A 115,343-nucleotide genomic window follows, 5' to 3' on the forward strand; every position below is an offset into this window, starting at 1 on the left:
TGAAACCGATGATGTAGACAGGGTGAAAAGAAAGCTCGATTCCATTGGTAATGATAACGAAAAGATTTCCTATCTGAGAGCGAAAGTGATTAATGCCTTGATCAATAAATCCATTGACTTATACAAGCAGAATTTCACCACCATTCTTGAAGGAAATTTAGATAAAGCACTTCTGGATATTTACAAATCCGAAAACAAAACATTACAGGATATTGAAAGCTTTTCAATAGAGAAGATTTATAACCATAAAGCCGTTGTCGAGATTGAAAATGCCGGATATAATGTAATGTATGAATTATTGGATCATTTTATCCCGCCCATATTAAAACCTAAAGAAGAGAGGAAATCTTACGATAAAATGGCTTTAAAGCTTCTTCCTAAACAATTTATATATGAAGAAGGTTCAGATTACCAGAAAGTCCTTGGAGTGATTGATTTTGTATCGGGGATGACGGATAACTACGCTACCGATCTTTACAGGAAAATTAAAGGAATAGATATAGGCATGACAGTCTAAATATTTGAAAATAAAGTGGTATATTTATAACAAAACATACATTATTACTACTTATTCAAAAAATATTAAACTATGAATGCTTCTTTTTTATTAGCACCCCTTATTTTTTTCGGGCTTATTATCCTGTTCGCTTCATTCTTTGTTGTTAAGCAGGAAACAGCTGCAATTATTGAACGCTTTGGGAAATTCCAGTCGGTAAGACATTCCGGGCTTCATCTTAAAATTCCGATCATCGATCAGATTGCTAAAAGACTGAATTTGAGAATCCAGCAATTGGATGTCATGATTGATACTAAAACGTTGGATAATGTTTTCATTAAAATGAAAATTTCCGTTCAATATCAGGTGATCAGAACGCAGGTGGGTGATGCTTATTACCGTTTGGAAAATCCTGAAAACCAGATTACGTCTTATGTTTTCGATGTGGTGAGAGCGGAAGTCCCTAAATTGAAACTGGATGATGTTTTTGTGAAGAAAGACGATATTGCAATTGCAGTAAAAGGGGAATTACAGGAAGCGATGCAAAGCTATGGATACGACATCATTAAAGCATTGGTAACAGATATTGATCCCGACGAACAGGTGAAGCACGCCATGAACAGGATCAACGCTGCAGAAAGAGAAAAAACTGCCGCAGAATACGAGTCTGAAGCACAAAGAATCAGAATTGTTGCCGTGGCTAAAGCTGAAGCAGAATCCAAAAAGCTGCAGGGACAAGGAATTGCAGATCAGAGAAGAGAAATTGCAAAAGGTCTTGAAGAATCTGTTAGAATGCTGAATAATGTTGACATTAATTCTCATGAAGCTTCTGCCTTAATCGTTGTTACCCAGCATTATGATACGCTACATTCCGTAGGAGCGAGTAACAGGAGCAACCTTGTTTTGTTGCCGAATTCTCCCACTGCGGCAAGCAATATGCTGAATGATCTGGTTGTAGCCATGACAACAGCAAATACGGTAGGAGAAGTTACTAAAGGTAATTATCCGCCACCTGCAAAAGAGCATGGACATTAAAATAAAAAACTCCCGGATTTCGGGAGTTTTTTATTTATTTCTTGGTTTTGGAAACCTGTCTGATTAAAGTGTACTTAATGGAAGAAGCATCTGCAGGAGGATTGGCAATTTTTTCGGTTTTTACCTTTAAAACATATTCATATCCGGGTTCATAAGTGAAACCTTCAATGTTGCTGTAAAAATTCGTCCAGCTTTCTTCTTGCTTCTCTTTTACCTGAAGGCATTTCATAGGAGCAACGCCTGTACAGTCTGCTGTTTCAGGTCCCACAATAAAAGTTTTCTCATTTTCATTGGCTGCATTGGCAGAAGCGGTGCACTGTGTAATCGCAAATAACATGAAGGCTGGAATAATGCCTTTTAGGGAGGTACGGATACTTCTCATAATTCTGATTTTTATCTCTCAGGCGACAATTACCATGCCGAAATGTATTGATAAAAAGACAACACTGTCGTTAATCTACTCTTGTTTTTTAGTTTTTAATTAATTAATTTGAACCCCTAACTTTTCACCAAACCACAAAGTAAAATAATATGGAGAACCCGATGCCAATCGAGAATTACAGGATCCATCAGCCGGAAGCATGGGCGGGAAGCATGGATGATCAACAGCTGATAAGAAGAATAAAAGAATCTGATTTTTCAGAAAGTCAGATCAATGAAGGAAGGGATTATTGTTATTTTCTTGATAAAAAGTATTGTACAAGCAATACGGAAAATAAAGAGTATGTATGCATGGCATATACCCTTAATGAACCTTCTAATCTGGAAAGAGCATCCGTAACGGATATTGTTGTTGAAGAAAATGAAATATACAATATACACCGGATAAGTGTTCTGAGGGACGGAGTTTTAATAGATAAGATCCCGGATACCAAAATTAAAGTTTTGGATAATGAAAATCAAAGCAGCGGAGGGATTTTAAGCAGTAATAAAAAAATAAATATTACCATAAAAGATCTGAGGCTTTATGATGTCCTGATTCTGGAAGATACCCGTGTAAAGGGCTTTACGGACCGTGACTTTTTGAGAAAAGAATTTTCAAAATACGTTTGGGTAAGTCCGGATAATTACTGGGCATACGGAAACTTCAGATTCACATTTATCAACGAGCGCAATGAAACGATTGCTTACAAAAAAACATTCTTCAGAGATGAGCAGGGAAATGTTCTGGACCCTGAGGTTAATTATTTGAAGAAGGGAGAGCAATTTATTATTGATGAGGAAAACTATATCAATCCGGTAGATGCTAATCGTGAAATTTTCCCTTTCATAGATTTCGCTACTGAAAGCACCTGGAAAGACCTGTCCAATTATATTGCTCCGATTTACGAAGAAATTTTCAGTAAGGCTTCTTTGCAGGAGTTTGCTCCGAATCTGGTTGAAAAACTGGATGCTATAGCTGATCAGGATGAAAAGCTCCAGTTTGCTGTTGAATATGTTCAGAATCATATTTATTATATTTTCAATGCGGATGAAATGAATGGACATAAACCACAGGATCCATCCGTTACCTATCAGAATAAGCAAGGGGATTGCAAGGCCAAATCAGTTTTATTAAAAGTGATTCTGGATTATATAGGTATTGATTCTTCTATTGTCTTAGTGAATTTTCACACCGATTTTTATATTAAATACTACCTTCCATCTTTACTAAGCTTCAATCATGTGATTGTTAAAATCAATTATAAAGGTGAAACGTATTTTATAGATGCAACGATCCGTGATGAATTCGGTTTGATCGAAAACAGAGGCTTCATCTACTTTATGCATTATCTTGAAGTGAAGCGAGATCAGGAACTACAGGAACGGAAAGCTTATAAATTCCCATATTATTGTATTGATGAAAAAGTGGAATTTCACGCCCAGGATACGAAAGGAACCCTGAAACTCACAACAACCTATAAAGGCAATCGGGCTAATGCGATGAGAAGGTATTTTAAAAATACCAATAAAAGGGAAGTAGTCGACAGCTGGAATAATTTCCTGTTTTATAGTCTGAATTATTCCAATGACAGAAATGGAACGGATGTAAGAAACATCTTTAAAGATGCCATCATTGATATTGTAAGTGATGATAAAAAGCTGAACGAATTTAAAATTCAGTATCAGGCAACGGTTGAAAATCCCTATTATGTGGATGCCAAAAACAATCGATTCCTGATGTATTTTGACCGTAATGTAGTAAAGGCAAGCGCAAGAGATTTCATGCATAAGGATTTGCCTTTCTGGCATAATTTCGACAGTGAGAGATATGAGATCCATCTTTATACCGATCAGAAAATAGATACGGACGAAAAGTATACTGCTCAGGAAAGTACGATCAATAATCCGTATTTTGAATATACAAGCCGAAAGAAAATCACTAAAAACGGTGCAGCGGTATTTATAGATTACAAGCCTTTAGTAAACCTGGAAATTCCGCCCTCTGAATTTGAAGATTTCAGAACGGCACATCATACGGTGGCCGATAGTAATTTCGGGTTGGGGATTGATATCATTGAACCGGGACTGATGAACCGGCTTAAATTTAGTTTTAAAAAACGTTTTAATAATTAAGACAAATAATTTCGGGCGGGGTGCAAAGCACCCTGCCCGAAACTTATAATGCAATTTACAGCCTGAAACCTTTGATCCTCCCACAGGGTTTTATGCTTGATTTCCGTTAAATTTTTGTTTTCCGGTTATCAACTCAAAAAAGAGCCTGAAATCGGAAATCAAGGACCATAAAGGGTATTTGAATGTTGCCGGCTTATTTTTTTCAATCACGGCGTGGCTGAACCAGGCAAAGCCGTATCCAACGATAGGGATATACCATAAAAACCTTTCTTTTCCTGAGCTGATGACATAGCCGATGACTACAAAAACCAATAAGGTTCCAATAAAATGAAAAATCCTTGTACCCAATTTGCGGTGTTCGGTAAGATAGAATTGATAGAATTCGCTGTATGTTTTTATTCTTTCAGACATGGCATGATTAGTTTAAAGTTTCTGAAAGATTGAAAGCAATAACTTCGCCAATTTTGATACAAAACAAAAATCGCAAGGAGCTGAAATGAAGTTCTATCTGCATTTTAGCTCCTTGCGATTTAGATAAAGATTAATTTATTTTTCGAATCAGCTTTTCCTTAACTTACTGTTTCGGTACCCGTAGCAGAAATAGATTACCAAACCTATGGCGAACCAGAGTCCAAACCAGAACCAGTTGTCGTGGCTCATTCCTGTAAGTAGGTATAAACAAGAGCTTAAACCGATTAAGGGAATCAGGGAAAGGTTTTTCACAAAAGTCACTATACACAATATTAAATTGATCAGAATAAAAAAGAAAATAGAGGCTCTGAATTCACCCGCTTTAGGATCATTCCAATTCATTAAGGTATCGAAAAATTCAGGTTGCCAGAAATAAAATCCTATTAGCCCGCCAATGAAAATAACAGGAAAAATGATCTTTCCGTTAATATAGGGAAGATGGAATCTTCCTTTTAGCTTTTCTTTAACCGGAAGAACCAAAACACCGGCACAAACCAGCACGAAGGCAAAGATGGTTCCTATACTTGTAAAATCCAGAATGAACGTCTTATCTGTAAACAGGATGGGGATTCCAACCACAATCCCGGTAATAATAGTTGCAAATGAAGGTGTTTTGTATTTAGGATGTACTTCCTGAAATTTCTGGGGCATTAACCCATCACGGCTCATAGCATACCAGATTCTTGGCTGTCCCATCTGGAAAACCAATAATACAGTAGTAATTGCAACAATGGCCACAAAGGAAACAATGAGCTCCATCCATGCAACATTGGCATTACCTTTTTCAAATATGAATGAAAGGGGATCTCCTACACCATCAAACTTCCTGTAATCCACCATGCCCGTAAGAACCAATGTAAGAGCTATGTATATAACTGTACAAAGGACAAGGGAAAGGATCATTCCTTTAGGTAAGGTTTTCTGGGGATCTTTAGTTTCTTCGGAAAGAACACTTAAAGCATCAAAGCCAATATAAGCGAAGAAAACCCCTGAAACGGCACTCATTACACCGGCAAAACCATTTGGCATAAAGGTGGAAACTCCGGTTTCGGGATTAGTCGGGGTCCAGTTATCTGTATTGATGTATGCAAAACCTACCAATATTACAAAAACAATGACGGCTAATTTTAAAATGACCAGTGCATTATTAAAGTTTTTACTCTCTTTAACACCGATATAACAAAGCCATGTAATTAATCCGTTGATCACCAAGGCAGGAACATCCACAATAAATTTTAAGCTTCCAAGCAATGGGGCGGTATTCCAGGCGTTCAGTAATTCTTTGTTTTCAGAGCCGCTCATGAAAGCTTTTTTAGCTTCCGTATAGCTGCAGGTAAGATAATCCGGAATATGCATGCCCAAGCGCTCCAGAAAGCTGGTGAAATAATCCGACCATGAGAATGCAACATAGATATTTCCAAAGGAATATTCCATAATGAGGGCCCAGCCGATGATCCACGCAATCAGTTCGCCGAAACTGGCATATGCATAGGTATAAGCAGAGCCTGCTGCAGGAATCCTGCTGGCAAATTCAGCATAGCATAAAGCCGTGAAACCACAGGCAAAACCACAAATCAAATAAAGTAAAATAACTCCGGGGCCACCTCTGAAAACAGCTTCTCCCAAACTGCTGAAACTTCCTGCTCCTATAATTGCTGCGATACCAAAAAAAACGATGTCCCAAACACCTAAAACCCTTAAAAGATGAGTTGATGTATCCGTGTCTGAGTAGATTTTCCTCCTGAATAGTTGATTCATTCAATGCTATATTTGAGTTGTAAAAAAACAAATGTAATGATAATTATAAAAGTATGTTAAAAAATAGCTAAATTTTCTATATTTTTCCTTAAACTCCCTTTCTAAGCTTGCTTAAACAATAAGTTTTCAATACTTTCGTTGATATAATAGACTTAATTTTTTTATTCAAAAGAATGAAATCAAAAAAAATACTTTTGGCTGCTGCTGTTTTTTATTACGGAATTTCCGAGGCTCAGCAGTCCCAATACTTCGCCCAGAAGGAAAAATACAGATTCAGTTTAGCCGAAAATCTTTATCAGACCAAAATATACAATGCTTCCCAATATGAATATGCAAGGCAGTATTTCTACAATCAGCACTTGTCACATTCTAAAAAAGAAGCGGCGCAGTTTTTTGATAATGTAATTGGAGTGATTCTTCAGAAAAATCATGCTGAGGAAGGCTTGGCTGCCTTTATGAAGGAATATCCCAATTCTGCTTATTTTGCTCAGGCGAACATGCCTCTGGCAGATTATTACCTGGCTAAAAAAGATTTTGAAAAAGCATTGGAAACTTTGAAGAAAGTGAACCAATATCAACTCTCCAAAGAAGAGAATACCCAATACATCCTGAAATTAGGTTATGCTAAATTCATGATGGGAGATTCTAAAGGTGCTACAGATGCGCTTGAGGAAGCTTATAAAACAGCTGATGAGACTCAGAAAGGGGATATCGCCTATATGTTGGGACATCTGTACTACACGAACAGACAAAATGATAAGGCCTTTCAGTATTTTGATTCGATTAAAGATCAGGAGAAATATTCAAAGCTGGTTCGCCCGTATTATGTTCAGATGTATTATAATGATAAGGATTATGATAAGGCTATTTCTGAAGGAAATGCTTTACTGAATGAAGATATTTCCGATTCCTATAAAGCAGAAGTTCATAAGATCATTGGAGAAAGCTACTTCATGAAGAAGGATTATGCCTCAGCTTATCCTCATTTAAAGGATTATTTAAGTGTCCAGCAAAACCCTTCTGAAAATGATCTTTATGAAATGGGATTTGTGGCTGCACAGCTCAAAAAATATGATGAAGCCGTTTCTTATTATAATCAATTGATCAACAGTAATTCCGCATTAGCACAAAATGCTTATTATCAGTTAGGAAACGCCTATCTGGCTGTTGATAAAAAACAGGAGGCACTTTCAGCCTTCCGTTCTTCTTATCAGATGGATTATGATGCTAAAGTGAAAAAATTAGCCCACGAACAATATGCGAAGCTGAGCTATGACATTGGAAACCCGTTTGAAAGTGCTTCAACGGTACTTCAGAATTACATCAATGAAAACCAGAATGATGCGAATACACCTGAAATGAGATCACTTTTGGTGAAATCATATTTGTATTCCGGAAACTATAAGGAAACGTTGAATGCGATCGACAAGCTGCAGAATTCTTCTCCGGATATTGATAAGGTAGATCAGGAAGTATCTTATTTATTGGGAACGGAAGAGTTCAACAAAGGGAATTATGATGAAGCGGAAAAGTACTTTTTAAGAAGTTTAGAATTTGACATCAATAAGGAGTTTAACAACAGGGCCTTATATTGGTTAGGCCAGGTATATTATCAGAAAGGGAATTATCCTTCTGCTATTGTACGTTATGAAAAGCTTTTAAATGAAAACTTCCCGGAAAAACAACAATTGCCCTATGATTTGGGATATGCTTACTTCAAATCGAAGAAATTTGATCAGGCTGAAAAGTATTTCAAGCAATATTTGACCAATCCTAAAACGGAATTTAAAAATGATGCGGAACTTCGTTTGGCAGATATTCATTACGCCAATAACGACCTGAATGAAGCGATCGCCATCTATGATAAGAACGAAGACGCAACGGATTATACTTTATACCAAAAAGCGATGGCTTTAGGTTTTAAAGGTGATACGCAAGCAAAGATCAATAACTTAAAGAATTTATTATCCAAGTATCCGGATTCCGAATATTATGATGATGCTCAATACGAGATGGGAACGGCTTATGCTGCGCAGGATGATTTTGCCAATTCCAACGATTCTTTTGCCAAGGTTATGAAGTCATCATCAGACAAAGATCTGATCGCTAATGCTTCTATCTACAGAGCACAGAATTATATTGATATGAACCAAAGCGATAAGGCTCTTTCAGAGCTTACATCTTTAGGGCAACAATATAAAAATACACCATACGCAGAAAAAATTGTGCAGGCTGCCAAACCGATTTTTACGAAAAACGGAGATGTTGCGGGATATGAGAGCTTTGCCAGAAATATAGGAGTAAATGTAGATGCCGCTGAAATTGATGAGATCAACCTTTCTACCGGAAAACAATATTTCGCAAAGAAAGATTATAAAAATGCTATTTCTTATTACGAAAAGTATTTAACGCAAAATCCGACAGGAGAAGGGCTTTATCAGGCTAAATATGAGTTAGGGGAAAGCTACTATCAAACCAATAATACTACGAAAGCATTATTGGTGTTGCAGGAAATTGCCAATGTTCAGAACGATTATCAGGATGATGCACAAACCCGTATCGCCCAGATTTATGTGACTCAAGGGAACAGTGCGGAAGCTAAAAAATACCTGGAAAATCTTAGAAACTCTTCTAATGTGAGCATCAGAAATTATGCAAATGTAGAGCTGATGAAGATGTATGCGGAAGAAAAGAATTTTTCCGAGGCTGAAAAACTGGCTGATGCAGTGATTGCTAACAATAAAAACTCAGCGGCTGTTATTGAAACAGCAAAAGTGATCAAAGCAAGAAGCCTGATGAACTCCGGGAAGGATAAAGATGCACAAACAGCTTATACTTCGCTGGAAAAATCTTCCAATACAGAAGTAGCGGCAGAAGCGTTGTATGCAAAAGCTTATTATCAGAATAAAGGAAAAGCCTTCAAATCCTCTAATGAAACCATCTTTAAGTTGGCTAATAATTATGCTTCGGAAGAATATTGGGGTGCAAAAGCATTGGTTTTGATGGCCAAAAACTATATCGGATTGAAAGATAATTATCAGGCAAGTTATACTTGTGACCAGATTATCAACAATTACCAGGATTTCCCTGAGATTGTGGCAGAGGCCAAAGAAGTGAAGAAACAAATTAAAAAGTAAAAAGTAGTAAAAGGTAGCAGGGTTTAGGACTTAGGAATTAGGATTGCTACATTGATAAATTGTTACATTAATAATTATGATGAAATACATTTTTCCAATCATATTTTTAGGGGCTTCGTCATTTGCGTTTTCCCAAATCAAGGAAGAAAAACTGATTCTTAATAAAAAAAGAGAACCGGAGGTTAAAAAGATCGAAAAGAAAAAAACTTCTGTAGAGACCATTAAGAATTATCCGCCGGAAGAAAAATCTCAGAATCCAGTAAAGTATACCATTACGGATGTGCCTGCTGTTTCGGATTTCAAAACCTCTACCATTCAAGGCGAGGATGTAACTCCGAAATTCGATGCAACAGCTCAGAATAATTATTTCCAGTTCGGAATGGGGAATTACGGGAAAATCCTTGCGGATGCTAATATTTCCACGACCTTGGAAAATAAGATAGAGGTAGGAGCAGATGTACATGTTCTTTCCACACAAGGATTGAAAAAGGATTATGCCTGGGATTCCAAACAAAATTCCGCAACATTGGGCGCTTTTTTAAATGCTTATGGAGAAAAGGGAAAGTTCAACGCCAATGCAGAATATGGATTGAATAATTATAATTATTATGGGATTTATGCACTAGAACCAGCTGCTGATGTCGACCTGAAGCAAAAAGTGAATCAGTTTAAGGTTAACGGATATTATGATTTTTATTCCAATGAAATTTTGAATGATGTAAGGGTGAAATCTTCATTCCTGAAAGACCATTTTGAGGCCCAGGAGAATCAGGCTTCCATTTTAGCTAATTTCTCAAAGCATGCTGTTGAAATAGGGAAGTCGGATGTGGTTTTAAATGCAGATTTAGGAGTTGGTTTAGAGACTGTGAAAACAGATTTTGCCATCAGAGACAGAAATTCATCTAATTTTTTCAATACAAGCTTATCGCCGAAAGTTACTTTTGCTAAAGGAGAAACTTATTTAATGCTAGGTTCGTCATTTGCGTTTTTAAATGCTAAAAATTCTAATGATACAATGGAAGAACAGATGAAAAATAATAAGACCTACTGGTTCCCACAGGCGGAATTCCAGCTGGCAGCTTCCAAAGAATTTAAATTTTACGGTGGAGTAGATGGTGGCCTGAAATTGAATACCTATGGGGATTTATTACAGGAAAATCCATTTATTCTTTCGGATCAGATGTTAAGACCTACAGAAACTAAATATCATTTTTATGTTGGTTTAAGAGGAGATTTCGACGAAATGATTAAATATGATTTCTCTGCAGGTTTCGGAAAAATGAGAGATATCATGTTCTTCAAGGCCAATGATTTATTCAGCTATGATGCTCAAGAACGTTCTGCGTATAATTTTGCCAATACATTCTCTGCAATCTACGATGATGGGAATGTGAGCGATATTAAAGGAAGCATTCAATATTTTCCTTTGGCGAACCTGATTTTAGACGGGGAAGTCCTGTTCAGAAAGTACGATCTGAAAAATTATGAAGATATTTATAACGTTCCTTTATTGAGTGCAAGTATCGGAGCTAAATATACGATGCTGGATAAAAAGCTATTGCTAGGATTCAAAGGAATCTTCGCAAGTGACAGAACAACAAACTCTTACACCTTGGAAGCTATTCAAACTACTCCGAATATTATTTACAAGTCTACGGAAGATACCAATGATAAAGTAGGAGGGTATGCAGACTTAAATCTTTCCGCAGAGTATAAAGTTCACAAAAATTTCAGTATTTTCGCGCTCGGAAATAATCTTCTTAGCTCCAAATACCAGACGTACAAAGGCTATAAAGTTCTGGGGGCACAGATTCTGGGCGGGGTGAAGATTACATTCTAAAATATAAGTAATGAGGAATAGGTAATGAGCAATGCAAAAATTACTGATGAATTATTCATTACTCATGAATCGGGCTGCATAGTTTAATGGATAGAACTTCGGATTTCGGCTCCGACAGTGAGGGTTCGAATCCTTCTGCGGTCACATGACCGACTTTAGAAATTTCTAAAATTTCTGGTCGGTCTTTTTTATTCCATAACTTACTGTTAACAATAGTATATAATCTATAATAGAGTTAAGTTTTGGTGTTCGATCCTTAGTTCCATCGAATTGCAGTTTTTCAGGATAAATCGAACACATAATCGCTCTTTTAGTCTCTCAATCCCCTTGTTTAAAGGCTGGAGATATTTGAAATAGCATATAACGCGACAAGAATGAATATTGAAGCGGCTGAAATGGAAGAGGTGATCGAAGTGAAGAAACAAAACTTCTTTGATTCCTCAAAAGATCTGTTTCCGCTACTGATCGTCTTTATCCGCCTTATGATGAGAGGATTTCTATGAATGACGATGATTTTTACAAATAAATAGGGGATACTTTTAAAACGGGTTATCCTAATACTTTAGCATGGTTGATTTCTTCTGATCTTGAAGCGGTGAAGAAAGTTGGATTACGCCCATCAAGAAAGGTAAAGCTTTTCAATGGAAAGCTGGAAACCCGATTTTCACAGTATGAGATGTATGAGGGGACGAAGAAGATGCATAAAATTGAGAATAATTGATGGCAGGGAACATTTTCGATTTTTTAGATATTATTTTTAATGGACTGAATGTATTGGATAGCTTTTCATCGAATAAAATTGATACGATTCAGACTAAAAAAATAAGAAATAAAATCCAAACCTAACTTTTTAACTTACACACTTCGTGGGTGAGTGTCCTTACCAAACAAGGCTCAAAGTCATACTGTTTTTTAAAAGCATAGGAAAAATGGATAAGTCTTCAAAACCCACTTCCATATAAACATCCGTCGGTTTTTTATTCCTTTCCGTCAAGTGATAATAAGCCAGCTCAGGGCGTTTCTGAATAAGCCATAGTTGTGATGTAACCTTGAACGCTTTTCTGAAATCTCTGTTGAAAGTAGAAGGCTTCTTCCTGTTAAATATCTAAATCTTTCCAATGGCATATTAAACATATAGTTTTTCTCCATGAAGTTAATAAGATCGATTTTACCAGGCTATTCAAAATTAGCGAGTAAGGATCAATATTTTGATCAAATTCCCGTAAAATACTTATTGGAAATTCAACGTAAAATGTATTGGATTAACTTAGTCTATTATTTAATACTTCCTGTGATAATTTCTTCTACGTTCCAAGAATTCGGGGTATATTCACTTTTGAAAGGATAGAAACAAAAAGCCATAATTATATCCTTATACCAATAGACTATAAGGCTAAATTTTCATTTATTATGATTTTTTTTACAAAAAAGCAGGCTAATTTCTTTAATATTTCTCTTCACCTTCGAGAATTGAAAGCTTGGATCAGTCGCACTACTAACAGTATAAAATATTCTTTGCTGTCAAAGATAATCACAAGCTAAAATGGTATAAAATCTAATTCATTATTAATTAAAAAAAAACACGTCAAGTTCTGACGCAATATCATATTACTTTTGTTTTAAAGATAACAGGTGATTTCTTGCAAGAATGATTAACCATTAACCCTTAAAACAAAAAATTATGATTTACACAGAAGACTTCTTCGCACCGGGAAGCACGTATCCCAGTGATAATGTAGTAGAATTAATTGATAGCTATACCAGTGAACATGTAGTCTATAAAAAAACTACTGTTGGAATTCCGACAACCGGAGACGGCGATGGTGCCATTTACAGAAAAAAAGAGACAGACTTTTATAAAAGAGAATGGACCGGATATGTTAATATATTATGGTGGGGAATTGGCAACACCCTATCAGATTATACCGAAACAACGACAAGAATACAAAAAGCTTTGGCACTTGGATATGATACTTTTTTTGATGAAATTTCGATCATCATTAATGATTCTCTGCCAGTTCAAAACAACCAGAAACTGCTTTCCAAAGGCTGTAGTATTAAGCAGTCAGGATTTGTAAAAGAAATTTTTAATTGTGAGAATAAAAGTAATATCTCTATAACAGGATTTAATCTGGAAGGACTGGGAACAGATTATCAAGGAAGCCCAAGCTCAAAGGCAGTGGGCGTTTTATGTACTGGAGCTAAAAATCTTGCCATTGCAGATAATACATTCAAAGATTTTAGTTATTCTGCCGTTTCGGGATTAAACGGGATTGATCATTTAACATTTAAATTTAACAAAGTCGAAAATTCATTTGATACGGAATGGGCAAAAGTTACACCTCAGGATCCGTTTGGAAGAAAAGACAATACAGGAATTACAGTTGGAGGGAAAAATATTTCTATTCTTAAAAACAGTTTCAAAAACTCATCTCAAGGCATTATTATCGCTGAAAATTCGGAGTTTATATCCATTTCAGATAACGATATTGAAAATACCATTTTGGAGCATGGAATGTATCTGGATGCAGGACTCTCCAATATCTCTGTAATCGGGAACCGTATTAAAAACACTCAAAAGGTAGGTGTTAAGCTGCAAAATTTTGATAAACATCCGGATACTCTTGGTTATGTTTGCCATAATGTTGTGGTCTCAAACAATATTGTAGATAATACGGGATCAGGAGGCGACGGTATTCTGATCAATAATACCGCAAATACTCCCTTGACTTTGGCAAAAAATGTTATTGTATCCGGAAATGTGATAAGAAAGGCGGGTCAACATGGGATTAATGTGAGGTATATAGATGGTGGAGTCGTTGCTAATAATATGGTGAATGACATTATGCATTCAGGAATTTATATTGCCTTCACCAAAGGGCTAGATGTTTGTCATAATAATATCCGTACTACACAGGAAAGTGGAATAATGATTGAATCAAAGAATGATTTTTTAAATGTAAATTCTAATACCATTGATAATCCGGGAGCTAAAAATGTAGGCGGAGAAGATTTATTAACAGGAATAAGTATAAGATATACTAATAACTCTGAGATTGCTGTAAAACATAATAAAATTAGAGGTAATTCTGATCAGGCAATGAGATGGGGAATTTTTGTTGAAGGAATTGAGGAGCCATTACCTAACCTTGAACAAGGAACATTCGAGATTGAAAATAACGTGATTTTAAAAGCCAGATATGTTGATATGAGATTCCTCAATGGACTCATAGCATTAAGACGTTTGCGAGATAATTATACAACAATCCAAAATTCCCCTGGTGAACAACCTTAATCAATAAAAAGCCTCATTATGAAATTTTTCAAAATTTTCTTTCCCGATTAGGCTGGAATGCCCATAAAACCTATATTTGCAGCCTAAATTTTAAATCAATGAAAGAACTAATCGAAAAAATCAACGCAGAATTTGAAGCTTTCACTACTGAAGCAAACCAACAAGCAGAAAAAGGAAACAAGGCAGCTGGAACAAGAGCTCGTAAATCAGCTTTAGAACTAAGCAAGTTGTTTAAGGATTTCAGAAAAGTTTCTGTTGAAGAATCTAAAAAATAATAAATGATCCCTGTCGAAAGACAGGGATTGTTTTTTATAGGGGATCTTTTTTGAGCAGTTTTTTTATTTCGGGGATCTTTTTATCTTTTACAATGTATGTTTTACAGATCTTGTTATTCAAATGCATACTAAAGTTCATCTGGGTGCCTTCTACTCCCACGACACTATTAGGAGGAGGGGTATAATCTGTAAAGATTGGGCAAAAATTGGCAAGGCATAGAAGATTTCTTATCAACGATTTGAAAACCCCGGGATAATGGCCATAATCATCCAGAACTTTAATTTTAAAAAACCTTTTTCCCAAAGTAGTCCCCCAATAAGATTCCGTGATTGTACCTATGAGGATTACAGACGGAATGGAAAGCAATATACTAATGAATACCATCTGATGAAATCCAAAATAAAAAAGCAGTATGAACGGTAACATATCAATGATTTTAGCAAAAAGCCTTTCCGTTTCATTGTTTTTATGTCCGGGATTATAAGGGAATTCATATTCGAATTCATTATAAATCCTGTTTCCCAGCCTGTCAAAATTACGGGTGGGTCTATGAATAATTCGCTTTTCTTTAATTTCCGATATTTTCACTTTTGGCTATATAATCATACTCAACTGAACTCTTTTTCTCACTTCATCGACTTCCGTTACTTTTACCTGAACATGCTGATGAAGTTTTACCACTTCATTCACATCAGAAACAAAACCGTCTTTTAACTGGGAAATATGAACCAACCCACTTTCTTTAATTCCTACATCTACAAAACACCCGAAGGCCGTAATATTATTGACAATTCCCGGTAAGATCATTCCACTTCTCAAATCTTTAATAGATTTTACATTGGGATCAAATTCAAATATTTTAGCTGCTTTCCTTGGGTCTAATCCCGGTTTTTCAAGCTCTTTCAGAATGTCTTTTATGCCTAAAATACCGATGTCTTCCGTAATATATTTTTCCGGTTGTATCAACGAAATTTTCTCTTTATTGGCGATAAGATCATGGGTTTTAATCCCTAGATCTTTGGCCATCTTTTCAACAATTCCATAAGCTTCAGGATGAACAGCAGAGTTGTCAAGAGGATTTTTAGCATTAATGATTCTTACAAATGCTGCCGCCTGTTGGAAGGCTTTTTCGCCTAATCTCGGAACTTTCTTTAATTGTTTCCTGTCTTCAAACGGACCATTCTCTGTACGGAAATTCACAATGTTCTCTGCCATTTTCTCTCCAATTCCGGAAACATAGCTTAATAAGGATTTACTGGCAGTATTGAGGTTAACTCCCACTGAGTTTACACATTTCATTACAGTGGAATCTAATTCATTCTTCAGTTGGGTCTGATCCACATCATGCTGATACTGACCTACACCAATGGATTTCGGATCTATTTTTACGAGTTCCGCTAACGGGTCGGCAAGTCTTCGTCCAATCGAAACAGATCCTCGTACTGTAACATCGTAACTTGGAAACTCTTCTCTTGCAATTTTACTTGCGGAATAGACCGATGCACCCGCTTCTGAAACCACAAAAACCTGAAGTGGCTTATCAAAAGCAATTTTCTTAATGAAAAACTCAGTTTCCCGACTTGCCGTACCATTTCCAATGGAAATCGCTTCAATATGATAAGCATTTACCATGGAGCGGATTTTTTTCATGGCCATCCCTGATTCGTTTTGAGGAGCATGAGGATAGATGGTTTCATTGTGTAGTAAGTCTCCTTTTTCATCCAGGCAAACCACTTTACAACCGCTTCTGTAACCCGGATCAATTGCCAGTATCCTTTTTTCTCCCAATGGAGGGGCTAATAACAATTGGCTTAGATTTTCAGAGAAGATTTCGATCGCTTTTTTATCAGCTTTTTCTTTGGCTTCCTGTAATACTTCGTTAGAGATAGCGGGTTCCAGTAATCTTTTGTAGCTGTCTTTTATGGCTATTGAAATTTGTTCTGCACTTTCATGATTAGATTTGATAATAGCGTTTTCTATCAATTCAATGGCTTCTTCCTTATCAATTCCTACATCCGTTTTCACAAAACCCTCGGTTTCTGCTCTCAACATGGCAAGAAGCCTGTGAGATGGAGTTCTGCTCAGGTTTTCTTCCCATTCAAAATATTGAGAGAATTTCTGGGCACCTTCTTCGTCTTTTTTAGCTTTTACTACCTTAGAAGAAATAACTGCTTTGCGTTGAAACAGGCGGCGGAGATTCTTACGGACGTACATGTTTTCATTAATCCATTCCGCCATAATATCCCTTGCTCCCTGAAGGGCTTCTTCTTCGGAGGAAACTTCATTATTCAAGTATTTTGAAGCCAAAAACATCAGGTCATTATTTCTCTGGCTCATGATGATTTTCGCCAATAGTTCAAGTCCTTTTTCTTTGGCGGAATCAGCTTTGGTCTTCTTACGTTTTTTGAAAGGCAGGTACAAGTCTTCAAGCTCCTGGATTTCAAAGCTTTCTTCTATTTTTTGTCTGAATTCGGGAGTTAATGCATTTTGTTCCTCTATAGATTTTAAAATGCTTTCTTTTCTTTTTATAATCTCCTCAAACTGTTTATGCAGTTTAGAGATCTGTTCTATCTGGGTTTCATCCAGGTTTCCGGTTTTGTCTTTTCTATAACGGGCTATAAAAGGAACGGTACAGTCTTCGGCTAATAGCTGAAGAGTATTGGTAATGCTTCTTTCGGAAATGTTCAGACTTTTCTGGATGAATTGAATAATGTTCATTTGATAAATTTGAGAGGGCTAAAATAGGGATTTTTAATCTCGATGTAAATAGTCGGATTGTTTTTCATTTCTTGATATATGATAAGGTGAGAAGATAATTGATTTTTATATTTTTGATTTTCAAATTTTAAATAATCTTTTTAATAAAATAATATGAAAAAACTTAGTGTTATTGCATTAGTTGCTGTAGGATTGTTGGCAGCATCATGTAACAAAGAAAAAGCGGCAGAAACTGCTGCTACAACTACTGAACAGAAAGTTGCAGAGGGTACGGGTGAAGTGTTGGCTGTAGATGCAGCGACTTCAGTGGTAAACTGGAAAGCATTCCACAAAGGAGGTTTTGCACCGCGTTGGGGAACTATTAGTGTAAAATCCGGTGAGTTAAACGTTGAAGGAGGACAGCTTACTGCAGGTAATTTCATTATTGATATGAATTCTATTAAAGTAGATCCGGCTTCAGTAACGGAAAAAGATAAAAAACCGGCAGATCTTGAAGCGCACTTGAAAAACCCTGATTTCTTTGATGTAGCGAAAAACCCTACTTCAGATTTCAAAATTACAAGCGTTACAGATTTAAAAGAAGCACCTAAAGATGCTGTTGCGGGTGCGAATAAAACAGTAAGCGGAAATCTTACGTTATCCGGAAAAACAGTTAATGTAACTTTCCCTGCAAAAGTGGATGTTGTAGAAAATTCTGCGTCTATTCAGGCTAAATTTACAGTGAACAGAGCAGATTGGGGGATTAAATTTGGTACTGATGAAGCAGATCCTGCAGAATGGATGATCAGCAAAGACATCGAAATTGCTGTAGATGTTAAAGCAAAAAAATAATTGCTAAAATATACAAGTATAGCCGCCTTTTCATGAGGCGGCTTTTTTATTTTTAACAGGTTTGAAAAATTCTAAGGGAAAAGGTAAAATTTTAAGGTTTTGTTTCGTAATAATATAAAGGAGTATCGTTTTCATCAAAACCTATGATGAGAATTTTATATCCTTTTGCATCATCATTATTGTAAAACCTAACTGTGGTAGGAGTATCAGATTTCACTTCAAGATACGGGTTCCAGTACAAGTTAGTTCTTGTATCTTTGCCAGTATCTTTTAAGCTGGCATTATCATAAACTGCATTATTGAAAACCGCTTCTTTACTGTAACCGTTTAATGTAATGCTTTTCAAACCGGGAAGCTGCTTTAATTCCTCATCGGATAATTTAGCCTCTCCTCCTTGATGTGTATATATCGCAATAGCTTGTCTGCCGCCTCCGGGACCTGCACCTATGAAATGATCTTTGATAACTTTTATCATGGCAACATCTGCTACGGAAATATTGGTTATCTGGCTGGGATCAATTTTCATTTCATTAAGAAATACAGGAACAGGTGCTTCTCTTAAAAAGGGAGTGAGGGAACCATTACTCATCCGCATCTGGAAGTTGGCTACTCTTCCTTCCAGGAACTGCAATATATTACTCCCGGCAACTAATGTATTCTTATCATTGACGAAATCAAAAATATCTTCAGAAATGCTTTTGAACAGGGAGCTGCTTAGTTGTTGGTTCAACTTTCTTTTATCATCTTTTTTCTGCCCGGTCAGCCTGATTTCTTCAATAGTATTTATCTTTTCGCTTATTGATTTTTCAAAAGCTTTAGATTTTACTGCTTTGGCCACTTCTACCGGGAGAGGTTCATTAGGCGTACGCGCTGCCAGCTTGAAATTAGTGGCTGGAAGATTGCTTTTGTAAGGAATGAAAGTATAAGAAGGCTGTACGTATACATTAGTGGCATTAGATGTTTTCTGTTTACCGCTCAATTGGTAAAAGAACTTCATAGTACCTTCGAAAATCAGGTTGTTAAAGGTGAAAATTCCTGAATCATCCGTAGGGATCTGGTATAGTTTAGTTCCGTTTTCCTGATCGGTTTTAGAGATTAAGTTCAGGGCGGAACTTCCGGCAGATGGCCCGGAAACTTTTCCTTTATAAGACAGATAAGATTCCGGAGTATATCTAATTGCCGGAAAGCTTCCTGAAATAAGTGTATTCCAATCAAAACGCTTCCACTTTTCGGAAATAAGTAAAGCGTCCAGAGCTTCTGTATTATGATTTTTACCAAAATATTGGGCAGGAGAATATATTTTGGAAGTAATATCCCCTGTGAGCCACAACGTGCTTAAAAGACTTTTTTCTGTTTCTGTACTTTGAGATTCTTCGTCAAGAACAACTACAGAATAATTGGAATAATTTGGATCTTTTGCAATAGTAAAAGTGTTTGTTTCGTGAGGAATATCACTTAAAGATACGTTTTGAATGGAGGGCTGTTTTATATTGAGTAATTGAGGTTGAACAAAACAAAGCCTTGTTGCAATTACCTGTTCTTTATCATCGAAGACCGTTAGTTGCAAAATTCCATTCACGAGTTTATCAGTAGGAATGGTATAAGTTTTTTCATTGGATAAATTACTTATTCGTGCCTTATAAACAAGTTGATTATTAATTGTTCCTAATACCTTGTAAGAAGAATGTGGGGTGTTTTTTGATTGTATAGAATAGGTAATGGCATTTGTTTTACTTTTCACCTGTAAATTGAGGCCGGAAGCAGAAACAAAAGGTAAGTCAATATTTTGTTTTATTCCTTTATTATCCTGAACAATAAGCTGATATTTCTTTCCGCTTTCCGGAGTGAGGTTGAATGAACCTACATTTTGATCGAACCCTTTAAAGCTTACTATTTTTATATCCGGATTTGCAGAATCTATAACATAACCGCTCCAATCGGAAGGAGTAATCCCATTAGATTGCAGACGGACTGCGAATTGAGTATTGATCCCATGTACAAAGGTTCCGCTTTCAGGGAAGACAGTAACGGACCATGGAGAAGTAGTGTCGGAAATCAGTTTCTCAGGTGAAGCCGGATTGTATACTTCAATGGGCTGAATCCATTGAAAGTCTTCACTGAAATTGGCCATCCATGTTGTATAAGCTCTGATATAATATACATCTTCTTTTAAAGTTTCGGGAAGGCTAAGGCTTCCATTGCCTTCTCCATTATACAGAGGAAATATTGCTTTGCTTATTTGTGTTTTATTACGGTCATATAATTCTACAAATAAATTGGTTGAAACGGAAGATCGGTTATATCCCTCAAATACAAACGATTTGAACCAGATATTTTCTCCTGCTATATAATTGCTTTTATTAAGAAGCAAATGTATTTTTTCCTGTGGATATTTTTGTTCAAAGTTTTGAAGGGCTTGTTCGGCTTTATCCTGAGCATTGGCATAGTTCATAAATGCCAGTACACTCAACAGTATTAGTTTTTGTAACATGAATGTTTTTTTTAAATTGTGTTTTGATTGAAAGCTAAAAATACAGTTTTTTATTTAAGTCACTGCTCATTGAGGATTTTTTTATGATAAGAATTAAGAATATAGATCTTATGACAAAGCCTTACCAATCCGGTAAGGCTTTATCTTGATTTTCAGGGAAGAAACTTCTTAATTGGTAATAACTCCAAAAGGCTTCCATGTGTTTGTCCCGTCGGTTACATTTACCCAACCGATAGGCCCGTTTACAGAAGGTCCTACATTCAGGATAATATCTCCACGTTTCCACTTTGGATCTGAAGTAGAAGGGTAGGTATCAGCATATGTTATTTTTACTTTTCCTAAGTGGAGGAAATCGTTTAAATTTTGATAATAAACGGTTCCTAAATTATCATTTGTAATAAAATTACCGATGATATTAAATTCAATATCCGATAAACATTTATTGTTACTGATGGTGGTTTTTAGATCTTCATTGGCTTTAATATCACAGACTTTGAAATTTTTCACGGAATTTCCCCTTACATCATCATAAAGAGAGCCCGCTCCAACAATATTGATTCCGATGGAAATTTGATTATCAACAACGGTGTTATAGGATAAAATGTCATTATCTATTATTTTGTTACCGCGTACCATTAAAGGATTTTCTACATTGTTCGCTAAATACAGTCCATAACCGGGTTTGCCAAGGGCAATATAGTTGCTGTTAATATTCCAGTTATAACATTCATCTGAGATTACAATACCTATGTGCTGGCAAAAATCAATCATACTGTTCATAACGTTTACATGAGATGTTTTTTCAGCATAGATGCCGTCATATGCACCATAAATTAAAGTGTCAATAATTCTCCAGCCCTCCTTTGTTGTATCATCATAGAACCATATTCCTTTGCTATCAGGCGTATTAAATTCAAATGAAAGAGATGTATTATTAGAGATTTCATTATTAACTGATTCTCCTTTTACTAGAATTCCTACCTGGCAATAATTTGTTTTTAAAGTTTGGATCTGGGAAGACCAAAGATAATTCACTTCTAACGCAGTTTTATATCCATTGATTAAAAGATCTCTTAAAATAATGTCATAAGCATGATTTGTAGAAGTTCCATTTACTTTAATGCCGGTAAAACTGTTAGGAGTTGTAGTAAAATAAGTAGCATTATAAATTCCGAAACCCTCCAGGACTACCCCGGAAACATTAACAATAATGCCGTCGTTATTGTTCGTAATAATAAAAGGAGGATATGTAGTACTACTTCTGGTAGAAGAACCTGTAATCTTAATGGCTTTGTTAATTTGTAATGGACTTAAAATCATATATCTTTTATTCTCAAGATTTAAAACCTGTCCGGCTTCCATTTCATTAATAAGTGTTTGGATTTTAGGAGCATCATCTGTATTTCCATCACCAGTTGCACCACATATTCTCACTGAAATATCACCCGTGATCATTCTCTTATACGAAATACCATTAGCTTTTACACGATAAATGCATCCATCGCTAACAGTTCCTGTTAATTTTTGGTAATTAACAATATCTCCAGTATAATGGTCAATTAATGTAACCATATCTTTGTCTAAATTTGGATCAGACGATAAAAAGAATTCCTCTGTTGTTAATAAATTCAAATTGTTTGTCATTTTTTCTTTTTAAAAGGTTAATAATTAGTGATATACATTCTTGCAAGAAATCTATAAAACAAAGATAGTAGGGAGAAACGCCAGAACTTGACGTGTTTTATTTTCTGAAAATATTTACTGTATTTTTATTAATTTCCTCATTATGAATTTGTTAATTAATTCATAATCATATAAATTAATTCATTAAAAATCACTACTTTTGCACCCGTAAAAATCTTATATGCAAAACATTAGAAATATTGCGATTATCGCACACGTTGACCATGGAAAGACTACTTTGGTTGACAAGATCATTCACGCTACCAACATTTTCAGAGAAAATCAGGAAAGTGGGGAATTAATTATGGATAACAATGATCTTGAAAGAGAAAGAGGGATTACGATCTTATCCAAAAATATTTCTGTTACCTATAAAGACACAAAAATTAACGTAATTGATACTCCCGGTCACGCCGACTTTGGAGGGGAAGTAGAGAGAGTATTGAAGATGGCAGACGGAGTTTTATTGTTGGTGGATGCTTTCGAAGGTCCGATGCCACAAACCCGTTTTGTTTTGCATAAAGCTCTTCAGTTAGGATTAAAGCCTATCGTGGTAATTAATAAAGTAGATAAAGAAAACTGTCGTCCGGATGAAGTTCACGATAAAGTTTTTGATCTTTTCTTTGCATTGGATGCTACGGAGGAACAATTGGATTTCCCTACTTATTACGGTTCTTCAAAACAAGGATGGTTCAACATTTCCTTAGAGCCTACAGACAATATTCTTCCTATTCTTGATGGGGTGTTGGAACATGTTCCGGCTCCAAAAATAGAAGAAGGAAACCTTCAGATGCAGGTGACTTCACTGGATTATTCTTCATTCTTAGGAAGAATCGCAATCGGAAAAGTGATCAGAGGTTCTTTGAAAGAAGGACAATGGATCGGTCTTGCTCAGGAAGGAGATAAAATCGTAAAAGGAAAAGTAAAAGAATTATACATCTTTGAAGGATTAGGTAAGAAAAAAGTAACCGAGGTTCAGGCAGGGGATATTTGTGCTGTTGTTGGATTCGATGCTTTCCAGATCGGGGATACATTTGTTGACCTTGAAAATCCGGAACCCATGGAAAGATTGGCAATTGATGAGCCTACGTTGAACATGACGTTCTCTATCAACAACTCTCCATTCTTCGGAAAAGATGGTAAATATGTTACTTCTAATCACCTTAAAGAAAGATTAGAAAAAGAATTAGAGAAAAACCTTGCATTAAGAGTTCAGCAGACAGATGATGCCAACACATTCTTAGTATTCGGTAGAGGTATTCTTCACTTATCGGTTTTGATTGAAACCATGAGAAGAGAAGGATATGAAATGACGATTGGTCAGCCGCAGGTAATCTTAAAAGATATTGATGGTGAGAAATGTGAGCCTTATGAAACAATGGTAGTAGACGTTCCTGAAGAATATTCATCAAGAGTAATCGACTTGGCCACTCAAAGAAAAGGAGACCTTTTGATCATGGAAACCAAAGGGGAAATGCAGCATATGGAATTCGATATTCCTTCAAGAGGTTTGATCGGACTACGTTCTCAAATGTTGACGGCTACTGCAGGAGAAGCGATCATGGCACACAGATTCTCAGAATATAAGCCTTTCAAAGGAGCTATTCCGGGAAGAAATAACGGTGTATTAGTTAGCAAAACTCAAGGTCCGGCTACAGAATATTCTATTGCTAAATTACAGGATAGAGGTAAGTTCTTCGTTGATCCGGGTGAGGAAATCTATGCAGGTATGATTATCGGTGAGCAAAACAAACCGGGAGATTTGGTTGTAAATATCGTAGAAGCAAAACAGCTGAACAACATGAGAGCTTCCGGAAAAGATAAAGATACAGGTGTTGCTCCGAAAATCCTATTCTCTCTGGAAGAATGTATGGAATATATCCAACAGGACGAATGTATCGAGGTAACTCCGAACTTCATCAGAATGCGTAAAAAACTTCTTTCCGAAGAAGATAGAAAACGTGCTGAAAGAACGGCAAAAGCAGAATAAGTTCTGTATCATATACAATTAAAAGCCTCGATTTTCGGGGCTTTTTTTATTCAAATAAGAAGTAAAATGCTTATTTTACGCCTTTAAAAATCCAAAATAATTTAATGTAGTTTTGTAGCCTATGAGAATGAATCCATTAAAGCTGATATTTTTGTTTGGGGTATTTGTATCATGCAGCAGCTCCCGCTCTGTATCGAATACAGTAAAACTTCCGCCAAAACCACCCGTTAGCATCCCTAAAAATACGCCGAAACCTAAAGATTCTGTTGTCAGCAATACAGGAACTCCGGTAGAAGAAATTATTAAAGTTGATCTACCGCCTATACAACGGGAATTCCGCGGAGCATGGGTTGCAAGTGTTGCCAATATCAACTGGCCGTCCAGAAATAACCTGTCTGTTGAGCAGCAAAAAGCGGAAGCAATCAGTATGTTGGATATGCTGAAGGATAATAATTTCAATGCGGTCATCTTCCAGGTTCGTCCTTCGGCGGATGCTTTATATACAAGTACGTTGGAACCATGGTCATATTTCCTGACAGGGGAAACGGGAAATCCACCGTATCCTAATTATGACCCTTTGCAATTCTGGATTGATGAATCTCACAAAAGAGGGCTGGAGCTCCATGTATGGCTGAATCCTTACAGGGCGCATCACGCTAATGGAGGACCGGTAAATAACCTGTCTATGGTTAAAAAGCTTCCGGATATGATCGTAAGGCTGAAGAATGGAATGTATTGGTTTGACCCGGCAGATCCAAGAACACAGGGGCATGTCTCCAACGTGGTAAAAGATATTGTGAAAAGATATGACATCGATGCTGTACATTTTGATGATTATTTCTATCCTTATGCCACCTATAACAAAGGTGCTGATTTTCCGGACAGCAAAACGTGGAATGAATATCTGAGAAACGGCGGAACATTATCCAGAGCAGACTGGAGAAGAGATAATGTGAATAAATTTGTTGAACGTATCTATAAAGAAATCCATGCTGAAAAAAGCTATGTACGATTCGGAATCAGCCCATTCGGAATATGGAAGCCTGGTTATCCGGCAGGAATTACAGGCTCTTCCCAATACGACGAATTGTATGCGGATGCCAAATTATGGCTGAACAACGGTTGGGTAGATTATTTTTCTCCGCAATTATATTGGCCTGTCAATGCAAGAGAACAAGGCTTTGAACCTTTACTGAACTGGTGGAAATCAGAAAATACCCAGAACCGGCACTTATGGCCGGGACTCAACACTGTTGAAATAAAAGTTTCCGACCGTCCGACTGAAATTAAAAACCAGATTGAAATTTCCCGACAGATCCTAAAAAACAATGCCGGAGAAATTCACTGGAGTATCGCCGGATTAACGAAAAATCCCGGTATGCTTCCCACCTTAAAGAACGGCCCTTATAAAGAAAAAGCATTAGTCCCTAAAACGTCATGGATAAAGACTGTACCTTTAGCAATACCCACTTTGTTTATTGCAGATAACGGAAGCTTTGCACAGGCAAGCTGGAGCTCTAAAAATATAGGGGAAGTTTTTCAATGGGTGCTTTTCACCCAGTATAACGGAGTCTGGGAAACTGAAATCTTAACACGGGATAGCCTTTCAAGAGACATTCCGAAATATAAGGATGGCAAAAAGCTAAATGCAGTAGCGGTTAAAGCCATAGACAGGTTAGGCAATGAAAGTGATTATTTGGCTAAAAAGATAAAATAACCATACCACTACAGCGGTATTATGACACTTTTATTTTGGAATAAAATATAACTTATTGATTTTTATATATTTAAAAACACTGCATAGAATACCGTAGAAATGGAATCTAAACAAATAAAAAAGAGAGTAAAAGCTTACTCTCTTTTTTATTATAGGTTATTTTAATTTAATTTCCTAAATAAAAAGCTATACTTTCATATACATAGCCATTAGTTCCAGGTCCCATTTCGTAAATATTATTGGTGAAAAAGTGTCTTTTCTTACTTGCATTGTAGTATCTGTAAATGGCGGTAGAAGTTCCTAATGAACTTGAACTACCTGATGACCATGATTGTCCCATTTCACCTTCCTGAATCCATGCTCCATTAGTATTCATAGTATGATACAGAATACTACCACTTGCATTACTGGTGGCATAAATATCGCCATTTAGTTCTTCAGGAGTAATTGTTAATAGCCTGTCTCCATTTTTTCTATTGTACCATCTGGTTATAACTCTTTCTCCTCCTGATGCACCCAACCAATTATAACCCAAAATACCTTCTGGAGTATATCCTGCATTTATTCCATCATTATAATAGTATGTATAATAATGGCCAACGCCACCGCCATAAAACCTGTAAATAGGTGTACCCATAACTTCGGATTGTTCAGATGTGGTTTTATTTAGTTTTTTTTCAGACGATTGTAAGCTTGAAATATCCATATCATTCTCCTGATTTGAGCAGCCAGCTAATGTAATGCCAATTAGGCTAAGTAAAATAAATTGTCTCATGTAATATATTTAATTGTAATGTGCAAATATAATATTTATTCACCAATGTATGATATATTTTTAATTAGATTAATGAACCTTAATATAATGTGGAAGTTAATTATAGAGTTTTTTTCTAGAAATAAGAGATGCAGTATATGGAATTCGATATTCCTTCAAGATCAAAAGATATGACATCGATACTGTACATTTTGATGATTATTTCTATCCTTATGCCACCTATAACAAAGGTGCTGATTTTCCGGACAGCAAAACGTGGCAAAAAGCTAAATACAGTAGCGGTTAAAGCCATAGATAGATTAGGTAATGAAAGTGATTATTTGGCTAAAAAAAGTAAAATAATTGAGCTTTTAACTTCTATGAAATTATCTAATAAAAGGCTTCCTGAGTAAAGCATAAACTAAAGCATATTTTATAAATGTTTTCTCATTCAGGCTCAAATTATTAAAGCGTAACTTTGGTAAAAGATTTAGTCTTTAATTGTTTATTTTGCTTTAATACCATGAAATTATATATAAAATATATGGTAAGCCTTCGATGTAAGATGCTTGTCCATGAAGAACTCAATGCCCTTGATATAAAACACTCTGTCATTGATCTTGGTGTGGTAGAACTATTGGATAATATTACCAAACAGCAATGGGAAACATTAAAAAAGAATTTACTGAAATCCGGTCTTGAATTACTGGACGATAAGAAAAGTATCCTCATTGAAAAAATAAAGAATGTAGTTATCGAAATGATTCATTATGCTGAAGAATTACCTAAAATAAATTTTTCAGAGTATATAAGCGAAAAGCTTGGATATGATTATACCTATTTAGCGAATACGTTTTCTGAAGTCAAAGGAATTACCATACAGCAATTTATAATTATAAATAAAATTGAAAAAGTAAAAGAGCTGCTTTTATACGATGAACTTAATCTTACAGAAATAGCTTACAAACTTAATTATAGCAGTGTAGCCCATCTATCCAGCCAGTTTAAGAAAATCACAGGACTTTCCCCCTCTTTTTATAAACAGCTGAAACAAAAACGGACGAATAATCTGGAAGATTTTTGATACGTGTGATTTATATAACCTTTTTAAAATCATTTACAACCCGTTGTGTTTTAAACTGTCCATCTTTGTATTGTAATAATTCTATTGCATCAAATACTCCCATTATGGAAACAAATCACAACAAAGGTAATAAGACCTTTAAAATTACAGGAAACTGGGAATTACAATCAAAGCAGTTAAAAGAAAAATTTTCGCAATTAACAGATTTTGACCTAAAATTTAACGAAGGTAAAGAAACTGAACTACTTGATAAGATGGGAAACAGATTAAGAAAAAACCGTGAAGAAGTCATGGAAATCATAAAAGAAATTAATCTGTCATAGTCTTTTTTCAAATACTGTCTAATAGCTCCCAAGAATTGCCCTTATATTTTAAAGAGTTATTAAGCAAGAAGGACAGAAACTCTTAAGTATCTGTCCTTCTTTCAATAAGCCATGTAAATAATCCCGTAATGAAACATAACGAAATTGAGAAATCAAAAGTATACATTATAGCTGAAATAATTGACTATCTCTCTAATTCTGTTGTAAGCAAAACGATCTTAAAAAAAACAACATGCAGTATTAACGCGATGTCTTTTGATGTAGGGAAAACATGGATGGAAAAGATTTCACCTTTTGATGCATTTGTGCAGATTATTGAAGGGAGAGCAGAAATAGTTATTGATGATGCCTCTTTTTTCTTAGAAAAAGGGGAGACAATCATAATTCCGGCACATAAGCCTAACCTATTAAGAGCCAATGAACGCTTTAAAATGATATTAACAGTAATCAAAAGCGGTTATGAATAAAAATGATAACATCCAATGGTTAACAAAAAAGATCCTGAAAATAACAGTTGAAATCCAAAAAAAATTTCCGGAACTGTATGATCTTTTAAATGAAACCCCGTTGTTTCTTTCTGATCGAAAAAGGAAAATCACAATTGAAGACTTCAGGCAATACCTCCTTTCCATTAGAATGCAGCAAAAGACTTTTGAAAAAAATAGTAGAATTAATATATGATACAGGCCTGATTTATAAGCAGGCATATAGACATATCATTTCAATTTGTCACACGATTCTTTAAAGTAAATTCTAAATTTTGATAAAATTATAAGTTATGAAAACAATACATCTTTTTCAATTTAAAAATTCCATTACCCATAAAATTCCGTTTTTTAGTGAAGAATCTAAAATTAACACTTTGAATGATTTAATGGGATCTGATTTAATAAATACAGAAAAAGTCACCGAATTTATAATTGACATTCCGGATGATTTTATTTTTGAAGATACCGGAAAAGATGATTTACTACGACTGTGTGAAAAAGCCAAAGAAACGATTGATCATTACTTTACAACCAGTTTGAATGATTATGATGTTCTTTAAAAGTTAAGTAATGAATTGATCCGCTTTATAATCCAGATAGTTTATTCTATTGTGTTTTTTAGAGTTGCCCTACATCTATCTGCTATGAATCAAAAACTATATCTTTTATTATGGACAATTGTGGTACCTGTTTTAGCATGGGTCGCCTATTTCTGTATTCCTTTAATGTTGGGAGGGGTATGGTATTCGTTATTTCTCACAATCTTATTAATCGGTTCAGTTCTTGCCGCAGTGCATCATGCTGAAGTAATCGCGTATAAAACCGGGGAACCTTTCGGTACATTTCTTCTTGCCCTGGCTATTACAATTATAGAAGTTGCTTTAATTGCCTCATTAATGATAATGGCCAACAACAAGCTTGATACAATTTCACTTGCGCGGGATACCGTACTGGCGGCAGTAATGATAATTCTGACGGGAATTATAGGTGTATGCATATTAGTAGGTGCCGCCCGTTACAAGGAACAGGTATTCAGCCTTCAGAGTGTGAGTGCATCATTGGTAACTCTTACTGCCATATTGGTATTTGTACTTATTTTACCCAATTATACCATAAGTATTGATAAATCTGAATACAGCCCGGTACAGTTGATATTCATAGCTTCCGTATGTCTGGTGTTATATATTAGTTTTATTATGATTCAGACGGTGAGACACAGAGAATATTTTTCATCACCTTATGCAAAGGAAGATGAAGAATTGCTCCCGGAAAAGCCCACTCTGAAAGTTACGCTCATCAGTATAATATTTCTGATATTATGTCTTGCCATTGTTGTTTTACTTGCCAAATCACTAGCCCCCGATATAGAAATGATGGTATTGAAGGCCGGCGCTCCCAAATCTTTAGTAGGAGTTATAATTGCAGCAGTAGTATTGCTTCCTGAGGGAATTGCTGCCTTTCAGGCTGCCTGGAAAAACCGCATACAAACCAGTCTTAATCTCGCTTTGGGGTCAGCTCTCGCCAGTATCGGGCTTACGATTCCGGCAGTTGCAGTGGTTTCTGTAGTAACAGGAATGAGAATAACGCTCGGGATTGATATGAAAGCTATGATACTGCTTGTTTTAGCACAGTTTACTATTATTCTTGCCCTGGCCACAGGACGAACCAATATACTGCAGGGTATTGTACTTTTAATGGTATTTATAGTCTATCTTTTTATGATTATTTTTCCCTGATCATGCTAACCTGAAAATTGAATGAAGGTTAGTCTGGCTGATCAAATACAAGACTTTTTACTGCGCCGGTTTTTATTTTAGAATAACTATAAATTATTGGTTCAATTTTATGTAAATCAATAAATTATGAAATAATCTGATTCATTTTATATAAGATAAAAGTGTTATCGGAATTATTTTTGCATCATTAACCTCATAACCACACTAAAATATGAATTATGAATACGAACAGACTTTCCGAAATAATGGAAAAAGCACTGAGTGACCAAATGAATAAAGAAATTCATGCATCACACGTTTTTTTATCGTATGGAATCTGGGCCGATGACAAAGGGTATCAGGGAATTGCCAATTTCCTTTACAGGCACGCACAGGAAGAAAGAAATCATTCCATCAAATTCATGGAGTATATCCTGAACAGAGGTGGTAAACCTAAAGTGGAGGCCATTCCGGCCCCTCCGGCAGATCCGGATTCTTTAACGGCATGTTTTGATGGTGTTTTCAAACATGAGGTGGACAATACAACATCCATTTACAGGTTGGTGGATCTTGCCATGGAAGAAAAAGACTGGGCGACCTGGAACTTTATGCAGTGGTTCGTACAAGAGCAGATTGAAGAAGAAACCTTAGCTCAGAACCTGATCGATAAATTGAAAATTGCAGGGGGCGACAGAGCGACAGACGAATCTTTATTTACATTAGATAAAACATTACAGGAAACACCGAATGAGGTCCCGTTGGCCCAGGAGGCTACAGGGAATAACCCATAAGATATACCATACAACGTAAAAATTATTTTCAAAATCTGCCCGAAATATGGGTGGATTTTTTTATTATGAAACTCACCTTAAATTCACTATCTTTGCCCGCTGAAAGTCCAATGGTCGATAACCTCCCTGAAACTTTCAAAATTGAACATTAAACTCTGAACATACATTATGAAATGTGGAATCGTAGGCTTACCGAATGTAGGTAAATCAACCCTTTTTAACTGTTTAAGCAATGCAAAAGCTCAATCAGCAAATTATCCTTTCTGTACTATTGAGCCTAACTTAGGAACAGTTTCCGTTCCGGATCACAGATTGTTCGAACTGGAAAAACTGGTAAAACCGGAAAGAGTTTTACCGGCAGTTGTGGAAATCGTTGATATTGCAGGTTTGGTAAAAGGAGCGAGCAAAGGAGAAGGATTAGGAAACCAGTTTTTGGCGAACATCAGAGAATGTGAAGCTATCATCCATGTATTGAGATGTTTTGATAACGGAAATATTGTTCACGTGGAAGGGTCGGTAGATCCGCTGAGAGATAAAGAAATTATCGATATTGAGCTTCAGCTGAAAGATCTTGAAACCGTAGGTAAAGCAGTTGAAAAAGCTAAAAAATTCATTAAGTCGGGGAAGAAAGAAGATGTTTTAACGTATGAAACACTTCAAAATCTTCAACAGTTCATCGAAGATGGTAAAAATGCGAGAGAGTTCCCTGTAAATGACCTGACAAAACCTATTATTGATGAGGTTCAGCTGTTAACTAAAAAACCCGTGCTTTATGTTTGTAACGTGGATGAAAACTCCATTAAAAACGGAAATGAATGGATTGGTAAGATTGAGGAAATGGCTAAGAATGAAGGAGCGGAAGTAGTAGTTTTAGCAGCTCAGATCGAAGCGGATATCAACGAGCTTGAAACATTTGAAGAAAGACAGATTTTCCTTGAAGAATTGGGCCTTGAAGAACCGGGAGTCAACCGTCTGATCAGAAAAGCATATGACCTGTTGAAACTTCAGACGTATTTTACGGCAGGAGTGAAAGAGGTGAGAGCATGGACTATCGGAAAAGGGTGGACAGCCCCTCAGGCAGCCGGGGTAATCCATACGGATTTTGAAAAAGGATTCATCCGTGCGGAAGTCATTAAGTATAATGATTACATCAACTTCGGTTCTGAAGTGAAAGTGAAAGAAGCAGGAAAGCTATCTGTAGAAGGAAAAGAATACATTGTTCAGGATGGTGATATCATGCACTTCAGATTTAACGTATAAGAAAAGTATTAAAGTTAGTTATAGTAATTAAAAAACGCTTCCATCATTTTTTGGAAGCGTTTTTGTTGGTAAGTACAGAATATTTATTGACTCCATAATTGAGTATTGATGTTGAAAAATAAACCGTTGTTTTCCAGCTCAAACTGCTCCGGTTTTTGATTCCTGGAATTGTTGATCGCAATGAATCTGATCACGCCATTTTTCTGCTGTCTGAAAATATCGATGACATTGTAATCTTTATAGTTATATTGATACAGGAGGCCGTTTCCTACAATATAGCAATTATTGTTCTTTTTTTAACCGTAAGAGTGCTGTTGAATATTCATAGAACTGCGTATATTTGAATTTTACAAATCCTGATCGTATGGAAAGAATAGCTCACACTTCTCTGGAAGATTTCTATAAGGAAATGACGGCCAAATTAGGCAAAGACCTCGAAAGCATTTTTCCGAAAGGGCTTCATAAAGATATTGGACACTTCAATATATTTGATATTGCTCCTACGATTGAAAGAATAAAAGCAACTTCCGAAATGCCTTACAACAGGAGGAAATATTATAAAATAAGCCTGATCAGAGGGAAAAACAGGGCAGAATATGCAGATAAAATAATTTCCATAAAGAAAAACGCTTTATTGTTTGCAACACCTAAGGTACCTTATCACTGGGTTCCGGAGGATCCGGACCAATCCGGAAGCTTTTGTGTATTTACAGAAGATTTTTTTATGAAAAACAGCTTCCTGAAATCTCTTGAAGATCTGCCTTTATTTCAGCCGGGTGGTATTCCTGTTTTTGAAATTGATGATGAACAGGCAGAAGAAATAGAGATCCTGTTTTCTAAAATGAAAAAAGAGATTGCCTCTGATTACCTATTTAAATATGACCTGATCAGAAATTATGTCCTGGAGCTGGTTCATTATGGTCAGAAACTACAACCGGCTGCTAAATTATCGACCTCTAATGATGCTTCTCTCAGAGTGGTCTCATTATTCATTGAATTGCTTGAAAGACAATTTCCTATTGAGTCTTCCGAGCAGAGGCTACAGCTGAGAACAGCAAAGGATTATGCAGAAAGATTAGCAGTACATGTTAATTATCTTAATAAAAAATTGAAAGAAAGTACGGGTAAGACCACGACCGAATTTATTGCTGACCGCCTGATTCAGGAAGCCAAAATACTATTGAGGCAAACTCAGTGGAATATTTCGGAAATATCTTATGCGCTGGGGTTTGAAGAATTGGCCCATTTTTCTAATTTCTTTAAACGCAAAACATCTTTTGCCCCTCTGGAATTCCGTTCCTGATTTGAATTTTGCAAATTTCAGTTTGATTGGAGCAAATCAACCTGTTGTGGAAATCCTCAATTTTGTATCATTAAATATTAAATCATGGAAAAAATGAACACAAAAACAAAAATTGCGTTAATAACCGGCGGAAGTCGCGGACTAGGAAAAAATTCAGCATTAAAAATTGCAGAAAAAGGCCTGGATGTAATTCTTACCTATAAAAGCAATAAAGAAGAGGCTGATAAAGTAGTAAGAGAAATTCAGGCTTTGGGAAGAAAGGCTATTGCTTATCAATTGGATACAAAAGATACTAAAAGCTTTGATGCTTTTGTAAAAAATGTAGGCGATCATTTGGAAGAAAACACGGGAAGCAGAAATATTGATTACCTTATAAATAATGCAGGAACATCTTTACACGCACCCATTACTGAGGTTACGGAAGAGCAGTTGGATGATGTGGTGGATATTCATTTTAAAGGAGTATTTTTCTTAACCCAGAAATTATTGCCCATAATCAATGAAGGTGGCGGAATTATCAATATTTCATCCGGACTGGCAAGATTTGCAACACCGGGATATTCAGTGTATGGCGGTATCAAAGCTGGAATTGAAATGCTGACGAAATATATGGCGAAAGAATTAGGCCCAAGAAAAATCAAAGCTAATGTTGTTGCTCCGGGAGCCATTGAAACAGATTTCGGAGGTGGAATGGTAAGAGACATCAAAGAAGTGAATGACACTATTGCGGGTGTAACTGCTTTGGGAAGAGTGGGGCTTCCGGATGATATAGGCGGGGTGGTCGCTTTTCTGTGTATGGAAGATGCGGGATGGATTAATGGTCAGCGGATTGAAGTTTCCGGCGGAATGTTCTTATAAAAATAAAAAACAGTAGATATTCTACTGTTTTTTTTATCTTTAATACATGATACTGATGAATATTTTCCAGTCTCATTCCAATATATGATTAAAGAATTTTTGAGTCAGTATCCTTACATCTTAATTGGGGCAGAAGTGCTGTATTGTATCAGTATTGTTTTGTTGGCTGCAAAAATTATCATGGATACTAAAGCAACAAGCAAGACACTTGCTTACCTGCTTCTTATCATCTTCCTGCCTGTTGTTGGAATCATAATTTATTTCGTTTTTGGAGTTAATTACAGGAAAAACAAGTTCTATACGTTCAGTGTAGCAAGAAATGAGCGGATTTATAATTTGGCACAGAAATATATTCAGGAAACACATTCTAAAACCTTGCAGGACAGGAGAGAAGAGGTGAAGGATTTCATCAATACGATTAATTTTCTGTATAATGCCACCTATTCTCCCTTATCCCAGGAAAACCATGTTGAAGTATTATTGAACGGGGAAGAAAAGTTCCCCAGAGTTTTTGAAGCCATAAAAAAGGCAAAGTATCATATCCATCTTGAATATTATATTTATGAAAACGATGATATAGGAAACAAGCTTGCCGATCTGCTTATAGAAAAAGCCGGTGAAGGGGTCATGGTAAGATTTCTTTACGATGATTTCGGGAGCGGGAAGATTGGTAAAAAACTTCTTTCAAGATTGAGGGCATCCGGCATTGAGGTATTTCCGGTCAATAAAATCAAGTTCAGGATTCTGGCGAACAGAGTCAATTACAGAGATCACAGGAAAATTATTATTATAGACGCAGTTGAAGTTTTTACTGGGGGGATTAATGTTTCGGACAAATACATTAACTGTGAAAATCAGTTGTATTGGAGAGATGTTCATTTATATATTAAAGGGCATGGAGCTTTTTATTTCCAGTTTTTATTTTGGAGCAACTGGGTTTTTGCCGTAAAGAACATCCCTGAAATATCCGGTGAATATTTCAGATACGACAGCAGCCATACAGGGAAAACCATTGTTCAGGTAGCGGCAAGCGGACCCAATACGAAACCGTCTATTATGCTGAGTACAAATTCTGCCATCCTTTCTGCAAAGGAGAAGGTATATATAACCACTCCTTATTTTATTCCTGTGGAAACAGTCTTAAATGCCATCAAACAGGCGGCACTTGCGGGGCTTGATGTGAGGCTGATGGTCCCTAAAACCGGGGATTCTGTAGTGGTGAATGCCGCTGCCTATTCTTACTATGAGGAACTATTGCAAAATAATGTACGTTTGTTTTTTTATGAAAAAGGGTTTATCCATTCCAAAACAATGATCATAGATGATCATTTTTCATGTGTAGGAACTGCCAATATGGATGCAAGAAGTCAGGAGCTGAACTTTGAAGTCAATACTTTCATTTTTGACAAAGCCATTAATCTCAGACTCAAAGAAGTCTTTCTTGAGGATATGAGATATTGCGAGGAAATAACGCTTGAGAAATGGCAAAAAAGACCAAAAGGGAAAGTGTTCTTCGAACATCTGGCCAGATTGCTTTCCCCATTGATATAGTTAGACTTTTGCAAGATATTCCAATGCCTGTTCCAGTGTTTCCTGTTTTTTGGCAAAGCATAGACGGATCACATGCTCACTCAGCTTATTTTTATAGAAGGAAGAGAACGGAACACTTGCCACCTTGTGGTTAATAGTAAGTTCCTGTGCAAAATCAAAATCATTTTTATCGGAAATCTTATCATATTTTACCCCCTGAAAATAAGTTCCTTCACAATCCAGTAATTCAAACGAGGTATTAGCAAGGCCTTTACGGAGAAAATCTCTTTTTTCCTGAAAGAAAATATTGAGCTGATTGTAGTGTTCATCTTCTTTCATGTATTCTGCCAAAGCTAGCTGAATAGGAGTATTCACACAGAACACATTGAACTGGTGTACTTTTCTGAATTCATCGGTTAAGTTCTTGGGAGCTGCACAATAGCCGATTTTCCAGCCGGTCACATGAAACAGCTTGCCGAAGGAGGCAATCAGAAAGCTTCTTTCTCTTAATTCAGGGTATTGGCATACGCTTATATGCCGTTTTCCGTCGAACACGATATTTTCATATACCTCGTCACTTAAAATCAAAATGGAAGTATCTTTTACAATACCGATAAGCTCCTGGATGTCTTTTTCTTTTAAAATCTTTCCGGAAGGATTGTTGGGATTATTGAGAATGATCATTTTTGTTTTTTCACTCACTAATCCTTTTACGGCATTCCAGTCAATTTCATAATCCGGTGCCCTCATTTCAAAACGCCTGACGATGCCACCGAAAAGCTCTACCGTAGGCTCATAGCAATCATAGGCGGGTTCAAAAATAATAACTTCATCATCTTTTTTTATCAATGCGGCAATAGCTGTAAAAATTGCCTGCGTACCTCCGGCGGTGATGGTGATCTCAGAATCCGGATGATAGGCAGCCTGATGGCTATTTTCAATTTTTCTGGCGATTTCTTCCTTCAAACTGATCATCCCGCCCAAAGGAGCATATTGATTAAAGCCTTTTTTAATAAAGTGGTCCACATAATCCAGCAATTTGGAATCAGGCATGAAATCCGGAAACCCTTGTGATAAATTAATGGCCTTGTTGTCATTGGCCAACTGAGTCATCTGACTGAAAATAGTAGTTCCTACATTGGAAAGTTTGGAAAAAGGAAGCTGTATCATACTGCTGAATTTTTACTGACACCGAATTTAATTCATTTTTTACAATCAATGCAGAAATACAATAAAAAAGACTGTCTTTTTGGAGACAGCCTTTTCATCTTTTGCCGGTTTTTTTATGTTCAAGTTTTAACCGAGTTCATGGTTTGCTTATAGTAATGAAGACAAGAATAGGCAGATTTATTGTCCGGATGTAATGGAAATTCATAAGTGTAGCCCTTTTTCTAGTAAGTGTAGAAAAATTACGGTTAAGTGTGTGGAAATGAAATCTAATGAAAGTTGGGGATTGTTTCTTTAATCTGATAGTGATCAATAGCTTTTTGTTTCAAAGGATTTGTGCTCCATTCTTCCCATTCACAGGCGTAAGGATCGTAACCACATTTAAGAGGGGCAGAATAAAGATTATCGGGTTCATCTAAATAAGCACGGCAATCTGTACACACATAACGGAATTCACAATCTTTGCATTTGACAAGTGTAATGACCCGGTAAATAAGTGAAGGAAATAATATGTTAAGTGTAAATTAACTCATTATATCAGGAAATAACCGATTATTTATTCAATAAAATCTATTCTGGAAAGGAAATCATTTTTCTTACGGACGGAAACATCCAGAACAGAATCGTCTGTCATAATCACCTGACCGCCTTTCCCTTTGATGTATTCCTTTAAATGAGATAAGTTGATAAGGTGTTTATGATGAATTCTGAAAAAATGATGTTCGAAAAGAAGTTCCTCAAATTCATGCATGGTTTTGGAAACAACAATTTTACTTTTGTCTGTCAGGTAAAAAGTAGTGTAGCTTGAATCTGCTTCGCAACGGATAATATCAGCAATACTGATCATTTTGAATCCCTGTAAAGAGGGGAGGCTTATTTTATTATTCTGGGGAGAATTGGAAGGGGAGATTTTATTTTTTCTGATATTTTCCAACGCCTTGTTTACTGCGATAATGAAATCAATTTTTTTAATAGGTTTCAGCAAATAATCTGTAGCGCCATTCTTAATAGCCTGAATGGCAAAATTTTCAAAAGCCGTAATGAAAATGATCTGTGATGAAATGTCCTTTATTTTTGACAACAGATCAAAAGCAGTCCCATCGCTCAGCTGAATATCTAAAAACAGGATATCCGGGGAGTTTTTAATAAGATAAACATAGGCTTCTTCAATGCTTGCAGCCTGAAATACTGTTTGCACATCCGGAAATTCATTTTCTAACAGGAGGGAAATGTAATCTCTTCCGTCTTGTTCATCATCAATGATGCAGGCTTGTATTTTGGTTTTCATAGGGAGTGATATATAGTTTAATTTGAGTACCTTGTTTTTCGGAAAGGCTGTTTATTTTTAAAATAATATTAGTGTCAAAGAGCTGCTTAAATGTTTCAATCCTTTTTTGGGACAGCCTGACGCCAAAGGAGTTGCTTTTGTCGGAAGATTTATACTTATTGTCAATTCCCACCCCGTTATCTTCAATGGTGATGCAGAGTGAAGCATCGGTATGATCGAATGAAACCTCGATATGGCCTTTTCTATCCTTTAAACCGGAGACACCATGTTTTATCGCGTTTTCGACAAAGGGCTGAATCAGCAATGAAGGAATAACCCAACTGTCATCTACCTTTTCCGAAACCGATATGGTATAATCAAACTGATCTTTTAACCGGAGTTTTTCCATGTCGAGATACAGGGAAAGATATTCTATTTCATCTTTTACAGGCATAAACGTTTTTTCTGAATAATGAAGAGTCTTCCTGATCATCTGAGAGAAAATTTCTAAATAATTCTCTGTTTCTGTATAATCTTTTTTATAAAGTAAGAACTGGATGGAATTCAGGCAGTTATAAATAAAATGCGGATTGATCTGAGCTTTAATAGCCTGAAGTTCAAGTTCTGCTATTTTTTTCTCATAATACAGTGCATCCAGTTTTTCATTACGCCTTTTTTGAGAATACAGGATAATAAGAAGAGAAAGAATACCAATCGCAGATAGCATCATCAATACCGTAAACCACCATGTTTGCCAGAAATGTGGCTTGATTTCAAAAGACAGGTCAGAAGAAACATACGATTGCTTCCCGTTATACCCTAATCCGAAAACTTTGAATGTGTATTTCCCCGGTGGTATAGCATTCAATATGATCTTTGAAGAATTGCTGGTTTGCCAGTGGTCATTAAGACCTTCTATTTTATACCTGTAGCTTATTTTTTCCTGTGAAGTATAATCCGGGAAGCTTAAATTCAGAATCACATCATTACCCGGACTTTTACCGGCTAATTCGCGATTGAAGTCAAAATATTCTTTTCCGCCAATAACAACAGAGTTAATGACCACCTTTTTATTAATGAATTTCTGCTGAGTAAGCAATTTTTTAATGGAAAAGGCACCAAGTCCTTTTGAGGTGCCGATGTAAATACTGTCTTTCCTAATTACACAGCCGGCAATGACATTGGACGGAAGCCCGTCTGTCTGGGTAAAAGTATTGATCCTGATGTTGTTTCCTTTCCGCTCGATCCGGTGTAATCCGGAGTTAGTACTGGCCCAGAAAATATTTTCATTTTCAACATCCACTCTTTTGATCTTATCGGTCATTAAACCGTCTTTTTCCGTAATTTCTTTGATAATGCCATTGTGATTGAAAAGAATCAATCCTTTGAGATTGGTTGCACCCACATACAGATCGGATTTTAATTTTTTAAGATCCGTAAAATAGTACCCTTCTAAAAATAAAGTTTTCCTTTTTGTACGAAGACTGAACTTATATAAGTTTTTAAAACTCCCGATGAACAAACTGTCTTTTGTATAAGGCAAAGCCGAATATACTCTTTCATCAACGGAGATATCGAGGCTGCTTTTTTTGACGAAATCATAAATAGTTAAGCCCGCCGGTGTACATAGTAAAACAGAAGTGTCTGTATATGGGACTATATTTTTCAGCAAATAATTTTTTAATAAATGCTTTTCACGGGTATGAATATCATATAAAAATACTTTTCTGCTGAGTCCGAAAATGGCAATATTATCATTGGCATATACACCTCTGTGTTCCGTTTTTCCGTTTTTCTCAAAAACTATATCATCAATACGGTCAGCATGAAAAATTCCGCCATAAGATTCATTGTATCCTAAGAAAATATACTCTGAGTTTCCTGCTATGGCTGTGATATGTGAAGAATTGTTTTGGATAGGTAAGCTGATGTAATTTCTGAAAAACTTCTCTGCTATGAAGAAAACACCATTTTTTGCCGAAGTAAACCAGACATTATTATCGCTATCCACCAGAATATCATTGATCACATATTGGTCCATCAGTTTAACGGGTGGGGGAAGCTTTTCGGTTATAGGATGGTCAAAGAATAATACCCCGCCATTTTCCAGGGCCAGCCAAAGCTTATTGTTTTTATCCACTATTATATTATGGATAACTTCTTTGGATTCGTAGGAATTGATTTTTTTAAAAGAATGATTTTCAAGTTTAAAAATGCTTACTTTCTTATCTTCCATGGAAAAAAATAAACCTTTATGTTCAAAAAGGCTGATGCTGCTACCCGATTCAATAGGGCAAATTGTTTCTTTTTTAGTGATTGTATGATAGATGATAATTTCTCCCTTTTTGCTGAGTAAATAAGTGAGATGATGATCAAAATCAAAACCTATAATAGGCATAGGTGATTTTTTTTGATAGTTCGGAACTAAAGGAGCCTCTCTGATTTTTCCGTTTTTGTATACAAAAATAGTTTTTGGGGTAAAGCTATTATATAGATATATTTCATCTTTATTTCGTGCAATACCCGGGGTATTGGTGAATTGAATTTTTTTAAGCTCTTTATTGATCTCTGAATTGATGATCTTATTGTTTTTTATATAAGCGAAATCATCCAGAAAAGGGATGATGAAAATTTCCCCGTTTGATAAAGGCATGCAGGATAAGATTTCAATATTTCGCAAGCCTTCTTTTTTGCCATACTGCTTGAATTCTTTTCCATCAAATCTGTATAGCCCGTTATCACTTCCAATCCAGATAAATCCTTTATGATCTTGCCGGATCTGATAGGTATAAGAATTGTTGAGCCCGTCTTCATCATTATAATTGACCAATCCCGGAATTTGTGCAAAATATAATGATGAAAAAAGAATAATAAATACAGTGGTAAACAGATATTGTATTTTTCTCACATTCTATTGAATAATGCTATAAATATAATGGTTATAAATAAAAATAAGTATATAATTAATACTATTTGGTTAAAAATGACATTTAAATATTTGAAATCCGGCAAAAACATTTAATGGAAACTGTATTTACGGGAAATGTTTATAGTAAAATATAAAATTGGTAATATTGTAACCGATAACCTTTAAGTACAAAAAATGATTAATCATGAAATAGACTACAAAATTTTTGGTGAGGAAATGCAATGTGTGGAAATAGAACTTGACCCGAAAGAAAGTGTCATCGCCGAACCCGGAAGCTTTATGATGATGACCGAAGGAATCCAGATGGAGACCATGTTCGGAGACGGAACAGAAAAAGGAATAATGGGCAAATTATTCTCCGCAGGAAAGAGAATGCTTACAGGAGAAAATCTTTTTATGACGGTTTTCACAAATACCTCACCACAAAGAAAACAGGTGAGTTTTGCAGCCCCATATGCCGGAAAAATCATTCCGTTAGATCTGAGTAAACTGGGCGGGAAAGTCATCTGCCAGAAAGACAGCTTTCTGTGTGCTGCAAAAGGAGTGAATATAGGAATTGAGTTTCAGAGAAAACTGGGAACCGGCTTATTTGGAGGTGAAGGCTTTATCATGCAAAAGCTGGAAGGCGACGGAATGACATTTGTACACAGTGGAGGTCATGTTATAGAGAAAGAACTTCAACCCGGAGAAATATTGAAAATTGATACCGGATGTATCGTTGGATTTACTCACACCGTTGATTATGATATCCAGTTTGTGGGAGGAATTAAAAACACGATCTTCGGCGGGGAAGGATTATTTTTTGCTCAGCTTCGGGGACCTGGAAAAGTATGGATTCAGACGTTGCCGATTTCCCGTCTGGCAAGCAGGATTCTTCAATATGGCACAACCAAAAAAGGGGAGCAAGGGGGTATTCTTGGAGGGTTAGGAAACCTGCTGGATGGTGACGGATTTTAATCCCTTTCAAAATAAAAAACAAAGACTGTCCGAAGACAGTCTTTGTTTTTTAACTCTATTTGAGATCTATTTGGAAATCAGTAATTTTTGTGAATTTGTTTTGCCTCCCGACTGGATTTCTACAATATAAGTTCCCTGAACTAATTTCTCGGTATCCAGTTTCATACTTTGTTTTCCGCTTTCTATGGTTCCGGATTTTTCTATCACTACTTTTCCGGAAATATCAAGAATTCTTACAGACACCATTCCTCTTTTGGAAAGATTGGTTTGTACATCCACATAATTCTTAGCCGGATTAGGAACAAGCAGATATTCTTTTGAATGAGCAACTTCTGATTCTGCCCTTGCTATCGCTGAATTTTCTTTGAGTGGCGAAGTGAGATTGCTTATGCTTTTACCTGCTTCAACAGGTTTTGGAATACAGATGACAATACAGGTTGTGCATTTCGGCTTGTCATTTTCGTATTGAGTAACGCAGACTTTATAAGATCCGGAATTCAGATACGTATGAGAAGTTAAAACGTCTGTTACCGTGCCATCTCCCCAGTCTACTTTATATAAGCTTGGTGAATTGGTACTTTCCAGGAATACCTGTGCGGTAGTATAATTACCGGAAGTACTTGTTGTGGTCTGAAGCTTGAAGTTAGAATTACATTCACTGCAATCACTGCAAGGCTTCACGCAAATATTGTCGAAATAAACGACTTCCTGCTGAGTGGAGGTAATATCCGGTGAAATTCCGACGCTTACGGTATTCATGATGATATTATCAAATACAGCAGGAGTAGGTCCGGTCCATGCACCATCGGAATTGCTTGGTAGAGGGCCCCCATTGGCTAAAGCGATAGGTGCTTTAATGCGTACCCATCCGCTTCCCGGAGTTACAGTTACATTCGCAACAAATGTAGCACCATTGGTTCCATCAGAAATTGTGATGTATGGATGATAAGGCATCCCGTAGCCGCTGTCATTTTCAAGGTAAAAATCGAAATACAGGCAGTATCCGAGATATTTATCTCCCAGTTTTTGAAAATCGGTAGTGTTTTGGTACCATGATCCTCCCGATTGATCTTTTAAAATCAGATACTGTGATCCGTCCAGTGGGTTTGCCGTACCGAATCCCGCACTTACATTGCCGTTAGGCGGAGGGGCAGGAGCCCAGTTTCCGGCAGGATTAGTGGGATCGTTAAAATCGCTGCATGGAGCCTGTGCCTGAAGCATGAAATATCCTAAAAGGAAATACACTGCAAAAAAATACATTCTTACCATAATGCATGTTGGTTTTATAGATCAAAAGCCAACAAAAACTTTAGGATTAATACTCATGAATTGGATGAAATCTCATCATTACTATAGTTTTATATCTTCTCAGGTTTATTTGATCAGATACTATAAAAGTATTATGATATTCAGCATCACGGTAATGTGAATTAGTAAATGTGAAAGATAGCAATGTAAGTGTGGTAATATATCTCTTAATCGTGATTATTCAATACTTTCCACTCTGTATAGAAAATCGGTTTTCTTACGAACGGCAACATCCAGGACAGAATTATCGGCCATAATTACCTGTCCGCCTCTCCCTTTAATATATTCTTTTAAGTGATCCAGATTGATGAGGTGCTTGTGGTGGATCCTGAAAAAATTAAACTCCGAGAGATACAGTTCGAAGTCATGTAAAGTTTTGGATACAATTACTTTAGTTTTATCAAGCAGATAAATGAATGTGTAATTGGAGTCTGCTTCACACCGGATGATCTCATCTATACTGATCCGTCTGAAGCCTTGTAAGGTCGGAATATTAATCTTATTGTGAAAGCTGCTGTTATAGACAAGAACTTTTTGTTTATGTATTGATTCCAAAGCTTTGTTTACGGCGAGTACAAAATCCAATTTTTTCAAAGGTTTCAAAAGATAATCTGTTATCCCTCTTTTAATCGCCTGAATGGCATGCGCTTCAGAATCTGTTATGAAAATGATCTGCGACAGATTTTTTCTGAACTTTGAAAATAGTTGAACAGCCTTTTCATCTATCAACCTGATATTTAAAAACAAAATATCGGGAGTATTCCGGGCAAGATAAAAAGAAACATCTTCTATATTGCTGATGTGTAATAAAAATATAAACTCAGGGAATTCACTTTTTAATAAATCGGAGATAAATGCTCCATCATCCTGTTCATCAATAATGCAGATTTTTAAATAGGTTTTCATGGTAATATGGAATTGGTTTTAATTTTTTATTGTCAGGTGATTTTCATTGATTTTGTTTTTTACTGCTAAATATGCAAAAAGTAATTGTCACTTATTGTTGAATAATGTAAATATAAAGATTCATTAATAACAATACAATAGATACGGATACGGCCAAAATCGGATATTGGAGGTTGACTTTTTTACTGTTTCAGGATGAAAAAAATATAAAGTAAAAATAATATTATAAAGAAAAATTAATTAATTTGTATATGTTTTTTAATTATTGTTTTATATTATATTTGTATAATTAATTTATGATATTTATTTTATAATACTTATTGTTTATAATTAAAAAAATATAAGGAAAATCATGGTTTTCTAGTTTTTTTCAATTTTGTATTTTTGTATGTTTGCGTAATAATATATGTCACAAGAAATACACCCTATCTATTCCGAAGATAATATCAGAACCCTCGATTGGCAGGAGCATATCCGCTTGCGCCCCGGTATGTATATCGGGAAGCTGGGAGATGGTTCGTCTGCGGATGATGGTATTTATATCCTGCTAAAAGAAATTCTGGACAACTCTATTGATGAGTTCAGAATGAAATCGGGAAAGAGAATTGAAATAAAACTGGACGATGGAAAAGTTACCGTCCGTGACTTTGGTCGTGGAATTCCTTTAGGAAAAGTGGTGGATGCCGTTTCCAAAATGAATACAGGAGGAAAGTATGACAGCAAAGCTTTCAAAAAATCTGTCGGTCTGAACGGGGTAGGTACCAAAGCGGTGAACGCCTTATCCGATTATTTCAGAGTAAGATCCGTTCGTGACGGAAAAATGAAGACTGCTGAATTCTCCAGAGGAATGCTCACTGAGGACTATTCTGAAACAGATACATCCGATAGGAACGGTACTGAAATCTCTTTTATTCCGGATGCGGAAATTTTCCTGCATTTCAAATACAGGAAAGAGTATATAGAAAGGATGTTGCGCAATTATGCCTACCTGAATCCGGGACTAAAGATCCTTTTCAACGGAGAAACCTATTATTCGGAAAATGGACTTAAGGATTTACTGGAAGAAGAAATGGAAAGCGAAACGCTGTATCCGATCGTTCACCTGAAAGGCGATGATATTGAAGTAGCCATAACCCATTCCGACAAATCGCAGACAGAAACCTATTTTTCCTTCGTCAATGGCCAGAATACCACACAGGGAGGAACCCATTTGAATGCCTTTCGTGAAGCCTATGTAAAAACCGTAAGAGAATTCTTCAATAAGAATTTTGACGCTTCGGATATCAGGAAATCGATTATTGCCGCCATCTCTATTAATGTGGAAGAACCGGTTTTCGAATCCCAGACCAAAACAAAATTAGGTTCCAATGATATGGGACCACAGGGGCCTACGGTGAGAACTTTTATCATTGATTTCTTAAAAAGTAAACTGGATAATTTCCTGCATAAGAATCCTGAAATTGCAGAAGCGATCCAAAGGAAGATTTTAATTTCAGAAAGAGAAAGAAAAGAGCTCTCAGGGATTCAGAAATTAGCAAGAGAAAGAGCGAAAAAAGTTTCTCTTCACAATAAAAAACTTCGTGACTGCAGACAGCATTATAACGACCAGAAAGCAGAAAGAAAAGCGGAAACGCAGATCTTTATCACCGAGGGAGATTCTGCATCGGGATCTATTACAAAATCCAGGGATGTGGAAACCCAGGCGGTATTTTCTTTGAAGGGAAAGCCACTGAACTGTTATGGACTTACCAAGAAGGTGGTTTATGAAAATGAAGAATTCAACCTGTTGCAGGCAGCTTTAAATATTGAAGAAAGCCTTGAAGATCTAAGATACAACCAGGTGATCATTGCAACCGATGCGGATGTGGACGGAATGCATATCCGTTTGCTGATGATTACGTTTTTTCTTCAGTTCTTTCCAGATCTGATTAAAAATGGACATTTGTATATTCTTCAGACTCCTTTGTTCAGAGTAAGAAACAAAAAAGAAACAAGATACTGCTATAGTGAGGCAGAAAGAATAAAAGCATTGAATGAACTCGGAAAAAACCCGGAAATCACCCGGTTTAAAGGACTTGGGGAGATTTCACCGGATGAGTTCAAACACTTCATCGGAGCCGATATACGTCTGGAACCGGTAGTTATTGGAAAAGATCAGACCATTGATCAGATTCTTGAATTTTATATGGGTAAAAATACACCGGACAGACAGGTATTTATCCTGGATAACCTGGTTGTGGAAGATCCTGATATTAACAAAAAAGAAATTTTAACAGATGCTGAATAATTAAAAATAAAAAAAAACAAACCAAAAAACACAAATCAAAAATTTATTAATATTATATGAGATTAAGTAACCGAAGCAAAGTTCCGGTTTATAACTTCGTTAATACATTGTTGTTAATGATTTTACTGGGAGGTATTGTAGCATTCTTTTTAGAAGAATACAGATTTGATGTTTTAGAAGAAGAGAGTTATTTATTGGTAATTGTGCCCATTCTCTTGGTAGTAGTGTATTATCTGAGCGGAAGGCAGATTTTTGAATATGACAGTGACGGCGAAGCACTGAATTTCAAAAATAGTAATGCCATACCTTTTCTGGATAAAGCTTTAAGTGATGAGTTTCCTAAATATAAACTCATGAAATATGAAGTCGTTGACTTGTATTTTGTTAAAAGGTTGTATATTACTATTTCAAGTAAAAATAATGGGTCAACCGTTTTAAAATACGAAATTTCTTATTTGACAAAAAAGGAAATAAGTGATTTGAAAGTGTCTCTGAATAAAGTTATAAAAACTAATAAAGAGAATAAAGTAAGTGAAAACATAAATGATAACAGAAGAATATTCGCATGAAGGAGAGAGCCTGAAAAAAGTTTCCGGTCTGTATAAAGACTGGTTTCTTGATTATGCCTCTTATGTAATTTTAGATAGAGCCATACCATCTGTATATGATGGTTTCAAGCCCGTTCAGCGAAGGATCATGCACTCCATGCGGGAGCTGGAAGACGGACGATACAACAAAGTAGCCAATATCGTCGGGAATACCATGAAATACCATCCTCATGGTGATGCTTCCATTACCGATGCCATGGTACAGATCGGGCAGAAGGAGCTGTTGATAGATACTCAGGGGAACTGGGGAAATATTTATACCGGAGATTCTGCTGCTGCGGCAAGATATATTGAAGCCCGTCTAACGCCTTTCGCTTTGGAAGTGGTCTTCAATCCCAAAACTACAGAATGGGCAAAATCCTATGACGGAAGAAACAATGAACCCATAGATTTACCCGTAAAGTTTCCTTTGTTATTGGCGCAGGGAGTTGAAGGAATCGGAGTGGGTCTTTCCACAAAGATTCTTCCCCACAATTTTAATGAATTAATCAATGCGTCCGTAGCGTACTTAAAAGGTAAAAAATTCGAATTATATCCTGATTTTTTAACGGCCGGTTACCTGGACGTTACCGAATATAATGATGGACATAGAGGAGGTAAAGTAAGAGCGAGAGCCAGAATCTCGCAATTGGACAAGCATACATTAGTCATTACCGAGCTTCCTTTTTCCAGGACAACAAGCGATTTGATTGATTCTATTCTGAAAGCTAACGAAAAAGGCAAGATTAAAATCAAAAAAATTGAGGACAATACTTCGGATACCGTAGAAATCCTTATCCATCTTCATAATGATGTCTCCCCGGACAAAACAATAGATGCACTGTATGCCTTTACAGACTGTCAGGTAACCATCTCACCGAATGCTTGTGTCATTGTAGGGGATAAGCCGATGTTCCTGAACGTTTCCGAGATTTTAAGAATGAATACCGATCACACTGTTTCATTACTTAAAAAAGAGCTGGAGATTGAGCTTCATGAATTACAGGAAAACTGGCATTTTTCTTCATTGGAAAGGATCTTTATTGAAAACAGGATCTATCACGATATCGAAGAAGTTAAAACCTGGGAAGATGTTCTGAAAACCATTGATGAGGGACTGAAACCCCATACCGGACATCTTTTAAGAGCTGTGACGGAAGAAGACATTCTTAAACTAACCGAAATCAGAATCAAGAGAATTTCAAGATTCGATTTAGATAAATTCAAAGAAAATATTGCCTCCCTAGAAGGCAAAATTGAACAGGTTAAACATCATTTAAACAACCTCATTACGTATGCCATTGACTATTTTTTAAATATTCAGAAAAAGTACGGAAAAGGAAAAGAAAGAAAAACGGAGTTAAGAATTTTTGATACTATTGATGCTACTAAAGTAGCGGTAGCCAATGAAAAATTCTATGCCAATTTTGAAGAAGGTTTCATCGGAACCTCTTTGAAAAAAGATCAGTACCTGTTTGACTGCTCGGATATTGACGATATCATTACTTTTAGAAAAGACGGAAGTATGAAAGTCGTGAAAGTGGAGCCTAAAACGTTTATCGGGAAAGATATCCTGCATGTGGCCGTTTGGAAGAAAAATGACAAAAGAACGGTGTACAACATGATCTATCGCGAAGGAAAAGAAGGTCCATATTATATGAAGCGCTTTTCTGTAACCGGCGTTACGAGAAATACGGATTATCCTCTGGCTTCCGATAAGAAAGGTTCGGAGATGTTGTACTTCTCAGCCAATCCGAACGGAGAAGCAGAAACGGTTACCGTACTTTTAAAACCAAACCCGAGAATCAGGAAAAATAAAATGGAGATAGATTTCTCCGAGCTGGCTATTAAAGGAAGAGATTCCAAGGGGAATCTGGTCACTAAGTATGCCGTGAAAAAAGTAGACCTGAAAGAAGAAGGAGTTTCCACTTTAGCCCCAAGAAAAATATGGTTTGATGATACCGTGAGAAGGCTGAATGCAGATGCGAGAGGAACTTTATTAGGAAACTTCAAGGGAGATGATAAAATACTTACCATCAACTCCAACGGAGAAGCCAGACTGGTGAGTTTTGATCTCGGAAACCGTTTTGATGACGAATATCTGGTCCTTGAAAAATGGAGACCGGAACAGCCGGTGACCTGTATTTATTACGATGGTGAGAAGGAAATCTATTTCATCAAGAGATTCCTGCTGGAAAACACAACGAATGTGCAGACTTTCATGCCTTCGGAACATCCGAAATCATTTATTGAAAATATCATTGTCGCTAACGATTCCACGGCAGAGATCATCTTTACTAAAGATAAAGGGAAAGAACGCGAACCGGAAACAATCAATATCGATGAGTTTATCGCTGTAAAAGGAATCAAGGCCATTGGAAACCAGTTTACGAAATTTAAAGTAAAAGCGATCAATATTACCATTCCGGAACCGGAAGAACACGAAGGTTTTGATGAAGTGGAACAAACCGAAGGACACATCAGCTTTATTGATCATGATGCGGATGAAGGTGTAATCGGAGATCTGTTTGATGATAACGGAGACGGTAACGAAAATTAAAAGTTATGAATATATTAATACTCATTATCATAGCGACCTCAATTATCAGCTTTATCGCTTTTAATAATATAGGTGTTTTTGAAAAATATAAATTCAGTGTTGGAGCAATCCAGCAAAGGAAAGAATATATAAGATTACTTTCTGCCGGTTTTTTACATGCAGATATTATGCATCTGGTGTTCAATATGCTGACTCTGTATTTCTTCGGACCTATTGTAATCGAAGGATTTGGAAATATAGGGTTTTTACTTATTTATTTTGGGTCTATTTTACTGGGAAATATATTTTCATTATTCATCTATCAAAAACAACCGTGGTATTCTGCGATAGGAGCCAGTGGGGGAGTTTCAGGAATTTTATTTGCAGCCATTGCCATGATCCCGAAACTTGGGATTTATCTTTTCTTTATTCCGATCCCTATTCCAGGCTATGTTTTTGGACTCGTTTACTTCGGATATTCTGTTTATATGATGTTGAATCCGAGGGAACATGATAATATCGGACATGCTGCACACCTCGGAGGAGCATTTTTTGGATTGGTGTATGCCGTAATCATTCAGCCGGACAGAGCAATGGAAAATGCCCTGTACCTAGGGATCATGGCCGTGCCGTTATTATATTTGAGTTATGAAATTTTTATAAGGAAAAGAATAGGATAATAGTTACCTTTACTAAAATACCAAAACCAATGAACACAATAGAATTAAACCGCTTCGTCGTTGTAATGATCTATGGTTCATTGGTTTTGCTTTCTTTTTTAAAACTGACCAATCCTCTTAAAGTAAACAAAAAAGCCAATTTCTGGTTTGGAATGTTTTTGTTCCTGTGGTCAACTTTCTGGTTAGATGAAGTATTATCACTGGTTACAATATCTTCAATTACTATTCATTCCATCTTTTTGATCCAGCTGATCCAGTTTTTAACACCGGTTATATTTTATTTTAGTGTATTGTTCTATACCAATCCCGCTTTTAAGTTTAAGTATTCGGATGTAAAATATATAGCGCTTCCCTTCGTTTTTTTTGTTAATCTTTTGCTGCTTCGGTCAGGAATTTCCGGATATAAACAGGTTGGTGAAGTTGTATTTATTGCTTTGATCCTCTTTCAGGCAGTATTTTATACAGGGCTTTCTTATGTAACAATCAGGAAGCATCAAAAAAGAATCCAGCAGTTTTCCGCCAATACGGAAGGAATCAATCTGAACTGGCTTGAATACATTATTCTGGTGCTTTTCATTGTCAGCATTATCTATGTGATTTATAATGTATCTTACGATGCATCGGCATTAAATATCTTCATCAATTGTACGTTTTTGCTGGTGATTTATTTCGTAGGCTATTATTCATTAAAGCAAAAAGAGATCTATCCTTTAGAAGAAAAACAGCGTGAAGAGCTTATTTCAATTGATCAGGACACAGAAGAAACCAAGAGAAAACTGATTTCTGATGAGGAATTATACAGAATAAAAGCAGAGCTTGAAGAATTAATGAATAATCAAAAGCCGTATCTCGACAGCGAGCTTAATTTGATTAAGCTTGCGGAATTGCTTTCTGTTTCTACTCATCACCTGTCTTATGTCATCAATACAGGATTTCAAAAGAACTTCTTCCAGTACGTTAATGAATACAGGATAGAATATGCCAAAAAGCTGTTGAAAGATAACGGTCGTAATAAGCTGTCTATTTTAGGAATTGCCTACGAGTCCGGGTTCAATTCCAAAACATCTTTCAATACAACCTTTAAAAAACTGACCGATCAGACCCCTTCTGAATTTAAAAGCAGTTCAGGTTTATAAACTTTTACCTTTTTATCATTTAAGTTATTGATTTTTAATGTTTTGTAAAATTCGCTTTACTGGACCTATAAGGGGTTCACTCAGATAACTCTGAACATTCCTGATCACTTTTGAAGATACTTTTGTATCATAAAATTTAAACTTATGAATACCGGAGAATCATTCGCAGTCGTTACGGGAGCCAGCCAGGGTTTGGGAAAAGCATTTGCCGAATATCTGGCTAAAAAGAAAATCAATGTTATCCTGATTAGCCTTCCCGGCCAGAATTTGAAGCAGCTTAGTGAAGAAATAGCTGAAATCTATCACGTAAAAACACATTATTATGAAGTAGACCTTTCTGTCAATGAAAATGTCCTGAAGCTTACCGAATGGCTGAACAATTCCTTCCATATTCATATTTTGATTAATAATGCAGGTTTGGGAGGAACCAAGAAATTTATGGAAGCATCTCCCCAGTATATCAATACCATTTTACAGGTGAATGTGGCGGCAACATCATTAATGACTCATCAGCTTCTTCCTAACCTTCTAAAGCAGCCTCAGTCTTACATTCTGAATGTTTCCAGTATGGCGGCTTTTTCTCCTATAGGCTATAAAACGGTGTATCCGGCTTCAAAAACTTTCATCCATTCATTTTCAAGAGGCTTGCATGAAGAATTAAAAAACACCAATGTATTCGTAAGTGTGGTGAACCCGGGAGCGATGAAAACCAATCAGGATGTTTGTGACCGAATTGAAAAACAGGGCTTTTTAGGCAAACTGACATTATTAGACCCGGATAGGGTAGCAGGTTACTGTATCGATCAGCTTTTCAAAAAAGATTCCGTGATCATGGTAAACCCTGTGAGCTGGCTGGTCATGAAAATCCTTCCGATCTGGATTAAGCTGCCTTTGATGACCAATGCCATTAAAAAGGAAATAGAAGCATGAAAAAAATATTTGTCACCGGGACTACGGGGCTTTTGGGAACGAATGTATTAATTAAATTACTGAACGATGGTTATTGTGTTATTGCTCTGGTGCGCAAGAAAAGCGGCGATATGGGCACGGAAAATAAAAACCTGATTTGGGTTGAAGGCGATCTTTTTACAGATATTTCAGGATATTTAAAAGATGTGGATTGCCTGATTCATATAGCTGCTGAAACAAGGCAAAATCTGCTTTCTTATAATGACTATAGGTACATAAACCATGATGCTGTGGTGCATTTGTTTTCGCAGGCGGTAACAGCGAAAATTAAACGGTTTATATTTGTGAGCTCAGCCAATACTTTAGGGTATGGAAGTTTTGAAAACCCGGGAGATGAAAAATCATATCAGAAATACCCGTTTACTCATTCATTATATGCTAAAAGTAAGCTGGAAGCAGAAAATTATCTTTTGCAGAATAATAAGACCACAGAAGTGGTTATTGTAAATCCTTCCTTCATGATCGGAGCCTATGATAATAAACCCAGTTCCGGGAAAATTATTTATTGGGCTTGGAAAAAGAAAGTGATTTTCTATCCGAAAGGCGGAAAGAACTTCGTTCATGCTGAAGATGCCGCTAATGGAATTATCAATGCCATAGAAAAAGGAAAAAACGGTGAGAAATATCTTTTAGCCGGTGAAAACCTTAAATATAAAGACTTTTTCAGCAAGGTGAATCAAATGACCACTCAAAATCCCATGTTGATCCCCATTCCGGATATGGGGTTGCTTATTTTAGGCAAAATAGGAGATGTTTTAAGGGCTTTGAACATTAAAACAGGATTGAGTTCTGAAAATATGAAAGCGTTAAGAATTAATAACTTTTATTCCAACCGGAAATCTGTGCAGGAACTGGGTGTTGAATATCAATCTATAGATAAAGCTATTGAAGATGCTGTAGAATATTTTAAAAAGAAAAAACATATTAGTTAAATGATCAATAAACTATTCCGACAGTCTTTCAAGAGCTTCAGATAAACTTTCTGCGAAGTTGATATGCTGTGTCTTATTACTTTCCAGGATAAAATCCCGGATACTTTTGCTTTTATACTTACTGAAATCACCTACAATAGCCAATGGAATACGGTAATTTGAGAATTTCTGCAAAATTTCCCCTGCGATTGTAGTTTTAAGGTCAAAAAAATCGGGAATAATATCCTTTTCATAAATAATCACTTTATCAAATCCCTGGTAATATACATCTCCAAGCAAATCCAATCCATCCTGTGCGGATTGGATAATGAGCCGGTCAGAAATAAGTTCGGCAATTTTGACAGTATTGATAACGTGTTCTTTAATTTCCATGGTCCTATTATTTCCTTCCAAAGATAAATCGGTCATTCTCCGATAAATCCTTGATCAATTCTACATCAGAAAATAAATGAGTATAAAGATCCAACGTTTCAGGACCGAGCTTTTGATTGATTTCTAAAAATAGCAGCCCGTTTTCATTCAAGTATTTTCCAGTATCCTGAGCAATTTTCCTGTAAAAAATAAGAGCATCGGAAGTCGGAGAGAAGAGTGCCATTTTGGGTTCAAATTCTTTGACGGAATCAGCGATTTCATACTCCTCTTCAATTCCTATATAAGGTGGATTGGAGATCATAATATCGTAATGATCGGCCAGATCAAAATTCAGATAATCACCATGAATAAAATTGATTTCAAGCCCATGAAAAGCAGCATTTTTTCTGGCTGTCTGCAGTGCTTTTTCTGAAAAATCGATAGAAGAAACTTCAGCTTCCGGAAAATGGTTTTTCAGGACAAGCGGAATGATACCGCTACCCGTACCAATATCTAAAATCTTCAATTTTCCGGTGTCAAAATGATTTTTGATTTTGTCCACCGCCATTTCTAAGAGCTCTTCCGTTTCCGGACGCGGAATGAGGACATTTTCATCTACCAGAAAAGTCATTCCGAAAAATTCCGTTTCTCCTAAAATATGCTGGTAAGGCTTACCGGTTTTGAGCTCAGAAATGATTTCCCGGAGCTGTTTCTCATCTTCCGATAGCAATTCCTGATGAGAAAATCTTCTTTGATACAACGAATCAAATCCTATAATTTTCTGGAGAAAAACAGAATATAAAAAAGAGCTCTCCGAATCTGCATACAGATTGGAAAGTTCTAGTGTAAAATGTTTTTTAAACTCGGAGATCGTCATTATCTTGTGAAAACCAGTTTGGAATCAGTTGATTTTTCTTCATCAATCCTATACCCTTCATAGTTGAATGCCTTTACATCATTCAGCGTTTTGGCATTGGTTTCAGCACAGTATCTTACAACAAGCCCTCTTGCATGTTTGGTATATACGACAACGGTTTTTGGCTTTCCGTCTTTTAACTCATAGAAATCAAAGTCAATAACCTTATGATTCAGTTTTTTTCTGTTGATCACCTTTCCATATTCCGTACTCGCCAGATTCAAAAGGATCTCATTCTTTTTCATTTCGGAATTGAGTTGGTCCGTTATTTTTTCGGTCCAGAACTCGTAAAGGTTTTTATATTGATCAAATTCGAAATTCCTTCCCATCTCCAATCGGTAAAGCATCACTTTATCAGAAGGCTTTAATAAACCGTATAAGCCGGAAAGCATTCTGTAATTTTTCTGCAGGTAATCTACTGCATTTTTATCCAGTGTTTTCGCATCCAAACCTCGATACACCTCTCCGGTAAAGGCAAACATCGCAGGAGCAGATTCTTTTGGCTTTGGATTGGATTTCCATTTCTGATTTCTTTCCCAGTTTTCATCTGCTAATTTGGGAGAAATCTCCATCAATTCGGAAAGATATTTCGGGGATTTATGTTTTAAATAAGATTGTATAAAGGCTGCCTCATCAATGAATTTAGGAGTTGTAGATCTCAACAGGCCCGTTGAGTTCTCTACATTCATCAATTTTGCAGGTGATGTTACTATTTTCATAATGTTAAAAAAGCAGATAGATGTTTAAAATTTACAAAATTCAGGATCATTAAGTATATAATCAATCATAAAATGACAGATGGTCAGGATAGCGTTATACGAGCAAGAAGCACAGAACCCCTAAAGAGTATTTTCCGTTCAGGCCTGTCACTAAATTTGACCTTTCCCCTGTCTGATAATTTCCGGTTCCCCTGAAGTCAGGTCTACGATCGTAGATGCCATATTATCTCCATATCCCGAATCAATAACAATATCTACCAGATGATCATATTTCTCAGCAATTAATTCAGGATCTGTAGAATATTCAATAATCTCATCGTCATCTTTAATGGAAGTAGAGGCAATAGGATGTCCCAGTTTTTCTACAATAAGTTGCGGGATCGGATGATCCGGGACACGGATACCAATGGTTTTATGCCCTTTATATGCCAAAGGTAAACTCTTATTGGCATCAAGGATAAATGTGAACGGTCCAGGAAGATGACTTTTTAAAAATCTGAATACAGAAGTTTCAATAGGTCTCGTAAAGTCGGAAAGATGGCTTAAGTCATTACAGATAATTGAGAATTGAGCCTTTTCAAGCTTGATTTTTTTGAGCTGAGCCAGTTTCTCCATTGCCTTAATATCAAAAATATTGCAACCTAAAGCATAGACTGTATCGGAGGGATAAATAATTAATCCGCCATTATGTAAAGTCTTAATTACCTCATTGATAAGATTTTCCTGAGGATTGTCGGGGTAAATTCTTAGTATTTTTGCCATAAAACAAAGATACGAATATTTGAATAGTTTTTATAAAACTGCTTTATTTACGGGAAAAAATTGCAGTTGTGAAAAATTATCGTATATTTGCAGTCCAATATCGCGGGATGGAGCAGTAGGTAGCTCGTCGGGCTCATAACCCGAAGGTCATCGGTTCGAGTCCGGTTCCCGCTACTAAGTAAACGCAGCGGCGTTTTAAAAATACACCGCGGGGTAGAGCAGTAGGTAGCTCGTCGGGCTCATAACCCGGAGGTCGCACGTTCGAGTCGTGTCCCCGCTACTAAAAATCGGTGCAACATATGTTGTACCGATTTTTTTTCATTATCAATGTAAAGTTTTTAACTCCTAAAATGGTTTATAAATTGCTGTAATAACTATAAAACAATAGTTATGGCACGGGTAAACTTTACAAAAGAAGAATTTGTTGGGAATAGCGACAGATACAAGATAGAATTCAAGAAAGCTGAAATCGGGGAAGGAGTTGATCTAATTGTGGAAAGAATAAATGCTAATGGAGAATATGAATTGATACAGCCTGAAATAAGCCGGACGAATGACAACATTTTTATTTTCTGGAGTGAACCCTTTGACGGGCGGATAGTTTCTGATGAATATAAGTTGCTATGAAATATAACGAAGCAGTAAAGCATAAGAAAGAATCGCTTGCAAAAGCTCACGATTCGGTAGTAAGCAATTATCATATCATTATTGTTCCGGCTGACACGGATGAAAGTGCAAAATATATTGAGGATTTCCTGAAATCTCCCGATACATTCAAAGATGAAAGCTGTAAAAAGTATTGTTCAAATGATGAATATGAAGTGGTAAGTTTTAAAAAAGAGGATGAATAGGGAAATTTTTGTGAATTATTTTTCACGGTTAGAAAAAATATACTATATTTGCACCTGTAAAATCGCGGGATGGAGCAGTAGGTAGCTCGTCGGGCTCATAACCCGAAGGTCATCGGTTCGAGTCCGGTTCCCGCTACTAAGAAAAAAGAGAATCACATTGTGATTCTCTTTTTGTTTTTATATATTTATTATTTTATCTCGGTTGATAAAAAAATCCCGCTTCAAGCGGGATTCTGTTATTGTTGAGCCATTTCAGCGTAAGGTCGAAGTTTGTAGTCTTCAGCAAGAGTCTGGCTTAAAAATTCTGTCTTCTGAGTTCCTTTCATTCTCCCTGCAGCATCATTAGCGTTGAAATACGATTCACTAAGTTTTGTCGTAAGTTCGGAAGGGGTAAAATCGAATTTTGTATCTCCTTCTACTCCTAAATATCCGTTCTTTCTTGTTAAGTTCGTAATATAATTGTTGTAGTTAATTAAAGTGTTTCTCAAATATTGAGTATGGTATTGCATACATTTTTTAGCTTTCTTAGAAGAGTTATTCAGAATGCAGTTGTTCATATTCATTCTGTATAGACGCCATTCAGATTCTAAGATTCCGTATTCTTTTCCCAAAGCCACTTTTCCGTTCGCCAGGATATTGTTGTCTCCTTCTTTTGTACTGATGTCCTGCAAATGCTTAAGAACCAGAGGAACCGTATTTTCAATCTTGGTTTTGGTCTCCTTTACAGCGCTGAAATCTGCTGCAGGAGAACCCTTCTTTTGCGCAGTTGCTACATTAAAAACAAGTAGTAATAGTACAATCAATAAATTATATCTTTTCATGAGAAATTTTTAAAGCACTAAAATAAATATATTTTTTTCATTAATAAAATTCATTGTCATATTTTCTCAATATTTTTTAACATTCTTTTTTTATTTCTAAATATTTACCTTCAAATTTTGACTTAATTTCATTTATCGGTGAGATATGAATATTGTGAATTAACTAATTTTTTAGGGTGTGCTCATGTTGGGGAATGGCTGTTTTATAATATTTGCTGAAAAAGTCATATTAAATATTGTTAATTGGTGATATAAATATTATTTTTGGGGAATTTAATAAATGTAATAATGAAAACACAAATAGTTATTGCGGCCGCAATGCTTTTACTGAGTGCTGAAGGATATGCGCAGCAAAAACAAAACTTTCAAAAAGAAACAAAGCAATTACAAAAATTATATGCAGCTTACGACAGCAATATAAAAAAATCACATAAACTGCAGAAAAAGGCAGGTATTCCACCTAATGAGTTCAATGAACAGGATTATAAAAACACGATGGATCCTGTTACAGGGCTTGTGAATTTTGAAAATGTCGTTAAACTTAGAGGGGAATTGAAAGCAGGAAAATATGCTCCACAGAAGGAATTGTCATTTATCTCAAGCGGTTCGGGGACTTCTAAATTTAACCAGCCCTGGATTGAGAGAGGCCCTTACAGTGTGGGGGGAAGGACGAGGGCCATTATGTATGATCCCAATGACCCGGCCGGAAAAAGAGTTTTTGCGGGTGGAGTTTCCGGAGGATTATGGGTAAACCAGGAACCGTCTGTTTCAACCAATCAGTGGACTCCCATTAATGATTTCTGGGCCAACACTTCGATTTCCTGTATCACTTATGATCCGAATAACCCCCAAATATTCTATGTAGGGACAGGAGAATGTGAAACTTCTGACGCTGTTGGGTCCGGTATCTGGAAAACAACGGATGGGGGAGCAACATGGACACAGATTTTTACCATTCCTGCCAGTTATACCGGAACTATAAAAAATGGTAATTTTTATATCAACAGTATTAAAGTCAGAAATAATAATGGTGTTTCGGAAATATATGCAGGTGTAAGTGGTGGTTCCGTGGGAATTACCTTTAGCAGTGGTTCTCTGGGATCTTACCAGGCAGGATTATATAAATCTACCGATGGAGGAGCAACCTTTGTAAGAAATAATAATTTACTGGCTTTGAATACTACCACGGGAAATCCCAGTACAGTAGGGTATGCCATCCAGCAAATAGAAATTGGAGCGGATAATTCTATCTGGTTAACCACCAGAAGCTCACGCTTTTCAGATGTTGATTCCGGAGGGAGAATTTTTAAATCTACGAATGGAAATGATTTTACAGAAATATATAATGTAGGAAGGCCAGGAAGTAGAGTAAATATTGGTTTGTCTAAGACAAATCCTAATAAAGCTTATGCTTTAATGCAGGGATATGATGATCCCTCTACTGCCAATGTAGAAGAACCGGTGCGTATTGCTAAAACGACTGATGGAGGGACAACTTGGGTTTCAACAAATGATTTTTCACCGGTGATTACCCTGCCCAATGATGCGGACAACGGAATTCCGGACAATGATTTTACAAGAGGGCAATCTTTCTATGACCTGGTAATTATTCCTGATCCTCTGAATGATAATATAGTATACACCGGAGGTATTGATTTGTTTAAATCTACTGATGGTGCAGCTACATGGACTCAGATCTCCAAATGGTCGAATAATAATAACCTTGCCGCTCTTCAGGTTCCAACGGTACATGCAGATCAGCATACAATTATTTTCAATCCGTTTAATAATTATGCTACCAACCAAATGTTGTTTGGAAACGATGGTGGAATCTATTTTGCACCCAATAAAAATAGTTTAGCTTCTACATCAAGCATAGCTGCCAGAAATACAAGATATAATGTTACCCAATTTTATGGAGCGGTTCTTAACCCGACTAAAACGCCTGCAGATGAAGAGTTTTTGGCCGGAGCACAGGACAACGGAACCCAAATATTAGCAGGAGCTCCTTTAGCTAATAATTTTTATACTTCCCAATCGTATGCAGGAGGAGACGGTATGTACCCTGAATATGACGACTTAGAAAACTATCAGATCGATAGCTATGTATATAATAATCACAAAATATATTCAATTGTTAATAATACTTATGTGCCCCTGATTACCACTGCTGCTAATAGAAACTTAGGGCATTTTGTGAATGAAATTGCATTAGACAGAAATAAGGATGTTTTCTATTCTTATCGTTCGGGAATGACACTTTTCAGAACAACTGGAATTAATACAACTCCTCTTTCACTTGTGAATACCTCAGTTACTGTTGCAACAGCTCAGACTGGAGAGCAGATATCAAACTTAAAAGTATCTCCTTATACAACTGCATCTACAACATTATTTGTAGGAACGAATCTGGGCAGAATATTCAAAATGACAGATGCAAATACTGCTTCTTTTGTTTCTACCCAGTTGACGACTCCTGTAGCAGGAACCATTTCCGATATTGAATTCGGAAGTACAGAGAACGATATTATGGTTACGGTGGCTAATTATAACAGGACGAGCATTTTCTATTCCACGGATGGAGGCGCTTCCTGGCAAAATAAGGAAGGAAATCTTCCCGATATGCCTGTAAGGACTATTCTTATGAACCCTGACGATAGCAATGAAGTAATTATTGGTACGGAAGCTGGACTTTGGGCAACCTCTAATTTCCTGTCTTCTTCGCCTACATGGGCTCAATATTCTACAGGTATAGGAAATGTAAGGGTTACAAGTTTGGATTACAGACCTGCTACCAGAACAGTGTTGGTTTCTACGTATGGAAGAGGAGCATGGACCTCACAAAATTCACTGATTGCATTGGGTACATCCGAAACCAAGCATAAAAAATTGATGCAGGTATATCCAAATCCGTCACGCGGGAATGCACATCTGAGATTTGATGAGTCTAAATATAAGAGTGTAGATATTACAATCTTTGATGCTTCAGGAAGAATCGTTTATAGTAAACAAAACCTGAAATCCGACGAAGAATTTGCAACCAACCTTCAGAATGGAAACTATATTCTTAAAGCAGAAAATAATAAGCAGGTAATTTTCACTTCCATCTTTATGGTAGGTAAAAAACAGAAAGCGGAAGAAGACTAGGATGAATGTTCAAACAATTATATTAACTGCTGTATTGTTGGTGTATTCCTGTAATGCACCAACAAAAGCGGTTATTGATCAAAATATGGCTCTTCAGAAACAGGATTTTTCTATTATTTCAGCGACACAAACCCAATGGTCCGGAGGAAGAGAAGGCGTTAAAGGATCGCATTACAAGATTAGGCTGAAAAATGAACAAGGAAATTCCTTCCTGTTCAAAAGCCTGGTGATCAATACTGTAAGAACAGCTGTTGTTACAAAGACGGAAGGTAAATTTGTTGAGCTTACTGCTTCTGTTACAGATCCGCGCAATGAGCCTCTGTTTGATGTTTCTACGGGTCAGGAAGTTCCGGCAAAAACTTCATCTGTAAAAGCCTCAAAATATTGGTTGGAATATACTATCGGTGGCTCCAAAATAATTAAAAAGTTAATCATTCCAAAATTTACTGTTTCAGAAAACCAGGAATTTTATCCATAAACCTATTCAACATCTTTGAAACACAGGATATTCTATATTTTTCTGATCTTTATAACGGCAGGGTTCTTTTGCTCTACTAATTTTCTTAAAGAATTAAGGGAAGAAGTACAGCGTGAAATGAGAATGCATATTTTCTTAAAAAAAATCAAGGATAAAGATCTTATATTATTTACTTCAAAGCAGCTTGAAGGTGCAAGATGGCTTTCAAAAAAAGAATTTAAGCTTAATGGAGAACTGTATGATATTGTAAAAATTGTTGATCAAAAACTTTATTGTATTAAAGATCATAAGGAAACAAAAATCCGTGAGTTTGAAGAAAAATCCTTACCATTGTTTGGTTTTACTTTTAAAAGTCAAAAATGCTTTTCTTCGAAAGCCAAACCGGTAAAAAATCAGAAACAAGTGTTTTATCTGAAAATCCTCCAAGATGTCAGCCTATTCGGTTATAACTCATTGATGAAAAAATATACCTATATCCTAAAGGGCTGTATCTTTACTCATTCAAAAATATTTCCGCCACCTAAATTTTATACTGTCATATAGGGTATTATTAAGTACCAAAATACAAATATAGAAAAGTATAAAATTTATGAAGAAGTATATATTAATTATGGGTGCTTTAGCGGCATCCCAGGCTTTCAATGCACAGATAAAAGAGTCAGATATAGATCCTATCAATATTTCCGGAAGAAATAAAGTAAAAAAAGAAAGAGCGGAGTTTCAAAGACATGCGCAAAGTACAGAAACTTTAAGTGAATATGAGCTTAACCGCAATAATTCCAGCTTCATTGAACAGACTTTGGGAACATTGGCAGGAATTCAGGTGGATAAAAGAACACAATTGGGTGGACAGAGGATTGTGGTCAGAGGATATGGAAACGACCAGAAGTTTAATAACTGGGGTATTAAAAGCTATCTTAATTCAGTTCCCCTTACTAATGCAGATGGGGTTACCATTCTGGAAGATATAGATTTCTCCCTGATCAATCAGGTGGAAGTGATCAAAGGACCTGCGGCTACTTTATATGGAGGTGGGGTAGGTGGTGTCGTTCGCTTCTATATGAGGCCTTCCAAAGAAGAAGGAGTTACTCTTTCACAGAAGCTTATTGCCGGATCATTCAATCTTTTACAGACTGCTACCAGAGTAGATGCGGTAACCGATAATGCCTCAATGATGTTTAATTATGGACATATCCAAAGTGACGGGTATAGGCCGAGAGGAAGCAGCCTGAAAAACACCTATTCGTTTTTAGGGACCTTCAAAATCAATCCTGATCAGGAACTGACGGTATATGCGAATCATACCAATTCCGATGAAGGCGTTACGGGACAAATTTCCTATGCAGACTATTATGCAGGGAATGATCCCGGAAACCAGGCGTATGCCAATAAAAATGCGGCCAATAATTTCGATGTTAGCAGGGCTACGGTAAGCCACAGATGGAATATTACTCCTCATGTTACCAACTTCACCTCTATTTTTTACTCTCACCTTGATGCCAAAAGAATAGCGGCCGGTGCAGCAGAAAACAGCCAGAATCCCAATTACGGTTTCAGAAGTACATTTATCGTTAAAAATCAATTAGCAGAAGACTTCAGTAATAGCATTGAGACAGGAGCAGAATACTCGTTTTCACGGTCTCTGCTTTCCAATTACAGATTTACAGGCAACGGACTTGAAACCCAACCTATAGGAAAAGGCACTTATTTTAAATATAAAAACGACCAGCTTTCGTTCTTCTTAGTAGATAGATTGACCTATAAACCTTGGGACCTAAGTCTTATCGCCGGATTCAGCGGAAATAGAATCGAATATAATAGAGAAGACCTGTTAGCTTATCCGGGGTTGGTTCCCGGGTATGATAAGAATCTTTCTTTTAATAAAGCATTTTCAACGGTTTACAAACCCCATTTTGCTGTGCAAAAAATATTCGGGAAACAGATTGTAAATGTAAGCTATAGCGAAGGGTATAATGCGCCAACAGCCGCAACAGCATTTATTAGCGGAATTAATAAAACCAATGATGATCTAAAGCCTGAAAATGCCAAAATGCTTGATTTTTCGGTTCAGGGGTTATTGTCGAATACAAAATTCGACTATCAGATCTCTGTTTTTGATATCAGAATTAAGGATAAACTGACACAATTATCAGGAAAAGATCCTGTAACGGGAGCAGCCTACACTTATTGGGGCAATACCGGAAACCAGAAAAATAAAGGTATTGAGGCAAGCTTAGGATACAAATATGACAACGAAGAGGGGTTCGTCAGTAGAATAGAACCTTTCTTTAATGTTTCATACTATGATTTCAGGTACCAGGATTTTATAACGAGGTTAAACAACGAAGAAAAAAATTATATCCATAATCAGGTAGTGGGTGTCCCGAGAACAAAATTGTCTCTGGGGCTGGATTTTGATACAAAGATCGGAATCTATTTTCTTAATACTTTCAATTATCTTGGAGATGTGTATACCGATTTTGGCAATACGAATAAAGTGAAAGGATTCCACCAATACAACGCCAAATTAGGATATAAGCACAGCTTTGGTAAATGGGATGTAGATGGTTATATCGCCGGGAATAACCTTACAAGCCAGATCAATTACACTTTCCTGTTTTTAGGAAACAGCATCAACGACAGTGATACAAATTCCAATTATCCGGCTGGAGTGGCAACAGATGTTAATCCTGGACCTGGTAAAGCTTACTTCTTTGGAGGGGTAAATCTCGCTTATCATTTCTAAATATAAAATAAAATAGCTTAACAGGAAACCACTTCAACTGAAGTGGTTTTTTCTATGCTTTAAACTTTAACAAAATTTTAATACATTTTATTTAATTGATTATCAATAATTTATATTATTTCACGTCTTATCACTAGAAAAATAGTTGTTTGAATGAGATTAATTTCTACATTTGTATAACTAATTTATTAGTGATATAGAATGGCAGCTCAATTTTATATCAGATAATGATAAAATGAAAAGGATATGAAAATTCAAACTTTAACAAAAGCAGAAGAACAGGTAATGCAGTATTTATGGAAAGTAGAAAAAGGATTTCTGAAAGATCTCCTCGATCTGTTTCCGGAGCCGAAACCGCATACCAATACAGTCTCTACTATATTAAAAGTATTGAAAGATAAAGAATTCGTAGACTATAATGTCTACGGAAGACAGCATGAGTACTTCCCACTGATCTCAAAAGAGCAGTATTCGGGGAAAACGATGAAAAGCCTTGTGAAAAATTATTTTAAAGGTTCTTACAAAAGTGCGGTTTCATTCCTGGTGGAAAAAAATGAAATGACCGTTGAGGATCTTGAAATGTTATTAGACGAACTCAAAAAGAAAAACTAGCCATGGAAGCCGTACTTCTATATTTCGGAAAAGTAATTATATGTTCTGGTGTAATGTTTTTGTATTACCAGTTGTCTTTAAAAGACAAGACGTTTCATCATTATAACAGATTTTATTTGTTGTGTGCCATGTTGATATCACTATTGCTGCCACTCATCAAAGTGGATGACTTTACGATAGAAGTGAATAATGATGTATATAAGCTGATTGATACATTACAAAATTTTAATACAACCAAAAACTTAAACAATGACCACATTTATCTTAGAATTATTTTTTCAGCTTTGGGATTGGTTTCTTTCTATTTTTTAGGAAAGCTTGTCTACGGAATATTAAAAATCCGACAGCTCAAAGACCAATTTCAAAAGGAAAGCTTTGATGGTATCAATTTTTACCAGACAAACCTTACTGATGCTCCTTTTTCATACTTTAGAAACCTGTTCTGGAAAGACACCATTATGCTGAATTCAGACATCGGGAAACAGATTTTAAAGCATGAGATGGTACATATTGAACAGAAACACTCATTCGATAAGGTCTTTATAGAGATTATTACTTCCGTTTTCTGGTTCAATCCGTTCTTTCATATCATTAAAAAAGAACTCAATTTAATTCATGAATACCTGGCTGATAAAAAAGCCGTAAAACAATCGGACACCAAAGCATTTGCGCAGATGCTTTTAGCAAGCCACTTTTCCGGAACACAGTTGCCTGCAACCAGTCCGTTTCTAAGTTCAAACCTTAAAAAAAGACTCAAAATGTTACAAAAACCTAAAACCAAGTTCGGATATGCGCGAAGAATTTTTGCGTTGCCGGTTTTATTCTCCGTAGCGTTTGCTTATATGGTAAATGCAAAAAACAAAGAAATTAAAGAAACCAATATAGCGATTCAGGAAGCTGTTGCTCAGATTAAAAAAGATACTATTACACCTCAAAAATTAAAAATGAAAGTTCCCGGTGAACCCAAACTTTTAAGAAAATCAGACAGCCAGCAAAAAATAGCCGACCTGGGTAAAAAAATTGAAGAAAAAAGCAAAGCCCTGAAAAATCTAAAGCCCGAAAGTGAAGAATTCAGAAAAAACATTGATGAAATAAGTTCGCTTTCAGAAGAAATAGGAAAAATCACCAATTCTAGTGACTTTAAAAAATCTGTTCACGGATTTGTAGTTCCTTTCGACGGAGAAACAATGACTTTTAACTTTGAAGGAACAGATATGAATATGAAAAAGATGGAAGAGCTTTTCAATTCCGATGAATGGAAAAAGAACATGAAAGAGCTTAAAAATCTAAAAGTGGAAATCCCTGAAATGGAATTTGATTTTCCTGAGGTTCCGGGTGCCCCGGCTGCTCCCAATGCTCCGGGAACTCCAAAAGTAAGAGTCTATAAATTCCCAAAAGTAAAAGCCTATAAATTCAAAGATTTAAAAGATATGAAATGGAGTCCTGAAGCTGATATGGCATTCAGATCTGCTGAAGGGGCTAAAGAATCTGCAAGTACAGCCAAAAAAAGAGCTGAACTGGATAGAAAAAGGGCTAAGCTTAATGAAAAAAGAGCCAAACTGGAAGGAGAGAGAGCCAAGCTGGAAGCGGAAAGAAGAGTTTTGGAAGGAAACAGAAGAACATTCTATTTTAATAATGACTTTAGCCATACTATTCCTTCTGATAAAGTAATAAGAATCAATTCCGATTATATCAGAACTGGAGACAAAAAGAATAATATCGTCATTTCCGGATTAAAGAATGCTTCCGGTACAGGGGATATGAAGTTTTACGTTGATGGCAAAGAAGTTACCAAAGAAGAAATGGAAGCTCTAAAACCGGCTGATATTAAAAGTATGAGCGTGAATAAAAACAACAACAACGGTAAAGCTTCCGGAGAAATAAGAATCGAAACCAAAAAATAAAGTTCCATCAGCTTTGTCAATACAGCATTGGGTGGATTGACAAAGCTTTTTACAGGAATACAAATGATGAAATGTAAATTAATTGATACACTATGAAAAAAAATATTTTCTTTTTCCTGCTTTTAAGTGTCTTTGCCAACGCGCAGATCAACAGATTTTTCTATGAATACAAATACATCCCGGATTCTAATGAGAAAGCTGATGTAAAAAAAGATATGATGCTCCTGGATATTGATAAGAACGGCTCTACCTATTACAGCCATGAAAAGTTTATTGCCGATTCAACATCCAAAGCAGACATTGAAAAACAATTGAAAGGTGGCTTTGGCGGAAACATAAGCATCAACAGAAGAGAAGGGCCGGGAGCGGTTTCATTTAAGGTCACGAAACAATATCCGGATTTTAAAACCTATCTGTTCAGAAGTATTTCTACAGATCAGTATAAGATTGCAGAAGATAAAAAGCCGGAATGGAAAATCCTTCCGGATAAACAGAAAATTGGAGAATACAATACACAGAAAGCAACTACAAGCTTCGGCGGAAGAGATTGGACGGCATGGTTCTCTACAGATATCCCTTTCCAGGACGGACCGTATAAATTTTACGGATTACCGGGGCTGATCGTTAAAATTGAAGACAATACAGGGTCACATATCATGACGCTTGTAGGAAATAAAAAAATGGCTGCGGCTGCTTCATCAACAGAAGCTCAGCTTCCTGAGAATTTGAGAATAATAGGAATAGGTGGAAAAGAACTTGAAGTAACGGAAGATCAGTTCAAAAAAGCCTGGAAGGCATACGTAAATGATCCGTCTAAGAATATGAGAGAAATGATGATGAGAAACAGCGGGGATCCTAACAGACAGATGGTTTTCAAAATGAAAACACAAGATGGTAAAGAAATATCAGATCCCAACCAGGTTTTCAGGGAAATGGAAAAAAGAACCAAAGAAGCATTGAAAAAGAACAACAATCCGATAGAGCCGGATTTAGTTAACTAGTAGATATTTTTCTAATCAAAAATGGGGCGAACGAATAATCGATCGTCCCGTTTTTATTTACTCACTCTGCTACAATAAACAAAAAATCCCGGAACTTGTTCCGGGATTTTTTGTTTTATAATTAGATTAAGCTAATTTCTTAGAATCTGCAATAAACTGAGCCAAACCATTATCTGTTAACGGGTGTTTCAATAAGCTCAAGATGGGAGGAAGTGGAGAAGTAATAACATCTGCACCAATTTTAGCACAGTCGATAATGTGCATAGAATGACGGATAGAAGCTGCCAAAATCTCAGTTTCGTACATATAGTTATCAAAAATCAAACGGATTTCCTGGATCAGGTTTAAACCGTCCGTAGAAATATCATCCAATCTTCCAAGGAAAGGAGAAACATAGGTTGCTCCTGCTTTTGCGGCCAAAAGAGCCTGTCCTGCAGAGAAAATCAATGTACAGTTCGTTTTGATTCCTTTATCTGAAAAATATTTTAACGCTTTGATACCGTCTTTGATCATTGGAATTTTCACTACAATATTCGGGTGGATTGCTGCAAGCTCTTCTCCTTCTTTAATCATTTCTTCATAGGTAGTAGATAATACTTCAGCAGAAATATCACCGTCTACGATCTCGCAGATGGCTTTATAATGGTTTCTGATCGCTTCAGCACCCTGAATTCCTTCTTTGGCCATTAAGGACGGGTTGGTCGTTACACCATCCAGGATTCCAAGATCTTTAGCTTCTTTAATTTGCTCTAGGTTAGCTGTGTCAATAAAAAATTTCATTTCGTTTAGTAGATTTATTTTTTTGCAAAGATAACGAATACTTTGTGAGTGGAAAATTTTTAATTTTGGATAGAAGTCAGAAGTTAAAACAAAAGTACTTTACCACTATTTACATATGAAAGTTAAAAACACCTTCACTGCAAAACTGGAAATCATAGGAATCAATCCCTTTGTTTTTATTCCTGAAGACATTTTGAATACAATTTTCGAAACTTCAGGGAGAAACAAAAGCCCCATTCCGGTGAAAGGATCTGTAAACGGCAAGGAATTCAAACAAAACCTGATGAAATATCTGGGAGAATGGAGACTCTATATCAACTTAACCATGTTACCGAATTCTCCAAAACGAATCGGGGAAACAATTGATGTATCTGTTGAATATGATGATTCAGACAGAAGCATTCCCATTCATCCGGACCTGGATCGTGCCATTAAAGAAGATCCCCTTGTATTAAAAAACTTCGAAGCGTTGATTCCTTCAAGGAGACTTGAGCTGATTCGCTATATCCATCATCTTAAAACCGAAGAATCTATCAGGAGAAATATTGATAAAATTATCCGGCACTTAAAAGGGGAAACAGATTTCTTTGGTAAAAAGATGAATTAAAATCCCTTTCAGATCAAGGCCTGGCAAAAAAAATCCGGAACTTTGTTCCGGATTTTTTTATTTATGAGTTTAAAGCTTTGCTCAATTTTATAGCATCCTGATTGGTGGGATCGTACTGTAGTGATTTAGCAATATGCTCCTTTGCTTTGGAAGGATCAGTTTTCTGCTCTGCAAAGGCAATATAGAAATAAGCATAGGCCAGATTTTTCTTATTTTGCTCTACCTCTTCAGGCTTTACGGCAGCAATATATTTTTCATAGGCTATTTTTGCATTGGCATCATCTTTAGCAGATTGATATGCGTATGCCTGGCTGTAATAAGATGGAGCCCAATCGGGTAATAATACAGATATTTTTTTCCAGGTTTCAACTGCATTAGTCCAATCTGAAGCTTCCTGATAGGCCGTAGCCAGCTTTGCTAATGATTCTGTATCCTTTGGATTAGCCTCAATTTGCTTTTTAAGGCCATCAATCGCAGGGTTACTTGCTGTTTGGCTTGAAGCAGGTGCATTATTTGTATTTGTTTGAGTCGTTTGAGCATTCATAAAACTTACACCTCCTACCAGCATCAAACCTAAAAAAAGATTTTTAACGTTCATTTTAGCCATTTTCATATTCTTATATTTTAAAGTTGTTATTTCTGAAATTCAATAATAATTCCATAAAACCTTAAATTTTAGAACCGTTAAGTTTTTTTAGAAAAGATTAACGGTTAACTATTTTTATCTTAATTTTTGATTCATGGCCGTTTAAGTTATCTTTGTGATTCAACTAATTTTTAATCAATATAATTTTATATGAATATCATATTAGCTTCAACTTCCACACTTTTCGGAGGTGAATATCTGGAATACCTGAAAGAAGAATTGACCCGATTATATGAAGGAATTGATGAAATAATTTTTGTTCCCTTTGCAAGGCCGGGCGGGATTTCTCATGATGAATATACCGCAAAAGCACAGTCTTTCTTTAAAACGATTAACATTAAAGTAAGAGGATTGCATGAGTTTGAAGATCAAATTTCAGCACTGAACAATGCAAAAGGATACTTTACCGGAGGCGGAAATACTTTTTTATTGGTGAAAACATTACATGAAGAAGGCGTAATGACCGTCCTGAAAGAAAATGTTGAAAGAGGAAAACCTTATTTGGGATGCAGTGCCGGAAGTAATATCGGCGGACAAAATATGAAAACTACGAATGACATGCCGATCGTTTATCCGCCAAGCTTTGACTGTATGGGATTAGTTCCTTTTAATCTCAATCCGCATTATTTAGACCCTAATCCGGATCTTAAGCATAATGGGGAAACCAGGGAAACAAGAATCAAGGAATTTTTAACCCAGAACGATCTTAAAGTAGTTGGTTTGCGTGAAGGAAACTGGATCAGAAGAATCGGAGATAAAATTACCGTAGAAGGAAGTGAACTGACCAGGATTTTTGAAAAAGGAATAGAACCTTATGAGATAGAGCCGGGAAGTGAATTATAAGTTAATTTAATTATATTTGATAGAGAAATAAAGGAGGCTTCGATTCCGCTCAACATGACAGGTAAACAAGGTAGCTAATATTAGCGATGTTATGCAGAGCGGAATCAAAGCATCCGGGAATAATGAAATTACAAAGTAATGAGAAAGACGTTTGCCATCCTTACATTGTCAACACAACTAATCTTTGCCCAGAATATTGCCCAGAAACTGGATGAAGCCACCAAAGACCTGATGAATTCCTCAGGAGCGATTGCTTCAGGATTGTCGTTTTACGTTTCAGATGAAGGTGGTAATTTCATTTATGAATATCAGGGGAACAAAGGGCTCTCGACCGCTTCTACCCAGAAAATATTTACGGCAGGTGCCGCATTGGAGGTTTTAGGAAAAAATTATACCTATACTACCACTTCAAGTTACTCAGGAAATGTATCAAATGGTATTTTGAACGGGAATCTCTTCATAAGCTCCAATGGTGACCCTACTTTGGGTAGCTGGAGATATGAAGCCTATAAACCGGAAAGTTTCAAGCAGAAGCTCATGGGTGCGGTTAAGAAACTGGGCATTACCAAAATTTCCGGAGACCTGGTCATTGATGATTCGTATTTCGATCATCAGACGATTCCGGGAGGCTGGCCGTGGGATGATCTCGGAAACTATTACGGAGCCGGAGTATGGGGAGTGAACTGGAGAGAAAACCAGTTTGATATCAATATTAACGGTACCGATTTCAGGAGCTTTTCTTATCCTTTGGAAGGAGTAAAATGGCTCAACGATCTGAAGGCAGGAGGAAGTTCGGACCAAAGCCTGATCTTTACGGCTCCTCATTCGGATATTGCTTTAATCAATGGAACTTTACCTTCCGGTAAGACAGTTACCGTTTCCGGTTCCGTACCAAACCCGCCGTTACAATTAGGGGTGGAGGTAAGACAATGGTTAAAAGAGTCCGGAATAGAGCTTTCGGGGAAAGTGGTCACTAACTCTCAACTCGAAATTGGAGGCAAACAACCTTTGACCGCTCCGAAGGCGAATATTATTTTGACTTACCAGTCACCGACATTAGATAAAATTATTTTCTGGTTTTTGAGAAAAAGCGTTAACCTTTACGGTGAAACATTGATCAAAACGTTAGGAAAAGAAAAAAAAGGAAATCCGAGTTTCAAAAGTGGAGTAGCGTATCTTAAAGAATTCTGGAAATCAAAAGGAATCAATGCCCATATGATCAATTTTGCTGATGGAAGCGGACTTTCCCCACAAAATTACGCTTCGGCAAAAGCGGAAGTTCAGGCTTTGCTATATGCTAAAAAGCAAGCATGGTTTGAATCCTATTATGACGGGTTTCCAATCCAGGATAACGGAATGAAAATGAAAAGCGGGACAATGAGGGATACCAAATCATATGCAGGTTACCATACTTCTAAAGACGGTAAAAAATATGTATTTTCCATTATCATTAATAATTATCAGGGAAGCGGAAGTACAGAGTTGCAGAAAATTCTGAATGTTTTAAAATAAATAGTTTTGAGAAAATCCATACTTGCAAGGTTTAATAACTGGTTTATTTTCACATTGATGACTTTGGTTATCATTACCATTGTGGTTACTTCCATGATCCTCATTAATTTTTTACGTAAGGAAGAAGTGAAAAGGGTGGATATTCTGGTCAGTGCTTTGAAATTTCAGCAGGAAGCAACTACACCAAGCCTTGAGGTACAGGAGCTGATATTACAAATCTATAGCTCTAATACCACCATTCCGGTTATTGTTTTAGATAAGGATGGCAGGCCGCTTGAACACAAGAACATTCCGCAGGAAATAGAAAACAATGCTAAAGAAATTACAGCTTTAGCCAAAAAGATGTCCAAAAATTATCCTCCGATTGAATTGAAATTTCCTAATGGAAATAATCAGTTTGTATATTATGACAATTCCAGATTACTGAATAATCTTAGGTATTCACCATTCTTGTTAGGTTTTTTCATCTTATGTTACTTCTTATTTTCATTCTGGTTTTTAAGAACCATTAAAAAAACGGATGAAGGTTATCTTTGGGCCGGCTTGGCAAAAGAAACCGCACACCAAATCGGAACACCTTTATCCTCTATGATCGGATGGATGGAAATTATGAAACTTGAAAGTCCAGATTCTGAGGGAATTCATGAAATAGAAAAAGATATTGAAAGACTAAGGACCATTTCTGAAAGATTCTCTAAAATAGGATCTGTCCCGGAGCTTAATGACATCAATTTTAATGAGACGATCAAAGAAAATTACGATTATTTGAAATCAAGGATATCAAGAAAGATCAATTTTACTTTGCATCTTCCAACGTATGATATTTTAGTTCCCCACAACAGGATTCTGATGAGCTGGGTAATAGAGAACCTGGTTAAAAATGCCGTAGATGCCATGAAAGGAGAAGGTTCTATTCTTATTGCCGTGTTTGAAAGAAACAAGAATATTCTGGTTGAAGTAAAAGATACCGGAAGCGGAATGACCAAACAACAGGCAGGAAATGCCTTTAAGCCAGGCTATTCCACTAAAAAACGAGGTTGGGGTTTAGGATTGTCTTTAGCTAAAAGAGTCATTCAGGAATATCATAATGGGGATATTAAAATTGCACAGACGGAAGTAGGAAAGGGAACGACCTTCAGAATCATGATTAAAAAAGTATAGATGATATTTGACTGAATAAAAACAAAAAGCGGAGAAATTTCTCCGCTTTCTTATTTATTTTTTACCCGTTAACCATTGGTTTTGCAGCTTCTGTTCTGCCGGACCAGGATTTGCCTTATATTGAAGTGTTTCCACTGTCATCTTATCTAAAATAGCTTTTCCTTTCAGGTCTATTTTATCCATTTTGTCACCGTTTTTTCTGAGAATAGTAACGGTAACATTTTGCCCTTCTTTAATTGTCTTGGTATAACCTATAAACTCCTGTACCTTCTGAATATCAATTGTTTTTCCATCCAGAGCAACAATTTCGTCAGTGATCTTAAATCCTATACTCTTTGCAAAAGGAGATAGTGCAGAACTTTCATCAAATACAAAAGTATTATTTTTATCATTATATCCAGTCTGGTTCGGATCTTTAATGAACCAGAAAATAGGAGGGGTTTCCTGTTTCTTTGCTTCCACGCCTACCATATTCAGGTATTCTGCGTAAGGAGTCGGCTGGTTTCCTGCGATATATTTATTGTAGAAATCCTTTACCTGCGGATAACCGGTTACTGTTACCAGTTCATCGATCAGCTTGTCATCTTTGAAAGGTTTATTCTCTCCGAATCTTTGGGACAGCTTTCTGATCATATCACGATAGCCCATTTCTCCGTTAGACAGTTTTCTCAGCTCAATATCCAGACACATAGTAAGCAACGCCCCTTTTTCATAAACGTTTCTGTACTGATCTTTATATTCATCTTTCAGAACATTTTTACTCATGACTGTAAACGGCATGGTATCATCATAGTTCTTTGAATTGGTGATCTTTTCATTGATTCTATGAAGAAATTCGTCCTTACTGATCAGGCCTTCCTGAATTTGGAAAAGATTGGCAAAATATTCTGTTCCGCCTTCATACATCCATAAGTGCTGAGACATTTTGGGATCTGCATAATCAAAATAATGGATCTCTTCAGAATGTGTTTTCAAAGGATTTACGGTATGGAAAAACTCGTGGGAAACGACATCGGTAATCGTTTTATCGATTGCTTCTTTAGGCATCATTTCAGGGAGTACAACACTGGTTGATTCATGATGTTCCAATGCCCCGAAACCTTTAATCTGCGGCCCCTCGCCCCCCGAAAGATAAAGCATGATCGCATATTTCTTGTTGGTGTTCATATCTCCCAGGAACTTTTTCTGAGCCACAACCATTTTTTCAAGATTTTCTTTGAAATCAGCAGCTTTATACTTTCCTGAAGGGGAATATACTCCCAATACAAGATCCATTCCTCCCGCATTGAAGGTGATATAATCGGGCTTCGTATACATCAATGGGGAATCTGTTACCTTAGCATAATTAGCCAGTGTATACGTATCAGTAGCATCCGATTTATCCTGATCCACCAATGCAGTTGTTCCGTAGAAATTAGCAGGCTTTTGAATAACCAGTTGATAAGGCACATCCTGCATATTGTCGATATATCCGACAAAACCATGGGTATTGATCAGGTAGATTTTGCCTTCCTCAATATCAGTTCCGGAAGGAGAAAATACAGCCTTATGTTTGGAAGTATCCATTTCATCGTCAAAGCTGTCATTCACCAGATAAGTGATTTTATTTAAATTCTGGGCATTTTTAAGTGAATAGGTGTTGTCATTAACCTTAGTATACGTTAATTCCTTGCCTTTATTATCCAAAAATTTGATTCCCTCGATAAATCTTCCATAATCATCTACGGAATAAGTTCCGGGAACCGTTTTAGGAAAATGAAACTTTACGTCTCCGGATTTCATTTTCGGGAATTCCATGGTTACTGCCACTTTATCGTCTTTTACGTTCACAAGATCGATGGTGGTTTTAATAGACTGTGCATTCACCAAAACGGCAGCCAGGACTCCTAAAGTAAGTGCTATTTTTTTCATTGAGTTTAGTTTATAGATAAATAGTTGTCATAAAAACCATTTTGTTACGCGGGAAGTATTAAACTTTTCATAAAATTGAGATCCGACAAAATTGTTATAAAGCAAAAAAGGCAAAAAAGCATCTCTGCCCTTTTACCTTTTCGTCTTATTATTGTACTTCTTTATAGTCGATATAATAGTTCTTGTTAAACTCTACCGGCGTATTCTTTTTTAGCTTTACCGTTTGCCATGATTCTGTAGGACTGATCGTTTGAGTACCATTAATAATAATAGGTAGTTTCAGGTTTTTAACCACATCGGTATACCTGAATCTAAGCTCATTTCCCTTTTGAGAATACTCAAGAGTAGGAATCATTACTGTTCTCAAATACTGATCAAATACACTCGAAAAATCAATTCCTGATTGGGAGGAAATATAGTTTTCAATCTGTTCTGTAGTCACAGTTTGATGGTAGAAATCTTTATTTAATCCTCTTAATATCTGTTTAAACTTATCATCATTGTTGATGACTTGCCGGATGGTGTGGATCATGCTGGCTCCTTTCGGATACATGTCTCCGCTTCCTTCGTTTCTCACTCCGTATTTACCAATAATAGGCTTGTCATTGTCAATATTTCCACGGATTCCCTGTGCATACATGTCCGCTGATTTTTTATCCATATAGTTTTCGGTGAACAGCACTTCGGAATACATGGTAAAGCTCTCATGAATCCACATATCCGCCTGATCTTTGGCTGTAATGTTATTGGCAAACCATTCATGGCCGCTTTCATGGATGATGATGTAGTCCCAGTTCAACCCGACACCGGTTCCTGAAAGGTCATTTCCAAGATATCCATTCATATATTGATTTCCATAGGCAACATTACTCTGATGTTCCATTCCTAAATATGGAGTATCGACCAATTTATAGGAATCCTCATAAAAAGGATATGGTCCGAACCAATATTCGAATGCAGAAAGCATTGGCTTTACCTGCTGGAATTGTTTTTTTGCCTTATCTAAATTATAATCCAGCACCCAATAGTCTAGATCCAGTGTTCCTTTTTCCCCTTTATAAGTATCTTTAAAGTTGACGTATTTTCCGATATTCGGAATGATAGAATAGGCATTGATCGGGTTTTTAACTTCCCAGGTGTAAGTTGTTTTATTGTTGGCCGTTTTTTTATCAATCAGTCTTCCGTTTCCAACCCCTACAAGATCTTTCGGAGTGGTGATTTTCATGATAATTCCATTCTCCGGTTCATCGCTCCATATATCTTTGGTTGGAAGCCATATCGAAGCTCCGATTCCTTCATCGGCAACACTCATCCAGGGATTTCCGTTTTCATCTTTTGCGAAAACCCATCCTCCGTCCCAGGGAGCTCTTTTAGCAATCGTAGGTTTTCCGGAGTAGATCACATCAACAGTGAACTTTTCTCCTTTTTTAAAACTTTTCTGAGTGTTAATAAAAATAAAATCACCGTCCTGTTTATAGTTAGCTATTGGGAAATTGGTTATTACTTTATCCGCTTTCATCGGTTGCTGCAAATCGATTTGAAAAACCGGATTGGTTACATCCTTTATAATCTCAAAACTGATTTTGTTATTCCCTTTGATGCTCTTTTGTTTAAAATCAGGCTCTACGGAAAGCTCATATTTTTTTACATCCCAAAAATCCCTGAATTTTGTGTTGGAACCTTTTAAGGAATCTTGCTTACTGAACTTTTCAGTATTCTCAAAGAATTGCCCGAAAACAAGGCCTGAAGCAAACAAAAGGGTGTAGGTCAGCTTTTTCATAATATCAAATTATTAATCTACCAAAAATAGAAAAATTAGCATCACAATCTTATTTTACTTGCAAATAATTTGATTGTTAGCTGAAATAAATGAACCAAAAGATTATACTTGTATATAGCCAGAATAGAGAAAAAACCAGATGGATGAGAGTTTCGAAAATTTTCCCCTTCCATAATTCTGAGGAGTAGCCGAAAAACTGAATAACCAATCTCGTCGTCCAGAAAACACCCAATCCGAGTATTATTTTTTTTCCAAGTGCGGTTTCTATTAATTCTTGAGAAGATGTTATACAAAGTAACCCCATAAGAAATACGACCAAAGCAATAAAAATGGTATGGATAACCATCATTTGCCGGTTCATCAGGCTCAGCGAGCGAAGTTCAGCTTTCCAATTAAAATATTTTGGAAAAATAATATGTATGAGGGCCAGAACAATGAAGAATGACCCGATTATTTTTAAATGAAGATCCATAAGATAATATTTAAGGAGTACAGATGAAAATGGACATAAAAGGGGTGAACTTTACTTCTTGAAAGCTTGTAAAACCTGCACTTTTAAAAGCATTTCTCCACACAGATTTAGAAAAGAAATGAGTAAATCCTACTGAGAACGCTAAGAAATTTGGGAAATCTCTCAAATGTTCTACCATAATTACTTTTCCATTGGTTTTGCAAACCCTGTGACATTCTTTCAAAAACAAAATTTTTTCCTCATGTGATCTTATTTCATGCACTGCAGAAAGCAGGAAAATAATATCAGCAGATTGATCGGCCACAGGTATAGAATTCGATATGATCTGTTGGGTGTCAGGATATACCAGGCTTACTTTTCTGGCTCTTATGATAGCTGGTTCTGTATGCCTTTTGGCATCATAAAAATCGAATACCTTTAAATCAGCCTGTGGGAAATTGTCTTTAATGATATAACTTGTTTCATCAAAACCGGCATTAATATTCAGGATTTGCGTTGCATTAGATTGATCGGCAGAGCAATCTTTTAGCCACTGGAAGTTATAATATCCTGAAAAATCATAGACATAAGCAGATACTAATAAAGGCATTAACAAGCCATAAAGAAATGCCAATATAACAAGCCGGTATAGAAGATCGGGCCATTCAAAGATTTGATGACTGACAATAATTAAGGCTAAAATCCCGATTCCAATGATATAAAAATGACGGTTAAAGCTTAAAATATTTAAAACGCCCTGAAATTGTCTTCTTTTTGTTTCCATGGTTCAATTTTTCCTTTCTTCCAGTAATATGGAATATTTTTAATGATGAATGCATTCGCTAAAACAGGATTCTCTAGCCTCAGGTTATCTAAAAAATCAAAATGATAATCAAGGACCTGTACCGGTTCGGGAGTCCAGTTTTGCCTTACCCCTTCAATGATAAGAACTTCTCTGGTTTTAACATTATAGGTAAATGTAAAAGGTAATGGACCGGCAAACCTTCTTGCTTCTTTCCAGTCTGCAAATGGTGAGTTTTCGGGAAGAGAAACAAGCTCTTCTTTTTTACTGAGGATCACTTTAAATTTTGATTTCACCGATTGTATCTCTTTGATGTTTTCCCCTTCAGTCTGCATGATATCAGTGGTTGTATAATTATAATGGGTGAAAAGATTACCCCTGAATTCCATCTTCTTTTTATCTGTTTCAGACTTTAAAATATATAAACCGCGTAATCTTTTCCCGGCATTATTGGTATATCGTACAAAGATGCGGTAGCCGATCAGGAAAAAATCGTTTCCCATCCATTGGGGAAACCCTTTTGGGCGTAAGTCTTTTGTCTGAACCATGGCTACTGCTATGAAAGCCCAATGATCTTTGAAAGTATCGAGTTCCAGGCATTCAGGAATAAGATCCTGTAGCTGCTCTTTAGGAACGGCAAATGTCAGAACAATTGAGCTTTCAAAAAAAGCTTCAACGGCAAACGGATGATTTTTTAAAAAGTCAAGCATAACGATTTGTGTTTTTTAAGCTGAACCGGAATTCATTAAAATAAATTAAAAGAATAAATAGAAAAGCAAATAGTGAATTGAATTTACCCCATAATAATAAATCGGGAACCAAAACAAATTCAAGAACATTCATGGCAGCAATGATAATGATTTGCATGATTGCATTAACCTTTGTCTGAATTCCCAGGATTATCCATATGGCCATAACCACTTCAGAAAGTCCAATGAAAAGAGTAAACGCTCTGGAATAATCATTGCCTAAAATCCTTGCTACAATCTGTTCGTGACGGGGAACCAGGTTTAGCACTTTGCAGAACAATCCGTTGATAAGCCAAACCAAAGCAATGAAATAAGTGAATAAGAGGTGAATATTTTTCATAATGAGAAGATAAATTCCATACAAATATAAAAATAATTACTGAACTTTCAATAATTATTGAAAATAAAATACAAAATAATTGTATTATGCACTCAACGTGTTGTTGTATCAGTTGATCACAAGTTTTGCGGAATTGTAGTGGTTCCCTTTCTTTGGAAAAATAAGATCTTATTGAACGGCAGGGAGGTTACCTTCTCTTTTCTGCACTTTTTTATAGGTATAAGAACACATGAGGATACTGAATTCATATAAGAGGACCAACGGAAAAGCAGCCATTAACATGCTTAAAACATCAGCCGGAGTAATAATCGCTGCAACCACCATAATTAAAACAATGGCATGACGACGGTATGTTCTCATAAACATAGGGGTTAAAATACCAATGCTGGTAAGGAAGTAAATAAGAATAGGAAAAAGGAAAATTACCCCCATACCCAATACCACCTGTAAGAATAGGGTTGTATAATCACTTAAATCATAAAGGGGTACAATGATGTCTGAAATTTTGAAAATCACTCCGAAATTAACCGCAAAAGGAAGAATTAAAAAATATCCGCATAATACTCCGGTCATAAAAAGAATCCATACCGAATTGATAATAAAGATCGAATTTTTCCTTTCATTAGGATGTAAAGCAGGACTGATGAATCTCCACAATTCCCACACAATATAAGGAAATGCAGCAACCACTCCTCCAAAAATGGACACAGCCATCATTACATTGAATTGCTGGTAAAGTCTTTGTACACGGACAGGAAAGTCTTTGGGAAGATGGATGCTGTCTTCACCTAAAATCATTCTGGAAAAGTGATTGACAATTTTAAATGTAGGAAAGTCGTTTCTCGTAGGACCGAAAAAGATATGGTCCATAATCCAATTAATATTAAAGCCGATAACGAAAGCGGCAATTATAATAACAATAATTGAGCGGATAAGATGACCTCTTAATTCTCCAATATGCCCGAGGAAGGACATTTCTTTACCATCACTCACAGAATAAAATTTTAAGGCTCAAATTTATGAAAAAAGTTTCAGTAAAGCAGGAAGTTGGAAGAGAGAAGATGGAAGTTTAAATTTATTCTTCAAACATCTAAATGAGCATTATATCTTCCAGCCTCCAGCTTCGGACTTCTGGCTTAGTTAATCCCTTCGTCCAGTAATTTATGCAAGTCTATAATTCCGAAATATTTTCCGTTTTCAGTCACAATAAGCTGTCCGATATTGTTTTCTTTCAGGATTTTCATTGCTTCTTTGGCTAAAGCATCCCTTTCGATCGTCTTTGGATTGGATGACATAATATCTTTTGCCAACACTTTGGAAACATCTTCTCCTTTCATCAGCATTCTTCTTAAGTCGCCATCTGTGATCACCCCAATAATTTGGTCTTCATCCGTTACCACTGTAATTCCGTGGCTGGATGCACTGATGGAAATAATAACATCCCTGATGGAATCTTCTTCAGTTACCTGTGGCTTTTGTGGAGAAAGAAACTGGTCTACTTTTGAGATCAGGTTTTTTCCCAAGCTTCCACCAGGGTGGAATTTCGCGAAATCATTTTCCCGGAAATCATTCAGCTCCATTAAAGCAATGGCCAAAGCATCTCCTAAAGCCATTTGCAAAGTTGTTGAACTTGTGGGAGCCAGCTTATTCGGACAAGCCTCCAGGTCAACGTGAGTGTTCAGAACAACCTCAGAGAACTCAGCCAGTTTACTTTTCAGATTACCGGTCATCCCGATCAGAGCCGAAGAATAATCTTTCAGATATGGGACCAGGTTTACAATTTCAGGAGAATTTCCTGAATTGGATATGCACAACACCACATCCTGTTTCTGGATAACTCCAAGATCTCCGTGGATGGCCTCCGATGCATGAAGAAACTGTGAAGGAGTTCCTGTAGAGTTGAGCGTAGCCACAATCTTGTTCCCCACATGGGCAGATTTTCCGATTCCTACCACAATCAGTTTCCCTTCTGCGGAATGAATGATCTCTACCGCTCTTTCGAAGCTGTCGTCAATTCTGTTTTTTAATTTTTCAAGTTCTGAAATTTCTATTTCTAAAGTACTTTTTGCTATGGAGATAATATTAGGCCTTTTCATCTTAATTTTTAGGGTATACAAAAAATCTCTTAAAAAATGTTATATTTAAAAAAGAATATTTAATATAAATTTTATTTTTTATAAATTCGTTCGCTTTTATTTTAAGCAGAATTTTTATAACTTTGAGTTAGATGCAAATTTAGCAATACAAAATTAGATGAGCGCAAAAAAAGCCGATTTATCAGGCGAATTGAAAAAATATTTTGGGTTTTCTACGTTTAAGGGTCAGCAAGAACAAATCATAGAAAACCTGTTGGAGGGGAAAGATGTGTTTGTTTTGATGCCTACGGGAGGGGGTAAGTCACTTTGTTATCAACTTCCGGCTCTTATTTCTGAAGGAACGGCAATAGTGGTTTCACCCTTAATAGCTTTAATGAAAAACCAGGTAGACGCCGTAAACGGGCTTTCATCTGATGACGGAGTGGCCCATGTTTTAAACTCATCATTGAATAAAACACAAACCAAACAGGTTTTTGACGATATTAAGGCCGGAAAAACGAAATTATTATATGTAGCCCCCGAATCGTTGATCAAAGATGATTATCTTGATTTTCTGAAAGAAGTGAAAATTTCTTTCTTTGCTATAGATGAGGCACACTGTATCTCGGAATGGGGCCACGATTTCAGACCGGAATACAGGAACCTTAAGCTGATTATCGATAGAATAGCTGATGTTCCGGTAATTGCATTAACGGCTACGGCAACTCCCAAAGTTCAGGACGATATCCAGAAAACATTGGGAATGGCCAATGCATTGGTGTTCAAAGAAAGCTTCAACCGTCCGAATCTCTATTATGAGGTACGCCCAAAAGTGAATGTAGATAAGGAAATTGTCAAATTTATCAATCAACATAAGGGAAAATCAGGAATTGTATATTGTTTAAGCCGCAGAAAAGTTGAAGAATTTGCCCAGCTTTTACAGGTAAACGGGATTAATGCGCTTCCTTACCATGCGGGATTAGACCAAAAAGTAAGAGTAGCGAACCAAGATAAATTCCTTATGGAAGAGGTAGATGTGATTGTAGCTACCATTGCATTCGGAATGGGAATCGACAAACCGGATGTACGTTTTGTTATTCACTATGACTTCCCAAAATCACTGGAAAGCTATTATCAGGAAACAGGACGTGCGGGAAGAGACGGAGGAGAAGGCCATTGTCTGGCATTCTATGATCCTAAAGATATTGAAAAATTAGAAAAATTCTTAGCTCAGAAACCGGTTTCCGAACGAGAGATCGGATTACAGCTCTTAAATGAAGTAGTTGGGTATGCTGAAACATCCATGAGCCGAAGACAATATATTCTGTATTATTTTGGAGAAAGCTTCGATCCTGTAAAAGGAGACGGAGCCAAAATGTGCGATAATGCATCCAATCCTCCTAAATTAAAAGATGCCACTGCCGATCTTAAAAAAGTGCTGGAACTGATTAATGATACCGGAGAAAAATTCAGAGCTAAAGATATTATTTCTGTGATTGCAGGTAAGGAAACAGCAGTGACCAAATCTTATAAATTGGAACAGAATTCTTATTTCGGTTTTGGGAAAAATGAAAAAGATAATCATTGGAAAACTATTCTAAGACAGGCTACGGTACAGAATTTTCTGCAAAAGGATATTGAAACATATGGTGTTTTAAAGATCGCAGAAAAAGGAAGGCTGGTTTTGGACGGGAAACTGGAACATTCATTTTTAATTGCTGAAGACAGGGAGTTTGATCTTACCCAGGCTAAAGCTGAAAGTGAACAGATTCAGATGCAGGCGGGAGGAAGCCTGGATCAAAACCTGTTTAATCAATTAAAAGAATTAAGGAAGAAAGTAGCCAAAAAGCATGGTATTCCGCCTTATACGGTATTTATGGACCCGAGTCTGGAAGATATGACGGTTCAATATCCGATCACGGTGGATGAAATAACCAAAATTTATGGAGTAGGGGAAGGAAAAGCCAAGAAGTATGGAAAAGAATTTGCCGATTTTATAAAAACTTACGTAGAAGATAATAATATCGAGCGTACTCAGGATATGGTGCTGAAACAGGTGGCCAACAAATCCAGCCATAAGGTTTTCATTATTCAGAGTACCGATAAAAAAATTGATCTTGAAGATATTGCAAGAGCCAAGAACCTTACGATGAACGAACTGCTGAAAGAAATGGAAAGTATTGTTTATCAGGGGACAAAGCTCAACATCGATTATTATATAGAAGATAATTTTGATGAGGACATTGTAGACGGTTTCATGGAGTTCATGAACGAGTCTGAAAGTGACAGCATGAAAGTTTTACTGGATGAGTTCGGAGACGAGCTTTCGGATGAGGAAGTGAGAATGTTGAGAATAAAATTCATTAGTGATGTAGCCAATTAAAATGAAAAAGCTTTTACGATACACATTTTACGGAATACTATTTTTAGTAGGAAGCTATCTTGTGGTTTTTGCTTTTAATTTTTCAATTGAATGGTTTTTACAAGGAAGAAAATAATAAAATTGATATGCTAAAGGTCAAACTTTAGCATTTTTTACATAGATGAAAAAGATTTCTGTCATATTTATTCTGCCGGATTTGGAAACCGGAGGTGCAGAAAGAATTATTACCACTATTGCAAACCACCTGTCCCGGGATCGGTTTGAGCCTAAAATATTGCTGTTACGGAAACAGGGAGGATACCTCAGTTTTCTTAAAAATGATGTTGAAATTATTAATATCAATACCGAAAGAATCCGACATTCATTAAAGCCTATACTATCCGAAATCTATCGCAGAAAGCCGGATATCGTATTCTCTGGTTTCGGAGAAGTAAATGCTTATTTATCACTGTTTATCAAGCTTTTTCCGAAAACCAAATTTATCGCGAGGGAAACTAATGTGGTGAGCAAGCATGTCACCCGAAAGGAAATTAAATTTTTCTACAGCTTTTACAATAATTACCAGAAGATCATTGCCCAAAGCGATGATATGATGAATGATCTGATGAAGAATTTCAATGTGAAATCCGATAAGATCATCAAAATAAACAATCCTGTCGATTTTGATTTTATCAATCAAAAGCTGGCCATTTCCCAGAAGCCGGAAAGTTTTAAATACAATTACAAAAACGTTGTGGCCATTGGTAACTTATCTTCCAGAAAAGGTTTTGATAATTTATTGAAGGTTTTTTCAAGACTGAAAAATGAAAATATTCTGCTGCATATCTTGGGAGACGGAAAAGATAGGGAAATCCTGCACCAGATGAAAGAATTTCTAGGATTGAAAAAGGTGGTTTTTCACGGAAAGCAGGAAAATCCTTATCAGTTTCTGAAATATGCCGACCTTTTTATCTTATCCTCAAGATATGAGGGATTTCCGAATGTCCTCCTGGAAGCAGGAGCCTGCGGAACATATTCTTTAGCAAACAACTGTCCGGGAGGAATTAACGAGATTATACAAAACCGTGTGAATGGTGAGATCTCAGATATAGATAATCATGAGGATTTTTCTCAGAAAATCATGAGCCTTCTGCATCAGACTTATGATAAGGAAGCTATCAGAAATTCTATTAAATCACGGTTTTCCAAAAATATTATTCTGGATAAATATGAAAGGGCATTGCTGGATTTAATGAACAAATAAGAGTTTTGATAAGAGTCTCAACAGATTGATAAAACTCAGTTTGCTACGTGGTATTTATTCTGTAAATTTGTGATCATTAAGAAAGATAATAATAAACAAATTCATAAAATAACATGAGTCAATTCGATGTTACCGTAATAGGTTCCGGTCCTGGTGGTTATGTTGCTGCTATTCGTGCGGCACAATTAGGTTTCAAAACAGCAATTATTGAAAAATATTCAACTTTAGGCGGAACTTGTCTTAACGTTGGATGTATTCCTTCAAAAGCGCTTCTTGACAGTTCTGAACATTTCGAGAATGCAAAGCATAATTTTGCAGGTCACGGAATCATTATCAATGAGCCGCAAGCTGATATTGCAAGAATGATTGAGCGTAAAAATGAGGTGATCAAGCAAAATACAGACGGGATCAGTTATCTGATGAACAAAAACCAGATTACTGTATTTGAAGGAGTAGGAAGCTTCGAATCTGCTACTCAGATTAAAATTACTAAAAATGATGGTTCATCTGAAACTATCGACTCTAAATATACAATTATCGCAACAGGTTCTAAACCGTCTTCTTTACCTTTCATTACGTTAGATAAGGAAAGAGTGATCACTTCTACGGAAGCTTTAAATCTTAAGGAAATTCCTAAGCATTTAGTAGTAATCGGTGGTGGAGTAATCGGTCTTGAATTAGGTTCTGTTTACCTAAGATTAGGAGCTCAGGTAACGGTTGTTGAGTTTATGGATAAGATCATTCCTGGAATGGATGGAGCTTTAAGTAAAGAATTAACGAAAGTTCTTAAGAAACAAGGAATGAAGTTTATGCTTTCTACGGCTGTTTCTGCAGTGGAAAGAAACGGAGATACTGTAAAAATCACAGCAAAAGATAAAAAAGGAGAAGAAGTGGTAGTAGAAGGAGATTACTGTTTGGTTTCTGTAGGTAGAAAACCTTACACAGACGGTCTTGCTCTTGAAAAAGCCGGAGTAGAGCTTGATGAAAGAGGAAGAGTAAAAGTAAACGACCACTTACAAACTAACGTTGCTAATATCTATGCGATCGGAGATGTGGTCAAAGGAGCGATGTTAGCGCACAAAGCGGAAGAAGAAGGAGTATTCGTTGCTGAAACGTTGGCTGGACAAAAACCGCATATCAATTATAACTTAATTCCGGGAGTTGTGTATACATGGCCGGAAGTTGCAGGTGTTGGTAAAACTGAAGAGCAATTAAAAGAAGAAGGAGTAGCTTACAAAGTAGGTTCTTTCCCAATGAGAGCATTAGGAAGAAGCCGTGCAAGTGGTGATGTTGACGGATTAGTGAAAATTATTGCTGATGAAAAAACGGATGAGGTTTTAGGAATGCACATCGTAGGGGCAAGAGCCGCTGACTTAATTGCTGAAGGAGTTATCGCTATGGAATTCCGTGCAAGTGCGGAAGATATCGCAAGAAGTTCTCACGCTCACCCAACGTATGCGGAAGCTATTAAAGAAGCAGCATTGGATGCAACGGCGAAGAGACCTATTCATATGTAATATTTGATTAAAGATTTAATCATTTAAAATATTGAAAAAATTAAGAGAGACGTATGTCTCTCTTTTTTAGTTTAAATTCTCACTTTGATAACATAATTCGTCAAAGGTTAAAAAGAGTTGAATAAAAATGCATTTTAATTGAAAATATCATTTTTTGGCATAAAAATAGAACACAGATTTGATATAAAATTTAATCATTATGAGAAAAATATTTACTACTTGTGTTTTTTTATTAAGTTTTTCAATATTTGCACAGGAGGCAGGAAAAGCAGGTGAGCTTCTAAAAAATGAAGCGAGCAAAACGGAAATGCAAACCAGAAGAAATGATGCTTTTGGTAAAAGCAATGAAGGTATAAATAATACCAATTACAGAAATCCAAATAAGAACAAGGAAAACTATGGTTCTCCGGTCAATGGAGAAAAAAGAACATCAAATTACAGATGGAACCAGAATTACGGTTATTCAGAAGTCTTTATAAGAATTCCGGAACAAGGTTATTTTACCATAGAACTTGGAGATCAGATGATCAGTAATCCTTCCGGAAAATACAGATTCTTTGATTTACCTTCGGGAAGAATTCCGGTCTCTATTTACGAAAACGGTTATTTATTGTATCGTACAAGTCTTATGGTAAGGAATAACAGCAGAATGGTATTGGATTTCTTTTCAGATTACGGATTGTATCTGCTGAACACTTCTCCGGTACAGGGATATGGTTTTAATGACTGGAATGACATATGGAATAATCCTTATGGAAATTCCGGAAGCCAATGGAATCAGGGAAATGGTCATGTAATGGATAATGTCTCTTTTTATCGCTTTATGGATATGATGAAAAGATCGGCAAGTTTTGACAAGGATAAATCAGCTATGATCATGCAGCAGGCAAGAGGAACTATGTTTACAGCACAGCAAATGCAAAGTTTACTTAAATCTTTGGATTTTGATAAAAACAGACTGGAGCTTGCGAAATCTATTTACAGAAAATGTGCAGACAGAGAAAACTTCTTTGTAGTATATGAAGCATTTGATTTTGATAGTAGCAGAAGGGATCTGATGAATTATATTTCAAAATCATAGAACAACTGAGAGAAGTGAAGGCTTCTCTTTTTATTTCCTTACCTTTGTATAAATTATATTCAATGCTACTAGGGAAAACTCAGACTTTACAAATTTCAGAAAAAAATAATTCAGGATGGATATTAACAGATGAATCCGGTGAAAAAGCCTTTTTGCCTAAAATCTTTATTCAGGATGAAAAAGAAATCGGTGAAGATGTGGAAGCTTTTGTGTATCAGGATGACCATAAGTTAAAAGCCACAACAGAGATTCCATTGGCTGAAGTAGGAGAATTTGCGGTGATGAGCTGTGTTCAGAGCCTTCCAAGCGGGGCTTTTATGGATTGGGGGATTATTAAAGACTTGTTTATTCCTTATAAACAACAGAAGTCTAAAATTGTAGAAGGAAAAAGATATCTGGTATATGTATATGTGGATGAAGAATTGGAACTGATTACCGGAACCACAAAATTTAAAAGAAACCCTCAGTATCAGGATTTACCTTTCAAAAAAGGGGATAAAGTAGACCTGATCATGATGAATGAAAGCGAGCTGGGCTGGAATGTCGTCATCAATAAAAAATATATAGGATTGATTTATAGTTCCGATGTTTTCAAGAAATTGTATCCTTTATCTGAGGAAACAGGTTATATCAAAGCCATTAGAGAAGATGGGAAAATTGATGTGTCCCTTCAGCCGGAAGGATTTGAAAATATTGATGAGTTCAAAAAGAAAATTTTAGATAGGCTCGAAGAGAATTACGGTCTGCTTTATCTCTCTGATAAGTCTTCTCCTGAAGAGATCAAAGAAGAGGTTCAGATGAGTAAAAAGAACTTTAAAAAAGCCATTGGCGGACTTTATAAGGATAAAGTTATTGATATATCAGAAGATAAAATTCGATTATTGTAATCTTTTAAGACAATTAAATAATAAAAAGAGCAGAATTTTCTGCTCTTTTTTTGTTTTAAAATATGATGCAAATCATAATAATTTCTATTAATTTTTTTTGTTTAACAATTTTGTCAAAACATTTGATTGATTTATATTTGCACAAATTTGTTTAACAAAAATGTCAAATCAAGCCAAAAAAGACCAAACACAAGAATTAATCAAGGAGACAACAAGGAATTTGTTCTTCGTGAAAGGGAAATTTGATGCTACAACGCAAGAGATTGCAGATGCAGCAGGAGTAAACAGAACCCTGATCAATTATTATTTTCGCTCAAGAGATAATTTGATCCAGATCATTTTTGATGAGGCTCAGAAAGTTGAACATGAAAAATCAGAGATCATTATGAATTCTGATTTGCCCTTCAAAGAGAAAATAGGGCAGTTTATTGAAGGCAGCTTATCAACGAGCCTTCAGTATCCGTATCTCGAAACCTATATCGTTTCGCAGATCAACAAAGGAAACTGTCATAAAAAAGATATTGAAGAAGACGAACTTAAAAAGTTGTATAAGGATATAGAAGCAGAAATGGAGTTAGGAAATATTGAAAAAATGGAACCTATTCAGTTTGTTTTAAACATGGTTTCATTATTGGTATTCCCAAGTGCAATCAGACCGTTATTGATGGAGAATCTGATGATCACCGATGAGGAGTTCGACAAGATTATTTCAGCAAGAAAGGAGATTATTCTGAATATGTTATTTAAAAACTAAAAAAATGTTAAAGTATTTTTAAAAATGATTCGTCATTTAGAAATAAAAGCATTGAAGAAAGACTACATAAAAAAATAAACGAAGTATAAAATTATGGAAAGAAAACGTATAACTGCAAAAAAGCTCAAGATAGGAATAGCTGCTGCATTTATGATTTCTGGTTTTTTAAAGGCTCAGCAAAGCTTTACCATGGAACAGTCCCTGGAATATGCTGTTGCTAACAATATAAATGTAAAAAAAGCCAAGATAGACCAGGAAAAGGCATCCCAAAAGGTAAAAGAGACCACCGGGATCGGACTTCCTCAAATTGATGCACAAGGTACATATAACTACTATTTGAAAATTCCCGTACAACTTTTACCTGCGGAAATTGCGGGTGGAACTCCGGGAACCTATATTCCCGTTCAGTTTGGATTAAAGCAGACGGCAAGTGCAGGAGTTACATTAAAACAATTGCTTTTCAATGGCTCTTATTTAGTAGGCTTACAATCTGCTAAAGCATACAGAGAAACGGCTGCTTTAGGCGAAGAGAAGACCGAAATAAGTGTGAAAGAAGGGATCATGATGGCTTATGCTGCTGTAATTGTAAATGATGAGAATATTAAAACTCTGGAGGAAAACAGGAAAGTTGCAGACAAGACATTAAATGATACCAAAGAAACTTACAAAGTAGGATTAACGGAAGAGCAAAATGTAGAGCAGCTGGAGTACAGCTATAAAAATCTTGTGGTTAATATTGAAAATCTTAAGAGAACAAGAGTCAAATTGTTAATGGCCCTTAAATATTTAATGGGTTATCCTATGGATCAGAATATTGAGCTGGCTACGACATTAGATGAATTGGTACAGAAAAATCAGGTTCTGGTAGATCAAAGTACCAATATAGATGTTAACAACCATATCGACATGAGACTGAGCAATAATGCAGTGAAAGTTTCTGAACTTCAATTGAAATACCAGAAATCAAAATCACTGCCATCATTATCAGGATTTTTGAGCTCAACTTATAATGGTAACAGTAACAGCTTTACATTCTTTGATAAAGATCAGCAATGGTTCAATACCTCTGTTGTAGGACTGCAATTAGATATCCCGATTTTCAGTGGATTACAGAGACATTGGCAAACTCAGCAGGCAAAACTGGATCTTCAGAAAGCTCAAATGGATAAAGAAGATATGGAAAGAAACCTGAAAAACGAATACTACTCAAAGGCGGTAGATTATAACAATGCTTTTGAAAGTTATAAAACGGCTCAGGACCTCATTAAATTGTCATCCAACATTTACCGTAAAGAGCAGATTAAATTCAAGGAAGGATTAGGAAGCAGCTTTGACCTTCAGAATAGTGAAACCCAATTGTATGATTCCCAGACCAAACTGTATCAATCCGCAATAAGTTTAGTTCAGGCAAAAGTTGCCCTTGACAAAGCAAAAGGCGAATTATAATCGAAATAAACAAAAATAATAAACTATATATGAAACCGGAAGGTTCATGTGATCAGTACAATAAAATTGACGCATACAACCAAACGGTTACATTGGACAAAACAATATAAATATTTACCAATGAAAAAAATATTTCTTCCACTAGCATTATTACTTACCCTTGCAGCTTGCAAGAAGGATCAAGTACAAGATAAAACTCTGGAAGCGCTTATAAAAACTAAAGACGTGAAAGGTCTTCAGGCATACAAAGACCGCCAGAAAGCTAAAATGGACAGCCTTAATAATGTTATGGCTGAAGTAGATAAAAACCTTACAGCATGGGGAGTAAGTCAGACTACAGGATATGTTTCCGTACAAAAACTACAGCAGACTTCATTTGCTCACAATGTTGAAATCCAAGGAAACGTAACTACCGATCAGGATGTTACCATACAGCCGGATTTCAGTGGGGTTTTATCGTTATACGTAAAAGAAGGACAGCGAGTGAACAGAGGCCAGGTTATCGGTAGAATTGCAGACGGAGGTTTAAACGACCAGTACAAGCAGGCTCAGATCCAGGTAAGCTCTATGAATGCTCAACTGCAAATTGCTAAAACCGACGCCAATTTAAAGCGTATTGCTTACGAGAAACAAGCAGCACTTTGGAAACAGAAAATCGGTTCAGAATTCCAGTATCTTCAGGCTAAAGCCGCTTATGATGCAGCACAAAGACAAGTTGCAGCTTCTCAAAGCACTGTTTCCGCTACTCAGAAAGCAGCAGATGCTGTAAGATCTAATCTTGCAAAAACGGCTATTGTGGCTCCTTTCAGTGGGGTTATTGATAAGGTAATGACCCAAAACGGACAGGTAGTGGCTCCGGGAAGAGATATCGTAAAACTGATCAGCTTAGGAATTATGCGTGTTGAAGCTAAGGTTCCTGAAACCTATTTGGCAAACATCAGACCGGGAACAAGTGTTGATGTGTTCTTTCCGGCATTGAACAAATCCATAAAGTCAAGTGTAAGATTAGTAGGAAACTATATCGACCCGGCTACCAGAACATTTATTATCCAGATCCCTGTTCCTAATGAAGGAGGATATGTAAAACCCAACTTATTGGCTCAGATCAAGATACAGGATTATCTGAACCCATCTGCAATACAGATCCCGGCTCAATATATTTATGATGATGCGGCACACAAAAGCTATGTATTTGTTGCAACAAACATCAATGGAGAAAATGGAATTGCCAAGAAAGTATTGGTGGAAACTGGACAAAAGTCTGAGAACAGTGTAGAAATTACAAAAGGCTTAAAAGCCGGAGATGTAGTGATTACAGATGGTTCTAAAAACCTTACCGAAGGACAGAAAGTAAAAATCTCTAAATAATTTGAAATAAATTAAAATTATGGGCGAAAATAAACACCACGAGAAAGAATCTTTCTTTTCCAGTTGGGCAGTAGACAATAGAACCACCGTTTACGTGCTTACATTTATTATTGTAATCATGGGGATTTTTGCTTACATGTCTATGCCAAGGGAAAGCTTTCCTGAAGTGGTAGAAAATAAAATATATATTTCTTCCGTGTATCCGGGGAACTCGGCGGAGGATGTTGAAAAACTGATTACCAAAGAACTTGAAGATAAGTTTAAGAATGTTTCGGGAGTTGATAAGGTAACCTCCAATTCATTTCAGGATTACTGTTTGATCACCGTAGAATTTAGTGAAGATGTACCTTTGGCGGAAGCCAAGCAAAGGATCAAGGATAAGGTAGACGAAGCCAAAGGAGACCAGGATTGGCCTACAGTGGATTCAGGGTCAAAGGTGGAACCAAGTGTTTTTGACCTTAACATCTCTGAAGAGATTCCTATTTTGAATATCAACTTAAAAGGAAACTATCCTAAATTCACCTTAAGACAATATGCAGATGACATCAAGGATGATCTTGAAGATATTCCGGAAGTAAAAGATGCTGTTGTTCTTGGAGTTGATGATAATGAAGTGGAAGTAGCATTGGATATTTACAAAATGAATGCTGCGGGAGTAAGCTTTGATGAAGTAATCAACGCAATCAGAAATGAAAATATCACGATTTCCGGAGGTAACCTGATTACGGAGGGAAACCGTGAAAACGTAAGAATCAAAGGTCAGATTTCAGAACCTTCAGAACTGAATAACTTCCTTATTAAGCCGGGAGTAAAAATCATGGACCTTGCAAAAGTAGAGTTTAAGGAAAAAGAAAAAACTACGTATGCAAGAGAATCCGGGAAAGATGTGGTAATGATCAACCTGAGAAAAAGATCAGGAACGAACATGATCGCTGCGATTGAACAGGCTAAAGAGAAAATTAAGAAGGCCCAGGAAACGTACTTACCAAGTGACCTTGATATCTCTCTTACCTCCGACCAGTCTACAGACGTGGAACATCAGGTAAACGAATTGGCGAACCATATCTTAATTGGTATCCTCCTGGTAATGTGTGTATTGAGTTTCTCAATGGGACTTAAAAATGCCTTATTCGTAGGAACGGCCATTCCGCTCTCCATGTTGATTGCTTTTGCGGTTCTGAGTGCTTTTGGAGTTACCTTAAATACGATGGTACTTTTCGCAATGGTAATGGGGCTCGGAATGTTGGTGGACGACGGAATTGTGGTGGTGGACAACGTTTACGCGAATATGGAGAAAGGGTATAAAAGGCGGGAAGCATCAAAATTCGGTATCGGTGAAATTGCTTTCCCGGTAATTACATCTACCTTAACGACGGTTTGTGCCTTTTTACCGATGCTAATGTGGCCGGGAATCATGGGAGAATTCATGAAGTATTTCCCGATTACCATTTCCGTAACCCTTTTAGCTTCATTATTCGTGGCATTGGTTATCAATGCTTCGATGACAGGAGGGGGAATGACACTGGATAATAAGAATGTTACAAAGCCTCAGGCTATAAAGTATAGTATCATTTTTGCCATTTTAGCTGTTGTTTTCGGAGTTTTAAGATTGGTTACAGGAGTAGAGTATTTCCTTGCCGTAGTTACGCTTTCCGTGTTAGCTATTGCAGCGATATGGCTATATAAAAACTTCTTCCACGACAGAATTGAACACTTCCAGTATACTTTCTTCCCGAATTTGGCGAAGAGATATCAGAAATTCCTTAGAAACCTTTTACAAGGGAAAAAGCCCCGATATTGGTTTTTAGGAGTAGTGGGAGTACTTATATTTTCATTTGTACTTTATGGGGCAATGATGGGAATCGGACGTTCCAAAGTTCTTTTCTTCCCTGAAAATATCCCTAAACAGGTAATTGTTTATATGGAATATCCTCAAGGGACTGATATTGCGAAAACCAATACCGCAACCAAGCAGGTGGAAGCTAAGATCTTAAACGTTCTTAGACAATATAACGATAAAAAGACGGGTGAAAACTTCCTTGTGGAGTCTATGGTTACCCAAGTCGGAAAAGGAGCAATTAACCCACAGGTTGATGCCGGTTCGGAAGCGGATACTCCGTTTAAATCAAAAATTACGATCACATTCGTAGAATTTGCTAAGCGTCACGGGGTGGATACGAGTGATGTGATGGAAGAGATCAGAAAAGCGATTCCAAACATTCCAGGATTTACCTTTACCGTAGAAAAAGACGCAAACGGACCACCGGTTGGTTACCCTGTTTCGATAGAATTGAAGGGTGATGATTATGATGAGCTATTGGCAGAAGCCCATAAGATGATTGAGTTTATCAACAAACAAGGGATCAGTGGTATTGAAAAGCTGCAATCGGATATCAACAAAGAAAGCCCGGAGCTTATTATAGATATTAACAGAGAGACTGCCGGAAATATGGGTGTTTCTACCGCATACACAGGTATGACGCTTCGTAGAGCTTTATTCGGTCAGGATATTTCCACTTTCAAAGATGTGAAAGATGATTATGATATCTCTGTAAGGTTACAGCAGGACCAGAGAAGAAATACGAGTATATTGTTCAATCAGCCGATTACTCTTCAGGGACCAAACGGACCGGTTCTGGTACCAATGTCAACATTCTCTACCATGAAAGAAGAAAACACTTTCAACAAGATCAAGAGAAAAGACAATACAAGAACCATTATGGTATATTCTAATGTGTTGAAAGATTATAATGCCAACGAAATTGTTCAGAAAATCCAGGCTTCATTGAAAGGATATAAAACTCCGGAAGGAATTACATACACATTCGGTGGTGAGCAGGAAGAGCAGGGCAAGAACATGAATTTCTTATTATTCGCTTTATTCCTGGCAATGGCATTGGTAACATCCATTATTGTATTCCAGTTTAACTCGATCTCGAAGACTTTGATCATTATGACCACCATCTTCCTGAGTTTTGCCGGTGTATTCCTTGGATTATCCATATTCGGAATGGATTTCGTAATCCTGATGACAATGATGGGTATTATCTCTTTGGCCGGGGTTGTAGTGAAGAACGGTATCGTATTGATGGACTTCTTCGTACTCAAGCTGGATGAATTGGTAGCTAAAAAAGGAGTGGAAACTCATGATGACCTTGAGCTTGAGGAAGTAAAAGAGATTATCATTGAATCTGGGAAAGAACGTTTAAGACCGGTATTATTAACGGCAACTACAGCAATTTTAGGATTAATCCCATTGGCGGTAGGATTAAACTTTGATGTATTCTCTTTCCTTACAACGCTTAACCCTCATTTCTCAGTAGGAGGGGATAACGTAATGTTCTGGGGACCATTGGCATGGACGATCATCTTCGGATTATCATTCGCAACATTCCTTACATTGATTATCGTTCCGGTAATGTTCTACATTATCTCTAAGAGAAAGATCAATTCAAGAAGAAAGTTTATAGCAAAACATGCTCATGATGCAGAAAAAGATGCAGAAGAACAGGAGAGACTGAAGAAATTATATCCTGAAGAATTTGAGGAATATCATAAGAAGAAAGATTTCGGAGCAGAACCGGAAACTGAAGCTTAGAAATAGAACCTATAGTTAACCGAAAAAGCGTATCATTTGATACGCTTTTTTATTTCTAAATATTTGCTCGAAAAATAATAATAAAAAAGCCCCCAGAATAATCTGAAAGCCTATAGTTATTTTTTAATGGAATTTAATCTGCCATCACCTCACCGGATTTTCTGTAAACAAAGCTTCCATAAATATGTCTTCTTGCAAAACGGCTCGGCGAATCAGCGTTGACCATTTTGATATAAGTGTTTCTTGGAACTCCAATGTATTCGTACATTTTTCCGTTCAGGTGCTGAATTTTCAAAACCGATTTTTCAAGATAAAAATCCTGAATATTAGATTTTGTAATCGTCTCAGTATATTCCTCTTTATATTTTTCCTGTGTTTCAGGATTAATGCTTACCAGAAAATGATACGCTTCAATTACCGACTTACTTTTTTCTTCCGCTTCCAGTTTCCCGGCTTCATCGTCGATAAATTTATCAGGATGCGTGTCTTTCATCGCATTTCTGTAAATAGTTTTTAATTCCTTTAAAGTAACGGTTTTATCAACTCCAAGAAGCTTTCTGTGCTCGCCAAGTCTTTTCATATTATATAATCCTTATTTCGGGGTGCAAAATTAAGCTTTTAAATTGGATAAACCGTAAGTTATTCAGTATTAATTTATTTGGTATTTATAATTTAAATTTTGGTTATTTTTAATTTTTAGAATCAAAGAACCTTTTTCATTTCCTCCATCTGTTTTGTGATAAACCCTTGCTTATCCTTTTTTATTTTTTCCAGTATTAGTTTCTGGCTTTCCGGAATACATGAATACTTTTCCGCCCAGAGATTAATCTCAATAAGCAGAGGTAGAAGATCGATGCCTTTTTTGGTAAGCTTGTATAAAACCTTTGCTTTGCTCTCAGGATGATCCTGTTTGGTGATAATGCCATTTTCTTCCAACATCAGAAGACGGGAGGCAAGAATATTGGTAGCTATTTTTTCGGCGGATTTCAGAAAATCTCCGTAAGTACACTGTTTGTAAAACATTAAATCTCTTACAATCAGTAAAGACCATTTGTCGCCCCATACGTCCAATGAGCTGCTAATAGGGCAGTATGAACGCTTTTTTATCGTAGACATAGAAATAATTTTATATTATTAAATAAAAACACTTGCATTTTGAAAGTTTTTTATAAATTTGTACTTGTGAAACGCAAGCGAATTTACAAATTAAATTTTAATTGCAGTGGAAAACATTCTTTTTGATCTTCATAGCATATTAGTAATAATTTTCCGTCGTGAATCCAAAGGAATCGAACAGTTTTAAAACAATAAAATATCCGCTATGAAAGCATTTATCATCAACCGGTACCAAAAAGGAGGCGAACTGAAATTGGTTAATTTCCCTGATCCGGTTGTAAAAGACAATGAAGTACTGGTACAGATCCACGCAGCGAGTGTCAACCTTTTAGATTCTAAAATAAGGGACGGAGAGTTTAAAATAATTCTTCCATACAAAATGCCCCTTATTCTGGGACACGATGTAGCGGGAATAATTATTAAAACAGGTTCTAAAGTTAAAAACTTTAAAGTTGGTGATGAAATCTATGCAAGACCGGCAGACTACAGGTTCGGGACTTTTGCTGAATTAATTTCAATACATGAGGACGATATAGCCTTAAAACCCAAAAACCTTACTATGGAAGAGGCTGCGTCTATACCTTTGGTAGGATTAACAGCCTGGCAGGCGTTGGTAGAAAATGCTTCTTTACAAAAGGATCAGAAAGTTTTTATTCAGGCCGGGTCCGGCGGAGTGGGAACTTTTGCCATTCAGTTGGCTAAACATTTAGACTTGAAAGTAGCAACAACAGCCAGTGAAAAAAGCTTTGATTTGTTGAAAAAATTGGGTGCGGACGTATTGATTGATTATAAAACTCAGAATTTCGAAGATATTCTGACGGATTATGACTTTGTTTTAAACAGTCAGGATACCAAAACTCTTGAAAAGTCATTTGAAGTAGTGAAGCCGGGTGGGAAAATCATTAGCATTTCGGGACCACCAACTCCTTTATTTGCAGATCAAATGCATTTGCCTTGGTATGTAAAGCTCATCACGAAGTTCTTAAGCAGCAAAACGAGAAGAAAGGCTAAAAAAGAGCATATCCATTATTACTTTCTTTTTATGAAAGCCAATGGAAGCCAGCTTAGTGAAATTACCAAGCTCATCGAAGCCGGAATGATCCAACCTGTTATTGATAAAACATTTCCTTTTGAACAGACTAATGATGCGATGAAGTATGTAGAAAGTGGCCGGGCAAAGGGAAAAGTGGTTATAAAAGTTATATGAAGCTAAAATTATTATAAGACGGGCGGAAGTTAATACTCCCGCCTGTATGTATTAGATTAGGATCCCTTAAATCTATCCTTTTCGTTACAATTGATGTAATAAGAGTTACTCCGGTCTCTGATAAACATAAGTCAACTTCGAACCTTTAATAAAATCCTCCAAAGAAACTTTATCGTTTGCATCTTTATTGGTCAGCTCAATAAAATAAGTAAGAGTACTGGAAATTCTGCTGTCTTTACATTGAATCTTAAATCTTTTCACCTGCGGGCTGGTTGTCAAAAAGCCGGCTTCAGAAGTGTTAGTGAATTTAATGCCGTTCACATCAAAACCTGCTTTGGGATCTTTTTGAAGCTTCAAAAATCTTTTCTGAGTCTTGTCTTCGGTTTCATCCAGGAATTTTTGCATCTGATAATCCGTTAAAAGCTGAGGGTAAATCAAGCCTTCCTGCAGTAATAATTTTGTAATTTTATCAGACTTGTCATAGAAAATGATTTTATCATCAAACTGCGCCTGGTTATCTTTTACAGTGATTTTTCCGGAAAATTTTTTATAATTTTTTTTCTTATAGTCATTCTTGAAATGTTCTGTCACTACTTTATCTTTAGGTCCCGGTTTATCAATTTTTTGACCAAGGAGATTGATGGATAGAAATAAAGAAAGGCTCAAAGAAATTAACAGTTTCATAAATTTAAATTTATATTAATAAGGTTACTATTTTCCAACAAAGCATTTGCCAATGGTGGTAAGATAATTGTTTTTTTAATAATGCCGAAATTTTTATAGAATGCTTTTCAAACGTAAATACTGAAGCAGCATGATGGTTTTTGCATCTTTAATTTCACCATTGTCAATCATAGCCATTGCATCATTAAATGAAAGCTCCAGGACTTCAATGTTTTCTCCTTCATCAGCAAGTCCGCCACCGTTGTTGACCTTCATTTCAGAAGAATATTCTGCAACAAAAAAGTGAAGGATTTCAGTAACTGAACCAGGCGACATATAAGCTTCAAATACCTTTTCCACTTTTGAAATTTTGTATCCTGTTTCTTCCTCTGTTTCCCTTTTGATACATTCTTCAGGGTTATCATTATCAAGTAGTCCTGCACATGCTTCAATCAGCATTCCGTCGGGATTTCCGTTAATATAGGTCGGAAGGCGGAACTGCCTGGTAAGGATGACTGTTTTTAAATTTTTGTTATATAGTAAAATCACCGCGCCGTTTCCTCTGTCATAGGCTTCGCGGCTTTGTGTTTCTATGGTTCCGTCTTTTTTTAAGATCTTAAAAGTTACCTTTTTCAACGTATACCAATTGTCTGATAAAACTTCTGTTTTTGTGATGTCTATATTTGTATTTTTCATGTATCAGGTTTATATTTCGGTCAATGGCCGGGATCAATTATTTTTAAGTAAATTTTCTAAAGCAGCCTGTAAATGAGGAAATTCAAAATGAAATCCTGCATCCGTAATTTTTTGTGAAGAAGCTCTTGAGCCTTTTAATAGGGCATCTGCCAGTTCACCGAATATCAATTGTAAAACAAATTCCGGAACGTTTGGCATGAACAAAGGCTTTTTCAAAATTTCCGCAATTTTTTTAGTTAAGTTTTCATTGGTAGTATGTTCAGGAGAAACTGCATTATAAGCACCATCAATAGCTGGATTTTCTAAAGCGAATATGTACATCGAACAAATATCATCAATATGAATCCACGGCATATACTGTTTTCCGCTTCCAAGAGGTGAGCCTATTCCCGCCTTTATGGGTGGAAGCATTTTTTTTAGTGCTCCGTCTTTTTCGGAAAGTACTACGGCTGTTCGGACTTTCACCACTCTTTCAGCTATGTTCTGCTCTTTAAAAGCATCGGCTGCTCTCTCCCATAAAACGACAACTTCGCTTAAGAAATCATTTCCGGGATCCTCTTCTTCGGTGAAAATTTTATCCGTTGTTTTGGTTCCGTAATAATTGATTCCTGAAGCGGAAATGAAAGATTTTAACTTAATATTTTTTTTTCGCAACGTTTTTAAAATCAAATCTGCAGAATCTATACGACTGGAAATGAGTTCCTTTTTTCGCTCATTTGTCCAGCGTTTCTCAGAAATATTGGCTCCGGCAAGATGAATGACATGAGCTACATTTTCAAAAGCATTTTCGTCAATTGTCTGCTGCCTGATGTCCCATTCAAATTCGTGATCATGCTGCTTTTTTCGGGTTAAGAACCGGACATCGTATTTTGGACCAATTCTTTTGGATAATTCTTTTGCAAGCATTCCACTGGCTCCGGTAATTAAAACAACTTCTTTCATATTAGTCAATTCAGTTTTATTATGCCTGATTTTTTACAACCAGGACAAAGTCATCCTCTAAAAGCTTATACCCGTAATCATAGATGAATTTATATTCGGAACCGTTTTTGTAAACTTTCAGATTGGTAAAGAAATCAAAATCAAAACCCAAGCCATCCATCTTCGATTTTGCAATTTTAGTTTTACCGTCGATATTTATTTCACGAAGTATACGGTAGTTTTTGCGAAGCTTGTTGTTGATATTTCGCATCAGATTGGTAGAATCTTTATTCTGCTTATTGTTATAGGCATTCCGGCAGGCGTCGTTGCAGAATTTTTTATCCGATCTGCCGATAATTTTTTCGCCGCATTCAAGACAGTTCATAATTTTTATTTTTTCATTTTATGTGTATGTTCGTGTTTTTTCTTTATCAGTTTTTTCAATCTGCTGTGGGTAGGATAGCTTCTGTTGGGTGTGATATTGTTGAAGAATAAGGCCACTAACAAAAGAATGATGCATCCTGAAAGAACAGGTGACAGGACATACCAATATCCTAATTCAGGTATTTTTCCGGTTGAACTTACTGCAATTAAGGCTGTTGCACCACCCGGAGGGTGAAGGGTTTTGGTATATTGCATGAGAACAATAGAAAACGCTACCGCCAAAGGTGCGGAAAGCCAGATGATATCAGGGACTATCTGATATACTGTAACCCCCACAAGAGCTGAAATTACATGGCCTCCTATAAGATTTCTGGGCTGCGCCAATGGACTTTGAATAGCACCGTAAATCAGAACGCTGGATGCTCCGAAAGATCCTATCAGAAATACATTTTCCGTTGCGGAAAGCGAATGGGATTGTAGAAACGCGATAATCCCGATTCCAAAAAATGCTCCCAGGAACGACCAGAAATGCTCCCTGTAATCAACCAGTGTTTCTCTATAGATAACATATTTGGAAACTCTGAACGTTCTTTTTATTGTCTTCTTCATTACGTCTTCTATTTTAGTATTCGAATTAAATGGGGTGATGAATGATTGGGTATATTCCCCGGTTGGATCATAATCCGGGTCCAGGATAGTGATTTCCATACCCACACATCTTTCATGACCAATCAAAGGCCTTAAAATATTTCCCAGATCAGCATAGTCAATTCCATCATCCATTCTGCTGTCTACAGCGGGCATAATTTCATCTTTAAGAACATCCACATCAAAATGGATAAAGAAACCATCTAAGTTCTTTTCATGGATCATTTTCAGGAAATCTTCCGAGGTTTTTCTAAAACCATTCTTCCTTAGATTCTCCAAATCAAAATAATGAATACCAGAATTGATTATCTGCCCAACATATTCTTCATCATCTGTTTCTGCATTTCCTGCACAAAAAATATTCTCCTCTAAAAAATAGGGCTTAAGATCATTAATATTCGTGAGCTTTTCATGCCCCAATCCTGAAACAATAGCCAGATCCATTCCTGCCACACCGCCGCTTGGAGAGAGTCTTGGCGGAATATAGTCTGTATGACCGTCAAGGTAGAACAACCCAAAATTTCCAAGCTGCTTTAATGCAATTGCACTTCCAATCAGGATACTACAATCACCACCCAATATTAAATGGAATGCATTTTTATCGAAATTTTTTAGGATGAGATCGGATTGCTTTTTAGCATAGTCGATGATTTGATAAGGATTTTTCACACCGGTTTCCTCATCAAAATCCATCGTATATTCCGGAGCTTCTAATCTGAAAACCTTTTTTGGATCGATTTGCTGATGAAGGCCCAATTTTCTGAGCCAGTCCGGAAGCTTTTTAACTCCGGGTTCTACCTCATATTCTTTCTTGGTAAGTCCGAGATTAAAAGGAAACTCAAAAATGTTAATATCCTTTTTCATAGATTGATTTTATCAAAGATACGGAATTATTCGTTTGCAAACGACTACAAATGAATTTAAATAGTTTTCTACCGACTTAAGCATCAAGACGACCTCAACTTTGTAACAGAGATTTGAGAAAACAGTGAACGTCTCTTATCTGAATATTAATCTAAAAAAATAAAAATTATGTCACTAAGAAACAAAGTAACACTGATTGGTTACACAGGAAAAGAAGTTGAAATGGTAAATTTCGATAACGGAAATGTAAAAGCAAGCGTGTCTTTAGCAACCAGTGATTATTACACCAATGCCAAAGGTGAAAAAGTAGAAGAAACCCAATGGCATAATCTCGTAGCTTTTGGAAAGGTAGCGGAAATCTTTCAGAAATATGTTCCTAAAGGGAAGGAAATTGCCATTGAAGGAAAACTTACATACAGATCGTATGATGACAAAGATGGAGTAAAGAAATACATTACCGAAATAAGAGTCGACGAGATTCTTCTTCTGGGAGGTAAATAAAGTTGAATCCTAAAAATCACAAATGATGAAAACAAAGATATTTACCATAAGATTATCCGGTGATTTTCTGCATAAAGACCAGAAATCACTGGATGATTTCCTGGGAGCTCATGAAATTATAAAAGCGGAAACTGCTTTTGTGAATAATGAAAATTATTGGTCTGTGCTCCTGTATTTTGAAGAGCTGAAATCTATAACCGGCGTTAAAGAATCTAAAAGTATAAAGTATTCGGCTGAAAATGATATTTTGACTGTAGATGAAGAAAAAATTCTGCAGGCCCTCAAACTATGGAGAGCAGAGAAGGCTAGAGAGCACAATCTTCCCACTTATTTTATAGCCAGCAATAAAGAGCTAATGTCTGTTGCGAAGTATAAGCCGGCCAGGAAAGAAGAATTGCTGGATATTAAAGGCTTTGGAAAGCATAAAATAGAAAATTACGGGGAGGAGATACTGGAAATACTGGAAAACGTATGATAAAATGATGAAAAACACAAATGATTGATAAGAGCCGGAGAGATATACTCCGGTTTTTTAATATGGAAATCTATGTGAAAAAGTCTTTTCAATTCCTTATTTTTGCAGGACTTATCAATTTAATATTCATTATTTATTTTACTATAAATGAAACCAGGTTTAGCAAAAGGAACAAGAGATTTTACAGCGTTAGAAGTTTCAAGAAGAAGATATATTATCAATACTTTACAGAAGAATTTCGAATTATTCGGATTTCAGCCGTTGGAAACACCCAGCTTTGAAAATCTTTCTACATTGACGGGAAAATATGGGGAGGAAGGAGACCGCCTGATCTTTAAGATTTTAAATTCAGGAGATTATACCTCTAAAGTAAATCAGGATGATTGGGAAAATAAGAATCATCAAAAACTGATTTCCCAGATATCAGATAAAGCTCTTCGCTATGACCTTACCGTGCCTTTTGCAAGATTTGTGGCGATGAACCATAATCAACTGACGTTTCCATATAAGCGGTACCAGATTCAGCCGGTTTGGAGAGCAGACCGACCACAGAAAGGAAGGTTCAGGGAGTTTTATCAGTGCGATGCAGATGTTGTAGGAAGTGAAAGCCTTTTTCAGGAAGTAGAATTGATTCAATTGTATCTGAAATCATTTTCAGATTTAAAAGTTCCGGTAACCATCCATGTTAATAACAGGAAAATCCTTTCCGGGTTAGCAGAATACGCCGGAATTACAGATAAACTTATTGATTTCACAGTAGCTTTAGATAAGCTTGATAAAATCGGAAAAGAAGGAGTCGTAAAAGAATTGCTGGAAAGAGAAATTTCTCAGGAGTCTATTGATAAACTTGATTTCCTGTTCACTCAATCCGATGATGCCCTTGACAACCTTCTTCAGCTTAAAGAAAAATTTGCAGGCAATGAGATCGGCCTGAAAGGGGTAGAAGAGCTGGAATTTGTTCTTACCCAATCTTTAAGTCTTGGAGTGGATATTCAGAATTTGGTTTTCAATATTACATTAGCCAGAGGCCTGGATTATTATACAGGGGCGATCTTTGAAGTAAAAGCGGATGAAGTTCAGATGGGTTCTATAGGCGGTGGTGGAAGATATGACAACCTTACAGAAGTTTTCGGGGTGAAAAATATTCCGGGAATAGGAATTTCCTTTGGTTTAGACAGAATCTATCTGGTTATGGAAGAATTAGGACTTTTCCCTGAAGAAGCGACTTCAAAAGTGGAATACCTGTTTGCCAATTTCGGAGGAGAAGAAGCCTTAGAAGCTTTAAAGCTGATCATTCAACTGAGAGAAAAGGGAATTGCCGCAGAATTATATCCTGAAAATGCTAAGCTGAATAAGCAATTCACCTATGCGGAAAAGAAAGGAATCAGAAATCTGGTATTCCTAGGAGAGGAAGAGATTAAAAACAGAACGGTTACCTATAAAAACCTGGAAGCCGGAGAACAAAAAACGGTTTCTTTAGATGAGTTTTTAAATAAATAGCCATGAAAAAAAAACTTTTATTACTTTTTGTAATAGCTTTTCTGGATGTTAAGGCACAATTGCCCCCACCTCCGGCACCGGCGGATCAGATAGAGCAATCAGACCACATCAATTTATATGATGTTAAAGAAATTCCGGAAAAAATTTTCTCATGGAATATTAAAGGTTTAACGATTAACGGGAAGCCGGATTTAAGAGAAATTCCTGATAAAATTGGAAACCTGAAAGCGTTAAGCGGATTTGCTTTAAAGGACGGAAGTGTAACCTCATTGCCTGAAGAATTTTCAACTCTTCAGAACCTGCAACATGTTTCCATTAATTCTAACGAATTTGTTGAGATTCCAAAAGAGATTTTTAAGCTTAAAAATCTTGAAAATCTTGAATTTCTCAGCTATAAATTGGATCAGTTTCCTAATGAGCTGGGTAATCTTGTGAATCTAAAAACTTTAAAGCTATCAAAAAGTTTATATTGGGGAGGAGCGATCACCAGTGAAAAGCAGGTTTTTAAAGATTTAATTTTACCTTCTTCTATTGGTAAATTGAAAAAATTGGAACGATTAACACTTCAATCCAATAACTTGAAAAAATTGCCATCAGAAATAGGTAATTTGGAAAATTTAAAGGTACTGGATATGTCATACAATTCATTAGAAATCCTGCCACCTACCTTTTCTAAGCTTAAAAAGTTGGAGTCTGTTGAAATCAGAAGAAATAAATTGAATGTTTTTCCTACAATACTTTATGAACTGGAAAATCTGAGAGAAATTAATCTCAATGAAAATAATATAGTTAATATTCCTTCCGGAATAGGGAAACTCAAGCAATTAGAATATCTCAGTCTTTCAGGAAATAAGCTTTCAACCCCATCATTATTGGAACTCTATAAGCTGGAAAGTCTGGTAACGTTGGACTTGAATGACAATCAGCTTGAAAATCTGCCTGCTGGAATTGAAAACCTGAAAAAGTTAGAGCTTTTATCCATTGCGGGTAATAAAATATCACCGGAAAATATGAAAAAACTCAAACAGCTTTTACCTAAAACATTAATTGTAGAAACTAAGCCTGCATACTAATGAATTGCTGTGATATTGAAGAATTATTGTAATCAACTATCCCCGGAAACTAATTTGTAATTCAAGTGAAAAAAGAAGTCTCCATCGATGTTGTTGAAAAATGGCTCAAGGGCTGGTCTTTGTCGAGAGATTTGCCGTTACCTCTCAGATATAAGTCAGGGTTCATGGTAAATGTTGGCGAAGAAAAGCAAAAAACACGATATGTATTTCCTGAGCTTAATGATGATTTTTTTCGGTCAGCAGAAACTATTGATGATCCCTGGGTTTTCTTAAAAGTCTGTGCTTCTTATAATGAATTTAAAGCCAGGATTCCTGAAAAATGGATTCATCAGCCGCAGGGGTATATGATGTCCTGTTTCGCTCCGATGAATATTGCGGATGTGGAGCTGAGTAGTGAATATAAACTGGATTTCAGTGAAAATAATTCTACAGTTATCATTAGAATTCTTACTGAAAATGGAAAATTGGCTTCAATCGGCCGCGTAGTTCTTATAGATGATTTGGCTGTTTATGACAGGATTTTAACCGAAAATAACCACAGAAGAAAAGGTTTGGCAACTATTCTGATGAAAGAGCTCGAAAAAATAGCTATATCAAAAGGAGTTTTCAATAATTTCTTGGTCGCAACACAACAAGGCAGGCTATTGTATGAATCATTAGGTTGGGAGCTGTATTGTCTTTATTCGTCCATAGTTATTCCGGGGAAAAATTCCAACAAATAAATCGGCATATTCAAAAAAAGAGTAATTTACACTCGTAAAATATAACCGCTAAAACTTAAATAATGAGTGAAAGATCGAGACTTGATGAAATCCGGGAAGAGCTGGAAAAATTAGATATCAATCCTACATTCTTTGCCCGAAAGGAAATCCGTGAATTGCCCAATGTACTTTCTCAGGATGAAAAAATCGTGTATCTGGTAGAAGGAAGAAATAAAACTTCCAATCACCATATCCTTTTAGTGGCTACAGACAGGAGATTGATTTTTATAGATAAAGAATTCCTGTATGGACTTAAAGTGGAAGATTTCTCGTATGATAAAGTAACTTCCCTGCAGTATGAAACGGAGTTTATGCTGGCTTCCATAGATGTTCATATTTCAGGAAATATCGTTGAAATTGACGGAGTAGGAAAGTATGAGGCAGAATTGTTCTGTGAAAAAGTAAGAGATTTTATGTCTCGTCCTAAAGAGTATTTTCAAAGCAAACCCGGACCTACGGTTTTAGATCAGCTGGAACAGCTCGGCAGGTTAAAAGAAAGTGGGGTCTTAACTGAGGAAGAGTTTCAGGAACAGAAGAAAAAACTGTTGGGAAAGTTGTAATCAATTAATTTTAAAAAATTTCACCAGCCTGCATATTATGAAAAACTATCTTGAAATCAACAAAAATTCCTGGAATGCTAAAGTAGAACCCCATCTGAAATCGGATTTCTATTTTGTGGATGATTTTTTAAAGGGAAGAAACTCTTTAAACTCTATTGAACTTGATCTTTTGGGTGATATCAAAGGAAAAAATATACTACATCTTCAGTGCCACTTCGGGCAGGATTCCATCTCACTCTCAAGGTTAGGAGCGAAGGTTACAGGGATTGATTTATCTGATAAAGCAATAGATGCGGCAAAGGATCTGGCTAAACAATGCAATACCGATACGGAATTTATCTGCTCGGATGTGTATGACCTTCCGAATGTTCTGGATCAAAAATTTGATATCGTTTTTACCAGTTATGGTACCATCGGATGGCTTCCGGATCTGGAAAAATGGGCGAAAGTGATCAGGCATTTTTTAAAGGCGGACGGGAAATTTATCATGGCAGAATTTCATCCTGTGGTATGGATGTTTGATGATGATTTTAAGGAAGTAGCCTATAATTATTTCAATGAGAAACCCATTGTAGAAACCTATGAAGGTACCTATGCCGATTTTTCTGCTGATATCGTTCAGGAATATGTAATGTGGAATCATTCTCTTGCTGAAGTTCTTCAGAATTTGCTTTACTGCAAGCTTGAATTAAAAGAATTCCGGGAATTCGACTGGTCTCCTTATCCTTGTTTTAAACATGTGGAAGAGTTTGAAAAGGGAAAATGGAGGATACCACAACTCGGAAATAAAATCCCGATGGTCTATGCATTAATGGCACAAAAAAAGTCACCATAAATGTTATATGATGACTTTTCAATATATGAATGTTAAAAAAACTAATTCTTAATTAATAGAATCTTCAGTCTTTGTTTTCACTTCATCAACTTTGTTCTGAACCTGAGAAGCTACTTCATTGGCTTTGCTTTTAAGATCATTTCCCCATTTATTAAGGTTGTCTTTTGCTGTATTGATCTTATCCTTTACCGCCTGTTGCTGTTCAGGAGTTGATTTTTTATATTTCCAGTAAGCTAATGCACCTAAACCTAATAAAGCCAGTAAGCCGTTTGTTTTATTTCCCATGATTTCCGATTTTTAGTTAATAATATTAAAATTTGTTATATAGTATCATGTAAAATACGTGCCAAAAAAATACCGGGAATTATAAAATAATGTTAAATTATTGAAACACCTCAAAGGTTGTCCCGTCAAAACTGGCAAAAACCATAGTAGGATAGGAGTCTTTATGGTATATGTTTCCATCTTTATCTATAGCAATAGCTCCTGCAAATCCATTTATAGCCTTTAATTCTTCAAAAGTCTTATTAAAGGCACCTTCTAAACTCATTCCATCCGTAACCCGTGTTACGATTTTTGCAGCCGTAGCATTGCTTACAATATCTTCACCTACACCGGTACAGCTTACGGCGCAAAAAGAATTCGCATAATTTCCGGCAACGGTTGCAGAATCAGAGATCCTTCCCGGAATTTCAAAGCCTTTTCCGCCGGTAGACGTTGCGACAGCTAATTTTCCGTTTTGATCAATCGCAACACAGCCTACTGTTCCTTTTCCTCCATTGCTTAGTTTGGCTTCATATTCTTTTCTCCGCTGAGGAATTTCCGTTGAAAAATCATCAAAACCCTGTTCTGTAGCATATTTTTTAGCTCCATTTCCGCCTAGAACCCTGTCATCTTCTTTCATGAGCTCTTTAGCAACATACACCGGATTCTTCACATTCTGTATGTTGATAACACCACTTAATTTCTGTGTTTCACCATTCATAATGGCCGCACTCATCCGGATGATACCATCGCTCTGGATCTGGGAACCTATTCCTGCATTGTACAATTCATCATCTTCAAGCAGGGAAACTGCATAAGCTACCGTATCTAATGCAGAGTTGGACTGCAGGTATTCAAAAGCCTGCCGGGCTATTTTTTTTAAAGAGTTTTGTTTGGCAGTCTTTACTTCATGGCTCTGATCACTCTCTGAGAAAAAACCACCGTGAATTATAATTTTCATAAGATTTGTTTGAAATTTAAATATATAAAAAAAGTGAAGAAAATCTTCACTTATCTATCCTGAGGAATGGGATTAAACTGCGAATTCTCTATTGTTAATGCCCGTGTAGTAAGATCATAATGATCATTCATAGACATTACATGCACGGTTAAATTATCGATAGAGATTGGTTCTCCCAGATTAATATTCGTTAGATTGGTATCTTTAATAAACCTTCCGTCTACAATGATAACCAGTCCGGACCCAACGGCCGTCATTACATCATTATGGATAAAAAGCCCGGTATCTTCCCCCAAGCCGATTCCCAGTGTTCTTGGATTATTCACTACTGCCTGGAAAAGACGCCCGATTCTTCCTCTTTGGACGAAATGTGTATCAATAATCACATTGTCGATAAGCCCTAAACCTTGCGTCGTTTTGATTTCTCCTTTTAACAGGGCTTCAGAACTACTTCCTTGATAAATCATATTTTCAGAGGCGGCAGCTGCACCGGCAGAAGTTCCGGAATAGATAAAGTCCTGTTCCTGATATTTAAGTAAAATAGTATCATGAAATCTTGTTCCACCAAGAATAGAGGTTAATCTAAGCTGATCGCCACCCGTAAACATCACCACATCTGCAGCATTGGCTCTGGCCACCATGGCATCAGAATTGGCTTCTTCACGATTATGAATATCAAGGATATTGACGTTTTTGGCACCAAGGAATTCAAAAGCTTTTTTATATTCTGTACCAACGATCTGGGGAATTTGAGAGGCTGTAGTAACAACTTCTATTACAGAATTTTCTTTATGTTTAGATTCGTTAATGATCTTTCTTAAAATACCTCTTTCAAAAAAGTTCAGATTTTTTTCAATGTTCTGATCAAAATCAGTTTCCGTGAAGCTTCCCTTGTTTACAGCTCCTCCGATAACAATTAATTTTCCAACGGGTTTCATCATAGTATGCAAATTTAAAAAAATAATTTACTGTTATCCCAACATCAATCTTATTTAAATTGATTCTGAGTATTTTAGAATTATTAATGAAAATCTTTGTTTTTTGGAAATCTTTAATCCTCTCTATAGTTTTGTTTGAGCTTTTGTATTATATTTGATTTTAGAAGAAAGTATTATTAATAAGGAAAAATGCAAATTGACTATGAAAATTGAGAAGATACAGGCTTTACGCGGCCCCAATATTTGGAGCATAAGAAGGAAAAAGCTGATACAGATGAGGTTGGATCTTGAAGAAATGGAAAATTTTCCCACCAATAAAATCGAAGGTTTCAGAGAAAGGATAGAACAGCTGATTCCGTCTTTAATGACTCACAGATGCTCAGAAGGTGTAGAAGGAGGTTTTTTTCAAAGAGTGGAAACCGGAACGTGGATGGGACACGTTATTGAACACATAGCACTGGAAATCCAGACACTGGCCGGAATGGATGTAGGCTTCGGCAGGACCCGAGAAACAAAGACTCCCGGTGTTTATAATGTTGTATTCAATTATCTTGAAGAGAATGCAGGGATCTATGCGGCTGAACAGGCTGTGAAAATTGCAGAAGCTTTAATTGAAAATAAGGAATATGATCTAAATGCCTGTATTCAGAAGTTGAAAGAAATCAGAGAAAGGGTACGTTTAGGTCCTTCAACAGGAAGTATTGTTGAGGAAGCTGTTTCCAGAAGAATTCCCTGGATCAGATTGGGGAACAATTCTTTGGTACAGTTGGGATATGGAGTCAATCAGCAAAGATTTCAGGCAACCATTACAGGAAAAACAAGTTCAATTGCCGTTGATATTGCCTGCAATAAGGAACTCACGAAAAAAATGCTTCACGATGCCGCGGTTCCGGTTCCGATAGGTGAGCTGGTGGTAGATGAAGAAGATCTGGATAAGGTAATCAGGAAAATAGGGTATCCCATTGTTATTAAACCTCTGGACGGGAACCATGGAAAAGGGACATCTATTAATGTAAATGATTGGGAAGCCTCAAAAATTGGATTGCAACATGCTCAGAAATACTCCAGAAAAGTAATAGTTGAAAAATATATTACAGGGTATGATTTCAGGGTTTTGGTGATCAATAATAAAATGGTTGCTGCGGCAAGAAGAGTTCCGGCCCATGTAGTGGGAGACGGTGAGCTGAATCTCCAACAATTGATTGACAAGGAAAATAAAGATCCGAGAAGAGGGTACGGGCATGAAAACGTATTGACGGAAATTGAGGTGGATAAAGACACCATGGAACTTCTTGATAAACTTCAGTATACGCTTGAAACCATTCCTCAAAAAGGGGAAGTGGTTTATTTGAAATCTACAGCCAATCTTTCAACAGGAGGAACCTCGATAGATGTTACCGATATGGTTCATCCCGAAAATATCACCATGGCGGAAAGAATTTCCAAAATCATCGGATTAGACGTTTGCGGAATTGATATTATGGCAGAAAATCTTACACAGCCGCTAAAAGAAAGTGGAGGTGCCATTATCGAAGTTAATGCGGCACCTGGTTTCAGAATGCATTTGGCTCCGAGCGAAGGATTACCCAGAAACGTAGCTGCTCCGGTAGTAGATATGCTTTATCCGCCGGGAAAACCTTTTACCATTCCGATTATCGCAGTTACGGGGACTAACGGGAAAACGACGACAACAAGACTTATTTCGCATATTGTTAAAAGCAACGGTTACAGAGTAGGCTTTACAACTTCCGATGGTATTTACATTCAGAATACGATGCTGTCAAAAGGAGATACCACAGGACCAATTTCGGCTGAATTTATTCTGAAAGATCCAACCGTAGAGTTTGCGGTCTTGGAAACGGCACGAGGAGGAATCCTGCGTTCAGGATTAGGTTTTTCTCAATGCGATATTGGTGTTTTAACGAATATCAAGGAAGATCATCTGGGAATGAATGACATTCACTCCCTGAAAGATCTTACCAGGGTAAAAAGAGTGGTGCTGGATAGTGTGAAGAAAAGTGGCTGGAGCGTTATGAACGCTGATGATGAATATTCCATGAAAATAGTCAACGATCTGGATTGTAATGTGGCTATTTTCAGCATGGATGAAAATAATGCCCATATCAAAAGGTTTGCAAAAGATGGGAAAATTACATGTGTATATGAAGAAGGTTTTGTAACCATTAAAAAAGGAGACTGGAAGATCAGAATCGGAAAAGCCAAAGATTTCCCGATCACAATGGAAGGAAAGGCAAAGTTTATGATTCAGAATGTTCTGGCGGCATGCTTGGCAAGCTATCTTCACGGTTTTGAAATTGAGGATATTTCCAATTCATTGAGAACATTTATCCCAAGTGCCCAACTTACACCGGGAAGACTGAATATCTTCAAATTTAAGAGCTTTAAAGTTTTAATTGACTTTGCACACAACCCTGCAGGATATGAGGCTATTGAAGATTATCTTAAAAATGTCGAGGCTACTAAGAAAATCGGGATTATTTCGGGAGTGGGCGACAGAAGGGATGAGGATATTAAATTATGCGGGAAAATTGCAGGAAGAATGTTCGATAATATCATCATCAGAAATGAAAAACATCTTCGCGGAAGAACTGAAGAAGAGATCAACGGATTAATCATAGACGGAATTAATGAAGCAGGAAGAGATGTGAGTTATGAAATTATTCCAAAAGAAATAGAGGCTTTGAAGCATGCGATGAGCATGGCAGAAGAAGGAACTTTTATTACAGCTTTAAGCGATGTGATCTCCAATGCCATTGATCTGGTACAGGAATATCAGGCAAGAGAGCTGCAGGAAGATGATAAAATTTAAAATAAAAAGCCTCCAATCGGAGGCTTTTTAAATGAAATAGCATATTCAGTTTATTATTCTTCTCCAAAAAAAGCATTGGAGCTACCGATCCAGATGGCATCTTTTTTATTGAAATCTACATTCACCATTGCTGCTTTAGTCATTCTTCCAAGGTTTTCAAGCAAAATCGGGCGTTCATCATTTTCTCTCCAAACGTATAGCATACGGATTTCTGCCTTTGAAAACTCCCCGTTGATATCTTTAAAAACAGGTTCATAATTTACTTTTCGTTGCAAAATATAGTTTTCTTTATCTTCAATGGCATCTGTAACTTCTTTGGTCGGGTTTAAGTTGACTCCACTTCCTGCAAAGGAAAACAAAGGCTTTAACACAAAATTATCCAGATTTTCATTTTCGGGAAATTCATGTAAAAAATAGCTTTTAGGAATGAACTGATGTTTCAGCAACGGTAAAAGAAATTTCGAAATTTTGAAAAACCAGTTGGGATGGGTAACCCATTTTACATCAATATCTTCACGGAAATCAAATTCAGTGACTAGATCAGGAATCCTGTCCAGCTCATCAAAAATAACACGGTTGTAGATTCTTTTGATTTCAATTAATTTTCCGTTAATTTCATAGTATAATTTTTTTCCTTCCTTTTTTACTTTGGTTAAACAAACGGTTTTTATTCCCAATAGCTTTTCAGTAAAGACAAAATCAATAGCAGTTTTTTGCTTTTCGGGGTAAATTTCCAACAGAATGACGTTTTCCGGATTTTCATCACCTATAATGACCTCTTTTAAATAATTCTTAAAATCTTCACGAGGCATTTTATTTTTGATTTCATCCAAAAAAGGATATACTTCACAAAAAGTTTCTTCAAATACTTTTTGAAAGGCGTATAAAGAAGGAAAAGCTTGTAGTTCTATCAGTTGAGGTTCAATTTCCCCTTTATCATTTTTACAGATACCAAAATCTATCGTGAGAAAATGAGGCTGTTTTGTATCGTTAGGAACTTTACAGTTTTCCGGAATGGCTTTCTCTAATGTTTCAGACGATAAAGCCTTTATCTGATCTATAATGCTTTCGCAGGCATCAATAAGTTTACCTTCAAATTCTTTGGTAAGGAATATCGGACTTTCGGAAATTCGGAAAGCTGGTTCCAAACCGCTTTTTTGTTTTAAAACTTCCTTAAAGTGCTGGTATTTTTCCTGCGAAAACTCCTGATTGAACTGTTCCCTGTATTTTGATATCATAATTTTTTTCTTTGTGATTTTAAAAAATCGAGCAATTTTGCTCGATTTATGGGGTTTATTATTTTATAAACTTAATTATTTTAAGCCATTACTGCAACGCCTTTCAAAATACTTTTTTTAGCGAACTGCAGGAATCTTGGAAGGATCTGGTTTCTTGTCAGAACAATTTTATCTTCATCATCCATTCTGTCTAGTGTCTCAAGATATTTTTCCATTCCGAAGTTCTCAATCATGGCCTCTTTGTTCTTTTCATCTTTCAGGTTTTCGAGCATTCCTGCAGGATTTGCTTCAGGATGAAACTGAGTTCCAAAGATCTCATTGGAAAAGCGAACTGCCATAACAGCTCTTTCCAGATTAATATGAGGACGGAATTTTTCGATAGCAACGATTTTCATTCCTAGTTCTTCAAAACGTTCATAATTGGGCTCAATGAATTGATATGCTCTGGAATCCACTGCATAGAACGGGTCCGGAAGATTTTTAAATAAAAACTCCTGTTCACCTTCCTCTGTTTTATGAACCGGCATTACTCCGAAAGAATACGATTTTCTTTTACAGATATTACCCAACTCCCAATGAATGCTTGCTAATTGGAATGAATG

General features: G+C 36.4%; 102 protein-coding genes, 4 tRNA genes and 2 pseudogenes (2 of these 108 only partly in view). 65 read left to right on the plus strand and 43 right to left on the minus strand.

Going from position 1 to position 115,343, the window contains the following annotated elements; all coding sequences use genetic code 11:
* Positions 1–517 carry the 3' end of a dGTP triphosphohydrolase gene (dgt, locus tag BCF58_RS05665; RefSeq protein WP_121461058.1) on the plus strand. Its footprint begins 839 nt before the window's first position, so 517 of the gene's 1,356 nt are visible here — the last part of the coding sequence; the start codon falls outside the window, past its left edge; it ends in the stop codon at positions 515–517.
* Between the two features lie 72 nt (positions 518–589).
* Positions 590–1,531 (plus strand): SPFH domain-containing protein, encoded by a 942-nt coding sequence (locus BCF58_RS05670; protein ID WP_121460799.1) that lies wholly within the window; start codon positions 590–592, stop codon positions 1,529–1,531.
* A 34-nt stretch (positions 1,532–1,565) separates the two neighbouring features.
* On the opposite strand, the gene BCF58_RS05675 is transcribed toward BCF58_RS05670, so the two are convergent.
* Positions 1,566–1,913 (minus strand): DUF4377 domain-containing protein, encoded by a 348-nt coding sequence (locus tag BCF58_RS05675; RefSeq protein ID WP_121460800.1) that lies wholly within the window; start codon positions 1,911–1,913, stop codon positions 1,566–1,568.
* A gap of 149 nt (positions 1,914–2,062) precedes the next feature.
* On the opposite strand from BCF58_RS05675, the gene BCF58_RS05680 reads away from it, so the two are divergent.
* A complete protein-coding gene (locus BCF58_RS05680) occupies positions 2,063–4,087 on the plus strand; it encodes a DUF3857 domain-containing protein (protein ID WP_121460801.1) in 2,025 nt (674 codons plus the stop codon).
* 90 nt (positions 4,088–4,177) lie between these two features.
* Here the strand turns inward: BCF58_RS05680 and BCF58_RS05685 are convergent, their stop codons facing one another.
* Positions 4,178–4,498, minus strand: coding sequence for a DUF962 domain-containing protein (locus tag BCF58_RS05685; RefSeq protein WP_121460802.1), 321 nt, complete (start codon positions 4,496–4,498; stop codon positions 4,178–4,180).
* A gap of 147 nt (positions 4,499–4,645) precedes the next feature.
* On the minus strand, positions 4,646–6,316 hold the full coding sequence (locus BCF58_RS05690; protein WP_121460803.1) for an APC family permease: 1,671 nt from the start codon (positions 6,314–6,316) through the stop codon (positions 4,646–4,648).
* Between the two features lie 173 nt (positions 6,317–6,489).
* Here BCF58_RS05690 and BCF58_RS05695 point away from each other — a divergent pair, with 173 nt between their 5' ends.
* From BCF58_RS05695 to BCF58_RS05710, 4 genes and pseudogenes are all read left to right on the plus strand, one after another.
* Positions 6,490–9,453 carry a tetratricopeptide repeat protein gene (locus BCF58_RS05695; RefSeq protein ID WP_121460804.1) on the plus strand — a complete coding sequence of 988 codons (2,964 nt, stop codon included), beginning with the start codon at positions 6,490–6,492 and terminating at the stop codon, positions 9,451–9,453.
* A 76-nt stretch (positions 9,454–9,529) separates the two neighbouring features.
* A complete protein-coding gene (locus BCF58_RS05700) occupies positions 9,530–11,293 on the plus strand; it encodes a TonB-dependent receptor (RefSeq protein WP_121460805.1) in 1,764 nt (587 codons plus the stop codon).
* A 72-nt stretch (positions 11,294–11,365) separates the two neighbouring features.
* Positions 11,366–11,437: transfer RNA gene (locus tag BCF58_RS05705), tRNA-Arg, on the plus strand.
* Positions 11,438–11,664: 227 nt separating this feature from the next.
* A pseudogene (locus tag BCF58_RS05710) lies at positions 11,665–12,014 on the plus strand (class I SAM-dependent RNA methyltransferase); the annotation flags it as partial.
* Positions 12,015–12,283: 269 nt separating this feature from the next.
* On the opposite strand, the gene BCF58_RS17675 reads toward BCF58_RS05710, so the two are convergent.
* On the minus strand, positions 12,284–12,442 hold the full coding sequence (locus BCF58_RS17675; RefSeq protein WP_317126235.1) for a hypothetical protein: 159 nt from the start codon (positions 12,440–12,442) through the stop codon (positions 12,284–12,286).
* Positions 12,443–12,974: 532 nt separating this feature from the next.
* Here BCF58_RS17675 and BCF58_RS05720 point away from each other — a divergent pair.
* Together BCF58_RS05720 and BCF58_RS05725 are read left to right on the plus strand one after the other, a co-directional pair.
* On the plus strand, positions 12,975–14,588 hold the full coding sequence (locus BCF58_RS05720) for a right-handed parallel beta-helix repeat-containing protein (protein WP_121460806.1): 1,614 nt from the start codon (positions 12,975–12,977) through the stop codon (positions 14,586–14,588).
* Positions 14,589–14,686: 98 nt separating this feature from the next.
* On the plus strand, positions 14,687–14,863 hold the full coding sequence (locus tag BCF58_RS05725; RefSeq protein WP_034684091.1) for a histone H1: 177 nt from the start codon (positions 14,687–14,689) through the stop codon (positions 14,861–14,863).
* A gap of 34 nt (positions 14,864–14,897) precedes the next feature.
* On the opposite strand, the gene BCF58_RS05730 is transcribed toward BCF58_RS05725, so the two are convergent.
* Both BCF58_RS05730 and BCF58_RS05735 read right to left on the minus strand, forming a co-directional pair.
* Positions 14,898–15,452 (minus strand): RDD family protein, encoded by a 555-nt coding sequence (locus BCF58_RS05730; RefSeq protein ID WP_121460807.1) that lies wholly within the window; start codon positions 15,450–15,452, stop codon positions 14,898–14,900.
* Positions 15,453–15,458: 6 nt separating this feature from the next.
* The gene (locus BCF58_RS05735; RefSeq protein ID WP_121460808.1) at positions 15,459–17,582 is read right to left on the minus strand and encodes a Tex family protein; all 2,124 of its coding nucleotides are present in this window, start codon (positions 17,580–17,582) and stop codon (positions 15,459–15,461) included.
* Between the two features lie 153 nt (positions 17,583–17,735).
* On the opposite strand from BCF58_RS05735, the gene BCF58_RS05740 reads away from it, so the two are divergent.
* Complete coding sequence (locus tag BCF58_RS05740) at positions 17,736–18,413, plus strand: YceI family protein (protein WP_121460809.1); 678 nt, start codon at positions 17,736–17,738, stop codon at positions 18,411–18,413.
* A 91-nt stretch (positions 18,414–18,504) separates the two neighbouring features.
* On the opposite strand, the gene BCF58_RS05745 is transcribed toward BCF58_RS05740, so the two are convergent.
* A complete protein-coding gene (locus BCF58_RS05745) occupies positions 18,505–20,904 on the minus strand; it encodes a hypothetical protein (protein ID WP_147462035.1) in 2,400 nt (799 codons plus the stop codon).
* A 168-nt stretch (positions 20,905–21,072) separates the two neighbouring features.
* Positions 21,073–22,476 carry a right-handed parallel beta-helix repeat-containing protein gene (locus BCF58_RS05750; RefSeq protein ID WP_147462036.1) on the minus strand — a complete coding sequence of 468 codons (1,404 nt, stop codon included), beginning with the start codon at positions 22,474–22,476 and terminating at the stop codon, positions 21,073–21,075.
* 292 nt (positions 22,477–22,768) lie between these two features.
* Here BCF58_RS05750 and typA point away from each other — a divergent pair, with 292 nt between their 5' ends.
* Together typA and BCF58_RS05760 are read left to right on the plus strand one after the other, a co-directional pair.
* The gene (gene typA / locus BCF58_RS05755) at positions 22,769–24,577 is read left to right on the plus strand and encodes a translational GTPase TypA (protein WP_121460812.1); all 1,809 of its coding nucleotides are present in this window, start codon (positions 22,769–22,771) and stop codon (positions 24,575–24,577) included.
* Positions 24,578–24,698: 121 nt separating this feature from the next.
* Entirely contained in the window at positions 24,699–26,294 is a 1,596-nt protein-coding gene (locus BCF58_RS05760; protein ID WP_121460813.1) for a glycoside hydrolase family 10 protein, read from the plus strand.
* Positions 26,295–26,460: 166 nt separating this feature from the next.
* On the opposite strand, the gene BCF58_RS05765 is transcribed toward BCF58_RS05760, so the two are convergent.
* Complete coding sequence (locus tag BCF58_RS05765) at positions 26,461–27,000, minus strand: hypothetical protein (RefSeq protein WP_147462037.1); 540 nt, start codon at positions 26,998–27,000, stop codon at positions 26,461–26,463.
* A 244-nt stretch (positions 27,001–27,244) separates the two neighbouring features.
* On the opposite strand from BCF58_RS05765, the gene BCF58_RS17350 reads away from it, so the two are divergent.
* From BCF58_RS17350 to cls, 11 genes are all read left to right on the plus strand, one after another.
* Positions 27,245–27,355, plus strand: coding sequence for a family 10 glycosylhydrolase (locus tag BCF58_RS17350; protein ID WP_228434748.1), 111 nt, complete (start codon positions 27,245–27,247; stop codon positions 27,353–27,355).
* 216 nt (positions 27,356–27,571) lie between these two features.
* Positions 27,572–28,132: a helix-turn-helix domain-containing protein gene (locus BCF58_RS05775; RefSeq protein WP_170148975.1), complete on the plus strand. Its 561-nt coding sequence runs from the start codon at positions 27,572–27,574 to the stop codon at positions 28,130–28,132.
* Positions 28,133–28,236: 104 nt separating this feature from the next.
* Entirely contained in the window at positions 28,237–28,455 is a 219-nt protein-coding gene (locus BCF58_RS05780) for a hypothetical protein (RefSeq protein WP_121460815.1), read from the plus strand.
* A gap of 128 nt (positions 28,456–28,583) precedes the next feature.
* The gene (locus tag BCF58_RS05785) at positions 28,584–28,922 is read left to right on the plus strand and encodes a cupin domain-containing protein (RefSeq protein WP_121460816.1); all 339 of its coding nucleotides are present in this window, start codon (positions 28,584–28,586) and stop codon (positions 28,920–28,922) included.
* Positions 28,923–29,233: 311 nt separating this feature from the next.
* Entirely contained in the window at positions 29,234–29,503 is a 270-nt protein-coding gene (locus BCF58_RS05795; RefSeq protein ID WP_121460818.1) for a heme oxygenase, read from the plus strand.
* An 84-nt stretch (positions 29,504–29,587) separates the two neighbouring features.
* The gene (locus BCF58_RS05800; protein ID WP_121460819.1) at positions 29,588–30,679 is read left to right on the plus strand and encodes a calcium:proton antiporter; all 1,092 of its coding nucleotides are present in this window, start codon (positions 29,588–29,590) and stop codon (positions 30,677–30,679) included.
* Positions 30,680–30,897: 218 nt separating this feature from the next.
* Positions 30,898–31,449 (plus strand): ferritin, encoded by a 552-nt coding sequence (locus BCF58_RS05805; protein WP_121460820.1) that lies wholly within the window; start codon positions 30,898–30,900, stop codon positions 31,447–31,449.
* A 168-nt stretch (positions 31,450–31,617) separates the two neighbouring features.
* Entirely contained in the window at positions 31,618–32,709 is a 1,092-nt protein-coding gene (ychF, locus tag BCF58_RS05810) for a redox-regulated ATPase YchF (protein WP_121460821.1), read from the plus strand.
* A gap of 364 nt (positions 32,710–33,073) precedes the next feature.
* Positions 33,074–34,012, plus strand: coding sequence for a helix-turn-helix domain-containing protein (locus tag BCF58_RS05815; protein ID WP_121460822.1), 939 nt, complete (start codon positions 33,074–33,076; stop codon positions 34,010–34,012).
* Between the two features lie 93 nt (positions 34,013–34,105).
* Complete coding sequence (locus BCF58_RS05820; RefSeq protein WP_121461060.1) at positions 34,106–34,870, plus strand: SDR family NAD(P)-dependent oxidoreductase; 765 nt, start codon at positions 34,106–34,108, stop codon at positions 34,868–34,870.
* A gap of 84 nt (positions 34,871–34,954) precedes the next feature.
* Complete coding sequence (gene cls, locus BCF58_RS05825) at positions 34,955–36,421, plus strand: cardiolipin synthase (RefSeq protein ID WP_121460823.1); 1,467 nt, start codon at positions 34,955–34,957, stop codon at positions 36,419–36,421.
* On the opposite strand, the gene BCF58_RS05830 is transcribed toward cls, so the two are convergent.
* The 4 genes from BCF58_RS05830 to BCF58_RS05840 all read right to left on the minus strand — a co-directional run bounded on the left by BCF58_RS05830 (position 36,422) and on the right by BCF58_RS05840 (position 41,742).
* Positions 36,422–37,570: a methionine aminotransferase gene (locus BCF58_RS05830; protein WP_121460824.1), complete on the minus strand. Its 1,149-nt coding sequence runs from the start codon at positions 37,568–37,570 to the stop codon at positions 36,422–36,424.
* Positions 37,571–37,836: 266 nt separating this feature from the next.
* Positions 37,837–38,010 (minus strand): hypothetical protein, encoded by a 174-nt coding sequence (locus BCF58_RS17355; RefSeq protein WP_170148976.1) that lies wholly within the window; start codon positions 38,008–38,010, stop codon positions 37,837–37,839.
* A 113-nt stretch (positions 38,011–38,123) separates the two neighbouring features.
* On the minus strand, positions 38,124–38,855 hold the full coding sequence (locus BCF58_RS05835) for a LytR/AlgR family response regulator transcription factor (RefSeq protein ID WP_121460825.1): 732 nt from the start codon (positions 38,853–38,855) through the stop codon (positions 38,124–38,126).
* Positions 38,824–41,742 (minus strand): sensor histidine kinase, encoded by a 2,919-nt coding sequence (locus tag BCF58_RS05840; protein ID WP_121460826.1) that lies wholly within the window; start codon positions 41,740–41,742, stop codon positions 38,824–38,826. Before BCF58_RS05840 ends, BCF58_RS05835 begins: the two co-directional genes overlap by 32 nt.
* Positions 41,743–41,937: 195 nt before the next feature.
* On the opposite strand from BCF58_RS05840, the gene BCF58_RS05845 reads away from it, so the two are divergent.
* On the plus strand, positions 41,938–42,720 hold the full coding sequence (locus BCF58_RS05845; RefSeq protein WP_121460827.1) for a TIGR00266 family protein: 783 nt from the start codon (positions 41,938–41,940) through the stop codon (positions 42,718–42,720).
* Positions 42,721–42,786: 66 nt separating this feature from the next.
* On the opposite strand, the gene BCF58_RS05850 is transcribed toward BCF58_RS05845, so the two are convergent.
* Both BCF58_RS05850 and BCF58_RS05855 read right to left on the minus strand, forming a co-directional pair.
* On the minus strand, positions 42,787–43,989 hold the full coding sequence (locus BCF58_RS05850; protein ID WP_121460828.1) for a T9SS type A sorting domain-containing protein: 1,203 nt from the start codon (positions 43,987–43,989) through the stop codon (positions 42,787–42,789).
* Between the two features lie 216 nt (positions 43,990–44,205).
* Positions 44,206–44,934 (minus strand): LytR/AlgR family response regulator transcription factor, encoded by a 729-nt coding sequence (locus tag BCF58_RS05855; RefSeq protein WP_121460829.1) that lies wholly within the window; start codon positions 44,932–44,934, stop codon positions 44,206–44,208.
* Positions 44,935–45,340: 406 nt separating this feature from the next.
* On the opposite strand from BCF58_RS05855, the gene BCF58_RS05860 reads away from it, so the two are divergent.
* From BCF58_RS05860 to BCF58_RS05890, 7 genes are all read left to right on the plus strand, one after another.
* The gene (locus tag BCF58_RS05860; RefSeq protein ID WP_121460830.1) at positions 45,341–47,221 is read left to right on the plus strand and encodes a DNA topoisomerase IV subunit B; all 1,881 of its coding nucleotides are present in this window, start codon (positions 45,341–45,343) and stop codon (positions 47,219–47,221) included.
* A gap of 56 nt (positions 47,222–47,277) precedes the next feature.
* On the plus strand, positions 47,278–47,790 hold the full coding sequence (locus tag BCF58_RS05865; protein ID WP_121460831.1) for a hypothetical protein: 513 nt from the start codon (positions 47,278–47,280) through the stop codon (positions 47,788–47,790).
* Positions 47,765–50,368: a DNA gyrase/topoisomerase IV subunit A gene (locus BCF58_RS05870; RefSeq protein ID WP_121460832.1), complete on the plus strand. Its 2,604-nt coding sequence runs from the start codon at positions 47,765–47,767 to the stop codon at positions 50,366–50,368. Before BCF58_RS05865 ends, BCF58_RS05870 begins: the two co-directional genes overlap by 26 nt.
* 5 nt (positions 50,369–50,373) lie before the next feature.
* Positions 50,374–51,027 carry a rhomboid family intramembrane serine protease gene (locus tag BCF58_RS05875; RefSeq protein WP_121460833.1) on the plus strand — a complete coding sequence of 218 codons (654 nt, stop codon included), beginning with the start codon at positions 50,374–50,376 and terminating at the stop codon, positions 51,025–51,027.
* A gap of 29 nt (positions 51,028–51,056) precedes the next feature.
* Entirely contained in the window at positions 51,057–52,163 is a 1,107-nt protein-coding gene (locus BCF58_RS05880) for a helix-turn-helix domain-containing protein (protein WP_121460834.1), read from the plus strand.
* 144 nt (positions 52,164–52,307) lie between these two features.
* Positions 52,308–53,093, plus strand: a complete 786-nt coding sequence (locus tag BCF58_RS05885) for an SDR family NAD(P)-dependent oxidoreductase (protein WP_121460835.1) — start codon at positions 52,308–52,310, stop codon at positions 53,091–53,093.
* A complete protein-coding gene (locus BCF58_RS05890) occupies positions 53,090–54,064 on the plus strand; it encodes an NAD-dependent epimerase/dehydratase family protein (protein ID WP_121460836.1) in 975 nt (324 codons plus the stop codon). The genes BCF58_RS05885 and BCF58_RS05890 overlap by 4 nt, the downstream gene beginning before the upstream one ends.
* A 12-nt stretch (positions 54,065–54,076) precedes the next feature.
* Here BCF58_RS05890 and BCF58_RS05895 read toward each other — a convergent pair whose 3' ends face one another.
* From BCF58_RS05895 to BCF58_RS05910, 4 genes are all read right to left on the minus strand, one after another.
* Positions 54,077–54,436 (minus strand): DUF4180 domain-containing protein, encoded by a 360-nt coding sequence (locus BCF58_RS05895; RefSeq protein ID WP_121461061.1) that lies wholly within the window; start codon positions 54,434–54,436, stop codon positions 54,077–54,079.
* 7 nt (positions 54,437–54,443) lie between these two features.
* Positions 54,444–55,292, minus strand: a complete 849-nt coding sequence (gene prmC / locus BCF58_RS05900) for a peptide chain release factor N(5)-glutamine methyltransferase (RefSeq protein ID WP_121460837.1) — start codon at positions 55,290–55,292, stop codon at positions 54,444–54,446.
* Positions 55,292–56,050, minus strand: a complete 759-nt coding sequence (yaaA, locus tag BCF58_RS05905) for a peroxide stress protein YaaA (RefSeq protein ID WP_121460838.1) — start codon at positions 56,048–56,050, stop codon at positions 55,292–55,294. The genes prmC and yaaA overlap by 1 nt, the downstream gene beginning before the upstream one ends.
* Positions 56,051–56,200: 150 nt before the next feature.
* Positions 56,201–56,812, minus strand: a complete 612-nt coding sequence (locus BCF58_RS05910) for an L-threonylcarbamoyladenylate synthase (protein WP_121460839.1) — start codon at positions 56,810–56,812, stop codon at positions 56,201–56,203.
* A 101-nt stretch (positions 56,813–56,913) separates the two neighbouring features.
* On the opposite strand from BCF58_RS05910, the gene BCF58_RS05915 reads away from it, so the two are divergent.
* From BCF58_RS05915 to BCF58_RS05935, 5 genes are all read left to right on the plus strand, one after another.
* Positions 56,914–56,986, plus strand: a tRNA-Met gene (locus BCF58_RS05915).
* Positions 56,987–57,019: 33 nt separating this feature from the next.
* Positions 57,020–57,092 (plus strand) — tRNA-Met (locus BCF58_RS05920).
* A gap of 110 nt (positions 57,093–57,202) precedes the next feature.
* Complete coding sequence (locus BCF58_RS05925) at positions 57,203–57,439, plus strand: glutathione synthase (protein ID WP_121460840.1); 237 nt, start codon at positions 57,203–57,205, stop codon at positions 57,437–57,439.
* Positions 57,436–57,663 (plus strand): hypothetical protein, encoded by a 228-nt coding sequence (locus tag BCF58_RS05930; protein ID WP_121460841.1) that lies wholly within the window; start codon positions 57,436–57,438, stop codon positions 57,661–57,663. Before BCF58_RS05925 ends, BCF58_RS05930 begins: the two co-directional genes overlap by 4 nt.
* A 63-nt stretch (positions 57,664–57,726) precedes the next feature.
* Positions 57,727–57,799, plus strand: a tRNA-Met gene (locus BCF58_RS05935).
* A gap of 100 nt (positions 57,800–57,899) precedes the next feature.
* On the opposite strand, the gene BCF58_RS05940 is transcribed toward BCF58_RS05935, so the two are convergent.
* A complete protein-coding gene (locus BCF58_RS05940; protein WP_121460842.1) occupies positions 57,900–58,484 on the minus strand; it encodes a hypothetical protein in 585 nt (194 codons plus the stop codon).
* Between the two features lie 288 nt (positions 58,485–58,772).
* Here BCF58_RS05940 and BCF58_RS05945 point away from each other — a divergent pair, with 288 nt between their 5' ends.
* The 7 genes from BCF58_RS05945 to BCF58_RS05975 all read left to right on the plus strand — a co-directional run bounded on the left by BCF58_RS05945 (position 58,773) and on the right by BCF58_RS05975 (position 68,372).
* Entirely contained in the window at positions 58,773–61,631 is a 2,859-nt protein-coding gene (locus BCF58_RS05945; protein ID WP_228434744.1) for a T9SS type A sorting domain-containing protein, read from the plus strand.
* Between the two features lies 1 nt (position 61,632).
* Complete coding sequence (locus BCF58_RS05950; RefSeq protein WP_121460843.1) at positions 61,633–62,109, plus strand: hypothetical protein; 477 nt, start codon at positions 61,633–61,635, stop codon at positions 62,107–62,109.
* A gap of 15 nt (positions 62,110–62,124) precedes the next feature.
* Positions 62,125–62,652, plus strand: a complete 528-nt coding sequence (locus BCF58_RS05955) for a hypothetical protein (protein ID WP_121460844.1) — start codon at positions 62,125–62,127, stop codon at positions 62,650–62,652.
* A 46-nt stretch (positions 62,653–62,698) separates the two neighbouring features.
* A complete protein-coding gene (locus tag BCF58_RS05960) occupies positions 62,699–64,855 on the plus strand; it encodes a TonB-dependent receptor (RefSeq protein ID WP_121460845.1) in 2,157 nt (718 codons plus the stop codon).
* A 246-nt stretch (positions 64,856–65,101) separates the two neighbouring features.
* Complete coding sequence (locus tag BCF58_RS05965; RefSeq protein ID WP_121460846.1) at positions 65,102–65,467, plus strand: BlaI/MecI/CopY family transcriptional regulator; 366 nt, start codon at positions 65,102–65,104, stop codon at positions 65,465–65,467.
* Positions 65,468–65,469: 2 nt separating this feature from the next.
* Complete coding sequence (locus tag BCF58_RS05970) at positions 65,470–67,371, plus strand: M56 family metallopeptidase (RefSeq protein WP_121460847.1); 1,902 nt, start codon at positions 65,470–65,472, stop codon at positions 67,369–67,371.
* Positions 67,372–67,463: 92 nt separating this feature from the next.
* Positions 67,464–68,372 carry a GLPGLI family protein gene (locus tag BCF58_RS05975; protein ID WP_121460848.1) on the plus strand — a complete coding sequence of 303 codons (909 nt, stop codon included), beginning with the start codon at positions 67,464–67,466 and terminating at the stop codon, positions 68,370–68,372.
* 126 nt (positions 68,373–68,498) lie between these two features.
* Here BCF58_RS05975 and fsa read toward each other — a convergent pair whose 3' ends face one another.
* On the minus strand, positions 68,499–69,152 hold the full coding sequence (gene fsa, locus BCF58_RS05980; RefSeq protein ID WP_121460849.1) for a fructose-6-phosphate aldolase: 654 nt from the start codon (positions 69,150–69,152) through the stop codon (positions 68,499–68,501).
* A gap of 115 nt (positions 69,153–69,267) precedes the next feature.
* Here fsa and BCF58_RS05985 point away from each other — a divergent pair, with 115 nt between their 5' ends.
* Entirely contained in the window at positions 69,268–69,759 is a 492-nt protein-coding gene (locus tag BCF58_RS05985; RefSeq protein WP_121460850.1) for a YdeI/OmpD-associated family protein, read from the plus strand.
* Positions 69,760–69,820: 61 nt separating this feature from the next.
* Here BCF58_RS05985 and BCF58_RS05990 read toward each other — a convergent pair whose 3' ends face one another.
* On the minus strand, positions 69,821–70,372 hold the full coding sequence (locus BCF58_RS05990) for a tetratricopeptide repeat protein (protein WP_121460851.1): 552 nt from the start codon (positions 70,370–70,372) through the stop codon (positions 69,821–69,823).
* A gap of 183 nt (positions 70,373–70,555) precedes the next feature.
* Here BCF58_RS05990 and pepE point away from each other — a divergent pair, with 183 nt between their 5' ends.
* The 3 genes from pepE (at position 70,556) to BCF58_RS06005 (ending at position 73,921) form a co-directional block, all read left to right on the plus strand.
* A complete protein-coding gene (gene pepE, locus BCF58_RS05995) occupies positions 70,556–71,248 on the plus strand; it encodes a dipeptidase PepE (RefSeq protein WP_121460852.1) in 693 nt (230 codons plus the stop codon).
* A 138-nt stretch (positions 71,249–71,386) separates the two neighbouring features.
* Complete coding sequence (gene dacB, locus BCF58_RS06000) at positions 71,387–72,760, plus strand: D-alanyl-D-alanine carboxypeptidase/D-alanyl-D-alanine endopeptidase (RefSeq protein WP_121460853.1); 1,374 nt, start codon at positions 71,387–71,389, stop codon at positions 72,758–72,760.
* The gene (locus tag BCF58_RS06005) at positions 72,761–73,921 is read left to right on the plus strand and encodes a sensor histidine kinase (protein WP_394337663.1); all 1,161 of its coding nucleotides are present in this window, start codon (positions 72,761–72,763) and stop codon (positions 73,919–73,921) included.
* Positions 73,922–73,975: 54 nt separating this feature from the next.
* Here the strand turns inward: BCF58_RS06005 and BCF58_RS06010 are convergent, their stop codons facing one another.
* The 8 genes from BCF58_RS06010 to BCF58_RS06045 all read right to left on the minus strand — a co-directional run bounded on the left by BCF58_RS06010 (position 73,976) and on the right by BCF58_RS06045 (position 82,050).
* Positions 73,976–75,832, minus strand: a complete 1,857-nt coding sequence (locus tag BCF58_RS06010) for a M61 family metallopeptidase (RefSeq protein WP_121460855.1) — start codon at positions 75,830–75,832, stop codon at positions 73,976–73,978.
* Between the two features lie 148 nt (positions 75,833–75,980).
* Positions 75,981–77,612, minus strand: a complete 1,632-nt coding sequence (locus tag BCF58_RS06015; protein WP_121460856.1) for a M1 family metallopeptidase — start codon at positions 77,610–77,612, stop codon at positions 75,981–75,983.
* Between the two features lie 76 nt (positions 77,613–77,688).
* Positions 77,689–78,084: a hypothetical protein gene (locus BCF58_RS06020; protein ID WP_121460857.1), complete on the minus strand. Its 396-nt coding sequence runs from the start codon at positions 78,082–78,084 to the stop codon at positions 77,689–77,691.
* A gap of 10 nt (positions 78,085–78,094) precedes the next feature.
* Positions 78,095–78,847 carry a class I SAM-dependent methyltransferase gene (locus tag BCF58_RS06025; RefSeq protein WP_121460858.1) on the minus strand — a complete coding sequence of 251 codons (753 nt, stop codon included), beginning with the start codon at positions 78,845–78,847 and terminating at the stop codon, positions 78,095–78,097.
* Positions 78,811–79,575, minus strand: coding sequence for a DUF2071 domain-containing protein (locus BCF58_RS06030; protein ID WP_121460859.1), 765 nt, complete (start codon positions 79,573–79,575; stop codon positions 78,811–78,813). Before BCF58_RS06030 ends, BCF58_RS06025 begins: the two co-directional genes overlap by 37 nt.
* A complete protein-coding gene (locus BCF58_RS06035; RefSeq protein ID WP_121460860.1) occupies positions 79,568–79,954 on the minus strand; it encodes a DoxX-like family protein in 387 nt (128 codons plus the stop codon). The genes BCF58_RS06030 and BCF58_RS06035 overlap by 8 nt, the downstream gene beginning before the upstream one ends.
* 168 nt (positions 79,955–80,122) lie before the next feature.
* Entirely contained in the window at positions 80,123–80,947 is an 825-nt protein-coding gene (gene tatC, locus BCF58_RS06040; RefSeq protein WP_185144823.1) for a twin-arginine translocase subunit TatC, read from the minus strand.
* Between the two features lie 143 nt (positions 80,948–81,090).
* Complete coding sequence (locus BCF58_RS06045; protein WP_121460862.1) at positions 81,091–82,050, minus strand: KpsF/GutQ family sugar-phosphate isomerase; 960 nt, start codon at positions 82,048–82,050, stop codon at positions 81,091–81,093.
* 157 nt (positions 82,051–82,207) lie between these two features.
* On the opposite strand from BCF58_RS06045, the gene recQ reads away from it, so the two are divergent.
* From recQ to BCF58_RS06090, 9 genes are all read left to right on the plus strand, one after another.
* Positions 82,208–84,412: a DNA helicase RecQ gene (recQ, locus tag BCF58_RS06050; protein WP_121460863.1), complete on the plus strand. Its 2,205-nt coding sequence runs from the start codon at positions 82,208–82,210 to the stop codon at positions 84,410–84,412.
* Between the two features lie 160 nt (positions 84,413–84,572).
* Positions 84,573–85,655, plus strand: coding sequence for a glycosyltransferase (locus tag BCF58_RS06055; RefSeq protein ID WP_121460864.1), 1,083 nt, complete (start codon positions 84,573–84,575; stop codon positions 85,653–85,655).
* Between the two features lie 113 nt (positions 85,656–85,768).
* Positions 85,769–87,172 carry a dihydrolipoyl dehydrogenase gene (gene lpdA, locus BCF58_RS06060; protein ID WP_121460865.1) on the plus strand — a complete coding sequence of 468 codons (1,404 nt, stop codon included), beginning with the start codon at positions 85,769–85,771 and terminating at the stop codon, positions 87,170–87,172.
* A gap of 199 nt (positions 87,173–87,371) precedes the next feature.
* A complete protein-coding gene (locus tag BCF58_RS06065; RefSeq protein ID WP_121460866.1) occupies positions 87,372–88,253 on the plus strand; it encodes a DUF4476 domain-containing protein in 882 nt (293 codons plus the stop codon).
* Between the two features lie 62 nt (positions 88,254–88,315).
* A complete protein-coding gene (locus BCF58_RS06070) occupies positions 88,316–89,140 on the plus strand; it encodes a CvfB family protein (RefSeq protein ID WP_121460867.1) in 825 nt (274 codons plus the stop codon).
* A 160-nt stretch (positions 89,141–89,300) separates the two neighbouring features.
* Positions 89,301–89,894 carry a TetR/AcrR family transcriptional regulator gene (locus BCF58_RS06075; protein ID WP_121460868.1) on the plus strand — a complete coding sequence of 198 codons (594 nt, stop codon included), beginning with the start codon at positions 89,301–89,303 and terminating at the stop codon, positions 89,892–89,894.
* Positions 89,895–89,987: 93 nt separating this feature from the next.
* Positions 89,988–91,340 carry a TolC family protein gene (locus BCF58_RS06080; RefSeq protein ID WP_121460869.1) on the plus strand — a complete coding sequence of 451 codons (1,353 nt, stop codon included), beginning with the start codon at positions 89,988–89,990 and terminating at the stop codon, positions 91,338–91,340.
* Positions 91,341–91,460: 120 nt separating this feature from the next.
* Positions 91,461–92,708 (plus strand): efflux RND transporter periplasmic adaptor subunit, encoded by a 1,248-nt coding sequence (locus tag BCF58_RS06085; RefSeq protein WP_121460870.1) that lies wholly within the window; start codon positions 91,461–91,463, stop codon positions 92,706–92,708.
* Between the two features lie 19 nt (positions 92,709–92,727).
* A complete protein-coding gene (locus tag BCF58_RS06090; RefSeq protein ID WP_121460871.1) occupies positions 92,728–96,306 on the plus strand; it encodes an efflux RND transporter permease subunit in 3,579 nt (1,192 codons plus the stop codon).
* A 133-nt stretch (positions 96,307–96,439) separates the two neighbouring features.
* On the opposite strand, the gene BCF58_RS06095 is transcribed toward BCF58_RS06090, so the two are convergent.
* Both BCF58_RS06095 and BCF58_RS06100 read right to left on the minus strand, forming a co-directional pair.
* Positions 96,440–96,886 carry a KTSC domain-containing protein gene (locus BCF58_RS06095; RefSeq protein WP_121460872.1) on the minus strand — a complete coding sequence of 149 codons (447 nt, stop codon included), beginning with the start codon at positions 96,884–96,886 and terminating at the stop codon, positions 96,440–96,442.
* Positions 96,887–97,008: 122 nt separating this feature from the next.
* Entirely contained in the window at positions 97,009–97,422 is a 414-nt protein-coding gene (locus BCF58_RS06100) for a winged helix-turn-helix transcriptional regulator (protein WP_121460873.1), read from the minus strand.
* A gap of 205 nt (positions 97,423–97,627) precedes the next feature.
* Between BCF58_RS06100 and BCF58_RS06105 the strand changes: the two genes are divergently transcribed.
* Positions 97,628–98,629: an NADP-dependent oxidoreductase gene (locus tag BCF58_RS06105; RefSeq protein WP_121460874.1), complete on the plus strand. Its 1,002-nt coding sequence runs from the start codon at positions 97,628–97,630 to the stop codon at positions 98,627–98,629.
* Between the two features lie 105 nt (positions 98,630–98,734).
* Here BCF58_RS06105 and BCF58_RS06110 read toward each other — a convergent pair whose 3' ends face one another.
* The 6 genes and pseudogenes from BCF58_RS06110 to BCF58_RS06135 form a co-directional block, all read right to left on the minus strand.
* Positions 98,735–99,313, minus strand: coding sequence for a hypothetical protein (locus BCF58_RS06110; RefSeq protein WP_121460875.1), 579 nt, complete (start codon positions 99,311–99,313; stop codon positions 98,735–98,737).
* 93 nt (positions 99,314–99,406) lie between these two features.
* Complete coding sequence (gene nudK / locus BCF58_RS06115) at positions 99,407–99,988, minus strand: GDP-mannose pyrophosphatase NudK (RefSeq protein ID WP_121460876.1); 582 nt, start codon at positions 99,986–99,988, stop codon at positions 99,407–99,409.
* Positions 99,989–100,021: 33 nt separating this feature from the next.
* Positions 100,022–100,930 carry a TIGR01777 family oxidoreductase gene (locus tag BCF58_RS06120; protein ID WP_121460877.1) on the minus strand — a complete coding sequence of 303 codons (909 nt, stop codon included), beginning with the start codon at positions 100,928–100,930 and terminating at the stop codon, positions 100,022–100,024.
* Positions 100,931–100,949: 19 nt separating this feature from the next.
* Entirely contained in the window at positions 100,950–101,294 is a 345-nt protein-coding gene (locus tag BCF58_RS06125) for a hypothetical protein (RefSeq protein WP_121460878.1), read from the minus strand.
* Between the two features lie 5 nt (positions 101,295–101,299).
* The gene (locus BCF58_RS06130) at positions 101,300–101,902 is read right to left on the minus strand and encodes an HPP family protein (protein ID WP_121461063.1); all 603 of its coding nucleotides are present in this window, start codon (positions 101,900–101,902) and stop codon (positions 101,300–101,302) included.
* Positions 101,903–101,959: 57 nt separating this feature from the next.
* Positions 101,960–102,805: pseudogene (locus BCF58_RS06135) on the minus strand (arginase family protein); the annotation flags it as partial.
* A gap of 168 nt (positions 102,806–102,973) precedes the next feature.
* On the opposite strand from BCF58_RS06135, the gene BCF58_RS06140 reads away from it, so the two are divergent.
* The 7 genes from BCF58_RS06140 to BCF58_RS06170 all read left to right on the plus strand — a co-directional run bounded on the left by BCF58_RS06140 (position 102,974) and on the right by BCF58_RS06170 (position 108,510).
* The gene (locus BCF58_RS06140) at positions 102,974–103,306 is read left to right on the plus strand and encodes a single-stranded DNA-binding protein (RefSeq protein WP_121460879.1); all 333 of its coding nucleotides are present in this window, start codon (positions 102,974–102,976) and stop codon (positions 103,304–103,306) included.
* Positions 103,307–103,328: 22 nt separating this feature from the next.
* On the plus strand, positions 103,329–103,781 hold the full coding sequence (locus BCF58_RS06145; protein WP_121460880.1) for an HRDC domain-containing protein: 453 nt from the start codon (positions 103,329–103,331) through the stop codon (positions 103,779–103,781).
* Between the two features lie 147 nt (positions 103,782–103,928).
* Positions 103,929–105,281 (plus strand): histidine--tRNA ligase, encoded by a 1,353-nt coding sequence (hisS, locus tag BCF58_RS06150; RefSeq protein ID WP_121460881.1) that lies wholly within the window; start codon positions 103,929–103,931, stop codon positions 105,279–105,281.
* Positions 105,282–105,283: 2 nt separating this feature from the next.
* Positions 105,284–106,354, plus strand: coding sequence for a leucine-rich repeat domain-containing protein (locus BCF58_RS06155; protein ID WP_121460882.1), 1,071 nt, complete (start codon positions 105,284–105,286; stop codon positions 106,352–106,354).
* A gap of 65 nt (positions 106,355–106,419) precedes the next feature.
* Positions 106,420–107,076, plus strand: a complete 657-nt coding sequence (locus tag BCF58_RS06160) for a GNAT family N-acetyltransferase (RefSeq protein ID WP_121460883.1) — start codon at positions 106,420–106,422, stop codon at positions 107,074–107,076.
* A gap of 62 nt (positions 107,077–107,138) precedes the next feature.
* The gene (locus tag BCF58_RS06165; RefSeq protein ID WP_121460884.1) at positions 107,139–107,675 is read left to right on the plus strand and encodes a PH domain-containing protein; all 537 of its coding nucleotides are present in this window, start codon (positions 107,139–107,141) and stop codon (positions 107,673–107,675) included.
* A gap of 37 nt (positions 107,676–107,712) precedes the next feature.
* Positions 107,713–108,510 carry a class I SAM-dependent methyltransferase gene (locus tag BCF58_RS06170; RefSeq protein WP_121460885.1) on the plus strand — a complete coding sequence of 266 codons (798 nt, stop codon included), beginning with the start codon at positions 107,713–107,715 and terminating at the stop codon, positions 108,508–108,510.
* 48 nt (positions 108,511–108,558) lie between these two features.
* Here BCF58_RS06170 and BCF58_RS06175 read toward each other — a convergent pair whose 3' ends face one another.
* From BCF58_RS06175 to BCF58_RS06185, 3 genes are all read right to left on the minus strand, one after another.
* Positions 108,559–108,795, minus strand: a complete 237-nt coding sequence (locus BCF58_RS06175) for a YtxH domain-containing protein (protein WP_121460886.1) — start codon at positions 108,793–108,795, stop codon at positions 108,559–108,561.
* Positions 108,796–108,892: 97 nt separating this feature from the next.
* Positions 108,893–109,735, minus strand: a complete 843-nt coding sequence (locus tag BCF58_RS06180) for an isoaspartyl peptidase/L-asparaginase (protein ID WP_121460887.1) — start codon at positions 109,733–109,735, stop codon at positions 108,893–108,895.
* Between the two features lie 50 nt (positions 109,736–109,785).
* A complete protein-coding gene (locus BCF58_RS06185) occupies positions 109,786–110,673 on the minus strand; it encodes a cyanophycinase (RefSeq protein ID WP_121461064.1) in 888 nt (295 codons plus the stop codon).
* 202 nt (positions 110,674–110,875) lie between these two features.
* Here BCF58_RS06185 and cphA point away from each other — a divergent pair, with 202 nt between their 5' ends.
* Positions 110,876–113,503, plus strand: a complete 2,628-nt coding sequence (cphA, locus tag BCF58_RS06190; protein WP_121461065.1) for a cyanophycin synthetase — start codon at positions 110,876–110,878, stop codon at positions 113,501–113,503.
* A 53-nt stretch (positions 113,504–113,556) separates the two neighbouring features.
* Here the strand turns inward: cphA and BCF58_RS06195 are convergent, their stop codons facing one another.
* Both BCF58_RS06195 and BCF58_RS06200 read right to left on the minus strand, forming a co-directional pair.
* Positions 113,557–114,741 carry a hypothetical protein gene (locus BCF58_RS06195; protein ID WP_121460888.1) on the minus strand — a complete coding sequence of 395 codons (1,185 nt, stop codon included), beginning with the start codon at positions 114,739–114,741 and terminating at the stop codon, positions 113,557–113,559.
* A gap of 80 nt (positions 114,742–114,821) precedes the next feature.
* Positions 114,822–115,343 carry the 3' portion of a type 1 glutamine amidotransferase gene (locus BCF58_RS06200; RefSeq protein ID WP_121460889.1) on the minus strand. The gene runs 312 nt beyond the window's last position, so only the last 522 of its 834 coding nucleotides appear in the window; its start codon lies beyond the right edge, outside the window — the gene reads right to left on this strand; its stop codon occupies positions 114,822–114,824.

Origin of the sequence: Chryseobacterium defluvii, from assembly GCF_003634775.1 — a bacterium.
GTDB classification, from domain to species: domain Bacteria; phylum Bacteroidota; class Bacteroidia; order Flavobacteriales; family Weeksellaceae; genus Chryseobacterium; species Chryseobacterium defluvii.

Excerpts from the sequence above, each read along its gene's own strand:
- BCF58_RS05670 (WP_121460799.1), top strand. The coding sequence starts at position 590 with ATGAATGCTTCTTTTTTATTAGCACCCCTTATTTTTTTCGGGCTTATT.
- BCF58_RS05675 (WP_121460800.1), bottom strand. The coding sequence starts at position 1,913 with ATGAGAAGTATCCGTACCTCCCTAAAAGGCATTATTCCAGCCTTCATG.
- BCF58_RS05680 (WP_121460801.1), top strand. The coding sequence starts at position 2,063 with ATGGAGAACCCGATGCCAATCGAGAATTACAGGATCCATCAGCCGGAA.
- BCF58_RS05685 (WP_121460802.1), bottom strand. The coding sequence starts at position 4,498 with ATGTCTGAAAGAATAAAAACATACAGCGAATTCTATCAATTCTATCTT.
- BCF58_RS05690 (WP_121460803.1), bottom strand. The coding sequence starts at position 6,316 with ATGAATCAACTATTCAGGAGGAAAATCTACTCAGACACGGATACATCA.
- BCF58_RS05695 (WP_121460804.1), top strand. The coding sequence starts at position 6,490 with ATGAAATCAAAAAAAATACTTTTGGCTGCTGCTGTTTTTTATTACGGA.
- BCF58_RS05700 (WP_121460805.1), top strand. The coding sequence starts at position 9,530 with ATGATGAAATACATTTTTCCAATCATATTTTTAGGGGCTTCGTCATTT.
- BCF58_RS17675 (WP_317126235.1), bottom strand. The coding sequence starts at position 12,442 with ATGGAGAAAAACTATATGTTTAATATGCCATTGGAAAGATTTAGATAT.
- BCF58_RS05720 (WP_121460806.1), top strand. The coding sequence starts at position 12,975 with ATGATTTACACAGAAGACTTCTTCGCACCGGGAAGCACGTATCCCAGT.
- BCF58_RS05725 (WP_034684091.1), top strand. The coding sequence starts at position 14,687 with ATGAAAGAACTAATCGAAAAAATCAACGCAGAATTTGAAGCTTTCACT.
- BCF58_RS05735 (WP_121460808.1), bottom strand. The coding sequence starts at position 17,582 with ATGAACATTATTCAATTCATCCAGAAAAGTCTGAACATTTCCGAAAGA.
- BCF58_RS05740 (WP_121460809.1), top strand. The coding sequence starts at position 17,736 with ATGAAAAAACTTAGTGTTATTGCATTAGTTGCTGTAGGATTGTTGGCA.
- BCF58_RS05745 (WP_147462035.1), bottom strand. The coding sequence starts at position 20,904 with ATGTTACAAAAACTAATACTGTTGAGTGTACTGGCATTTATGAACTAT.
- BCF58_RS05750 (WP_147462036.1), bottom strand. The coding sequence starts at position 22,476 with ATGGTTACATTAATTGACCATTATACTGGAGATATTGTTAATTACCAA.
- typA (WP_121460812.1), top strand. The coding sequence starts at position 22,769 with ATGCAAAACATTAGAAATATTGCGATTATCGCACACGTTGACCATGGA.
- BCF58_RS05760 (WP_121460813.1), top strand. The coding sequence starts at position 24,699 with ATGAGAATGAATCCATTAAAGCTGATATTTTTGTTTGGGGTATTTGTA.
- BCF58_RS05765 (WP_147462037.1), bottom strand. The coding sequence starts at position 27,000 with ATGGATATTTCAAGCTTACAATCGTCTGAAAAAAAACTAAATAAAACC.
- BCF58_RS05775 (WP_170148975.1), top strand. The coding sequence starts at position 27,572 with ATGAAATTATATATAAAATATATGGTAAGCCTTCGATGTAAGATGCTT.
- BCF58_RS05780 (WP_121460815.1), top strand. The coding sequence starts at position 28,237 with ATGGAAACAAATCACAACAAAGGTAATAAGACCTTTAAAATTACAGGA.
- BCF58_RS05785 (WP_121460816.1), top strand. The coding sequence starts at position 28,584 with ATGAAACATAACGAAATTGAGAAATCAAAAGTATACATTATAGCTGAA.
- BCF58_RS05795 (WP_121460818.1), top strand. The coding sequence starts at position 29,234 with ATGAAAACAATACATCTTTTTCAATTTAAAAATTCCATTACCCATAAA.
- BCF58_RS05800 (WP_121460819.1), top strand. The coding sequence starts at position 29,588 with ATGAATCAAAAACTATATCTTTTATTATGGACAATTGTGGTACCTGTT.
- BCF58_RS05805 (WP_121460820.1), top strand. The coding sequence starts at position 30,898 with ATGAATACGAACAGACTTTCCGAAATAATGGAAAAAGCACTGAGTGAC.
- ychF (WP_121460821.1), top strand. The coding sequence starts at position 31,618 with ATGAAATGTGGAATCGTAGGCTTACCGAATGTAGGTAAATCAACCCTT.
- BCF58_RS05815 (WP_121460822.1), top strand. The coding sequence starts at position 33,074 with ATGGAAAGAATAGCTCACACTTCTCTGGAAGATTTCTATAAGGAAATG.
- BCF58_RS05820 (WP_121461060.1), top strand. The coding sequence starts at position 34,106 with ATGAACACAAAAACAAAAATTGCGTTAATAACCGGCGGAAGTCGCGGA.
- cls (WP_121460823.1), top strand. The coding sequence starts at position 34,955 with ATGATTAAAGAATTTTTGAGTCAGTATCCTTACATCTTAATTGGGGCA.
- BCF58_RS05830 (WP_121460824.1), bottom strand. The coding sequence starts at position 37,570 with ATGATACAGCTTCCTTTTTCCAAACTTTCCAATGTAGGAACTACTATT.
- BCF58_RS05835 (WP_121460825.1), bottom strand. The coding sequence starts at position 38,855 with ATGAAAACCAAAATACAAGCCTGCATCATTGATGATGAACAAGACGGA.
- BCF58_RS05845 (WP_121460827.1), top strand. The coding sequence starts at position 41,938 with ATGATTAATCATGAAATAGACTACAAAATTTTTGGTGAGGAAATGCAA.
- BCF58_RS05850 (WP_121460828.1), bottom strand. The coding sequence starts at position 43,989 with ATGGTAAGAATGTATTTTTTTGCAGTGTATTTCCTTTTAGGATATTTC.
- BCF58_RS05855 (WP_121460829.1), bottom strand. The coding sequence starts at position 44,934 with ATGAAAACCTATTTAAAAATCTGCATTATTGATGAACAGGATGATGGA.
- BCF58_RS05860 (WP_121460830.1), top strand. The coding sequence starts at position 45,341 with ATGTCACAAGAAATACACCCTATCTATTCCGAAGATAATATCAGAACC.
- BCF58_RS05865 (WP_121460831.1), top strand. The coding sequence starts at position 47,278 with ATGAGATTAAGTAACCGAAGCAAAGTTCCGGTTTATAACTTCGTTAAT.
- BCF58_RS05870 (WP_121460832.1), top strand. The coding sequence starts at position 47,765 with ATGATAACAGAAGAATATTCGCATGAAGGAGAGAGCCTGAAAAAAGTT.
- BCF58_RS05875 (WP_121460833.1), top strand. The coding sequence starts at position 50,374 with ATGAATATATTAATACTCATTATCATAGCGACCTCAATTATCAGCTTT.
- BCF58_RS05880 (WP_121460834.1), top strand. The coding sequence starts at position 51,057 with ATGAACACAATAGAATTAAACCGCTTCGTCGTTGTAATGATCTATGGT.
- BCF58_RS05885 (WP_121460835.1), top strand. The coding sequence starts at position 52,308 with ATGAATACCGGAGAATCATTCGCAGTCGTTACGGGAGCCAGCCAGGGT.
- BCF58_RS05890 (WP_121460836.1), top strand. The coding sequence starts at position 53,090 with ATGAAAAAAATATTTGTCACCGGGACTACGGGGCTTTTGGGAACGAAT.
- BCF58_RS05895 (WP_121461061.1), bottom strand. The coding sequence starts at position 54,436 with ATGGAAATTAAAGAACACGTTATCAATACTGTCAAAATTGCCGAACTT.
- prmC (WP_121460837.1), bottom strand. The coding sequence starts at position 55,292 with ATGACGATCTCCGAGTTTAAAAAACATTTTACACTAGAACTTTCCAAT.
- yaaA (WP_121460838.1), bottom strand. The coding sequence starts at position 56,050 with ATGAAAATAGTAACATCACCTGCAAAATTGATGAATGTAGAGAACTCA.
- BCF58_RS05910 (WP_121460839.1), bottom strand. The coding sequence starts at position 56,812 with ATGGCAAAAATACTAAGAATTTACCCCGACAATCCTCAGGAAAATCTT.
- BCF58_RS05925 (WP_121460840.1), top strand. The coding sequence starts at position 57,203 with ATGGCACGGGTAAACTTTACAAAAGAAGAATTTGTTGGGAATAGCGAC.
- BCF58_RS05930 (WP_121460841.1), top strand. The coding sequence starts at position 57,436 with ATGAAATATAACGAAGCAGTAAAGCATAAGAAAGAATCGCTTGCAAAA.
- BCF58_RS05940 (WP_121460842.1), bottom strand. The coding sequence starts at position 58,484 with ATGAAAAGATATAATTTATTGATTGTACTATTACTACTTGTTTTTAAT.
- BCF58_RS05945 (WP_228434744.1), top strand. The coding sequence starts at position 58,773 with ATGAAAACACAAATAGTTATTGCGGCCGCAATGCTTTTACTGAGTGCT.
- BCF58_RS05950 (WP_121460843.1), top strand. The coding sequence starts at position 61,633 with ATGAATGTTCAAACAATTATATTAACTGCTGTATTGTTGGTGTATTCC.
- BCF58_RS05960 (WP_121460845.1), top strand. The coding sequence starts at position 62,699 with ATGAAGAAGTATATATTAATTATGGGTGCTTTAGCGGCATCCCAGGCT.
- BCF58_RS05965 (WP_121460846.1), top strand. The coding sequence starts at position 65,102 with ATGAAAATTCAAACTTTAACAAAAGCAGAAGAACAGGTAATGCAGTAT.
- BCF58_RS05970 (WP_121460847.1), top strand. The coding sequence starts at position 65,470 with ATGGAAGCCGTACTTCTATATTTCGGAAAAGTAATTATATGTTCTGGT.
- BCF58_RS05975 (WP_121460848.1), top strand. The coding sequence starts at position 67,464 with ATGAAAAAAAATATTTTCTTTTTCCTGCTTTTAAGTGTCTTTGCCAAC.
- fsa (WP_121460849.1), bottom strand. The coding sequence starts at position 69,152 with ATGAAATTTTTTATTGACACAGCTAACCTAGAGCAAATTAAAGAAGCT.
- BCF58_RS05985 (WP_121460850.1), top strand. The coding sequence starts at position 69,268 with ATGAAAGTTAAAAACACCTTCACTGCAAAACTGGAAATCATAGGAATC.
- BCF58_RS05990 (WP_121460851.1), bottom strand. The coding sequence starts at position 70,372 with ATGAAAATGGCTAAAATGAACGTTAAAAATCTTTTTTTAGGTTTGATG.
- pepE (WP_121460852.1), top strand. The coding sequence starts at position 70,556 with ATGAATATCATATTAGCTTCAACTTCCACACTTTTCGGAGGTGAATAT.
- dacB (WP_121460853.1), top strand. The coding sequence starts at position 71,387 with ATGAGAAAGACGTTTGCCATCCTTACATTGTCAACACAACTAATCTTT.
- BCF58_RS06010 (WP_121460855.1), bottom strand. The coding sequence starts at position 75,832 with ATGAAAAAAATAGCACTTACTTTAGGAGTCCTGGCTGCCGTTTTGGTG.
- BCF58_RS06015 (WP_121460856.1), bottom strand. The coding sequence starts at position 77,612 with ATGAAAAAGCTGACCTACACCCTTTTGTTTGCTTCAGGCCTTGTTTTC.
- BCF58_RS06020 (WP_121460857.1), bottom strand. The coding sequence starts at position 78,084 with ATGGATCTTCATTTAAAAATAATCGGGTCATTCTTCATTGTTCTGGCC.
- BCF58_RS06025 (WP_121460858.1), bottom strand. The coding sequence starts at position 78,847 with ATGGAAACAAAAAGAAGACAATTTCAGGGCGTTTTAAATATTTTAAGC.
- BCF58_RS06030 (WP_121460859.1), bottom strand. The coding sequence starts at position 79,575 with ATGCTTGACTTTTTAAAAAATCATCCGTTTGCCGTTGAAGCTTTTTTT.
- BCF58_RS06035 (WP_121460860.1), bottom strand. The coding sequence starts at position 79,954 with ATGAAAAATATTCACCTCTTATTCACTTATTTCATTGCTTTGGTTTGG.
- BCF58_RS06045 (WP_121460862.1), bottom strand. The coding sequence starts at position 82,050 with ATGAAAAGGCCTAATATTATCTCCATAGCAAAAAGTACTTTAGAAATA.
- recQ (WP_121460863.1), top strand. The coding sequence starts at position 82,208 with ATGAGCGCAAAAAAAGCCGATTTATCAGGCGAATTGAAAAAATATTTT.
- BCF58_RS06055 (WP_121460864.1), top strand. The coding sequence starts at position 84,573 with ATGAAAAAGATTTCTGTCATATTTATTCTGCCGGATTTGGAAACCGGA.
- lpdA (WP_121460865.1), top strand. The coding sequence starts at position 85,769 with ATGAGTCAATTCGATGTTACCGTAATAGGTTCCGGTCCTGGTGGTTAT.
- BCF58_RS06065 (WP_121460866.1), top strand. The coding sequence starts at position 87,372 with ATGAGAAAAATATTTACTACTTGTGTTTTTTTATTAAGTTTTTCAATA.
- BCF58_RS06070 (WP_121460867.1), top strand. The coding sequence starts at position 88,316 with ATGCTACTAGGGAAAACTCAGACTTTACAAATTTCAGAAAAAAATAAT.
- BCF58_RS06075 (WP_121460868.1), top strand. The coding sequence starts at position 89,301 with ATGTCAAATCAAGCCAAAAAAGACCAAACACAAGAATTAATCAAGGAG.
- BCF58_RS06080 (WP_121460869.1), top strand. The coding sequence starts at position 89,988 with ATGGAAAGAAAACGTATAACTGCAAAAAAGCTCAAGATAGGAATAGCT.
- BCF58_RS06085 (WP_121460870.1), top strand. The coding sequence starts at position 91,461 with ATGAAAAAAATATTTCTTCCACTAGCATTATTACTTACCCTTGCAGCT.
- BCF58_RS06090 (WP_121460871.1), top strand. The coding sequence starts at position 92,728 with ATGGGCGAAAATAAACACCACGAGAAAGAATCTTTCTTTTCCAGTTGG.
- BCF58_RS06095 (WP_121460872.1), bottom strand. The coding sequence starts at position 96,886 with ATGAAAAGACTTGGCGAGCACAGAAAGCTTCTTGGAGTTGATAAAACC.
- BCF58_RS06100 (WP_121460873.1), bottom strand. The coding sequence starts at position 97,422 with ATGTCTACGATAAAAAAGCGTTCATACTGCCCTATTAGCAGCTCATTG.
- BCF58_RS06105 (WP_121460874.1), top strand. The coding sequence starts at position 97,628 with ATGAAAGCATTTATCATCAACCGGTACCAAAAAGGAGGCGAACTGAAA.
- BCF58_RS06110 (WP_121460875.1), bottom strand. The coding sequence starts at position 99,313 with ATGAAACTGTTAATTTCTTTGAGCCTTTCTTTATTTCTATCCATCAAT.
- nudK (WP_121460876.1), bottom strand. The coding sequence starts at position 99,988 with ATGAAAAATACAAATATAGACATCACAAAAACAGAAGTTTTATCAGAC.
- BCF58_RS06120 (WP_121460877.1), bottom strand. The coding sequence starts at position 100,930 with ATGAAAGAAGTTGTTTTAATTACCGGAGCCAGTGGAATGCTTGCAAAA.
- BCF58_RS06125 (WP_121460878.1), bottom strand. The coding sequence starts at position 101,294 with ATGAACTGTCTTGAATGCGGCGAAAAAATTATCGGCAGATCGGATAAA.
- BCF58_RS06130 (WP_121461063.1), bottom strand. The coding sequence starts at position 101,902 with ATGAAGAAGACAATAAAAAGAACGTTCAGAGTTTCCAAATATGTTATC.
- BCF58_RS06140 (WP_121460879.1), top strand. The coding sequence starts at position 102,974 with ATGTCACTAAGAAACAAAGTAACACTGATTGGTTACACAGGAAAAGAA.
- BCF58_RS06145 (WP_121460880.1), top strand. The coding sequence starts at position 103,329 with ATGATGAAAACAAAGATATTTACCATAAGATTATCCGGTGATTTTCTG.
- hisS (WP_121460881.1), top strand. The coding sequence starts at position 103,929 with ATGAAACCAGGTTTAGCAAAAGGAACAAGAGATTTTACAGCGTTAGAA.
- BCF58_RS06155 (WP_121460882.1), top strand. The coding sequence starts at position 105,284 with ATGAAAAAAAAACTTTTATTACTTTTTGTAATAGCTTTTCTGGATGTT.
- BCF58_RS06165 (WP_121460884.1), top strand. The coding sequence starts at position 107,139 with ATGAGTGAAAGATCGAGACTTGATGAAATCCGGGAAGAGCTGGAAAAA.
- BCF58_RS06170 (WP_121460885.1), top strand. The coding sequence starts at position 107,713 with ATGAAAAACTATCTTGAAATCAACAAAAATTCCTGGAATGCTAAAGTA.
- BCF58_RS06175 (WP_121460886.1), bottom strand. The coding sequence starts at position 108,795 with ATGGGAAATAAAACAAACGGCTTACTGGCTTTATTAGGTTTAGGTGCA.
- BCF58_RS06180 (WP_121460887.1), bottom strand. The coding sequence starts at position 109,735 with ATGAAAATTATAATTCACGGTGGTTTTTTCTCAGAGAGTGATCAGAGC.
- BCF58_RS06185 (WP_121461064.1), bottom strand. The coding sequence starts at position 110,673 with ATGAAACCCGTTGGAAAATTAATTGTTATCGGAGGAGCTGTAAACAAG.
- cphA (WP_121461065.1), top strand. The coding sequence starts at position 110,876 with ATGAAAATTGAGAAGATACAGGCTTTACGCGGCCCCAATATTTGGAGC.
- BCF58_RS06195 (WP_121460888.1), bottom strand. The coding sequence starts at position 114,741 with ATGATATCAAAATACAGGGAACAGTTCAATCAGGAGTTTTCGCAGGAA.